The sequence below is a fragment of the Polaromonas sp. P3_B4 genome, from assembly GCF_056402835.1.
In genome coordinates this window covers 1,011,663-1,123,693 of sequence record NZ_JBFUGQ010000001.1, presented here as the reverse complement: position 1 = coordinate 1,123,693, position 112,031 = coordinate 1,011,663, and the positions used below count along the sequence as shown (strand labels likewise).

Genomic DNA, 112,031 nt, shown 5'->3' with positions numbered 1-112,031 from the left:
CAGCAGCCCGACGCTGACGGCGTCATCACCTTCCCCGGCCTGGAAGACGCAAGTGCCCTGCCCCGGCGTGAAATAGCGGCGTTCGTCAAACACCTGGTAATTCGGCAGTTCGCGCTTGGCATAGGTGTCGACGACGCGGCCCTCGCGCAGCACCCTGGCCGCATTGTGGCGCTGCTGCACTTCCACACTTTTGGTGCGCAGGCCCTTGCCGTTGTCGCCGTGGGTGGGCGTGCCCACCACCACTGTCAGGCCTTTTAACCCGGCCAGCTCGCGGGCCACCAGATTCACGGCATCATCACAGGCCTGGATGAACGATGGGCGCAAGAACAGGTCTTCTGCCGCATAGCCGCAAATGGCCAGCTCGGGCGTCAGCAGCAGCCGGGCACCGCCCTCATAGGCCGTGCGGGCAGCGTCGATGATCTTTTGCGCATTACCCGGCATATCGCCGACGCAATAGTTCAATTGGGCAACGCAGATTTTGAGTGGCATGTTGAAGTAGAACCCCGAAAACACGTGAAAAAGAACTCAAACGATTATGTCATTCGCGTGCTGAATTCACCGCTGGAGGTGAATGCGGCCGAGTGGAACGCCCTGCTGGCGGCGCAGAGCCCGGGCGAGCCCGCGAACCCGTTCATGCGCCACGAATACCTGGCCGCGCTGCACGAAAGCGGCAGCGCCACACCCGAAACCGGATGGACGCCGCGCTTTGTCACCCTCTGGCAGGGCAAGGCACTGGCAGGCGCCTGCGCGCTTTACCTCAAGGAGCATTCCTACGGCGAATACGTGTTCGACCACGCCTGGGCCAATGCCTACCAGCAGCACGGGCTTGAGTACTACCCCAAGGCATTGGTCGCCGTGCCGTTCACCCCCGTACCCGGCGCCCGCCTGCTGGCCCGCACAGCCGACGAACGCAGCCTGCTGATCAAGGCCCTGGTGGCCTGGTGCACCGAGGAAAACCTTTCGTCCCTGCACCTGCTATTTACCGCCGACGAAGATGTCACGGCCTGTGAAGATGCCGGGCTGATGCTGCGTCATACGGTGCAGTTCCACTGGACCGATAACAGTGCCCCCACGCTCGGCACTGGCGTGTCCTCGCTGCCCCCCGAGGGGGCTGTTCCGCCTAAGGGCGGCCTGTCGGCGGAACGTTCCTTGCCGCCCCGGGGATTCCGCGACTTCGACGACTTCCTGGCGTCGCTCAGCCAGGAAAAACGCAAAAAGATCCGCCAGGAGCGCCGCAAGGTCGCCGAGGCGGGCATCACGTTCCGCTGGTCACTGGGCAAAGACATCAGCAACGCCGACTGGGACTTTTTCTACCGCTGCTACGAGCGTACCTATTACGAGCACGGCAACGCGCCTTACCTGAGCCGCGACTTCTTCCAGCGCATGCAGGACACCATGCCGGAGAACTGGCTGCTGTTTGTGGCCGAGCACAACGCCGACGGCCAGCGCCAGCCCATCGCGACAAGCCTGATCGCCGTCAGCGCCCGCCCTGAAGGAGATCATGGCGAGGAAAGCGCCGAAAACCAGTCGCTGGTTGCTTACGGCCGCTACTGGGGCGCCCTTGCCCGTGTCGACTGCCTGCACTTTGAAGCCTGCTACTACCAGCCGCTGCAATGGTGCATCGAACACGGCTACCAGCGCTTTGAAGGCGGCGCGCAGGGCGAGCACAAAATGGCCCGCGCCCTGCTGCCCGTCAAAACCACCAGCGCCCACTGGCTGGCGCATCCCTCGTTTGCCGACGCGGTAGAGCGTTTCCTGGAGCGCGAAGGCGCCGGCATCGACAACTACATGCAAGACCTGGAGCGCCGCAGCCCTTTCAGGCAAGCTGCGCCACGCACTTCGGCTTGAGCACTGGCTTGCATTAGCCGCAGGCGCTACGTTTTTCATAGCTGCTTGCGCTCGCCCCTATTGGGCTTCAGGGACTTTTTTCATAAATCTTCTGTGCAAAGCACGCACTGGCCGCGCTCTCCCCCTTACCTGCAACCCCGTCATACCTGTCATCACACGGGCAATCTTTATTTGCTATAAAGCCCGTTCAAAGGAATTTCCATGAGCAACAAAAACCGCGCCAACGAACGTACGTACACCGTCAACCTCGTCGAATGCCCAACCCTGACCGCCGACGAGCGCGCAGCGGCCGAACTGCGTTTTCGCATGGCACTTGAATTCGCCTTGGGCGGCCCCGAATATGTACTGCCTTCGCTTCAGGCCTACATGCTGACGCAAACGCTGCACGAAGGCCTGCCGCTGGAGAACGCCTCAGAGGCGGAAGAACAGGTCATCGCGCTCTGGCAACACGCCGAGACCGACGCGATCCTGGCAGCGATGCGGCCGCTGGGCGACAACCTGGACAACGCGCGCTTCGAGATCCTCCCGCTTTGACCCCCTGGGCCGCTTGGCCGGCGGCCCGCTTCGCAGGGCAACCACCGCCGCCTGCGGTGAACGCGGAAACGCCGTAACGCTATCGTATTGATAGCTGCTTGCGCCCGCCAGTATTGCGCCAACGGTTCATTTCCCTTAAGCCACAGCTTGATTTAAGCTCTGTCTTTCACGCCTGTTTTCGAACGGTTTTCAAGGCGCCGGCGGCCACCTTGCCGCCGGCTCAAACCGCTATTTCCCCATGAATGCTCTCGTGACTGCTACACCCGAAAACCCCGAAACGCAGACTGCCGACCCTGCGCCCCTGCTGGGCCGTCCGCATGCCCGGCGCCTGCGCGAGGTCTACCGCTCCGCCGGCTGGCCCTGCCAGGACCTGCTGGAGATCGAACTGCTGGCCACCGGCATGCTGCAGCGCGTGGCCGGCCCTGCAGGCCACGAAACCCTGCGCGTGACCGATGCCGGCGTGGCCTACCTGGCCACCGTGCTCGTGCGCAACCGCTCGGCGCTTTCAAAGCACGAGGCACTGGTCGAACAGGTGGCCTGCGAAATGGTGCGTGCCGGCCGCATCACCTGGCGCGGCCTGGGTTTGCGTGCCCAGCTGCCGCCCGAAGAAGAAGGCGGCAAGGCTCGCTGGTGCATCGCCCGGCCCGACGTGTTTTCCATCCGCAACACCACCGTGCAGGAATATGTCGAACCGATCGTGCACGAGATCAAGGTGCACCGCTCCGACCTGCTGGGCGACCTGCGCCGCCCCGAAAAACGCGCCGCCTACCTCGACCTGGGCGGCGAGTGCTGGTATGTGCTCGGTTGCGACGCCAAGGGCCGGCCGATCGGCGATGCCAGCGAGGTGCCGCTGGAATGCGGTGTGATGGTGCTGGACAACGCGCGCCTGGCCGTTGCCAGGGCCGCGCCGCGGCGCACGCGCCAGCAGCTGCCGCTGGGCGTATGGATGGCGCTGGCCAAGGCGACGCCGGTAGCCGGGCTCAACGACGACGAACAGGGAATGCTCGGCGACTGCGAAGCTTGAACGCAATCACGGCCGCGCGCTGAGCTTGGCGTGACAGCGGCGGCTACGGCAAACCCTAGTGCCGCAACCCGTCCTGCTCGGTTAATGTCTCCCTCACGGAGACAACAACAATGAAATCCCTCACCGGCCTGGACGCGACCTTTCTTTACCTTGAAACCCCCGAGATGCCCATGCATGTGGGCTCGCTCAACCTGTGCGAACTGCCGCAGGGCTTCAAGGGCAGCTTTCACAAGGCGGTCAAAGCGCACATCGCCAAACGCATGCACCTGGCGCCGGTATTCAGCCGCAAGCTGGTGTTCATGCCGCTGGATCTGGGCCACCCGCTGTGGGTGGATGCCGACGAGGTGGATATCGACTTTCACATCCGCCGCGCGGACTCCGCCAAAAAACGGGCGACGCCCATGACGCTGGCCGAGGTGCACAAGCTGTGCGCGCAACTGCACAGCGAGGTCATTGACCGCAATTTCCCGCTCTGGGAGTTTTATATTTTTGACCGCATCCAGCTGCCCGCATCGCAAGGCGGCAAGGTGGTGGCGGGGTTTTTCTCGAAGATTCACCATGCGGCGCTGGACGGCAAGGGCGGCGTGATGCTGGCCAATGCCCTGCTCGACTTCAGCCCGGTACCGCGCGAGGTGCCACCGCCCGACCCTGCCCGCCGCCGCAAAACCGAGGCCGACCTGAAGCTGGGCAAGATGATCGGTTCGGTGTTTTCGAGTTCGCTGGGCCAATTGGCCAAGCTCGCCAAGGCACTGCCGTCCGCGGCCAGCACTTTTGGCAGCACGCTGGCAAAACAATCCACCACCAGTTCGGCCACGGGCATCAAGCCCAAAATGCCGATGAAGCTGGCGCCACAAACACCATTCAATACCGGCATCACCACGGATCGTGTCTTTGTGACGGCCACCCTGCCGCTGGCTGAATGCAAGGCCATGGGCAAGGCGGTGGGCGGCTCATTCAATGACGTGGTGTTGTGGATCTGCTCAACAGCGCTGCGCAGCTACCTCACGCAGCACCACAGCCTGCCGAAAAAATCGCTGGTGGCGGCCATGCCGGTGTCACTGCGCGAAGCCGGCGCCACCGACGCCAGCAACCTGGGCAACCAGGTGAGCATGAGCCTGGTGGAGCTGGGCACGCAGCTGGCGCACCCGCTCAAGCGCATGAACGCCATCATGGCATCGACCGCCAAGGTAAAAACATCGATGCAAAGCCTGAAGGGCCTGCTGCCGACCGACTACCCTTCGCTGCTGGCGCCGTGGCTGGTGGGCGGCGCGGCCAAAATGGCGCTGAACGCCTACGGCAAAAGCGGCATCGCCAGCCGCCTGCCCATGGTAGCCAACCTGGCGATTTCCAACGTGCCGGGCCCGCCGGTGCCGCTGTACCTGGCCGGCGCGAAGTTCCTGACCTTCCACCCGCTGTCCATCGTCATGCATGGGCTGGCGCTCAACATCACCATCCAGACTTACGCCGGCCATGTGGATTTCGGCATCGTTGCCGACAAGAAGGCGCTGCCGCATGCGAAGGATTTGGCGAAAGCAATCGAGGAGGCCTTCACTCAGGCCCAAGCCTTGATGGTGAGCACGGCGCCTGTTGCACCCGCCGCCACGGCGCCCGCGCCGAAAAAGGGGGCAAAAAAGGTCTCAGTTAAAACCGCAGTGAAGGCCGCCCCGGTAAAAACCCGCAAAGCCGCTGTCACGAACGCGACGAAAACCACGGCGAAGCGTCCACGTTAGAGAGACCTCTCTCTGTAAAAAACCGTAAGCGCCTCCATACTCTTTGAGTCGGAACTCCAACAAGACAATCAATGCTTCAAGCCATGGCAAGCCCGTCATCCAGGCGAAATCCGTCTTCATCCTCCCCTCAAGATCAAGCAGAAACGTCCCCGCACGATGTTCCGCCCAGCGCGTGGTTGCTGGCGCTTGAGTTGCGTGCATTCTGGGAATTCGGCGCATTGCTTCCCGCCTGGCCCTTGCTGGCCCGCGCGCCACGTGGCGACGGCCATGCGGTGATGGTGTTTCCGGGCCTGTCGGCCAATGACGCCACCACGGTGCCGCTGCGCCAATACCTGCAGTCGCTCAATTACAGGCCCTGGGGCTGGGAACAGGGCTTTAACTTCGGCCCGCGCGCCGGCGTGCTGGAAGAAGCCCGCGACAGCCTCGCCCGCACCTTCGACGCCACAGGCCGCAAGGTCAGCCTGATCGGCTGGAGCCTGGGCGGCGTGTATGCGCGCGAACTGGCCAAGGAGCTGCCGCACATGGTGCGCGGCGTGATCACGCTGGGCACGCCCTTCGCGGGCTCGCACAAGGCCACCAACGCCTGGCGCATCTATGAACTCACCAGCGGCCGCAACGTCGAGCGCGAATCCGAAAGCTACGATCTGCCGGCCGCCCCGCCTGTGCCGACCACCAGCATTTATTCGCGCAGCGACGGCGTGGTCGCCTGGCAGGCCAGCATCCAGGCAGCCAGTGCCACCCATCCGCAGACCGAAAACGTCGAAGTGCTGGCCAGCCATATCGGCATGGGCGTGAACCCCAGCGCCTGGTGGGCCGTGGCCGACCGCCTGGCACAGCCGGAAGGCCAATGGAAGCCGTTTTCGCGCGAGGACAAGGGCAAGCTGCACGGCCTGGTGTTCCCGGACCCTGCGCGAAAAGCGTAAGGCTTCAACGTGGCGCCGGGCGGCGGCGCACACCGTCCCACCCAGGCATAAAAAAAGCGCCTGCAGGCCACGCTGCAGGCGCTTTTTTACGTTTTCCTCATCGCCACCGCTATACTTTTTATAGCTGCTTGCGCACGGCCTGAGCCACTCCAGACACCAAAACGCTTAAGTTTTCGGGCCAGAAGCCAGGTTTCAAGCCTTGCCGGCCTTTGCATAGTTGGCAATGCCATCCGTGATCTCTTTTTTGGCCGCGTCCGGGCCTTCCCAGCCCAGCACCTTGACCCATTTGCCTTCTTCCAGGTCTTTGTAGTGCTCGAAGAAGTGCGCAATCGTCTTCAGGCGCAGCGGGTTCATGTCTTCAGGTTTTTGCCACTGGGTGTAGAGCGAGCATTTCTTGTCGATGGGCACCGCCAGCACCTTGCCGTCTTCACCGGCTTCGTCGGTCATCTTCAGGATGCCGATGGCGCGGCAGGTCACCACCACCCCGGGAATCAGGGGCACCGGGGTGATCACCAGCACGTCGACCGGGTCGCCGTCGCCGCTGATGGTCTTGGGCACGTAACCGTAATTGGTCGGGTAGTGCATGGACGTGCTCATGAAGCGGTCCACAAAAATCGCGCCGGACTCCTTGTCCACCTCGTATTTCACCGGGTCGGCATTCATCGGGATCTCGATGATGACGTTGAAGGATTCGGGAACGTTTTTGCCGGGGGAAACTTTATCGAGGGACATGGTCGCTTGAGTTCTTTATGGAAGGAAGAAGAAAGGAAGGGAAGAAAGGAGAAAAGAAGATTCTTAAAACACATGGGCTACCTGCGCAGCCGTGGCACAGGCCAACTGCTCGGTATTTACCCTCATTTTACTGATTCACACCTTACGGTTCTTAAAGTTGTCATGTTTTCACTGTAAATTGCGCGAGTTGGCCAATCGTCTTGTCTCTACGTAGACCAAGCAACGAGGAAGCAACGCAGCGGGGGTCAAGACACCATTTGCTAGCGTTGAAACCCCCTCCAAGCGAAAAACAACGTAGGAGATTTCTATGACAGGCAACTCAGCGCTTATTCTTGCGCTCGTCTGCGGGCTGGTCGCCGTGGGTTACGGCATCTGGGCTCGCAGCTGGATTCTTTCCCAGGATGCAGGCAATGCGCGCATGCAGGAAATTGCAGCCGCCATCCAGACCGGCGCCGCCGCCTACCTGGCACGGCAATACAAAACCATCGCCATGGTAGGCGTCGTCCTCACCGTACTGATCGGCTTTTTCCTTGATGGAAAAACCGCCATCGGCTTCGTCGTCGGCGCAGTGCTGTCAGGCGCTTGCGGCTTTATCGGCATGAACGTGTCGGTTCGCGCCAATGTGCGCACCGCCCAAGCCGCCACCAAAGGCATTGGCCCCGCGCTTGACGTCGCCTTTCGCGGCGGCGCCATCACGGGCATGCTGGTCGTGGGCCTGGGCCTTCTGGGCGTGACCGGCTTTTACTGGTTCCTGGTGGGCAATGGCAACTACACACCCGACCTCAAGCTGGCCAACCTGCTCAATCCGCTGATTGGTTTTGCTTTCGGCTCGTCGCTGATTTCCATCTTCGCCCGGCTGGGCGGCGGCATCTTCACCAAGGGCGCCGACGTCGGTGCCGACCTGGTGGGCAAGGTCGAAGCAGGTATTCCCGAAGACGATCCACGCAACCCCGCCGTGATTGCCGACAACGTGGGCGACAACGTGGGTGACTGCGCCGGCATGGCCGCCGACCTGTTTGAAACCTACGCGGTCACGCTGATCGCCACCATGGTGCTGGGCGCCCTGCTGCTCTCAGGCGCGGGCGCCACTGCCGCGGTCTACCCGCTGGCGCTGGGCGGCGTGTCCATCATCGCCTCCATCATCGGCTGCTTCTTCGTCAAGGCCTCTCCCGGCATGAAGAACGTGATGCCGGCCCTGTACAAGGGTCTGGCGATTGCTGGCGTACTGTCGCTGATCGCTTTCTACTTCGTCACGATGTGGTTGATGCCCGACAACGCCGTCACGGCAAGCGGCACGCAGATACGCCTCTTCGGTGCCTGCGCGGTCGGCCTGATCCTGACCGGTGCGCTGTGCTGGGTTACCGAGTACTACACCGGCACGCAGTACAAGCCGGTGCAGCACATTGCACAGGCCTCCACCACCGGCCACGGCACCAACATCATTGCCGGCCTGGGCGTCTCCATGCGCTCGACCGCATGGCCGGTGATTTTTGTCTGTATCGCCATCCTGACGGCGTATTCGCTGGCGGGCCTGTACGGCATTGCGATTGCCGCCACCTCCATGCTGAGCATGGCGGGCATCGTGGTCGCACTGGACGCCTACGGCCCCATCACCGACAACGCCGGCGGCATCGCCGAGATGGCCGACATGCCCCCCGAGGTGCGGGCCGTTACCGACCCGCTGGACGCCGTGGGAAACACCACCAAGGCCGTGACCAAGGGCTATGCCATCGGCTCCGCCGGCCTGGCCGCGCTGGTGCTGTTTGCCGACTACACACACAAGCTCGAAGCCTACGGCAACGTGATCAGCTTCGACCTGAGCAATCCCAAGGTCATCGTCGGCCTCTTTATCGGCGGCCTGATTCCCTACCTGTTCGGCGCCATGGCGATGGAAGCCGTGGGCCGCGCAGCCGGCGCCGTGGTAGTTGAAGTGCGCCGCCAGTTCCGCGACATCAAGGGCATCATGGACGGCACGGGCAAGCCCGAGTACGACACCGCCGTGGACATGCTGACCACAGCCGCCATCAAGGAAATGATGATCCCCTCGCTGCTGCCCGTGGTCGTACCCATCGTGGTCGGCCTGGCGCTCGGTCCCCAGGCACTGGGTGGTCTGCTGATGGGAACCATCGTCACCGGCCTCTTCGTTGCCATCTCGATGTGCACCGGCGGCGGCGCCTGGGACAACGCCAAGAAGTACATTGAAGACGGCCATCACGGCGGCAAGGGTTCCGAGGCACACAAGGCCGCAGTGACCGGCGACACCGTGGGCGACCCCTACAAGGACACAGCCGGCCCGGCCGTGAACCCGCTGATCAAGATCATCAACATCGTGGCGCTGCTGATCGTGCCGCTGGTGATGAAGTTCCACGGCGGTGAAGCCGCGGCGGCCCCGGCAGCACCCATGGCCGCGCCCGCTGCCATGAGTGCACCGGCCGCCACACCGACTGCACCCGCCATGCCGGCCCCCGCGCCCACGCAGGCGCCCAATGCAGCGGCTACCCCAACGCCGGCCGCACCAGCGTCACGCTAGACCGCTCCGGCCCATGCAAAAAGCCCTGCATTGCAGGGCTTTTTCTTTGGGCGGTGAGGACGAAGCTGCAAAGGTTCGTTGACTCAGGCTGGCATCCACTGGCTGGAACCCGGCCCAGGCAGCGCCAGATCCGGTGCGGCAGTCAGGCTTTCAAAGTACCTGATTTCGCGGAGTGCTTCGCTCAGTGTCATCTCTCCGGCATTCATCAGGCAGCCGGTCAGATACTCCGTCAAGGCGGTGTACTGCGCCAGCGTGGCCTTGGTTTCACTGTAAAGCCGCTCGCTCTGGGCTTCCATGATGCTGCGGGTTTCCTCGTCCGGCGGTGCCGTGCCGCCGTCCTTGAGGAGCGCGGCGTAATTCAGCCGGGTCTTGCGGTACATACCCATTTCAGCCACCGCATGGTGCAGCAGCCGCGTGACACGGGTGATGTCATTGTGGGCGCCGCCCGTGGTTCCGTCTTCGCCGAAGAAGATCTCCTCGTTCGCCATGCCGCCCAGCAGCACCCTCACCTCATGCTCCATGTCACCCTTGGTCTGCAGCAGGTTGCTGTCCTGCTTGTGCAGTACAAAGCCGAGGGCATTGTTGCGGGGGTTGGCCTTCAATGAAATTTTGATGGTGGTCATGTCGGCCAGCAGCGCGTTCCAGTTGTCGCCGGCCAGCTTGCGCCGGTGCTGGAAATCCATCAGGAAGTGGCCCCACTCATGCACGGCGATGATGCGCCGGTCACGCTCGCGCTCTTTGGTGGTGTTGTCGTTGACATTGCCCACCAGCACACGCTCGGCGGCCTGCATCAGGGTATGCGCGCCTATCATCTGACCCGCCTGCACCGCGATGATGCCGGCCTGGTTGACCATGGTTTCGAGGTCTGCCGGGCTGCAGCCTTCCGTCAGTTCGACAAAATGGCGCAGGTCCATGTCGGGCAGCACCTTGTCGGCACGCTGGCGCAGGTAGTGGCCGGTGATGGCCAGGCGCTCCTGCTGGTTGGGCATGCGGAAGTCGACCTTCATCTGGAAGCGGCGCAGCATGGCCTCGTCCATCTGCAGGTTGGCCGAATTAAAGTTGGACGCCACGATCCAGATGATTTCAGTATCCGATTTGGTCCGCACACCGTCCAGGATGGCCAGCAACATGTTCTGCGTATCGTCGTCATATTTGCGGTTGCCGCCGCGCCGCATGAAAAGGTCCTGCGCTTCATCAAGAAAGACGATGCAGCGTTTACGCCGCTTGGCCAGCGCCAGGATGCGCGACAAGGTGTTCGAGCCGCCGGCCACATAGCCAGTTTCAAGGTTGGCAGCTGAATGGAAAAGAATCGGCAGGTTCAGCTCTTTGGCGAGGTAGCTGGCCAGCTTGGTTTTGCCGGTACCCGCAGGGCCGCTGAACATCACGTTGAAAGGCTTGTTCACGCCATAAGCGGCGTACTCGAGGCGGCGCTCATATTGGTCGCGGATTTGCGCAACCTCGGCCTTGATGTCGTCCATGCCGACGAGGTCCGCCAAGTCGCCGCTGATCTGCCCCGGGGAAATGAACTTGAGGGATTTGCGCTGCCCGCCTGTCTGGTACCAGAGGAAGGCGATGAGCCCCAGCGTCAAGGTCGCTGATACCAGCGCGCTGGCACCGCCTTTCCAGGCATCCTGTTCGGATTGCGGACGTGCGTCACCGAAACGTTGCTCAAGGCGCGCCAGCATGTCCTTGCTCGCATCATCAAGCGCGCCCCGGGGCACGAAGGTGAGCTTGCCGCCCCAGGGCGCTGTGACGGCTTTGTCGGCCAGTATCTTGGTTTCCAAGTCCGAGGGGTAATAGGCGTACTGCCTGCCCTCCGATTCAATCAGCACAAAACGCTCGGAAACGGTCCACAAAATTGGCCGGTAAATGATGGTGATGCGCGTGACCGGATGGGCTTCGAGGAAGCTCAGGACCGACCCGCTTCCGAAGACGACCGGCAATGCGGTGTTGTAAGTCCAGGCCGCTTCAACTCCCGGCCCCGACGCGGCCATGGCCTTGACTTCCAGCGCCATTTTTTCCTGCCGCTCCAGGGTCGACCAGGCGTAATAAGCACTTGCCGGAATCATCAATGCCACGGCCAGAACGGCGAACTTCATGCCAAAGGCCTGGATCGACAACCAGTCGCGCAAACGGGCCACAAAGGCTTTGAACCAGGCCAGCAGGCTGGTGGTGGGCGCGTCGTCGCCGGGTGGGACATCGGCTGGGCTTTTGGTGGGATCAGTCATCGCGGTATGCGTCAAAAATGTGGACCCGCAGTTGCCGGCTGCCTGCCGCTGTCGTCACGCCAATACGGCCGGGCCGCTGCGTAACATGAGCACCGTTCCCTGCAGGAATTGGCAAGGTGCATGTGTAGGTTCAATCCTACATAAATGCCAATCCTGGCGCAGCAAAGGATTTGTAAATTGGCCGGGACACAACGCTGAGGCTGTGACAAACGCACGGTTTTGGGGAGCGTTACCTCGCGGACCGGCCTGCCCTCATGGCCCATTTCTGCCCGTGGGAGGAGGTAACCTCCGGCCAGGGGCAAATTCAGCACAATAGCGCCATGCAGCTCAACTACATCGCCAACACCTCCGTCGCATCTTCTTCAGGCAAAACCATCCCGATGATCGACCCGTCCGACGGGCAGGTGTTTGACGAGATCCAGCGCAGCAACGCGCACGACATTGACACTGCCGTGAAGAGCGCCCGGGAATGTCTGGAACTGGTGTGGGGCCGCTTCAGCGCCGCCGAGCGCGGGCGGCTGCTGATGCGGCTTTCCGCCAAGGTAGCCGAGCATGCCGAAGAACTGGCCATGATCGAGCAGCGCGACTGCGGCAAGCCCACCAAACAGGCACGCGCCGACGCGGCGGCCCTGGTGCGCTATTTCGAGTTTTACGCCGGCGCCTGCGACAAGCTGCACGGCGACACCATTCCCTACCTGGACGGCTACAGCGTGATGACCTGGCGCGAGCCACACGGCGTCACCGTCCATGTGATTCCGTGGAATTACCCGATGCAGATCTTCGGCCGCAGCGTGGGCGGCGCGCTGGCCGCAGGCAACGTCTGCGTGGTCAAGCCGGCAGAGGATGCCTGTCTGTCATTGATTCGCGTGGCGCAACTCGCGGCCGAAGTGGGTTTTCCGGCCGGCGCCATCAACATCGTGACCGGCTACGGCCATGAGGTCGGCGACGCGCTGGCCCGCCACAAGGGCATAGACCACATCAGCTTTACCGGCAGCCCCACGGTGGGCACGCTGATCCAGCAGGTGGCGGCCGAGCGCCATTGCCCCGTTACGCTGGAGCTGGGCGGTAAAAGTCCGCAAATCGTGTTTGCCGATGCCGACCTGGATGCCGCCATCCCGGCCATCATCAACGCCATCGTGCAAAACGCCGGGCAAACCTGCTCGGCCGGTTCGCGTCTGCTGGTGGAGCAGGCGATTTACGAACCCCTGCTGCTGCGCTTGGGCGAAGCCTTTGAAAACCTGCGCGTCGGCCCCGCCGCCATGGACCTGGACGTCGGCCCGTTGATCCGGCAAAACCAGCAGCAGCGCGTGTGGGACTTTTTAAGCGATGCGCAGGTTGCCAACATTCCCATGGTGGCTCAGGGCCAGATCGTCGACGAGGCGCCCGACACCGGGTTTTACCAGGCCCCCACCCTGCTGCGCGACGTGCCGGTGATGCACCGGCTGGCGCAGGAGGAAGTGTTTGGCCCGGTGCTGTGCGCGATGAGCTTCAAAAACGAGGATCACGCAGTGGAACTTGCCAATGCCACGCAGTTCGGCCTGGTCGCCGGCATCTGGACGCGCGATGGGGCACGCCAGTTCCGCATGGCCAAACGAGTCAAAAGCGGCCAGGTGTTCATCAACAACTACGGCGCCGGCGGTGGTGTGGAATTACCTTTCGGCGGCGTGAAGTCATCGGGCTACGGCCGTGAAAAAGGCTTTGAGGCCTTGCATGGCTTCACCACGCTGAAAACAGTGGCCATACGGCATGGTTAACCTGAGCTGAGCCGCGGCACCCAGCCAGGTTCACGACCCACCTGCAAGCCGCCACCATGGCGGCTCTGCGCTGTCAGCCTTTGATTTGCGCCGTCTTCACAACGCTTTCAGCTTTTGGCAAAAGCCGCGGGAAGAATGAAAGCTTGGGGGCGAGGAAAGTGGCGGCAAATAATTCACCGTTTCGCTGGCTGATCCAGCCGACACCGTTGAGCTGCACGTCATCACCCTTTCTCGTCACGGCGAATTCAAACCGCGCACCTTTTTCACCTGCAAATACCGAGGGCTCAACCTTGGTCATGCTGACGATGGAACCGTCGGCCGAATACATGATTTCGAAAAGATTGACCAGTTGGTCAAGTGGCATACCTGCCTGATAGGTTGGAACACGGGCGGCCTTCTGCCCGGCCGGCACACTGCCTGCAGGCCTGACCAGCAGTGCCTGGCCTGGCTTGATGGCCGCCCACAGGCGCAAATGGTCAAGCGTCAGCCCCTCCTGGGTCCACATGTCAAAAGGCTGCTTGGTGCCGGGAGGGGAAACCTTGTTCCAGGCGTCGGTCACCTTGACGGCCAGCCGGTTATTGACCAGTTGCTCACCTTCAACCTTGGTGATGGACATGCAGCCCGACAGGAAAGCGAAGGCAAGAAGGATCAGGAGTTTTTTCATGGTTTAAGTTCCGCAATGTAATTTTTAATAAGACCCGCATCCGCTGCCTCAGGCGCGACGGTGAGGTATTTTTCGAAGGCCTGTACGGCCGAGGCGGTGTCGGTCCGCTGCTTTTGCACCAGGCCGAGCGCCCTGAAAGCCTCGGCCGGAGCCTGTTCAAGAGCGGTCACGCGTGTCAGGTCGTTCAGGGACTCCTGAAGATCTTCCTTGCCTGCCCGCAACCGATACACCTCACCCCGCGCATACAGCGCCTGGCCATCTTCGGGATTGCGCGACAGCAGGCGATTGAACAGCACCAGGCTTTCTTCAAACTGGCCACGCCGGATTTCATCCTGCAGCCACCCGAAGCGGTGCCGGGACATAACCTGCTGATATTCCGCTGCACCCGTTTTACCGCCGCCGTCGCCTGCCAGGCGGAGCAGATCATCACGGCGCGTCTCCAGCGGGGGATGCGTCGCCATCATGGGACTGCGTTTGCCAACGTCTTCACCGCCCGTGATCTTGAGTTCGCCCAGCAGGTTGTCCCACACTTGCGCAGCCTGCCTGCCGTCGTAACCCGCCCGGGTCATGAGGCGCATGCCCAGACGATCAGCCCGCGTCTCGTGGTCCCGGGAAAAAGCGAAAGCGCCGGCCAGCGCACCAAGCTGGCCAATGGCGCCGACAAGGCCGAACATGCCGATGAACTGGGCAAAGGCGGCCCGGCTTCTCAGGTCCCGCAGGCGCTCCAGCGTGTGCCGTTCGATGTAGTGGCCGATTTCATGGCCCAGTACCGCAGCGAGTTGCGCCTCATTCTCCGCGCGCAGCAGCAAGCCGGTCCAGACCTGCATCATGCCGTTCGGCGCCATGCTGGCATTGAAGAGCGGCGTACGCACCACATGCACACGAATATCGGGGCAGTGGTCTCCCGCAAGACGGCATACCAAGTCTTGCAGATATTGGCTCAGTTGCGGGTCACGTACGGTAAATGGACTGCGCCGCAGGCGCGTTTCCTCGCGGTCCATCATTCCCCACAGGCCGCCCTCATCCGTTTCCAGCGCGGGGCGGGCAAAGCGCTCTGCGGGCAAAGGCGGGATGGAGGCAGCCGCAGGGTTCTCCTGGCCAAAGGCTGACAGGCCTGGCAACAGGGCGCCCATGCCCACGCAGTGCTTGCAGGCCGACCGCAAAAAAGCGCGGCGCCCGCCAGCCGGCATGCCCATCATCTGGCGACCGGAAAGCCCTTGAGAAGGGCTTCGATGGTTTCTTTGGCTGGCTCAGGTTCCCTCAGGTCACCTGAGGCCCGGCGCAAATCATTGAACCAGACAATCCGCCCGTTATTCAAATCGACCAGCGAGGCATAGCCAATCTGCGCGCCCCCGGCAATCCCAACGCCCAGCACAGCCATGGCGATCATCGCGGCCTTGCGCTCGCTGCTGGCATAGCTGTCGCGCATCCAGATGAACAGGGCGTAATCAGCCCCCGTCTTGTCCTTGAGAGGCTTGACGGCATCTCCGAGTGACCAGTTCAGGGCATCGTTCTTGGTGGGCAGCTTGAGTACACCACCAATCATGTGGTGCAGAAAAACAGATTGCGCGACAGCTCCGTGCAGGGAGTTGATGTCCGCGAGTTCGTCCATGTCTTTTTCTTCAAGCCCGATCACGTCAGAACCCAACTTGAGCTTGCTCGAAGCCAGACCGGACTTGACGTTTTTCTGGGCAGCCATGGTCCAGTCGGCCCTGGGCTCCTGCACGCCGCCGGCACCGATGGAAAAGAGCTCGAGGTCTGCGGGCACGACAACCAGCTTCGAGGCCGCTGCGCGTTCCGAGAATCCGGGTGCCAGGTTCTTGCTGGATTGTTGCGCGTGCGCTGTCCCCGCGAAAAGCACCAGCGCACACAAGGCTGCACCCGCACCGGTGCGGGCAAATTGATAACTCATGAAATCCCTCCCTTTTATAAAGCGCATTGTAGATGTAACTTCATGTTTCACGAATCCCGTCAAGCGAGAGAGACAGAGGGAAAACCCGCACCACCGTGATCAGCAACAATAAGCAATGGAAGCCGCACGCCACCGTACGGCAGCGTGCGCCGGCAGCAACCTTTACGAGAAAGACAAAATCATGCGGGTCAAGGACAAATCCATCATCGTGACCGGCTCCGGAGGCGGTATCGGGGAAGGCATCGCGCGGCGGCTGGCGGCCGAGGGCGCCAGGGTCATCGTCAACGACATCAATGTGGCGCTGGGCGAGAAAGTCGTCGCTGCCATCGTCAAGGCCGGCGGCACAGCTTCGTTCTTTGCCGCCGACGTCACAAAGTCCGCCGAGGTCAAGGCGCTGGTGGCTGCCGCTGTGCAGCGCTACGGCCGGCTCGACGTGATGGTCAGCAACGCCGGCTGGACGCACCGCAACCAGCCAGCACTTGATGTCAGCGAAGACGATTTCGACAAGTGCTACGCCATCAACGTCAAGAGCATTTACCTGGCTACCATCCACGCCACGCCGGTATTTCGCGAGCAAGGCGGGGGCAGTTTCATCAACATTGCGTCGACGGCGGGGGTACGCCCCCGTCCTGGCCTGACCTGGTACAACGGCTCCAAGGGGGCCGTCATCACGACCTCCAAGTCGCTGGCGGCCGAGCTCGGCCCCGATAACATCCGGGTTAATTGCATCAACCCGGTATTCAACCCCGACACAGGCCTCTCGGCCGAATTCGCGGGTGGCCCGCTGGATGAAGAACGCAAGGCGAAGTTTCGCGCGAGCATTCCGCTGGGACGTTTTTCGACCGCGCTGGATGTGGCCAATGCCGCGCTTTACCTGGCCAGCGACGAAGCGGACTTCATCAGCGGTGTATGCCTGGAAGTAGACGGCGCCCGGTGTGTGTAGAGCCCCCACGGTCGCTCACTTCGTGTAGCTCCCTGCCCCCCGAGGGGGCCGCCCGCCTGCGGCCCGGCAAAGCCAGTCCCGCGGCTCATGCTGGGTTTAAGAGTTCTGTGCGTAACCAGTGCGAGGTATTTCACCAATGGGTGCCGCGGAACCGGCTTTGCCGGGCCGCAGGCACCGTCCCCTGCAAGGGGAAAAGGGCTACACGAAGTGAGCCCGATAGGGGTGTGCCAATTTTTCGGCTTCGCCGGCCCCAGGCGCCGCCCCCTTGAGGGGGGAACGGGCTACACGAAGTGAGCCTGGACGGGGGTGAGCCAATCCCTCTTTGGGGATAAGGCCTGGTTTTAGTGCCCCAGCCGGGCCAATGGGGTAAATTCTCCCTTTGGGCTCCTCACGATGACGACCGACAAAATCATTCCGCTGGCAGATATTCGCTACGCAAGCCGCGTACCGCATATCCCTGCCCGGTTGTCTGCCCCGACGGGCCTGCTGAGCGACACGCTGGGCCGGCCGCTGCGGGATTTGCGCATCAGCGTGACGGATCGCTGCAATTTCCGCTGCAGCTACTGCATGCCGCGCGAGGTATTCGACAAGGACTACGCTTTCCTGCCGCAAACCTCGCTGCTGAGTTTTGAGGAAATCACGCGCCTGGCGAAGATTTTTGTGGCTCATGGGGTCGAGAAAATCCGGCTGACGGGCGGCGAGCCGCTGCTGCGCAAGCACCTGGAGATACTGATCGAAATGCTGGCGAAGCTGCAAACGCCGCAGGGCAAGCCGCTGGACATCACGCTGACCACCAACGCCTCGCTGCTCGCCAAAAAAGCCCAATCCCTCAAGGATGCTGGACTGCAGCGCGTCACCGTGAGCCTTGATGCGCTGGACGACACCATCTTCCGTCGCATGAACGATGTGGACTTTCCGGTAGCCGACGTGCTCAAGGGCATCGAAGTGGCGCAAAAGGTTGGCCTGGCGCCGCTCAAGGTCAACATGGTGGTCAAACGCGGCACCAACGACGCCGAGATCGTACCCATGGCCCGGCATTTCCGCCACAGCGGGGCGGTGTTGCGCTTCATCGAATACATGGACGTGGGCGCCACCAACGGCTGGCGCATGGACGAGGTCCTGCCTTCAGCCCAGGTGGTGGAACGCCTCAACGCCGAATTTCCCTTGGTAGCCATAGACCCCAACTACGCTGGTGAGACCGCCGAGCGCTGGCGTTATGCCGATGGCGCTGGCGAGATTGGCGTGATCAGCAGCGTGACCCAGGCTTTTTGCAGCGACTGCAACCGGGCAAGGCTATCGACCGAGGGCAAGCTGTTTTTATGCCTGTTTGCCAGCCAGGGCCAGGACTTGCGCGCCCTGCTGCGCGGCGGCTACGGCGACGACCAGATCGCGGCGGCTGTGGCCCATATCTGGCAAGGGCGCGATGACCGCTATTCGGAGTTGCGCGCTGCGATGCCCGCTGACACCAGCACACCCGATTCAAACAACGCCAAGCGCGTTGAGATGAGCTACATAGGCGGCTGATTTGACAACCCACGACCACAACACCATGCCCATCCACGCCGAAGCCATCACCGGCGTGATCCTCGCCGGTGGCCGTGGTTCGCGCATGGGCGGGGTCGACAAAGGCCTGCAGAACTTCAACGGCGTTCCTCTCGCCCTGCACACGCTGATGCGGCTGTCGCCCCAGGTCGGTGACGTGATGATCAATGCCAACCGCAACCTGTCCGCTTATGAATCATTCGGCGTTCCGGTGTGGCCCGACAGTACCGGGCTGGGCGAGTTTGCCGGGCCGCTGGCAGGATTCCTGACGGGCCTGGAGCGTTGTGAAACCCCTTACCTGTTGACTGTGCCCTGCGACACCCCGCTGTTTCCCGACGACCTGGTGGCACGGCTTGCCGAAGCACTTGCGCAGGACGGTGCTGACTTTGCCGTGGCGGCGGCGCCCGAAGAAGATGGGCAGCTCAGGCCCCAACCGGTGTTTTGCCTCATGGGTACCCACATGCTGGAAAGCCTGGTGCGCTTCACCCACAGTGGCGGCCGCAAGATAGACGCCTGGACGGCGCAGCACAAAACAGCCGTCGTGCCGTTTGACAAACCCGGCGACGACAGCCGCAGCTTCTTCAACGCCAACACACTGGCCGAGCTGCACCAGCTGGAATCCCGCCAGCCGTGAAAACACTCGACCAGATTGCCGCGGAGCTGCAAGGCTACGACCCCCAGGCCCTGTCTGCCGACCAGGTATTGGACTTCCTGTCGCGGCTGGTTATGCCGGTGCAGGAGCAGCTCGAGTTGCCCTTGATGGAGGCTTTCGGGCGGGTGCTGGCCCAGGATGTGGTTTCGCCGTTTGACGTGCCGCCGCACGACAACTCTGCTATGGACGGTTATGCCTTCGATGGTGGGCAGTTGGCTGCAGGCAAGGCGCTCGAGCTGCAGGTGGCCGACGGAACAGCGCTGGCGGGCAAAGCCTGGCAAGGCAGCGCCGGGCCAGGCCAGTGCGTCAAGATCATGACCGGCGCCATCATGCCCTCCGGCCTGGACACCGTGGTGCCGCAGGAGTTTGTCACCCTGCACCAGGATGGCCAGGGCTCGCGCATCAGCATCCCGTCGGGTTTGCTCCGGCCCGGCGACAACCGCCGGCTGCGCGGCGAGGACCTCATGCAAGGCCGGCCGGCGCTATTAAAAGGTGAGCGTATTACGCCCGCCCGCCTTGGGCTTGCAGCCTCTTTGGGCCTTAAAACACTGGCCACCTGGCGGCCGCTGCGGGTGGCCTACTTCTCCACTGGCGATGAGATTTTGTCGCTGGGCGAAGCACCGCGCGAAGGCGCGGTGTATGACAGCAACCGCTACACCGTCTTCGGCATGCTCAGCCGGCTGGGCTGCGAGGTCATCGACATGGGCGTGGTGCGTGACGAGCCGGCGCTTCTGGAGGCCGCATTCAAACGCGCGGCAACCGAGGCCGACGCTGTCATCACCTCCGGCGGTGTCAGCGTGGGCGAAGCAGACTTCACCAAGGCCATGATGAAGAAGCTGGGCGACGTGGCTTTCTGGCGCATTGCGATGCGGCCAGGCCGGCCCATGGCCGTGGGACGGATTTCAATAGAGAAATCGACCTCTAACCCAATAGTTACAGGCGCAAGCAGCTATGAAAAAGATAGCGCCCCACACTCATACCCAAATCCCAACCCCAACGGCGCCATCCTTTTTGGCTTGCCCGGCAATCCCGTTGCGGTGATGGTGACGTTCCTGGCCTTTGTGCGCCCCGCCCTGCTCCAGATGATGGGCGCCAGCGCCGCGCCGGCGCCGTTGCTCAAGGCACGCAGCCTGGAGCCCATTCGCAAGAAACCGGGGCGTACCGAATACCAGCGCGGCTGGGTATCCACCGCGCCCGACGGCTCCCTGGAGGTCCGGACCACCGGCAGCCAGGGCTCGGGCGTCTTGCGCTCCATGGCCGAGGCCAACGGCCTGATGGTGCTTCACCATGCGCAGGGCAATGTCGCTGCAGGGGACCCGGTTGACGTCCTCATGTTTGAGGGCGCCCTGTAAATCCCTTGAATGCACGGCGCTGGCAGACCCTAGTCGTTCCGGGTGCCCGTTAACGGGGGTAGGTCTTCGTAGCCGAAAAAATAGGGCACAACCCGAAAGCTCATCAGCAAGCCGCCGTTTTCCGGCGTTGCGTTCAGGCGTTCGTAGTCATGCGCGGCCAGGTGCTGTATTTTTGCGGCATCGCGCTGCCGGCTGAAAACATCATGACGCCACTGATAGACCTCACTGAGTTTTTCCTCGTAGGTGTAGTGGTGGTCGTTGTCGTTGTAATAGTCGTCAAACCGGTTGCCGCCCAGATAGATGGCATTGGAGCCTTCATACCCCGTTTTCTGGCTGGTGCGCTGGTCGGTGTTCAGAAAATAAGCCCAATCGCCCGGGACAAAGTTGCCGGCGGCAACACCGCCCACCATGCGCAAGACCTTGCCTGGCCGTTCAAGCTCCAGCGGATCAAAATCCGTTTCAAAACTCCACATACGGCCGGGTTCCAGGTCAACCAGCGGCTCACCATCGGCCAGTAATCGCCGCTCCACGCCTTGCGCCCTGCCCACGTCCTTCTTGACGCGGCGGAAGTAATCCAGTGCACCCTGGGCGAATACCACCTTGGTCGCGGCGTAGCAGCCTATCTCGTATTTCCCCTGCTCAAAAAACATGTCATTGAGGGCTTTGTGCAAAGGGGTACGAAGCTTGGGCGTTCCATTGATCCAATAGCGGGCATTCCACTTGGCAGGGCCACCCTCTGGCCAGCCCCATTCCAGCACCTCTGCCCAGATCACGGTGTTCTGGCGAATCCCGACATGGTCGGCCAATGCCTGCACATCGCAAGCCTTTCCCCTGAATTCGGTCAATCGGCCCGGGTGCAAAAGGGCCAACAGGATTTCTTTTTTGGAAACCGTCTTGAGCTTGCGTGTCTTGTTGTTTCTCACCGGCACCAGCACTACCTCGTCCTTGATCGCCAGCTCCGGGCGTTGCGCCAAAAACAGGGTGCTCACGGCCGCGCCTGAGCCCAGCAGGGAATACGTCATGGTGCCCCGCGGCTTGTCGACAGTTTCCTGAACCAGGCGGGCTGGAATGCCGAGCTGCTGGAGATATCGGAACATGTGGGGGCCGAGCCGCTCCAGCTGGGACGGTGAACAGAAGAACTGCACGCCATATGCGCCCGTTCCAGGCGCTTCCTGGGCTTGCGCAGAAGCCGTATGGGCCAGCGCAAGCAGGAACGGAATCAGGAGAAAAGAAGCAACTGTACGGATTCGGCCCGCTGGGTTTGCGGTCAAACCGGTTTTCTCATCAGCATGCCAGGGACCCGGCCTGGGGCACGCGGTTCCTCATGATCATTTCGCCACGTACTCCGGGTGTTCAAGGTGTTCATCGGGTTGCTCCCTGGCAATGGCCTTGTTGGCCCCTGGGACCGCCTTGCGGGCAAACAGCGTGTACATGGTGGGCACCACAAACACAGTGAGCAAAGTGCCCAGCGACATGCCCCCCACGATAACCCAGCCGATCTGCGTGCGGCTTTCGGCACCCGCGCCCTTGGCCAGGGCCAGCGGCAAGGCTCCCAGCACCATGGCACCAGTCGTCATCATGATGGGGCGAAGGCGCTGCGATGACGCCTTGACCAGCGCGTCGATCATTTCCATGCCCTGCCCGCGCAACTGGTTGGTGAACTCCACAATCAGGATGCCGTGCTTGGTGATCAGGCCAACCAGCGTGATCAGACCAATTTGGGAATACACATTGAGAGAGCCGCCCGACCATTTGAGTGCCAGCAAGGCCCCGATCATGGACAGCGGCACCGACAGCATGATGACCAGCGGATCGATAAAACTTTCAAACTGTGCGGCCAGCACCAGGAAAATAAACACCAGTGCCAATACAAACACAATGGCCAGGGCGCCCTGCGAGTTTCTGAACTCGCGCGAGGTGCCGTTCAGGTCGGTGCTGTAGCCGGTCTTGAGCACCTTGGCGGCGGTCTGGTCCATGAACTTGAGCGCTTCGCCCAGCGAATAGTCGCCCGCAAGGCTGGCCGTGATGGACACCGAGCGACGCTGGCCGAAATGGTTCAACTCGCGAGGTGACACGCTTTCACGCACCTTCACCAGTGCCGACAGCGGAATCATCGCGTCGTTGCGGCCCCGCACATAAATGCGGTCGATGTCTTCAGGCGTGGTGCGGCCGCTGGCTTCGGTCTGCACGATCACGTCGTACTGCTCGGCATCGCGCTTGTAGCGCGTTACGTTGCGCCCGCCCAGCAGGGTCTCGATGGCCTTCGCGACAACCTGGACGCTGACGCCGAGGTCGGCCGCCTTGTCCCGCTCTACCTCAATGCGCAGCTCTGGCTTGTTCAGCCGCAGGTCTACGTCGGGCGAGACGATGCCGGGGTTTTTGGCGATCTCTTCCAGCATCTGGCGCACCACGGTGTTCAGGTTCTGGTAACTGTCGGAGGTCTGGATCACAAAATTGAGCGGCCGTTCGCGAAAGCCCTGCCCGAGGGACGGCGGTGTGATCGGAAAGGCGGTAACACCGGGCAGTGCGTTGAATTTGGGCTGCAGCTCGCGTGCCATGTCGATGGTGGAGCGCGTACGCTTGTCCCAGTCGACTGTGCGGTACACCACGCTGGCCTGCGCCACCGTCGGGTTGCCCACGTTGGCAAAAATACGGTCGAACTCGGGAAAGGGTTCACCCATTTTTTCCAGCGCCCTGGCATAGCGGTTGGTGTAGTCCAGCGTGGCGCCGTCAGGGGCATTGACGTTGGCCAGAATTACCCCGCGGTCTTCAATGGGCGAAAGCTCCTGCTTCATGCTCGGGAAAACCAGTGCAATGGCCAGGGCACTGAGCACCATCACGCCGATAACAAGCCAGCGGGCCTGCAAGGCCATGCCTTTGAGCCGCTGGGCCAGCGAGGGCCGGCCGGCAGGGTCAGCCTCCGCCACGGGCACGTAACGTGTGGTGACGACCCAACGCAGCACTGAGCCGTAGCGGTCGGAGATCGACGTCAACGCCCGTTCCATGAACCGGTCAAAACGATTGGGCTTGGGATTGTGCTTGAGCAGTTGGGTGCACATCATGGGCGTCAGCGTCAGCGCCACAAAGCCCGACACCACCACCGCACCGGCAAGCGCCAGGGCAAACTCCACGAAGAGCCGCCCGGTGCGGCCCGGCGTAAACGCCAGCGGCGCATACACGGCTACCAGCGTGGCCGTCATGGTGACCACGGCAAAGCCGATCTCACGCGCGCCCTTGATGCCGGCCGAGAACGGGTCCATGCCCTCCTCAATGTGCCGGAAGATGTTTTCCAGCATCACGATGGCATCGTCCACCACCAGGCCGATAGCCAGAACCAGCGCCAGCAGGGTCAGCGTGTTGATGGTGAAGCCCGCCAGCGCCATCATGCCGAAGGTGCCGATCAGGCTCACCGGGATGGTGACGATGGGGATGATGGAGGCACGCAGGGTGCGCAGGAACACAAAGATCACCAGGGCCACCAGCACAATCGCCTCGGCGATGGTGTGGTACACGTTGTTCACGGAACGGTCGATGAACACCGAGTTGTCGTTGGCGACGTCAATCAGCATGTCGGACGGCAGGTCGGCCTTCAGCTTGGGGAAGGCCTCCCGCACACCCCTGGACAGGTCCAGCGGGTTGGCCGTTGCCTGGCGGATGACGCCGACTGCCACAGCGGAGCGGCCGTTGAGCCTGACCGCCGTGCGCTCGTCGGCCGCGCCCTCCTCCACGCGCGCGACGTCACGCACCTTGACGGAAAAGCCGTTCACATTCTTGATGACGATCTCGCGAAACTGCGCGGGCCTGACGAGGTCAGTCTGCGAGGTCACGCTGAATTCGCGCTGCTGGGACTCGATGCGGCCGGCCGGCAGCTCGAGGTTGCTGCGGCTGATGGCGTCTTCCACGTCCTGCGTGGTCAGCTTGTAGGAGGCAAGCTTGTCGGTATCCAGCCAGACGCGCATGGCGTACTTGCGCTCGCCAAAGACGCGCACGTCGGCCACGCCGGTCACGGTCTGCAGGCGCGGCTTGACGATGCGGTTGACCAGGTCGTTGATCTGCAGCGGCGTCAGTGAATCGCTGGAAAAAGCCACCTGGATGACCGGAAAGGCATCGGCCTCAACCTTGGCGATCACAGGCTCTTCAATCGCCTGAGGCAGCCGGTTGCGCACCCGCGACGTACGGTCGCGTACTTCAGCGGCAGCCGAGTCAGCGTCTTTTTCGAGCCTGAAACGCACGCTGATCTGCGCCTGGTCGGCACGGCTGATGGAGGTGATGACGTCGACAGCATCAATGCCTGCGATGGAATCTTCCAGCGGCTTGGTCACCTGCGTTTCTATGACCTCCGCGGATGCGCCTGCATAGCGCACGCTCACGGTCACAACGGGTTCATCGATCTTGGGATACTCACGCACCGAAAGGCGGTTGAAGCTCACCGCGCCAACCAGCACGATGAGGAGGGACAGCACGGTGGCAAAGACCGGGCGGCGTATGGAAACTTCAGCGAGTTGCATAAGGGCCTGTGGGGGCTATGGCGCGGCTGCCGCTCAAGCGGGGTCGCGCGCTGGCGGGCCGGCCGGGCGGCGTTCGGCTGGGGCCACGCTACGCACCGGCACCAGGGCTCCTGGGGCCTCCGACACCACCACGCCACAGGGGTTGGGGCCTGCCGGCGGCGCTTGCGGTGCGGCGGCCACAGCTTTGGCCGGCGTGGCCGCAGCCGCAGGGGCCGTTGCGGCAGCTGCCGCGGGCGCAGTACCGGCAGCGGCAGCTTTTGCGTTGCCCGCGCGGGCAGAAGCATTTGCGGCCAGATCCACCACGGCCACCACGGTGCCGTCACGCTGCACGCGCTGCTGGCCGGTCGCAACCACCACGTCGCCGGACTCCAGGCCTTCGAGGATCTCGACCTTGCCGGGGCTGCGCAGGCCGACCTTGACTTCCACGCGCTTGGTCGTGCGGGTCTGCTCGTTCGGGCCTTCCAGCAGCTTGATGACGAACTGCCGGCCGCCCTGCGGGACAATCGCTTCCTCGGGCACCACGCGCGCGTTCTCGCGCACGCCGAACACCGTGTTGACCCGGGCGAACATGCCGGGCCGCAGCTGCAGCTGGCGGTTGTCGATGCAGCCGCGGATGCCAATGGAGCGGCCATTGGCGTCGATCAGCGGGTCGATGGCCTGGATTTGCGCGTTGTATTTGCGCCCTGGCAAGGCGTCGATGTCGAGGACAGCTGTCTGGCCGCGCCTGACCTTGTTCTGGAAGCGTTCGGGCAGCCGGAAATCGACAAAGATGGCCTCGATGTCCTCGATGTTGACGATGTCCGCGCCGTCTTTCAGGTAGTCGCCCACGTTCACGAGCCGGATACCGGCGATGCCGTCAAATGGCGCGACGATCTTCAGCCGCGCGGCCGTGGCCTTGGCCAGCGACAGCTTGGCCTCGGCCACCTGCAGGTTGGCGGCGCTTTCATCGAGCGAGCGCTGGCTGATGAAGTTTTGCGCCACCAGTTCCTGGTTGCGCTTCTGGTTGGCCCGCGCGATCGACAGTTCGGCCTGGCTTTGCTGCACCTGCGCCAACGGCAACTGGTCGTCGAACTGCACCAGAACCTGGCCTTTGCGCACACGCTGGCCATCGGTGAAATTGAGCTGGGTGATGCGCCCGCTGACCTCGGGGCGCAAGACCACGCCGCGGCGCGAACGCAAACTGCCCACGGCCGAGGTGTCATCCGACAGTCTGGCGAGTTCCACCTTCGCGGCTTCCACGGTCACCGGTTTTCCAGCGGCGGCGCCGTTGGTGCCATTGCCGGCGCCCTGGCCCGTCGAGGCAACCGGAGAAGACTCGGCCGCACCGCCCTGCGCCTTGGGTTTTTGCAGCCACCAGGCAGCACCCGAGGCGACCGCTATGCCCGCTACCGCGACCGCTGTGTAAATTGCTTTTGATGCCATGGGGAGGAAAACTTGTTATACAAAGAGATACAAACTTCCAATGTAGCAGGACACCATGGCGCGCGCAGCCTTTTTCTGGCCTCTGCGCAGGGTGAGCGCGGTAGCTTTACAACGGCTTTACCAAACGGCGCGGGCGAGCAAAACGGTGCGGATGCTATGTACGCTTATGGTGCGTTCCGGAAGGCGCAGTTTTTTTGTGTGGGCCAAGGCTGTTTGGTGCGTGTTTTGCGCACATGTTCCCACCCCGGCTTCAGACTCCCTGACAGGTCTTTGTTACAAGCGGCCGAGCGCGCGTTCCACGCCTTTGTTGGCCAGTGCGTCGGCACGCTCGTTGCCGGGGTCACCGGCATGGCCCTTGACCCAACGCCAGTCGATTTTGTGGCCGCTGGAGACGACAAGGGCGTCCAGGCGCTGCCAGAGATCCACATTCTTGACCGGCGCCTTGGCCGCTGTACGCCAGCCCCGGGCTTTCCAGCCGTGAATCCACTCGGTAATGCCCTTGCGTACGTATTCGCTGTCCAGGTAAAGCGTCACGCTGCAGGGCCGCTTCAGCGCCGCCAGCGCCTCGATGACGGCAGTCATTTCCATGCGGTTGTTGGTAGTGCCAAGTTCGCCGCCAAATAGCTCTTTTTCGGTGCCGCCCATTGCCAGCAGCGCCCCCCAACCTCCGGGGCCGGGGTTTCCCTTGCATGCGCCGTCGGTATAGATCACGACGTGTTGTGGTTGTGGCGTTGTGCCTGTTGGTGTGTCGGTCATGCGTTACAAATGCTCCCGGGAAGCTCCAAAGAGCAGCCGGTGGTTAAAGAAAATCAGGCAGGCGGCTGAGAGCGGGATGATCGGGTGAGCGGCTCCTTGTTGGCTATCGCGGCGGGTGCCGTCGCCGGCGCCCTTCGCGCCTTCCAGGCGGGCTCAAGCAAGCGGACTCCCCGTACACGCTTGACCGCCGCGAGGAAATAAACAGCGCCAAAAATTGGCCACCAGCGTTCCCCCGCCGCATCCATCCACTCGAACCGGTCCAGCCAGGCCTGACTTGTGAGCGCCGGCCGGTAGCAGCCGAAGCGCCCCGACTCTACCTCAAAGTCCAGCAGCCTCAGCCAGTCGCGAAGGCGCCAGTAGCCGATGAACTCGCCTGTTTTGGGAAGAAACAGGTTGTCATACCCCCAACGCTGGTAGATGTGGCCGCGGCGCTGGCGCAGCCCCCACAAGCTGGTCGGGTTGAAGCCGCTGATGACCACCCGCCCTTCCGGAACAAGTACCCGGCTCACCTCGCGCAGGCTGGCATGCGGGTCGCTGCTAAGTTCGAGCGTGTGCGGCAATACCACCAGGTCCAGGCTGTTCTCCGGGAATGGAAGTGCTCCCGCATCGGTCAGGAGCGCCGCGCGCCGGGAACTTGCGGCCGTGCGGCCGCTCGTATCTGTAGCCGGGGACTTTCCGGGTTCAGATGGCGGCGGCAATGAATCCAGCGCCAGCCATTTGTGCGGCATGCGATTGGCTTGCAGGGCGTCGAGCTCCGGCAGGCCCAGTTGCAGGGCGTGGTAACCAAAAACGTCACCGACGGCCTGGTCAAAATGCGTGCGCTCCCAGTCCAGAAGATAGCCACCGGGAGGGGTCTTCAGCCAGTCCGTCAAACCTATAATTTCAGAGCTCATTGAGACCACTGTATGTATTTGATTCCCATTCCTGCCTTTGACGACAACTACCTCTGGTTGTTGCATGACGGCAGGCGCGCCCTGGTCGTGGACCCGGGAGATGCCGGGCCGGTGCAGCGCACCCTGGAGCAGCATGCGTTGCAACTGGAGTCGATTCTAGTCACGCATCACCATGCAGACCATACAGGCGGCGTAGATGCCCTTCGCGAGGCAACAGGTGCTCAGGTCTGGGGCCCGGCCACCGAACACATTCCGCGGCCATACACGCCCCTCAGCGGTGGCGACACAGCGAAAGCCCTTGGTCTTAATTTTCAGGTGATTGATGTACCTGGCCATACCGCAGGCCACATTGCTTTCTACACGCCCGAGGTGAACGGCAGGCCGCTGCTGTTTTGCGGCGACACGCTGTTCTCGGGAGGCTGCGGACGTTTGTTTGAGGGTACACCGGCGCAAATGCTGACCTCGCTCGACAAGCTGGCTGCGTTGCCCGGCAACACCGTCGTCTGTTGTACCCATGAATACACACTCAGCAATCTGCGCTTTGCCATGGCGGTCGAGCCGGAAAACACCGACCTGGCGGCGTATCAGGCGCAATGCGTTGCGCTTCGCACCCAGGAAAAGCCGACCTTGCCGACCTCTGTGGCCCAGGAATTGCTGATCAACCCCTTCTTGCGGACCCGCCAACCCACTATCATGGCTGCTGCCCGGCACTTTGATGCGTCGGCCCGAGACGACAACACCGTATTTGCCGCCATCCGGCAGTGGAAAAACCAATTCAAATGACGCCACACGACCGAACCACTGCAGCCGCTCCTCTTCCCAAACTCATCAATTTCCGTATTGTTCCGCTGGCGTTTCTGCTTGTGGCGACGCTGCTAGCGGGCTGCGCCACACAGCCACCCGGCATGCCGGGTGACCCGGTCCTCACAACAGGAACAAGCCCCACCGCCAAACCGCAAGTGCCGGGCGGTCCGCTTCAAGCCATCACACCAGGTCAGATCGGCTCTTACCAGATCGCCTCCACGGAACCTCCCAAGGAACTATGGGACCGTATTCGCCGCGGCTTCGCCATGCCCGACCTGCAAAATGAGCTGGTGACGGATCGCGAGCAGTGGTATGCCAGCCGGCCGGACTATATCCTGCGCATGACCGAGCGCTCCAGCAAATACCTTTTTCATATCGTTGAAGAACTCGAGCGCCGCCAGATGCCGACGGAACTGGCCCTGCTGCCGTTCATCGAAAGCGCTTTTAACCCGCAAGCCGTTTCCAGCGCCAAAGCCGCCGGCATGTGGCAGTTCATGCCGGCCACCGGTAAATATTTCGACCTGAAGCAAAATGCTTTCCGTGACGACCGGCGCGACGTACTGGCTTCCACCCGAGCAGCGCTGGACTACCTGCAAAAGCTGCATGGCATGTTTGGCGACTGGCATCTGGCGCTGGCGGCCTATAACTGGGGTGAAGGCAGTGTGGGCCGCGCCATTGCCAAAAACCAGAGAGCGGGACTGGGCACCAGCTACACCGACCTGAACATGCCGGCAGAAACCCGGCTCTATGTGCCCAAGCTGCAGGCCGTCAAGAACATTGTGGCCAATCCCCAGGCATTTCGCACCGAGCTGCCGTTGATCGAAAACCACCCTTATTTTCAGCAGGTGCTGATCACACGCGACATTGATGTGGCCCTGGCCGCACGCCTTGCCGACGTCAAGATTGAAGACTTCAAGGCACTGAACCCTTCGGCGCACCGCCCCGTCATCATTGCGGCGGGGACGCCCCAGATCCTGCTTCCCTGGGATAACGCTACGGTGTTCCAACGTAATTTCGAGGCCTACACCCAGGGGCAATACGCCAGCTGGACCGCCTGGTCAGCCCCCAGCACCATGAACCCGGCCGAAGCGGCGCGGCGTACCGGCATGAGTGAAGCCGATCTGCGCAGCGTCAACAACATACCGCCGCGCATGCTCATCAAGGCCGGTTCGACCTTGCTGGTGCCGCGTTCAGCCAAGGTTGAAAACGACGTTACCAGCCACGTTGCGGATACCGCGCAGGTCTCGTTCGCTCCTGAAGTCGTGACGCGCCGCACCACCGTCAAGGCCCGCAAGGGCGAGTCGGTCGCGACCATTGCCAAGCGCTACGGCCTGAGCGCTGCCAGCGTTGCCGAATGGAACAATGTCAGCACTTCCAGCGCTTTCAAACTGGGCCATCAGGTGGTGGTTTTTCTTCCGGTCAAAAGCCACGCCTCCAAAAGCCAGGCCTCAGCCTCCAGCCGCAGTCGCGGCAGTTCCGCGAAAGTGACCAAACGCAGCAATACCAAGACGGTCGTCAAGTCCAAAAAACGTTGACGCTCCGGAGCACGCACTTCAGCAGTCACCAACTGCGGGCTGCTGCTACAGCTTGAACGAACCGCTGCCGAACAGCCCGATCAGGCCGATGACAATCAGGTAAATCGCCACGATGTAATTGAGCAGGCGCGGTATCAGCAGGATAAGGATCCCCGCGATGAGCGACACGATGGGGCCGATGCTGAGTGAAAGATTCATGGTGTGTCCTTGGAGTGAAGCCGGCTCGCCGCTGCTGCGCATGGCAGAAGCGGTGCAGGCAGCCACGACTTTAAGGAGCCGCCCGGCCACAGGCTGTAGGACGACAGGAAGAGTTGCGGTACAGGGAAAACGTCAGAGTTTTTCTGTCTCACCGGTGCGCGGCTGCCATTTCATGAGCCGCTTCTCCAGCTTGCCAACAATGCCGTCCAGCACGAGGGCGAACGCCGTCAGCACCACGATGCCGGCAAACACCGTGTTCACGTCAAACGTGCCCTCGGCCTGCAAAATCAGGTAGCCCACTCCGCGCGCCGACCCCAGGTATTCACCCACGACGGCTCCGACAAACGCCAGGCCCACAGAGGTATGCAGGCTGGAAAACACCCAGCTGGTCGCGCTTGGCAGGTACACCGTGCGCAACAGCTGGCGCTGGTTGGCGCCCAGCATGCGGGCATTCGCCAGCACCACCGGGCTGACCTCTTTCACACCCTGGTAAACATTGAAAAACACGATGAAAAATACCAGCGTGACCGCCAGCGCTACCTTGCTCCAGATGCCAAGGCCAAGCCACAGCGAGAAGATCGGCGCCAGAATCACCCGCGGCATCGAGTTGGCGGCTTTGATGTAAGGGTCCAGGATCGCGCTGGCCGTAGGGGCCAAGGCCAGCCACAGCCCGCAGGCCAGGCCCAGCGCCGTGCCTATTCCGAAGGCCAACACAGTTTCCAGCAGGGTGGTGCCCAGATGAAGGTAGATGTCGGCGTTGCCTGCCAGTCCATCGGGGAACAGGCCGCTCGGCCCGAAACCAAAGGGCATGAACCAGCTCCATATCTTGCCGGCCACCTTGATCGGCTCGCCCAGGAAAAAAGCAATTTTCTGGTCGCGCGACGCCAGGTGCCAGCCGATCAGAATGAATACCAGCAAACCGACTTGCCATGCGCGGAGATTGCTTTCAGAGGGCTTGAGATGGCGCCACATGATCAGGCTGCCTTCTTGAGTTGCTGTGCATAGCCTTTAAGCACTTCATCGCGCAGCACGTCCCAGATCTGTTTGTGCAGCTCCACAAAACGCGGCTGGCTGCGCACCTCCGCCACGTCACGCGGGCGCGGCAGGTCAATCGGGAATTCGCCGATGGGATGCGTGCCGGGGCCAGCCGACAGCACCACCACCCTGTCGCTCATGGCAATGGCTTCGTCCAGATCGTGCGTGATGAACAGCACCGCCTTTTTCTTGGCAGCCCACAGGTCCAGCACTTCGTTTTCCATGAGCTGGCGCGTCTGAATGTCGAGCGCACTGAAAGGTTCGTCCATCAGGATGATGTCGGGGTCCAGTGCCAGCACCTGGGCCAGTGCGGTGCGTTTGCGCATGCCACCTGAAAGCTGGTGCGGATAGCGGTCACCGAATCCGCCCAGCCCCACGCGTTCCAGCCAGGCCTGCGCCTGGCGGCGGGCTTCATCATCGGGAATGCCCCGGTATTGCAATCCCATCATCACATTGGCGATGGCGCTGCGCCATGGCATCAAAGCTTCGGTCTGGAACATGTAGCCGGCGCGGGTGTTGATGCCGCCCAGCGGCTGGCCAAACACCCGAACCTCGCCGGAAGACGGCTCCAGCAAACCGGCACCAATATTGAGCAACGTGGATTTACCGCACCCTGTAGGCCCGACAACCGAAACGAATTCACCGGCCCGTATGCGCAAGGTAGTGTCGCTCACCGCCGTATAACGCTGGCCCGCATCGTCGCGCGAGTGAAAGGTACAGCTGATGTTGATCAACTCCAGGGCGTAGGCGTCGTCGGGTTCTGGCATGGCGGGAGCTTACAGCAAGGTGCTGCGCAGGGCCTCTATCTTCACCAGCCGGGGCCGCGGGACTGGCTTTGCCAGACCGCAGGCGCAGCGGCCCCGAGGGGCTGGAGCCCGCGGCTCCAAGCCTGCCTGCGCAGGCCTGGACGGGCGACAGAGGCGAAGCGTCTCGCGAGCCGCGGCCTGCAAGGCCTCGCGCATTACACGAAGTGAAAAGCGTGGGGGCTCAAGCTTTGAATCGGTCCTTGGCCTTGCGTGCGAACTCGTTGGTATAGGTCTTTGCGATGTCGATCTTGTCGGCCTTGATGCTGGGGTCAAAGCTTGCCAGTGCCTTGAGCGCCGTGCGCGCACCATCATCAGGAATGATGCCGTCAAGCGAGATCGACTCACGCACCTTGTTGAATGACGCAAGGTACAGCGCCCGGTCACCCAGCAGGTAGCTCTCGGGCACGGTCTTGATGATGTCACCGGGGCCTGCCGTCTGCAGCCATTTGAGCCCATGCACGATCGCATTGGCCAGTGCCTGGCAAGTGTTGGGATTTTTCTGGACGAACTCTATCGGGGCGTACAGGCAGGCCGCCGGCATGGAACCGCCAAAAACTTCGATCGTGCCCTTGAGGGTGCGCGTATCGCTGATGATCTTTACCTCGCCCTTTTGCTCGAGCATGGTCATGACCGGGTCGGTATTGCTCATGGCATCGATCTGCCCCGAACGCATCGCAGTCAGTGCGCCCGCCGCAGTGCCGACTCCGATAAAACTCACGTCGCCGGGTTTGAGGCCTGCGCGCGAAAGTACCAGGTTGGCCATCATGTTGGTGGATGACCCCGGCGCAGACACACCGATTCTCTTGCCCTTCAGGTCTGCGACCGTTTTGTAGTTGGGCATGTTTTTGGTCGAGACGCCAAAAGCGATTTGCGGCGCCCTGCCCTGCAGCACAAAAGCCTGGAACATCTGGTTTTTGGACTGAAGGTTGATGGTGTGCTCGAAAGCACCCGAGCAGACGTCGGCAGAGCCGCCGACCACAGCCTGCAGCGCGCGTGCACCACCGGCAAAGTCGCTGATTTCAATGTCCAGGCCTTCGGCCTTGAAATACCCCAATTGCTCGGAAATGGTGAGTGGCAGGTAATAGAACGCCGCCTTGCCGCCGACCGCCAGCGCAATTTTTGTTTTCTCGAGCCTGGGCTGCGCGCGAAGCACCGGCAATGCCAGCGTTGCTGCTGCCAGTGCGGTGCCACCGGCAAAAGCCCGGCGGGAAATCAGGGGTTGGCGATTCATGCAAGCCTCTCTCTTTTTTTGATGTCACAAGCTTATCGAGGCATAAAAAAACCCGCATCGGGGTGATCCCGTGCGGGTTTTTACCGAAGGTGATCGCGTTACCAGAGGTAACTTTCACACTCGCGACGCATGTGTCAACGAAAGCCGGAAAAAAGAATGGCGATATTGATAAAAAGTGCACACGCCCAGATGGCCGAGCGGGCTTTGGCCAGGTCTGCGATGTACATCATGATGTAGGCAATGCGCAGCACGACAAAGAGCAATGCCAGGATGTCCAGCCGTGTCTGCCCCGCCTGCAGGATGTGCGCAATGATCACTGCGGCAAAGAAAAAGGGCAGTGCCTCAAATGTGTTGGCTTGTGCGGCGTTGGCCCGGGCACGCCAATCGGTTTGCTGCGCCAGCCAGCCTCGCGGGTTGTGGTTGTCATATCCACCATCGCGCCGCGGGGTGCTCATCGTGCCGTATTTGGCAATGGCGGCACACACAATGGGCAACAGGGCCGCAATCAGAACACACCAATAGGCGATGGTGAAGCGTGCGAATGTCATGGTGGGTTCCTTTCGTTATGGTCGCCCGCTGCGGGCATGAAGCTGTCAAGATAAAACTAAAAACACCGCCCTCACCTGCGGTCCACCAACGCGTGGGCAATGGTGCCCAAATCTACGTATTCAAGTTCGCTTCCCACCGGCACTCCGCGCGCCAGGCGCGTCACCTGGACGCCGCGGCTTTTCAGCGCTTGTGCAATCACGTGCGCAGTGGCTTCGCCTTCGGCCGTGAAATTGGTCGCCAGGATGACTTCCTGCACTTCGCGCGATGCAGGCGGCAACGCCTCGCCGCGCTCGTTCTTGGGCACCACGCGGTCAAACAGTTTTTGCAAGCCGATGTCGTTGGGGCCTATGCCGTCAAGCGGGCTCAGCTTGCCCATGAGCACAAAATAAAGGCCCTTGTAGGCCAGCGTGCGCTCAAGGGCAGCCTGGTCGGCCGGTGTTTCAACCACGCACAGCTTGCTGCGGTCACGCTGCGGGTTGGCGCAGGTGGTGCAAACCTCCTGCTCCGTCAGCGTGTTGCACAGGGTGCAATGCCGCACGCTGCTGACGGCGTACTCCAGCGCACGGGCAATCTGCAGCGCGCCGGGCTTGTCGTGCTGCAGCAGATGGAACGCCATGCGCGCGGCCGACTTGGCGCCTACGCCCGGCAGCTTGCGCAAGGCCTGTGTCAGGCCTTCAAGCGCGTTCGAATCAGCCATGTGGCAGCAGCAACCGAGCGTCGTACCCGCTTTCGCAAGCAGGGGCCGCGGGACTGGCTTTGCCAGACCGCAGGCGCAGCGGCCCCCTCGGGGGGCAGGGAGCTACACGCAGTGAGCGACCGTGGGGGCTCACAGCTTTAGAAGGGGAGCTTCATGCCGCCAGGGAGGCCGGGCATGCCGGCCGTCAGCTTGCCCATTTTCTCGTTGCTCACTTCTTCAGCCTTGCGCACGGCGGCGTTGAACGCAGCGGCCACCAGGTCTTCCAGCATGTCCTTGTCGTCGGTCAGCAGGCTGGGGTCAATTTCAACGCGTTTGACATCGTGCTTGCAGGTCATGGTGACCTTCACCAGGCCGGCGCCGGCCTCGGCGGTGACTTCCACAAATGCCAGTTCTTCCTGGGCTTTTTTGAGGTTGTCCTGCATCGCCTGCGCCTGTTTCATGAGGCCTGCGAGTTGTCCTTTGTTAAACATGGTTTTTCCTTTAAATCTTGGCTTTGTTCAGCGTCTAAAAACTGAGTTGATCATATCGGCTTGGAGGCCAGCGGCCGGATGCTGCCGGGGACAATTTTGGCACCCCAATCGCGAATCATGTCCTGCACAAACGGGTCGTTCTGGATCATTTCTTCGGCCGCACGCTGGCGCTCGGCTTGCGCCGCCGCATTGCGGCGCGCCGGGGTGTCGGTGACGGGCCCCACTTCCACCGCGAGCCGCAGGGCCGCATCGCCAAGATGCGCCTGCAGTGCGGCTTGCAGCTTTTCACGCGCTGCCGCCTGGTTCAGCGACTCGCGCTCCACCCGAAGCGTCCACAGCCCATCGGCCTGGCTGCGCAATTCAGACTGCAGGCCCAGCTCACGCGTCAACGCCGCCACGGCCTCGGCGGCCACCAGCTGGTTGACGGTCTGGCTCCAGCCCTCGCCGTGCGGAACAGGCACCAGAGGCGCGACGGCAGCTGCTGGCGCGCCCGGCTGCGGGCGCTGCTGCGGCACCGGCCGCTCCGGCATCACCACAGGATCTGCTACTGAATTGATAGCTGCTTGCGCCCGTTCCGCCTGGGCTACAGGCTGTTTTTGCTCAAAATTTTGAGCGGTGGGTGGCTCTTGTGAAACACGCGGCGCAGCGGGCACTGGCTCATCATGGGCAGGTTCGCGTGCAGCGGCAGGCGCCGGCGCTGTGCGCCGTTCAGGCAAAGCCTCGGGCGCATGGGCCCGCGCCACCTCAGGCTGGGGCTTTTTTCCGGGCTCGGCGGCACCCCCCGCATGGGTGGTAGCCGAAGCCGAGGGTTTGAAGGCCAGCAAGCGCAGCAGCACCATGGTCAGGCCCGCGTATTCGTCGGGCGCCAGGCCCAGCTCACCGCGGCCATGCAGGCACAGGCTGTAAAGCAGCTGCGTTTCATCGGCGGGCAGCGCCTGGGCCAGCCGCGCCGTTTCCGCGATGTCCGGGTCGGCCCCGTCGTCGCCCGCCCCCATCTCGGGTACGGCCTGCAACACCGCCATGCGTTGCAGCACCGTCGTCATTTCTTCCAGGGTGGAAGCCGCACTCAAGCCGTTCAGCCGCAACGCTTCGGAGGTTTCGACCACGGTTTTGCCGTCGCCGCGCGCCAGGGCGTCCAGCAGGCGGTAGACATAGCTGCGGTCCACGCTGCCCAGCATGGTGCGCACACTGGCCTCTTCAAGCTTGCCGGAGCCAAAGGCAATGGCCTGGTCCGTCAGCGACAGGGCGTCGCGCATGGAACCGCGCGCCGCACGCGCCAGCAGGCGCAGCGCCTGTTGTTCGGCCGGAACGTTTTCAACGCCCAGCACCTGCGTCAAATGCTCCAGCACGGTCTCGGGCGCCATGGGCCGAAGGTTGAACTGCAGGCAGCGCGACAGCACGGTGGCCGGTACTTTTTGCGGGTCGGTCGTGGCCAGTACAAACTTCAAATACTCGGGGGGTTCTTCCAGCGTCTTGAGCATGGCGTTGAACGCCGTGTTCGTGAGCATGTGCACCTCGTCGATCATGAAGACCTTGAAACGGCCGACGACAGGTTTGTAAACGGCCTGCTCGAGCAATTGGGCGATCTCATCGACACCGCGGTTGGACGCAGCGTCCAGCTCGGTGTAATCCACGAAGCGGCCGCTGTCGATGTCGGTACAGGCCTGGCACACACCGCAGGGCGTGGCCGTGATGCCGCCCTGCCCGTCCGGGCCCAGGCAATTGAGCGACTTGGCCAGGATGCGCGAAATGGTTGTCTTGCCCACGCCCCGCGTGCCGGTGAACAGGTAAGCATGGTGCAAACGCTGGGTGGCCAGCGCATTGCCCAGCGCCTGCACCACATGCGACTGCCCCACCATTTCCGAGAAATTTTTGGGGCGGTATTTGCGGGCAAGAACGAGATAGGACATCCAGCCATTCTAATTTGCCGTGGATATGGCCCCCACGCTTTTCGCTTCGCGTAATGCGCTGCCCCCCGAGGGGGCCGCTGCGCCTGCGGTCTGGCAAAGCCAGTCCCGCGGCCCCGGCTGGAATAGATCGCTCGGTGCCCTTTTCACTGATGGGGGTATGCCAGAGGGGTCATTCCCAAGTCCCTTACAATCGAGGGTGACGGGCCTTCCCGCATGGTAAAGCGGCCAACCGGGTCAGGTGGGGAACCAAGCAGCCCTAACTGTGGAGTCAGTGCCGGGGTCAAGGCTCGTCACCTTATTTATCTCAAATCCGCGGTTCTCGCGGGTTTTTTGTCTAAAGCAGCTTCCCGCTGCGGTTTTGTATCACTTGAGCGTGTCACTTCATTAATTTGTGAAGCAGGAAAAAGACATGGCCCGAGTCGAAGGATTGAACATCCGGAACTCTCGGTGGTACGTGAGAATCCCGCTCCAAATGAACTTCAGGAGTCTCTGAAGGCATGCGGAGATACCGCGCAAGTAGCCGCTCCCCTGTACTCACACACAGTGCATTACGACTCGTTTCAGCAGGTACCCTGCGCGATATATTGATCGTTGGAGGGCCTAACGTGACCACTTCTTGAAGACTTTGACCTTCAGTTTTCGGAAGTTCAAGGCGCAGGAGAAAGGGACTCAACAATAGGGGCAAAGAACTTCACCGAAGCGATGTGGGATTCGCAAGCATAGTCGTGAAGAATAAGCATCGCCATTGACTGTCCGGTGATGACTGTTTTTTGAACATACCGAACCTTGTTCTCAGCGTCGAGCAGGTCAAGGTTCTGCACTACACCGATGGCGGTCGAAGCAATCGTCTCTCGCATCACACGCCATTTAAATTTGGTCTGCTCGGCCGATTGCTGAAATAAGCGCCGGGCCTCTAAGGCTATATCTACGGGGGAAATTTGGTTGTTCTGGGGGAGCGGTTGCACCCTGAAAAAGCAGGCGCTGGTTCTGTCGAGTGATCGGAAAATTGGTCCGGTTGACTTAGAGTTCTCATCCACACGCCACTCATCGGGGAGCTCCAGTAACCACCCATCGATTTCCACTTTTTTCATCCCTGGGGTAATCGACAGAGCTTGGCCATGCATTCCGAGGAGCGTTACAACAGGCAAAAGGGAAATGCTTTGTAAAAAGGCACGTAGTTGCATTGGTGGCCTAACGAAGTGGGCGGTGTATCGAATCCTATCAATGATTCGACCGAGTTTTATATGTCAAAGCCCACTGCATTACGCATGCCCGATGACACCAAGGTCGGCGGTTTTGCAATCTCAGCGCATCCAACGTCAGCTTGCATCACTTGTACACGCTGGTATTCACCACGGCAACGGGAGCTTAAATATCCATTCAGTAGACGGGCAACTCTTAGACGCTACTATTCGTCACATTGCAACAGTGTTTTTTATACCGATTGCCTCATTAAGGGCAGCCCTGGCATCTGCTGCATCCAAAGTCTCAGAAAGTTCATAGTCCGCCTTGCAGCGCTCTCCGTGCAGTGCCCTTAAACGAACGCCACGCTTAATTGACGCTTCGCGAAGTGGTCCTGTAATTTTTGGACCGGGATTGGTCAATCGGAGGGAAAGCTCGAGATGATCGCCGCCAGTAAATCCGATAGGCAACCGGCCCGGTTCATCTAACTTCGCATGCCAAACTTTGCACTCGTGAAATGCGGAATAGTAAGCTCGACCCACGGTAGCGCGGATACCTGCTTCGCTAAGTCCGGGTTGAGCAGCAATGGCCTGTGCGCACTTTAGGATGTCATCCGACACTATAGGCATGAGTTGCTAAGCCATCTCTGGTAGAGGAACGTTGGCACCCACAAAGCTCAGAGTCATCGGTATCCCTATTAGCTCGGAGCTAATCAACGAACTGATAAATTCTTCATTGAGAATCGAGGCTTCTTCAGGAGTTGTCGCCATACGGTAACGAATGCCGATGCAACCCATCTCGGGGTCATAGCTAAAACGGGGGGATTGTTCCAACCAAAACAATCGATGCTTTCGCATAATCGACCCTGCTACATCGAGAACTTTCGCGTACATTGCATCTGCGGATGCCAACAACGCAGTTTCTTCAGCGATTCTTGTGATTTGTCTAATCTGAGACACATGGCTCAAGTCAAGTTGGGCTTTTTTTGCGGCACTCATCAACTCGCTAGTCAAAGCAATACCACCGCTAGCCAATGCAAGCGGGAGCCCCACTCCAATGTTCAAGGCTTTAACTGAGAAGGTTGTGCGGCAGATTTCCAATGCTTTGGAGGCATATCCGAGATTTAGATACACGGGCAGCATCAATCCCATGACTTCCAAATTATTAGCCCCGGCAGTCTCAGCACGAATGAACATCTTTTCGGCCGCCTCCACATCACCAGTCAAATGCCGCAGGAGTGCTAGCCCCAAAAATTTTTGAGAACGTGGAAGTTGCTCCAGGTCATCTTCCCATTTCATTAGCTGAGGATCATCGATCTCCAAAAATCTGGGGATATAAGCCAAGAGCCGAGACACCTCCTGATGAATCTTGTCAAAAGCTCTTGCTGGAATGGCGGCGGTCATTTGAAAGATTATGCAACAGGGAAATTTATTTGTGTTACAGCCACATTTTTGTAAGAAGCAACACCAACGCATAGCTAGCCAAAAGCACTGGCATGCCAACGTCCAGCAATAGCCATCGTAGGTTTTGAGAGCGTAGGAAAAGGCTAAACCAGTTATCAAATCGTTTCAAGGAAACCGATGGGCGCTGCGATGCGAAAGTCGCTGACAGTGCGGCAAGGTCGTTCTGTAGCCTACCCACAATATGAGTTAACCCACTAATACCGCCTTGGATGCCAGCAAGATAAGGGATCTGATCGGTTTGAATCGCATTTATCCGATCAACCATCTCTGCTAACTGAGGCTTCATTGCGCTGAGTTTTCCGGACATATCGCCAGTAATTCGCGCTCTTTCTGCCCACCAATAATGGAGTGTGGATTGCCTGGGGTCATCCGGATAGTCTGCGTCTTCGCTGGAAGTGCGGCCGACCGTAACAAATGCCAGTCTCGTACCGGTAATTCGCAGACGCCATTCCAGGAAAGAATCCCAACTTAGCCAAATGAAATGAACAAAAGAAAATCCGGTGATCAGCGCAAGTCCCGCGAGAATTTTGTCCGGCGTCAGACCATCAAAAGTAAAACCAAAAATTGATGCATCAGTCTTGAGCCCTACATCCCATAGGACACCAGCCACCGACACCAGCGAAAAAACAAGTAAGTTGCGCCGCACCTTTTCCGCTTGCTCACTCAAACCAGCAGAAACAGGTGATTTAAGGGCCGCTTCAACTGCTTCAACTCGCTGGCGCTGAAGCTTTTCGTTTTCATCCTCAGTTGGCGTCTGTTTTGGTATTTCGTTGATGGCAGTGACCATAGAGCCTCCATGTGGCCCTCATCCTACGCTTGACTTTTGGCGTATCGACCGCCGGTGACAGCTTTTAATCTCTCAAAAGATGGGTAAGATTCACTAAGCGTGTGAGCCATCGTCACGGCAGATCAGGCTCACCAATCTCAGGCCCAACTTGTTGCCACGATCCTCGCTGTCGCCTGACAGATCGCTTGATGATTAATGAGTCCCAATCCTTGGCCGGTGCAGAGGTATCCATCGCGTCAGGCGCAGAATCCCACTTTTTTATTTCCTCCGCCAATTTCTTACCCGCGCCTTGATTTAATTTATCTACGTTGATTGAAGGGGCCAATACTCTTGGAGTGTGCCGTTGCAACAGCTCTCGAATCAGTCCCTGAGACTCGACCGGAAGTCTGCTTGCGAATTTGTAGATTCCTTGGGCTCTAACTTCCTCTGGGAGGCTCTGAAAGTGCTCATTCAGTCTCCGCAAATCCGCCTTTAGATCCAGTCCCCAGACAAACTCTTGATTTGGCCGCATGAACAGTGGTGCACACTGACGGTGCAGTCTGTCAGCCGAAGTAAATACATGGCAGAAGGGAAGATAGAACAGATACGCCATATCAACTTTGTGACTAGCCCTCGTGCTGGCGATCAAGCTGGCCCCAATCGCGATATGGAAGAACAGCTCCACTCTCAGCACATGAGCAGCATATGGAGCGAATATTCTGAGCGGCGGTCTTTGACTCTTCTTCCACCGGTTTTTTATGTGCGAACGTGCGTCTTCTCTTATCCCCAGCAATTCCAACGCACTGCTAAATCGTTCTGCCGTCTTGCTTAACCCCATGACCATTTGGTCTGCAAAACGCACGGCATCTGCCTCAGTTTTACACGTTTTAGCATTGACTCCAAGTTGCTTCATTCGAGCTTCAACGATACCTAGGTCCGTACTTTCCACCCTCCTCCGCCATTCACTCGCGTGATTTCGCTCTACCTCATAAAACAGCCCACGCTGCCACCGCTGGAAAGCCGCAGCCTCTTCCGATACCTCTGCTACGCCGGCCACCTTGCCGTCACGCATAACTTGACGAATTCCTGCCCTTGGTATTCGTCCATCCATCGGAACATCGTGCCCAGCTAGATTCCCCAGGCAAAGCTCTTCATGAAAATAGCAAGGCGTTCCGTGCATCTCCGGGCACTTAGCCGCAATGATGCCAACCTCATCCTCTGCGGTTTTTCCCGGTCGCGGCGTTTTCCACAAATCTGCCATCGTCTCAACAAAAAAAATCGGACAGATGACCGGATAAAAAAAGTTGTCGAACCAGACCGATTCATCCGTGCTTAGTGCTTGAAGAAAAGATTTATCGAATAACGTTATTGGGCCCACTTCTTGTCCCCCTTAGCATGATCGCCAAAAAGCTTTTCGGTCCTTCCCGACGGCTTGACACCATGCTCCGCCTGGTTGGGCGTCTTCGCCGCTCCCTCCGCAATTTCGACTAATCGCGCTCGATCATGAGGCCCAGCCACATTAAGCGCTGTCAGCTCTATGTAGTGATGCGCCGTCGGAGTGGCTTCCTGAGCTGCGGTGCCCACCGCCGCCTCCCCACCTCTTGCGTAAGTCCCTACGGAAACGGTGCAGAGCACCAAAAGGATCAATGTAGTTTTCATGTGCATACCCAAGGCCCGGAACGGGTGCATCGAGTCTGCGCTTTAGTTCCAAAACGAGCACCATCTACCTAGAGTAGATGGCGGGGAAAGCGAGCTTGGTGAAGGGCCTAATCGGCTACAGCCGCTGCTCAACGTAACGCATCAGCCCCTCACACGCATCCTCAACTAGGTCCAGCACATGCTCAAACCCGTCCTTGCCGCCATAGTAAGGATCAGGCACCACCGGACTGTCGTGCTTTAAACAGAACTCCGTCAATCTGCGCACCTTGCCAAGGTGTTCAGCCGGACATTCCTCCTGAATCAAGGCCAGGTTGTCCCAGTCCATGGCCAGGATCAAGTCGTGGCGCTCAAAATCTGAAACCGAAATCTGCCGGGCCCTCAAGCCTGACAGGTCATAGCCTCGCCGCGACGCATGCGCCTGGGAGCGCTCGTCGGGCGGGTTGCCGGGGTGGTAGTTGTGCGTGCCGGCTGAGTCGACCTGGATGTGTTGGGCCAGGCCGCGGGCCATGACTTTCTGCAGGAACACGCCATGGGCTGTGGGGCTGCGGCAGATATTGCCCATGCAGACAAAGAGGATGGAATAGGGTTTCATGGGTTGAAGGTTGGGCCGGGATTCGCCATGGAAGGCCCAAAGAACATGCGGCCTTGGGCTACCAGAACCATTTTAGGTTTGACGCTGCCTATCCAGCCGATAAAGCCACCACTAGGCCAGACGGCCCATAGCCACAGCCACTCCATCCGTATACAGTCCATTGACGGAGACAACCACGCAATGCTGATGACCTGCATAGGAGGCCCGCTTCACGGGCTGCAAGTAGGAATTGCCGACGATGCCCTGGTGTATGACGTGCAGGGCAGCAGGCCGCGTGCGCGTTATTTGCGGCAGGTGCCGTCGCAGTACTACGACCCTCGGGCCGGCCACGCCGACTCTGTGGCGTTTTTTGCGCTGAGTTCGCTGAGCGGGATAGAGGTGACCGATCTGATCATCGCCCACCTGGAAAGTTTTCAGCCCGTGCCGGTTGCGTCAAAGCCGGCCTGAGGGCTCCACATCCCGGAAAGCAGGCAGAGAAGTTGGCCCGGCGTTAACCCGGCGTTAACCCGGCACTAACCCGGCGCCATGGGCTGGGTGGCCTGCGCGCCTGGGGCTGCCGGGTGAGCGCGCTGCCCGCGCTCCTGCGTCAGTGCCAGATGAAGCTGGTGCAAGGCGCCCACACACTCCAGCACGGTGGACTGGACCAGCTCCGCGGCCTCGCCGGCCTGTGAGTTGGGTGCTGCTGCGAGTTTTTCACCGACGCTGAGCATGAGCCTGGCCTTGACGGCGCCAAACAGCGCGTCCCAATCAGCGATCGCGATGTCCAGCGGGTGGTCGGGTGTGAGCGCTTCGAGCTGCCGCTCGGGAAGCGAAGCGAGATGGGCGTCGTCAGCGCCCTCGCCGCCTCCTTTGGCCCAGTCGCGCAGAACATCCAGCGCAGCGGCACTGGTGGCGGGCAGCTCGCATCGGGACTCCTTCATGAGCTCGGGAGAGCTCAGCATGGTCAGCGCCGAGCGCGCCAGCAGCCTGATATTGGGAGGGGGTGAGGAAGCAAGCCGGATCATTTCAGAACCCTCGCTAAAGGAGTTGCATGGCGCTGCAACAGCGGTTGGGCGCTGCGTCTTCAAAGGTTCGCAATATCGCCGTACGCCCCTTTTTAGGCGGCCCAAGGTGATCCGTCCGTGCGGTAACGCACATCAGCCGCAAAAGGTTTTCAGGCCGTGTTGCGGGTTGCCATTGAGCTGAAACAGGCAAACCGATGCTTTTGCCTGACAGGCAGGCCCCCGCCATCCCAAAGCCGCCCCTCAATGCAGCAATTGGGTATAGGTTTTCCGGTCAGCCGCGTAACAGCTGCATGCCGCGGCTTCCAGGCCGCCGCGGTCAAGAACTTTCAATTCACCACGGTGGTATTCGATCAATCCGCTGCGCTGCAACGCGCTGGCGGCCGACGTGATGCCGACGCGGCGCATGCCCAGCATGTAGGCCAGAAATTCGTGTGTCACATGAAAATGGTCGGAATGGGCGCGGTCCTGGCTCATCAGCAGCCATCGGGCCAGGCGCTGGCTCGTCAGGTGAAAACGAAGGCAGGCAGCCGATGCGGACTGCTGCGCCATCAAGACATAAAGGTAGCGGTTCAGGCCGCGCTGAAGCGAAGCGCTACGCGCCAGCTCGCGCCGGAAAACGGCGGTGCCGATCCGCCAGGATGCACCCGCGCCCTGCACCACCGCATGCACCGGCGCGGTGACAACACCCAGCACCAGCTGTGCGCCCAGCATGCCTTCACGCCCCACCATGCCAACCTCCACCCCCGGGCTGCCCTCGACAAGGGCTACGAGGGAAATGAAGCTTTCGACCGGGAAATAGACGTAGCGTGTGGGTTTTCCGGGTTCGCACAGCACTTCAGCGAGCGACAACTCGACCGGCTCGCAGACGGCGAGCAGGCGCACGCGATCCTTGCGAGGGAGAAGCTCAATGAGGTGGTTTTCGACAGGGGCCAAAGCGGCTCTCCGGTGTAGGCGGACCCCGGGGAGTGCCGGGTCATGGACAAGGCCGCGCTACTGTCGTCAGTTCAATTCGGTGCCCCAGTATGCACGACGTGTCGCCAACGCCACCGTGTGCCAGCGCACACAGCACACAACAGGCCGCACACCGGGATGCTAGGAGGCGAGTTTTTCGGGAAGCAAGCGGTCGTATTCCTTCTTGACCACGGCATAACACTCACAGGTGCGCTGCTCCAGGCCCGGGCGGTCCAACACTGTGATGCGGCCGCGCGAATAGCGGATCAGCCCGAGGTTTTGCAGCTTGGTCGCGCCTTCGGTCACGCCTTCGCGGCGCACGCCCAGCATGTTGGCGATCAGCTCCTGCGTCATCACCAGCTCATTGCTCTGCAACCGGTCAAGGCTGAGGAGCAGCCAGCGGCACAGCTGCTGGTCGAGCGAATGGTGGCGGTTGCACACCGCGGTTTGTGCCATCTGCGTGATCAGTGCCTGGGTGTAGCGCAGCAGCAGGTGCAGCACCGGCGCGCGCTTGAACTCGTCCTTGATCGCCTGTGCCTTGAGGCGAAAACCCTGGCCAGCGCTTTGCACGACGGCGCGGCTGGGTGTGGACTCCCCGCCCATGAACAGGGAGATGCCCACGACACCTTCATGGCCGACGACGGCAATCTCGGCCGAAGAGCCGTTTTCCATCACATAAAGCAGCGAGACGATGGCCGTGGTGGGAAAGTACACATGGTCCAGCGTGGTGCCCGACTCATAAAGCACCTGACCCAGCGGCATGTCGACCCATTCCAGTTGCGGCAGCCAGCGCTGCCACTCTGCTTCCGGCAATGCGGCAAGCAGCTCGTTGTCTTTGGGGTTGGAAGAATGGGCCATCGAGACACTCCGGGGCGGATCTGGCTTCGAGTTGGGCCTCTGGCAGAGATCTCGCACCGTCTTCGAAGTATAGGCACTAACGGCCCCCCGGTATGTGCGCTACCGCACAAACGAAAGTTCCCCGGCAAAGTCTACCTCCAGGGCTTTTGTGGGCCTCGGTACTACCGGCTCACTTCTTCAACCGCCTCGGTGGTCTGCAATGCATGAATGGCGATTTGTGCCGACATGAGCGCCAGTGAGGCCAGCGGATAGGTGCCGCTGATGATGCCCCGGAAGGCGACTTCCGCGGCCACGGCGTCCTGGCCCAGGCCTTCGGTGGCGGCGATGATGCATTCTTCAATGCCGCCCAACCCGGCGTCGCCGAACAGGTCTTCACCTTCGTAGGTCACGCGGTATTCGTACTGGGTCTTGTCAAAAGAGTCGATGTTAAAACGGACGATCATGGCGGCTCCTCTCGCACAACTGCGAATGGTTCAAAAAATTTTGCTACAAAATCAATAGCTGCTTGCGCACAACCCTATTGGGCTAAAGGCCAAAATGACTCAAAACGCCCTGCCCGGCAACGCGCCCGCCAGCAAAGCAGGCCGTGAGCAGATAGCCGCCCGTGGGGGCTTCCCAGTCCAGCATTTCACCGGCGCAGAACACGGGCTGGGGCACTGCAGCCGCAGCACCCAGCTGTAGCTGTGCACTCAGGCCCTCAAACATCACGCCGCCCGCGGTGCTGATGGCTTCATCCATCGGCCTGGCCGCAGTAACGCGCACCGGCAGCGCCTTGATGCCGGCGGCCAGGCGCACCGGATCGGCGATGGCGTCCTTGCCCAGCAGTTCGTACAACATCGCGGCCTTGATGCCGTCGAGGTTCAGGCGGCTCTTGAGGTGGCTGGACAGCGAGCGTGAGCCGCGCGGGTGGCGCACTTCCACCAGCACCTGCTCGGCGGTCTTGGCGGGCAGCAAATCGAGCAGGAAGGTGGCGCTGCCGTGTTTCGCAATCTCGTCGCGCAACAAGCTGGAGGCGGCATACACCAGGCTGCCTTCCACACCGGTGGCGGTGGCAATGAACTCGCCCTTGCGGCTAAAAGCTCGGCCGCGTGAATCGGTAAAGCTGATGGCGACGGACTTGAAAGGCTGGCCGGCAAAACGGCTGGCGAAGTGTTCAGTCCAGCCGGCCTTGGTCAAGGGACTTTTTCCGATGAGCTCCTGCAGGAATTCGCGGCGGGTCTCGCCGGCGTCGGCTGCCGCCTCTTCAAGCTGCGCCGGGCTGTCGGGCCGCGCCGCCACGTCGAAGCCGCAGTTGGACGGCAGCAGCGGCGCCACGGCCACGCCGCGCGCAGCCAGCAGCGGCACCCAGGCGCCATCAGAGCCCAGCCGCGCCCAGCTGCCGCCGCCCAAAGCCAGCACCACGGCGTCGGCTTGCGCCAGCACCTCGCCGGTGGGCGTTGAAAACTTCAGCGCGCCGTCATCGGCCCATCCCAGCCAGCGGTGCCGCATGGAAAACTGCACGCCGGCCTGGCGAAGGCGGTGCAACCACGCGCGCAGCAGCGGCGCGGCTTTCATGTCTTTGGGGAACACGCGGCCCGAACTGCCGATAAAGGTTTCCACGCCCAGCGCTTCAGCCCAGGCACGCAGCTCCGCCGGGCCAAACGCGGCCAGCAACGGCTGCAGCTGTGGAGCGCGCTCGCCATAGCGGCTCAGAAAGGCCTCGGGTGCTTCGGAATGCGTGAGGTTGAGCCCGCCCTTGCCGGCCAGCAAAAACTTGCGCCCCACCGAAGGCATGGCGTCATACACCTCGACCTTCACGGCCGCACCGGCAGCGGCCAGCACCTCGGCGGCCATCAGGCCGGCGGGTCCGCCGCCTATGACGGCAACACGCAGGGGGCCGGCAGGCGGCGGTTTCACGGGAGAGGCTGAATCGTTCAAAAGGTGTTCCGTCTGCTCGCGGAGGCGAGGTATGGTGAGATGGGAGAAATCAAGGCCAAACAGCAGCCGCTTTCCTGAAAGGCATCAAAGGTAGCGCTTCGCAGGCGAATGTGTTTGCTCTGTTTTTGATAGCTGCTTGCGCCCGATCCTATTGGCCTGCAGGGCTAAATCGCTTGAAAACAGGGGCCAGGTACAGGTTTGGCGCCGATTGGCGGCATGCGCCAATTATCACAGGCCGCACTTGCCAGCCCGCGCGGCGCATTGCACTACATGGGCGGCGCAAAACCATCGCGGCCGACGATGACACGCAGCGCGGTCGGCTTGCCGGCTTTTTCCTGCGCAGTGATCATCACCTTGGCACCCGGCACCAGCAAGGCGTTTTCATCGGCCTTGCCGGGCTTGAAGGACACCACCGGCACATCCGGCGGAACGATCACGGTTTTCTCGCCGTCCTTGTAACGCAGCGTGAGCTTCTGGCCGCCGGGTACCGACGTTGGCGCCGCGGCCAGGTCGGCCACGGTGGCGTTGGTCATGGTGCTGTCGGGCCGCAAGTCCCAGGGGCGGTGGCCTTCACCGGCGCCGCGCGCGGCTTCGGGGAACACCAGCACCTCCAGCGCCAGCTGGCTGCCGTCGGGCTGCGGCATGCCGGCGGTGCCGACGTAGCTGCCGGGCTTGATGTCGGCGAGCGACAGCGGGTACACCTCGGACACGTCCATCTCGGCCGGGCGCACCAGCGTGATCACTTCGCCGCTGCGTTCCCTGATGGTGAGGCTGGTCGCATCGACTTTTTCAATCGTCGCGCGCAGGCGCACCGTGGGGTTAGTCGGTGCCGGGGTTTGGGCCCATGCCAGTGGCAGGACGGCCAGGAAGGTTAGCGAGGCGGCAAGTTGCTTGAACATGGTTGTCTCTTTCTTCAGGTCGGCGAATAACATGGGGTAGAGCGCGGGCTGTGTGAGATCAATCCAGCTCGACAACAGTTCCCCGCCCCGTCAGGAAAGCTGCTTTCACCGGCGCGCCGGGGTAAATCAGCTGCACCGCCGCACGGTAGTCCTGCAGCTGCGCCACCAGCGCGGGCTGCAGCTCCGGCGCCACGGCGGATTTGTAGTCGAGCACCCACCAGTGTCCTTCGTGGCCGGCGTCCTTGCGCTGCACCAGGCGGTCCAGCCGCAAGTCTTTCCCGGCGTAGACAAGGCCGACTTCGTTGCCTTGCCAGGCCACGGCTTGCGGGCTCCAGGCCCAGGCGCCCTCACCCGCCAGAATGCGCCCGGCCAGGCCGGCGGCCTCGGCGGCTTGTGCCGGGCTCAGGCGAAACTCGCGCGCCGCGGCCTTCAGCTGTTCCGCCGACAGCGCACCGCCCCATTCCAGCAAGCGGTGCATGGCCTTGCCGATGCGTGCCTTGAGCGAATCTTCATCAACGCGCACCGCAGCAGGCTCGGAAATCGTCATGACCTCGGGCAGTTCAGGCAACTCGGGCAGGTAGAACACGCCCGCGTCGGCCGCATCGAGATGGGCGGCTGCAGACTCATCCGCGACCGGCGCAGGCAGCTCGCCCACCAGTGCGTGCAGGCGCTGCCACCAGCTCTCAGTCGTCCCACGGTGCGGCTCGATGGAGGAAATCACCAGCGTATGGCGGGCACGCGTCAGCGCCACATACAAGGCGTTGAGCTCTTCGCGCTTGCGGGCCGCCTGCTCGGCGGCCAGCGTTTCGGCGGCGCACGCGGGCGGGCGGCTTTCACTGACCAGGAAGACAAACTTGCGCGGCTCGGTCGCTTCGCCGGGCCAGTCGACCAGCACGCCCATGCTGTCGGCATTGCGTTCCACGGTGTCGGTGTCCAGCAGCAGCACGGCTTCGGCTTCAAGCCCCTTGGCGCCGTGGATGGTCAGCAGCCGGACCGCCTCGCTGCTGACAGCTGCCGGCGCCTGGGTGCCGCCGGCCTTGAGCGCGCGCACAAAACCGTAAGGCGTGGCGTAACGCCCGCCGTCGAGTGCCAGCGACACACCCAGCAGCGCGCGCAGGTTGGCCAGCACCGCGCTGCGCTGGGCCGCCGGGGCGGCAGCGCCAAAGCGCGCCAGCACGTCGCCGTCGTCGTAAATGCCCTGCAGCGCATCGTGCGGCGGCAAACGGTCCAGCCAGCTTTTCCATTTGGTCAAAATGGGCCCCAGCCCTTTCAAATCGGGCGCAAGCAGCTCCTCTTTTTGTAGCAGGCCGTACCACGGCTGGTGGTGCTCGCGCTGCAGCAGCGCCAGCTGCACCAGGCAATCGTCAGCCAGCCCGAACAGCGGCGAGCGCAGCGCGCGTGCCAAGGAAAGGTCATGCTGCGGCGACACCAGCACGTCGAGCAGCGCCACCATGTCCTGCACTTCGCAGCAGTCAATCAGCTCGGTTTTCTCGCCCACCTGCGCGGGGATATGCAGCGCGCGCAGTTCGTCCTGCAGCGGCAGCAGGCCGGCGCGTTTGCGCGAGAGAACCATCACGTCCTGGGGACGCAGTCCGGCGGCTACCTGTTCTGAAATCCAGGCAGCGGCCTGGCGCGCCTCGCGCGTGCGCAGGGTCTCCTCGGGCAGTTCGCGCGGCGTGGTCAGGCTGTCGCGCCAGCCGGCGGCCAGCGGCGAGACCTCTTCTTCGTCCTTGTTGCGTGCAATGGGCGGAAGCCGGCCCACGGCGCCGGCGAGGCCTGAAGCCGTGGTGTGTTCGCGAAAACCGTCATAGCCGTCGGCCTCCCGTGCCATGGCCATGGCCGAGTTGACGGTGTCGATCACGGCTTCAGCGTTGCGCCGCGTATGGTCGCAGCTGAGCAAGTCACCGCCCAGGCCGTGCACCACAAAAGCCTGCGCAGCGCGGAACACCTGCGGCTCGGCACGGCGGAAGCGGTAAATGCTTTGCTTCGGGTCACCCACCAGGAACACGCTGGGCGCCGTACCCGCACCCGAGTATCCGATGAGCCAGGCATACAGGGCCTGCCACTGCAGCGGGTTGGTGTCCTGGAATTCGTCAATCATCAGGTGGCGGATGCGCGCGTCCAGCCGCTCCTGCACCCAGCCCGACAACACCGGGTCGGCCAGCATCAGCAGCGCAGCGCGTTCGACGTCATTCATGTCGACCCAGCCGCGGTCGCGCTTCAAGGCGGTGAACTGGGCGATCAACACGCGCGTCAGGCGCGCCATGCGCTGCTGGTACAGCCAGGCATCGTGCTGCTGGCTGGCCGCCACCACGCGCAACACCAGGTCCTGGGCAATGCGCACCTGTTCGATGCCGACGATTTTTTCGCCGAACTTGCGCGGCGTGCCCTTCTCGGTCAGCAGGGCCGCGATAGCCGCCGGGAAGTCGCCGGCCGTCAGCGCCTGCTCCAGTTCCACGCCTTTGGCCGAGAAAGTCGGCGCGCTCGCGCGGCCCAGCGCGATGGCGGCGTCCCTTAAGGTTTGCCGGTGAAAACGGTTGGTGCTGAGCAGCTCTTCGGGTTCATCCAGGCCGCCAAATTCAGTGAACTGAGCGCTGAAGGCTTGTACCGAGGCGTCGATCACCCCTTTTTCGTCGGCCAGTGTGAACTCGGTGCGCTTATCGAGCGCGGCCTGCAAGGCTTTGTCGGCCTGGAAGCGGCCATACGCCAGCACCACGGCCTCAAAGTCGGCCTTGAGCGACGCATCAGCCGCGACGGCCGCATAAAACCGCCGCCACACCAGCGCGCGCGCTGGCGCGTCGTCTTCCAGCAGCTCGTAGTTCACCGGCAGTTCCAGGCGCTGCAACACCGCCACCGGCGCGCTGCGCAGCAGGGCCGCAAACCAGCTGTGGAAGGTGCGGATCTGCACCGAGCGGCCGCTGGCCAGAATGGAACGGTATAAATTTGATAGCTGCTCGCGCAAGGCCTGTGCGGACTTCAGCCCCTTTTGGCTTGAGAAATCGACCCTGACGCCGCGCATTTCGAGTTCACGCTGCAGGGTCTCATCGTCGGCGTGGGCAAAGGCCTTGAGCCAGTCGTCCAGACGCTCACGCATTTCACCGGCGGCTTTTTTGGTGAAGGTAATGGCCAGGATCTCATGCGGCAAGACTTGCTGCCCCGGTGCGGCCGTGGCGCCGTCAAGCAAGGCCCGCACGATGCGCGACACCAGCATCCAGGTCTTGCCGGCGCCTGCGCAAGCCTCGACAGCCACACTGCGCCGCGGGTCGCAGGCGATGGCGTAGAAGGCATCGGCGGAGAGCGGCTCGCCGTTGCATTCGTAGGCGGCGGCGTGGGGGACGAGCGTTTGGTTGAAAGGTGTCATTGGCTTTCCCCTCTCGCAGCTTGTTCCTCTAGATTCCAGAAGTCTTTGCGGCACAACCCTCTGGCTGAACAGTAATCGCAAGCCTTGCCCTCCCCCAACGCCGGCAGCACCGCACCGCGCGAGATACGCGCCATGTCGGTCAGGATGCTGTCGATGAGCTCGTCGCGCAGGCCGACGATGTCGGGCTGCTCATAGGTTTTGGTCGGCTCTTTTTCACCGAGATTGACATAGGCCGCGGCCAACGTGTCGTCGCTCATCAGGGCGGCATAAAACGCCAGCTGCGTGTCTTCCTGGCCGTTCTTGATGCGCTCGCTCGTGGTGGTGCGGGGCTCGGTCTTGTAGTCGATCACCAGGGCGTGCCCATCGGGCTGGCGGTCGACGCGGTCCAGCTGGCCGAGCAGCGTGAGCGTGCCGACGGGCACTTCGCGCCAGACTTCGGCTTCGTCGAATATCGCGCCGGTCGCTTCGTGGTCGGCCAGCCATTTCAGATAGCCCTCGCGCACGCCGGGCCAGGCCGCGGCAAAGGGCAAAAACTCGCTGTCGCTGAGCGCCAGCTCTTGCGTGGCGCGCTCGGCTGCTATGTTTAGCATAGCTACCCGCGCTGATAGATCGGGGGTTGGCGCCGCTTTGAGGGCTTCATGAAAATGCCGCAGCAGGCTGTGCAGCCAGTTGCCGAAGTCGCGCTTGCCCAGCTCGCTTTCAAGCTCTTCGGGCTCCTGCAGCCTAAGCTGGCGCAGCGCAAAAAAGCGGTAGGGGCAGCGCCGCAGGTCTTCATACGCGCTGGCCGAAAGCCGGGTGACGGGCAAGGCCTCGCCGGTCGGAAAGGGGTGCGGCGTGGGCTGGGTTGCCACGGCACGCAGGCTGCGAGGGTCGGTGGCCATGCGCTGTACCGCTTCCTCGTCCTGGTCCAGCAGCAGCTCCTGCACAAAGCCGCTGGGGATGAGGTGCTCGCCCGATTCACTGGTGCGCCAGAGCACATCGAGATGCGGCATGTGCAGGGCATAGTGCCAGGCTTGGCGCTGGGCCGCGGCAAGCACTTCCCGGGGCGGCAGGCCCAGCAGCTCGCGCTGGCCGGGCGTCCAGGGGCCGGCAGGTTCCGGCGACACCGGCAGGCGGATTTCATCGCAGCCGGGTAACACCACGGCCTGCATGGGGCGGCCCAGCAGCTGCGGCAGCGGCAAGATGACCACCTGTTCTGCCGGCGGATGCACGGGGGAAAACTTGCCGCCCTCCAGCGCCTGGTTGGCCCACTGCGTGAAGTCATGCAGCCGCATCACTGGCGATGCCTCGAATTCGGTCTCTGCGCCTTCATGCAGGCGCAGCACGTCCAGCACCGTTTGCCCCGCTTCGTCCTGCGCCAGCGCGTCCCACTGCCCGGCCGATTGCAAAAGGGCACGCAGGTCGCGCAGCCACATCGCCAGCGGGCGGGCCCGGCCGAAAGGGCTGCGCAATGCGTTCACTTCGCGCGCCAACGGCCCTGTTGCGGCAAACGCGGGCGGCAAGATGGCTTCTTCCGCAAAGTCCGGCAGGTCGCGCCAGGCGCGCACGCCGGTCTTGCGCAGTTCGGTCTCGGCGGCGGTGACCAGCACGGCGTCAAACGCGGGTGCGTTTTTCAGCCAGTCCAGCACGGCATCCGTCGATGCATCCCAAGGCATGGCGCGCAGCAGGCTCATCAGGGCGGCAGCGGCGCGTGTGGTCGAAAGCTTCCAGCCGGTTTCATCGCGCATGGCGATGCCGCGCTCAGCCAGCATGGCGCCGACACGCCGTGTGAGCTGCCGGTCCTGCGCAATCAGCGCGACCGGGCTGCGGCCCTGCGCGAGGTGCGCCAGCACGCAGGCGGCGGCGCGGCCGGCTTCGTCTTCAGCGTCTTGCGCAATGTGCAGCGCGGGTGGTGCCGAGGGCCCTTCGAGTGAGATGCACAGCGGGATGGAAACCGACCGGTCGCCGAAGTGCGCCTTGAGGGCTTCGGTAAGCGGGTCGGCCTGAAAGCCTTCCAGCACGGCGAACAGCTGCGGTTTCGCCTGGAAAAGGCGGTCTGTGGGATAGGCGGACGCCGCCGCCCAGGCCAGCGCAATGCGCCCCACGGCAACCTCGAGCGCCAGCACTGGTGAATCAAGGCCGGCACCCAGCGTCAGCGCCAGCCGCTCGCTCCAGGCCCGGCGCCCGGCCGGCACAACGGCCGCAGCCACGCCGGCCAGGCTCCAGGCCGCTTCGAGCAGCCGGCCGGCCAGCGCATCCTGCTGGGCACCCAGGCCCGCACGGCCCAGCAGGGACGCGGCCGTCAGCATGTCGACCGCCACATCCATGCGCAAGTCGTCGCCCGAGGGCACATAAAGGCCCAGCGTGCCGCCCAGGCCGCTAGCCCAGTTCATGGTGGTTTCAAAGCGGGGAACAAAAAACGTCTCGCCCGCCTGCGCAGCCCAGGCACGGCGCGCCTGCTGGATCAGCTGGGCATAGGGCAGCAGCACCACGGCTTCTGCGGGATGGACGCCGCGCGCCTGCATTGCTTCTGCAAGCCGGCCCATGGCCTGATGCCAGCACAGCGCATCAGGCGCAGACCATGCGGCATCAGAGGTTGGGACGGGTGGCATACAGAGGTTGGGGAAAAGAGGTTGGCAAGAAAGAAATGAGGCCGGAAGCCGCAAATTGAATAATCTCTATCGGGGCCATAGCCCCCGCGCGCCCGACCCGGCCACTTGCTTTCTGCCACAATGACTACAACTTTAGCCGTACCGTATCGTAACCATCCTAACCAGACAAAGGAGCCGCCATGGCGAGCGAACTGATCAAACATACCACCGATGCCACCTTCGAAGCCGACGTGCTGCAAGCCTCCAAACCCGTGCTGGTGGACTACTGGGCTGAATGGTGCGGTCCGTGCAAGATGATCGCGCCGATTCTGGACGAAGTGGCCACGGGTTACGACGGCCGTCTGCAGATCGCCAAGATGAACGTCGACGAAAATCGCGACATCCCTGCCAAATTCGGCATCCGCGGCATCCCCACCCTGATGCTGTTCAAGGATGGCCAGCTTGCCGCCACCAAGGTCGGCGCCATGAGCAAGGCCCAGCTGACCGCCTTCATCGACCAGCAACTGGCCTGAGGTTTTTCGCGCTGGAAGGGAAGCACGGCGCACCGCCACTTCCCGGCCGGCGCAGGTCTCCCGGCCGCTGGCCGGACGCAGGAAAAATACCCTGATTTCCTGCATGAATTTCCTGTCATAATGTGCTTAATTCACCAGACGGCACTCGCCGCCTGGTTCGAGTTCCCGGTTTGTAAGCCATCTTCTGCGGCTTCTTTTCAAACCTCCCCCATTTCCATCAATGAACTCCGCAAGGAGTAACTCCATGCACTTAAACGAACTCAAGGCACTGCACGTGTCTGAAGTCCTCAAGCAGGCCGAAGCCCTTGAGATCGAAAACGTTGGCCGTATGCGCAAGCAGGAGCTGATGTTCGCCATCATCAAAAAACGTGCAAAGACCGGTGAGACCATCGTGGCCGACGGCGTGCTGGAAGTGCTGCCAGACGGTTTCGGTTTCCTCCGTGCTCCGGATTCAAGCTACACGGCCAGCACCGACGACATCTACATCAGCCCCAGCCAGATTCGCCGCTTCAACCTGCACACCGGCGACATGATTGAAGGCGAAGTGCGTACCCCCAAGGATGGCGAGCGCTACTTTGCACTGAACAAGCTCGACAAGGTCAACGACGGCCTGCCCGAAGACAACAAGCACAAGGTCATGTTCGAGAACTTGACCCCGCTGTTCCCGCGCGAGCAGTTCAAGCTCGAACGCGACATCAAGGGCGAAGAGAACCTGACCAGCCGCATCATCGACATCGTCGCGCCTATCGGCAAGGGCCAGCGCGCCCTGCTGGTCGCGCCGCCCAAGTCCGGCAAGACCGTGATGATGCAGAACATCGCCCATGCCATCACCGCCAACTACCCTGAAGTGGTCATGATGGTGCTGCTGGTGGACGAGCGCCCTGAAGAAGTGACCGAAATGCAGCGCAGCGTGCGCGGCGAAGTGATCTCCTCCACTTTTGACGAACCCGCCGCGCGCCACGTGCATGTGGCCGAAATGGTGATCGAACGCGCCAAGCGCCTGGTCGAACTCGGCAAGGACGTGGTCATTTTGCTGGACTCCATCACCCGCCTGGCCCGCGCCTACAACAACGTGTTGCCTTCATCGGGCAAAGTGCTGACCGGTGGTGTGGACGCCAACGCACTGCAGCGCCCCAAGCGCTTCTTCGGTGCGGCCCGCAACATTGAGGAAGGCGGCAGCCTGACCATCATCGGCACCGCGCTGGTCGACACCGGCAGCCGCATGGACGAAGTGATCTTTGAAGAATTCAAGGGCACCGGCAACTGCGAAATCCACCTGGACCGCCGCCTGTACGAAAAGCGCGTGTTCCCGGCAATTCACCTCAACCGCAGCGGTACCCGCAAGGAAGAGCTGTTACTTGCACCCGAAATCCTCCAAAAGTCGCGAATTTTGCGTCAATTCATGTACAACATGGATGAAATCGAGTCCATGGAGCTGATGCTCAAGAACATGAAAGCGACGAAGAACAACCACGAATTCTTCGACATGATGAGGCGCGGCGGCTAAAGCTGCCACGCCAATTGTTGCCCCCACGGTCGCTCACTTCGTGTAGCTTCCTGCCCCCCGAGGGGGCCGCTGCGCCTGCGGCCCGGCAAAGCCGGTTCCGCGGCCCCGGCTGGGTTAAGACCAGTTCCTTACCTCCTCTTAGCTCTGTCTTGGACACAAAATCGCCTCTCAGAAGGCCAAAAGTGCGCTAAGTGCTTGATTTCATGCCATAATGTGTGGCTTAGCGGAAAGTGCCCAGGACTGGCTTGGTGTGGCTCCCGCAACGAATAAGGAAAGATCATGAAAGAAGGCATTCACCCCAATTACCGCGAAGTTTGTTTCCTGGACCTGTCCAACAACTTCAAGTTCGTCACCCGCTCCTGCGTGAACACCAAAGAAATGGTGAAGATGGACGACGGTCGCGAACTGCCCCTGTACAAGCTCGATACGTCCAGCGAATCGCACCCTTTCTACACCGGCACGCAAAAATCCGTGGACAACATGGGTGGCCGCGTCGAGAAATTCCGCAACCGTTTCGGCAAGACCGCAGCCAAAGAGGCCGCGCCCGAAGCTGCGAAGTAAGCTGCCGGATAAGCTGCGAAAAACTTTCGCCAGCCTGCAAAAAAGCAGCCTGAATTTCAGGCTGCTTTTTTTTCGGCAAAATTTGCCAGGTCACGCGATGTACCTCAGCCTGGTTTGACGCAGAATCACCCGTAGCCAAGGCTGAACGACCCGACAGCAGCCGCCCCCTTTCGATCCCTCAGATCTATCTATCCGATCCCCTACGTTTTGAACAAACCGTCTCCTGCCATCATTGCCCAGTCCGCTGTGCGCCGCCTGCCGCGACTCGCATTGCTCCTGTTTTGCGCAGCCTATGCGCTGCCGGGTTTTCTGGGGCGCGGCCCCTGGAAAAACGAAGACATTGCTGCGTTTGGCGTGATGCGTGAACTCGCCTCCATGGCGGGCAACTGGCTGCGTCCACAGCTGCTGGGCCAGGTCACGGAGTTCGATGCACTGGCACCGTATTGGCTGGGTGCCATCGCCATCAAGGTTTTCCCTTTTCTGGATCCGGCATGGGCTGTGCGCATTCCATTTGTGGCGCTGCTGGTGCTGACTATGCTGGCGACGTGGTACGCCGTTTACTACCTGGCGCGTAGCCCGCAAGCCCAGCCCGTCGCCTTTGCTTTCGGCGGCGAGGCCAGTCCGGTCGACTATGCCCGGGCTATCGCCGATACCGCCCTGCTGGCGCTGATCGCCAGTCTTGGCCTGGCGCAGCTCTCCCATGAAACCACACCGGCCCTGGCGCAGCTCGGCTTCACGGCACTGGCCTTTTACGCCATGGCCGCAAGCCCCTACCGCCCGGCCACCAAGATCCTGGGGCCGGCATTCGGCCTGCTGGTCGGGCTTGCAGGGCTGGCCCTGAGCGGCGCGCCCACACTGGCACTTCTGATTGGCATGGGCGGAGCGTTGGTGGAATGGACCCACATGCGCTGGGGCACCGGCCAGTCCGACCCTGCGGCCAGGCAGCAGTCATGGCACTGGGTGCTGCTGATCACCGGCATCACGCTGCTGGTAGCGCTGTTGGCCTATGGGCTGAACCTGTGGCGCTGGAGGATTCACCTGCCCGGTGCGGACGGTCAATCGGCCTTGAAAGACTGGCGCAGCCTGGGACGCCTGCTGCTGTGGTTTACCTGGCCGGCCTGGCCGCTGGCGATGTGGACACTTTACCGCTGGCGCAGGCAACTGGCCAGCCGCCATGTCGCCTTGCCATTGTGGTTCGCCGCGATGGCCGTGGCCGCCACGCTGACGACCACAGCCTCGGACCGCAGCCTGCTGCTGAGCCTGCCGCCGCTGGCAGCGCTGGCAGCCTTCGCGCTCCCCACACTCAAACGCAGCGTGGCCTCGTTGATTGACTGGTTCACACTGCTGTTTTTCACCGGCTGCGGCATCATCATCTGGGTGGTCTGGATTGCCATGCAGACCGGCGTTCCGCGTCAACCCGCAGCCAACGTCGCCAAACTCGCACCGGGGTTTGAACCCAGCTTCTCGTGGCTGGCATTCCTGGCCGCACTGCTGGCCACCTTGGCCTGGGCCTGGCTCGTCAAATGGCGCGCCGGCGCGCAGCGTGCGGCCATCTGGAAATCGCTGGTACTGCCTGCCGGCGGCGCCACCCTGTGCTGGCTGCTGCTGATGACACTCTGGCTACCGCTGCTCGACTACGCCCGCAGCCTTGCGCCCCTGTCGCGCCAGATCGCAAATCTCGTCGACAAAAGCGCCTGCGTTGAGATTTACGGCGTAGGCAGTGCGCAGGCCGCCGCGCTGCAGTACCACGGCGGGCTCGAGCTCCGGCAAGCCGGAACGCAGGCAAGCTGCCCCTACCTGATTGTGGATGTCGAGGCGCAGCCAACGCTCAGCCGCGTCGTTAATTTGCCCGATTGGGCCTTCCAGGCGACAGTGCGCCGCCCCACGGACAAGACTGAAAACGTCCTGCTGTTCAAGCGAGTGGGGCTTCCCCGCCCGAATTCAAGAACCAGCCCTTGAGCGAACTCAAGATCATCAGCCAGCACGCGGGCACCGTGCTCGTCGGGCAACTGGCCGTCATGGCCTTCGGTGTGGCCGACACGGTGATTGCAGGCCGCTACAGCGACGAGGCCCTGGCCGCGCTGTCGGTAGGGTCGGCGCTTTACATCAGTGTTTACGTCGGCCTGATCGGCATTGTTCAGGCGCTACTGCCCATCTGGGCCGAAATGATGGGCGCGCGCCGCCATGAGGCGGTAGGTGCTTCGCTGCGCCAAAGCATGTACCTGTGCGGTTTTATCGTGGTGGCGGGCATGGCAGCCATGCTCTTCCCCGGCCCCCTGCTGCGCTGGGCACAAGTGCCTGAACTGATGCGCGACGAGGTGCAGCATTACCTGGCGGTGCTGGCCTTTGCGTTCGCACCATCCCTGCTGTTTCGCATCTACAGCACCTTCAACCAGGCACTGGGCAAGCCGCTGTTGGTCACCTGGCTGCAGGTCGGCGCCCTGCTGGTCAAGATCCCCCTGTCTATCTGGCTGGTGGCCGGCGGTGCCGGCGTAGAACCCATGGGCGCTGTCGGCTGCGCATGGGCCACGCTGATTGTGAACTACCTCCTGCTGGCGCTGGCCATCCTGATGCTGCGCACACAGACGCTGTACCAGCCCTATCGCATCTGGCAACGCATGGAACGGCCGGACTGGCTGCAAATAGGTCACTTCGCCAGGCTCGGCGTTCCCGGCGGCCTGGCTTATCTGGTGGAAGTGACGTCGTTCACGCTGATGGCACTCTTCATCGCCCGCCTCGGCACCGTGGCCTCCGCAAGCCACCAGATTGCATCCAGCGTGGCTGCGGTTCTCTACATGATGCCGCTGTCCATGGCCATCGCGTGCAGTGCCCGTGTCTCGTTCTGGATAGGCGCAGGACGCCCGGATTACGCAAAACGCGTGGTGCTGCTGGGGCTGAAGCTCACAGGGCTTGCGGCGCTGACACTCGCGGCCTTGGTTTCAATGGCCGGCCCCGTGCTGGCAAGCTGGTACTCCGGCAACCCGGAAATTGTCGCGCTGGCCTCCGCTTTGCTGGTGTGGGTTGCGTTCTATCACGTCGCCGATGCAACACAGGCCCTGACGGCCTTTTTGCTTCGCTGCTACCGCATCACCATTGCGCCGCTGGCCCTTTATGGCGTGCTGCTCTGGGGACTTGGGCTTCTGGGGGGTTATCGTCTGGCTTACGACGGCATTGCAAGCCAGGCCGCGACGCAGTCCGCCAGCAGTTTCTGGGCGGCCAGCACGCTCGCCATTGGCCTCGTTGCGGCATGTTTTCTGGCCCTGTTGTGGCATGCGGTCAGGCGTAGCCTGAAGGTGACTCAACCGGTTTGAGTCCGGCGAACCCGCACGACGGGAAAAATGATGGAAAAGCAGGAGCCGTGCCCCGGTTCACTTTGAATGTTGAGTTCGGCACCGTGACGCTGGGCGACATGTTTGACGATAGCGAGGCCGAGGCCGGTGCCCCCGGTTTCACGCGATCGGCTGCGGTCGATGCGATAAAAACGTTCCGTCAGGCGCGGCAGGTGCTCAGGCGCGATACCCGGCCCGCTGTCCTTGACCTTGAACTCACCACGCCCGTCCGCCAGCAGCGTCCAGCTGACGCGGACCAGACCTCCCTCGGGCGTGTAGCGCACAGCATTGGTCACCAGATTGGACATCGCGCTATAAAGCTCGGTCTGAACCCCGGCAATTTCGGTGCCTGGCCCCTGGTCAAATTCCAGCTGGTGGCCCTGCGGCGCAATCACCAACGACAAGGCCCTTGCCTCCTGCTCTGATTGGGCCATCAGCGCACTGACGGTCATCCAGTCATTGGCACCCGGAAACGGGCTGCCTTCCAGCCGCGACAGGGTCAGCAGGTCATTCACCAGCGTTTGCATGCGCTGCGACTGCTGCGACATCAGCGCCAGGTAGCGGGCCCGCTCCGGCTCCTTGAGCGGCAGCGTCTGCAGGGTTTCGATAAAACCCGACAAGACCGTCAGCGGCGTGCGGATCTCATGCGACACATTGGCCACGAAATCGCGACGCATGGCTTCTGCCAGCTCCACGGCGGTGATGTCCCGCGACAGCAGCAGCTTGCGGTTTTTGCCATAGGAATGTACATGCACCGACAGCTTCACCGGACGGGCCGGCGTGCTGAAGTTGCCGGGGATCACCACGTCGTGCGAGAAATCACCCGCTGCCATATAAGCTTTGAAGGCCGGGTCACGCACCAGGTTGGCGATGTGCTGCAGCACGTCGCGCTGGGCGTCAAAGCCGAAGTGCTGGCTGGCCATCTGGTTGCACCACTCGATACGGCCTTGCGCGTCGAGCAGCACCACGCCGCTCGGCGAGGCTTGCATGGCCGCCAGGAATTCATCGAGGCGCGCCTGGCTTTCCTGCAACTGTTGATCGCGATTCTTGAGCAGCCGGCGGGTCCGGTCCACGACCTCGCCCCATACACCGGGAAGGCTGGGGGCGCTGCCTGCCATCACGGCTGGCGCGTCGTTGTTCTGTTCGGTACGCAGCCAGCCCAACAGGCGGCCGATATAGACGCTGTCGATCACCAACCAGAGCATCGCCCCCACAGCCAAGCCTATGCCCAGTCCGAAGGTCAAGCCGTTTGCGGTGCGCGCCCAAAAGCCCAAACCGCCGCCGGCAAGCATGCAGGCAGCGAAAATAATCCAGCGGTTGATCATGCGCTGGATTGTGCCGCAGCAACCGGGTTGTTGGCGGCCATCGCCGTCAGCCGGTAACCGGCGCCGCGCACGGTTTCCACCATGGTGCCCGCTGCGCCCAAGGCCTCACGCAGGCGCTTGACGTGGACGTCAACGGTGCGCTCTTCAATGAACACGTGGTCGCCCCACACCTTGTCGAGCAGGGAACTGCGGCTGTGCACGCGTTCGGCGTGTTTCATCAGGTAATGCAGCAGCTTGAACTCGGTCGGGCCCAGCTTGAGCTCCTGGCCCAGGTAAGAGATGCGGTGCGTGGCGGCGTCCAGGACCAGCCCGCCCACCGTCACGCTGTCGTTCACCGATTCGGGCGCGCGGCGGCGCAGCACGGCGCGTATGCGCGCCAGAAGTTCCTGGGTAGAAAACGGCTTGGTGATGTAGTCGTCGGCGCCGGCATCCAGTCCGGCCACCTTGTCGGGTTCGTCACCGCGTGCCGTCAACATGAGTATGGGAATGCTCTTGGTACGCGCCTGCTTGCGCCAGTGGCGGGCCAGCGCCAGGCCGCTTTGCCCCGGCAGCATCCAGTCGAGCAGGATGGCATCGGGCAACACAGCGTCGAGTTCGCGCTGGGCCGACACACTGTCTTCCGCCACCACGGGGTCAAAGCCGCCATGCCGCAGGTTGACGGCAATCAGCTCGGCAATGGCCGGCTCGTCTTCAACAATCAATATGCGTGGCAGGTGTTTCATGATGAATATTCGTTCAAAGGCAAAGACACCGAAGCGCCCATGCGGAAAATCCCCCCGACAGTTGCAAGCTCTTCATACCAGCAGGGGCCGCGGGACTGGCTTCGCCAGACCGCAGGCGCAGCGGCCCCCTCGGGGGGGGGCAGCGAAGTACACGAAGTGACGAGCGTGGGGGCTCATTTCACGGCGGATTCGATTTGTTCCATAGGAGTGTGCCGCACGTCGGCGCCCTTGACGATGTAGATGATGAATTCTGCGATGTTCTTGGCATGGTCGCCCACGCGCTCGATGGCCTTGGCCACAAACAGCAAATCCAGGCTCGGCGAAATCGTGCGGGGGTCTTCCATCATGTAGGTGATGAGCTTGCGTACAAAACCGTCGAATTCCTGGTCGATCTGGTCGTCTTCCTTGAGGATGGAAACCGCGACCGCGGTGTCCAGCCGGGCAAAAGCGTCCAGTGCCTTGCGCAGCAGGCCGGAGGCGAGCTCCGCCGCGATGCGCAGGTCGGACGAAGGCAGGGCCCGGGCCGAACCGCTTTCGATGATGGACTTGACCATGCGGGCAATCTTCTCGGCCTCGTCACCGGCACGCTCAAGGTTGGCCGTGGTCTTGGAAATCGCAATCAGCAGGCGCAGGTCGCGAGCCGTGGGCTGGCGCCGTGCAATGATGGACGACAGCTCGCGGTCGATGTCGATCTCCATCGCGTTGACGCGCGATTCGGTTTCGATCACCTGGTTGGCGCTTTCGGCGCTGAACTGGGACAGCGCATAGATAGCCAGGCGAATCTGCGATTCGACCAGGCCGCCGAGCTCCATGACGCGCGAGGACACGCCATTGAGTTCGCTGTCAAACTGGGTCGATAGGTGTTTATCAGGCATGTGTGCTCCCTAATCCGTATCAGCCGAAACGGCCGGTGATGTAGTCTTCGGTTTCTTTACGTTTTGGCTTGAAGAACAAGTCTTCGGTTGCGCCAAACTCAACCAGGTCGCCCAGGTACATATAGGCGGTGTAATCACTGCAGCGGGCAGCCTGCTGCATGTTGTGCGTCACGATGACCACCGTGTATTCGTTCTTGAGCTCGGCAATCAGTTCTTCCACCTTGGCGGTGGAAATAGGGTCCAGCGCGGAACAGGGCTCGTCCAGCAGCAATACTTCAGGCTTGATGGCGATGCCGCGGGCAATGCACAGGCGTTGCTGCTGGCCGCCCGAGAGGCTGGAGCCGCTCTGGTTCAGCTTGTCCTTGACTTCCGTCCACAGCGCGGCCTTGCGCAGGGCCCATTCAACGCGTTCATCCATATCCGAGGCGTTCAGGCTTTCGAACAACTTCACGCCGAAGGCGATGTTGTCGTAGATCGACATCGGGAACGGCGTCGGCTTCTGGAATACCATGCCGACCTTGGAGCGGATCAATGCCACGTCTTTTTTGGACGTCAGCAGGTTCTCGCCGTCGAACATGATTTCACCTTCGGCGCGCTGCTCGGGATAGAGCTCATACATGCGGTTGAAAATGCGCAGAAGCGTGGACTTGCCGCAGCCCGAGGGGCCGATGAAAGCAGTGACCTTCTTCTCGGGAATTTCCAGGTTGATGCTTTTGAGGGCGTGGAACTTGCCGTAATAGAAGTCGAGGTTCTTGACCGAAATTTTCGATTGTTCGCGTGATGCAGTAGGGGTATCCATCTGTGACCTTGTTGTGTTGTGTGGTCTAAAGGAAAGGCGTCAGCCTGTCAGTTTTTGGCGCGTGTCAGCACGCGCGCCAGGATGTTCAGGCCAAGCACGGCCATGGTGATCAGGAACACGCCTGCCCATGCCAGCTGCTGCCAGTTCTCATAAGGGCTCAGCGCAAACTTGAAGATCGTCACGGGCAGGCTGGCCATGGGCTGGCTCAGGTCAGACGTCCAGAACTGGTTGTTCAGCGCGGTGAAGAGCAACGGCGCTGTTTCACCGGCAATCCGCGCCACGGCCAGCAGAATGCCGGTCGTCACGCCGGCGCGTGCGGCGCGCAGCGTGATGCTGGTGATCACCTTCCACTTCGGCGCACCCAGGGCGTAAGCCGCTTCACGCAGGCCCGGCGGCACCAGCTGCAGCATGTTTTCCGTCGTGCGAATCACCACGGGAATAACGATCAGCGCCAGCGCCAGGACACCGGCCCAGCCCGAATAGGACTTGAACTGCGACACGACGACCGTGTAGACAAACAAGCCGATCACGATGGACGGCGCGGACAGCAGGATGTCGTTGACAAAGCGCGTCACAGACGCCAGCATGCCCTTGGTGTTGTACTCGGCCAGGTAGATGCCCGCCATGATGCCGATCGGCGTGCCCACAAACGTGGCCAGCAGCACCATGAGGAAGGAGCCGTAAATCGCGTTGGCGATACCGCCCTCTTCATTGGGTGCCGGCGTCATCTGCGTCAGCGTGGCCAGCGAAAGCCCGCCCACGCCCAGGCGTATGGTTTCCCACAAAATCCATGCCAGCCAGAACAGGCCGAAGGACATGGCCGCCAGGGAGAGGACCAACGCGATCCGGTTGACCCGCTTGCGGCTGGCGAACTTGGCCAGGCGCGCGTCGTGTGCCGCGGTACTCATGTTTTCACCCCTTCACTCTTTCGCAGTTGGGCCAGCAGCAGCTTGGACAGCGACAGCACGACAAACGTGATGAAGAACAGCACCAGGCCCAGGTAGATCAGCGCCGCCTGGTGCAGGCCCTCGCCGGCTTCAGCGAACTCGTTGGCCAGTGCCGACGTGATGCTGTTGGCGGCCTGAAAGAGGCTCAGCGAATCGAGCTGGTTGAAATTGCCGATGACGAAGGTCACCGCCATGGTTTCGCCCAGTGCACGGCCCAGGCCCAGCATGATGCCGCCCACCACACCGGCTTTGGTGTAGGGAAGCACGACCTTGGAGACAACTTCCCAGGTGGTGGAGCCCAGCCCATAGGCGGACTCCTTGAGCAGCACCGGCGTGACCTCGAACACGTCCCGCATCACCGAGGCGATGAAAGGAATGATCATGATCGCCAGGATGATGCCGGCCGACAAAATACCGATGCCCACAGGAGGGCCAGACACCAGCGCGCCCAGGTAAGGCACGCCGCTCAGCATGCTTTGCAGCGGCTGCTGCACGTAGGTGGCCAGGATGGGGCCGAACACCAGCAGGCCCCACATGCCGTAGACGATGGACGGCACGGCGGCGAGCAGCTCGATGGCGGTGCCCAGCGGCCTTTTGAGCCATGCGGGCGACAACTCGGTCAGGAACAGCGCAATGCCGAAGCTCACCGGCACCGCGATGAGCAGTGCGATCAGTGACGTGGCAATGGTGCCGTAAATCATGACCAGCCCGCCGTACTCGCCCTTGACAGGGTCCCAGACGCTGCTCGTCAGGAAGCCGAGGCCGTATTTGCTGATCGCCGGCCATGCCCCGATGACGAGGGAAACCAGGATGCCGGCCAGCAGGGCCAGTGTCAGCCAGGCCGCGCCCTGCGCAGCCCAGCCGAAAAGCCGGTCTGCCAGGGGGCTTCTGCGCACAGTGCTGCCAGGAGGAGGATTGGTCATAGCGCGTCCGGTCGCTTTTGCCGGGTGGTCAAAAGCGGCCCGGCTAGCCGGAAGTGTAGAGGACACGTGAGAAACCCCTATGGTGTGTAACGACTGGGAAAAATCAGCTGGCTGTGCTTACTTGTAGGCAACCGTCTTGCCCGATGCATCCTTGATGTCGCCCCAGGCTTTTTCGATGATGGTCTTCACAGCGGCAGGCATGGGCACGTAGTCCAGGTCGTCGGCGGTTTTGTCGCCGTTTTTGTAAGCCCACTCAAAGAACTTGAGCGAAGCGGCGGCCTGGGCAGGCTTGTCCTGGACTTTCTGCATCAGGATGAAAGTAGCGCCGGTGATGGGCCACGAATCCTTGCCGGGCTGCTCGGTCAGGATCTGGTAGAAGCTCTTGGACCATTCGGCACCCGCTGCAGCAGCCTTGAAGGCGCCATCTTCCGGCGACACGAAATTGCCGGCCGCATTCTTCAGCTGGGCAAAGGTCATCTTGTTCTGCTTGACGTAAGCGTATTCCACGTAGCCGATCGAGTTGGGCAGACGACCGACGAATGCCGCCACACCTTCATTGCCCTTGCCGCCTGCGCCCACTGGCCAGTTCACTGCGGTGCCCTCGCCCACTTTGGACTTCCACTCGGCATTCACCTTGCTCAGGTAATTGGTGAAGATAAAGCTGGTGCCGGAGCCGTCGGCACGGCGAACCGGTGCGATGGCGGCGTCAGGCAGGGGCAGCGTGGGGTTCAGGGCCTTGATGGCCGGATCGGTCCACTTGGTGATCTTGCCGAGGTAGATGTCGCCCAGCACCTGGCCGCTCAGCTTGAGCTGACCGGGGGTGATGCCCTTGATATTGACCACAGGAATGACGCCGCCGATCACCGTGGGGAATTGCATCAGGCCTTTTTTGGCCAGTTCTTCGTCTTTCAGGGGCGCATCGGAAGCGCCGAAATCGACGGTTTTGGCTTCAATCTGGCGCAAACCGGCGCCGGAACCCACCGACTGGTAATTGATCTTGACGCTGGTAGCCTTGTTGTAATCAGCGGCCCACTTGGAATACAGGGGGGCGGGGAAGCTGGCGCCGGCGCCTGTCACGTCCTGGGCTGCAGCCAGCGTGGCGAACGACGCGAGGGCAACGCCCATCACAGTAGTCAGGGAAGCTTTGAAAGTCAGGTTCATCAGAACACCTCTTGGGTTGGGATTGGTCGAAACTGGTTGGGATTGATCGGAAAGATGCGTCGACTGTAGGAATCTTGTGTGACAAGGATGTGACAAATATGACAGCCTCCCGGTGGGCTGCCGTCCCTCTATAGCGTCACAAAACCTTCAAATTACCGTCACGAATCTGTCACCGGGTTCTCCTACCCTTGGCCTCGTCTTAATCAGGATTAATCAGGAGAATCTTTCATGTTGAACCGCCGCTTTCTGGTCCTCGCCACCGCCGTTGCCGCCCTCGCCGGCTGCGCCACCACCTCCACCCCGGTGTCCGTGGCAGACACGATTGCCACCCAATCGCAGCTCAGCACCCTCAATGGCCTGGTAGCCAAAGCCGGGCTGACCGACACACTCAAGGGCACCGGCCCCTACACCGTGTTCGCGCCCACCAACGCGGCCTTCGCCAAAGTGCCAGCCAAAACCATGGACGAGCTCGCCAAAGACCCGGCCAAGCTCAAGGCGGTTCTGGCCTACCACCTCATTCCCGGCAAGGTAATGGCTGCCGACGTCAAAAACGGCAACGCCAAAACCGTCAATGGCGCCAATGTGGCGCTCTCCAAGGCCGGAGAATTCGTCACCATCGAGGACGCCATGGTCCAGACCGCCGACATTTCCGCCACCAATGGCGTCGTTCACATTGTGGACAGCGTGCTGATCCCACCCGCCAAGTAAGCCCACGGGTGCTGGAACGGGTCAAGCCGGAAGGTTTGACCCGTTTTTTATTGAATTTGTGCAATTTCGTGTTCCATCCCTTATGGAGCCAGCGCAAGCAGCTATTGTTTTAATAGCAATCCATGCACGGCGAGCCACCTCGCACCGGGGAACATCCATGCCAGCTCAAATGCCTTTACCTTTAGTCAGTCGCCGCCGGCTGCTGCGTCGCGCCGGCCTGGTCGCCGCAGCAATTACAAGCCCGGCCTGGGCTCAGCCCGGCAAGGGCGCCTCATCGCGCAGCGTTGTCGTGGCCCAGCCGGTTGATTTTTCCCAGGCGCAGCAGGATGTGTCCAAGGACTTCCTGATCGGCTCACGCGCCGCCTGGCAGGACATCAACTTGCGCGGCGGCGTCCGCGGCAGGCAGGTCCAGCACCTGGCGCTGGAAACGGACGGCACCCCCGCAAGCCTGCGCACGGCACTGGACTCGGTCAAGGACAACCCCCTCTGCATGGTGCTTTCCGGCAGTGTCGGCGACCAGGTTGCCAGCCAGATCGTGGCGCTGTCCCGCCAGGGCGGGCTGGGCATCCCCCACGCCGCCCCGTGGCTGCAAAACTCCAGCCTCGAAATCGACGACAAGACCTTTCCCATCTTCGCCGCGCGCCAGGAACAGATTGCCTATGCGCTCAAGAGCCTTTCGACCATGGGCCTCAAGGAGCTGGGTGCGATTTACGCCACAGCACAGGACCATGCCGCCTATCACACGGACGTCGAGCGCATCGCCCTGGACATGCAACTGAAGCTGCAGCCCTTCAAGGCAACAGACGACCTGCGTGCACTGGGTCAGAAACTCACGCCCCGTACACCCGCCGTGCTGCTTTTTGTGGGCGGAACGCCGGAGCTCGCCGAATTCACCCAGGGCCTGGAAAAGCAGGCTCGCCAGCGCTATGTCGTGGCATTGGCCGATGTGAACCTGCAAACCATGCTGCAGATGGGCGCGGCGCGCAACACGCCGGTCATCGCCACCCAGCCGGTGCCCCTGGTCAACGCCAGCCTTCCGGTGGTCAGAAGCTACCGTGAAACGCTTTCGCGCCTCTTCGACGAGCCGCCCACGCCGCTGAGCCTGGCAGGATTCATTGCAGCACGCTACACCTACGAAGTGCTCAATGACGTCGATGGCCCCCTGAACCGCCAGAGCGTTCTTGCCGCCTTCCAGCGCCGCACAAAGTTCGACGTCGGCGGATTCAGCATCAGCTTCAACCCCCAGCGCAGAAGCGGCACCTACGTCACGCAAAGCATGATGACGGTCGATGGCCGGTTGATCGGCTAGGCAGGGCCTGTGAACACTGTGTTTGCAAATGCGAATGGGGTGAAAACGGCGCCACTCCGCGTTGCACTCCTCACCCAGACTCCCGGTCTGGGATTCGTCACGCGCCTTGATTGGCGCCGTTTTCACCCCATTCCCTCCGGGTTGCGATCAAAAAGGCCCTGCGCGGCGTTGCAAAGCCTTGACGGGGTTCACCCCGCCTGCGTTTTACGCCTTGCTCATGGCCTTTTTGACTCGCAACGCATCTTGCAAACACAATGTTCACAGACCCAGAAATGCTGATGCGAGTCCCGCGCGAATGCTATGGCAAGCCCTTAAACTCAGGTATGCAAAATGGAACGCTGCTCGCCGCTGTAGACCTCGGGTCCAACAGCTTTCGACTGGAAATCGGCCGCTTTGATGCCGGCCAGATCCACCGCACCGAATACCTCAAGGAAACCGTTCGCCAGGGCAACGGGCTGGATGCCGACCGCAACCTGACCCCGGAAGCCATGCAGCGAGGCTGGGACTGCCTGGCGCGCTTCGGCGAACGGCTGGCCGGTTTCAAGAAGTACCAGGTCCGCGCCGTCGCCACGCAGACCCTGCGCGAAGCGCGCAACCGCGAGGAATTCCTGGCGCGCGCCCACAAGATCCTCGGTTTTGCCATCGACGTCATCCCGGGCCGTGAAGAAGCCCGCCTCATTTACCAGGGCGTTGCTCACCTCCTGCCGCAGTCCGATGAACGCCGGCTGGTGGTGGACATAGGCGGGCGCTCCACCGAAATGATCCTCGGCAAGGGGCTGGACGCGCGCACCATGGAGTCCTACCGCGTCGGCAGCGTGGCATGGTCCATGAAGTATTTCCCCGACGGGCAGTTCACCCCACGTGCTTTCCAGACAGCGGAAGTCGCCGCCAAGGCAGTTCTCGACGAAGCCGTCAACATCTACCGCGCCGATGCGTGGGACACCGCCTATGGGTCTTCCGGCACGATTGGCGCCGTCAGTGACGTACTGACAGCTTCGGGCTGGCCTGCGGGTATGGTCACGCAAGAAGGCCTCGACTGGCTGCTGGACCGATTGCTCAAGGCGCAAAGCGCCGACCGGCTCAAGCTCGACGGTATGAAGGACGACCGTCGCGCCGTCATAGGCGGCGGTGTGAGCGTGCTGAGGGCCGTGTTCGACCTGCTGGGCATCGCGCAAATGGAAGCCGCACAAGGCGCCTTGCGCCACGGTGTGCTCTATGACCTGGTGGACCGTGAGCAGGATTTGACCGATTTGCGCTCCACCACCGTGCAACGCCTGGCCAGCAAATTCGGCGCGCACGCCGCGCAGGCGCAGCGGGTCAGCAAAGTCGCCAATCACCTGTTCGCGATGGCCAGCGCCGGCATGCCCCGCGCCGACTCGGAGCGCTTCCAGCGCAAACTCGAATGGGCCGCACAGCTTCACGAAATCGGCAGCCAGATTTCCCATAGCGACTATCACAAGCACGGCGCCTACATCCTGGACAACGCCGACGCGCCGGGTTTTGCCCTGCCCGAACTGCATCGCCTGAGCCTTCTGGTGCTGGGCCACCGCGGCAAGCTTCGCAAACTCGAAGTCAACTTTGAAGACCGCGTGTTTATCCAGCAACTGCTGTGCCTGCGCCTGGCGGTCATCCTTTGCCATGCCCGGCGCGACCCTGACCTGAAAGGCCTTCAGCTTGAGAGCAGCGCTGAACCCGGAAAGATTTTTGTACTGAACTGCCGCCCCGGCTGGGCGCAGGCCTTCCCGCAATCGGCCCATCTGCTGCAGGAAGAAGTTCTGGCGTGGCAAAAAACGCCGTGGACGCTGGTTGTGCCCGGCCCCTGAGCCGTTCCTTTCGCCCCGCTTCGCATGAGCACGGCCATCGCCGGGTTGTGGCTTGACCATTTTTGATGAAACCGTATAAACTGTATATACGGTTTATTTGACCGCACCCCAAAAAAGGATCAATCCATGGCTACCAGCAAAAAAGCAACTGCAAAACCCGCCGCACCGGCACCTACCGCGCCCAAGGCACCCGTGAAAACCGCCGCCAAGCCCACCCCGAAAAAGGCGTCCCCCGCCAAGGCCCCGACCGGCAAAGGCACGGTCAAGAAAGCCATCGTGAAAAAGGCCGGCGCCAAAAAGCCTGCGGCCAAACCGCAGGCCACCGCTAAGCCTGCCAAGCCCGCCAAAGCCGCAAAGCTGGAAAAGACCAAAAAGCCAAAATTGGTGCGCGACAGCTTCACCATTCCGAAAGCCGAATACGTGGTGTTGGACGACCTCAAGCAGCGCGCCGCCAAGCTCACCCGCCCCGCCAAGAAAAGCGAACTGCTGCGCGCAGGCATCAAGTTGCTAGCCAGCATTTCCGATGCGGCTTTCCTGACCGCGCTCGAGCAGGTTCCCGCCATCAAGACCGGCCGGCCCACGCTCGGCTCTTAAGCTATACCGAGGAATCTTCCCGCGCTCGCAAGAGCGCGGAGTTTTGCGCTTGTGTCCGGCTAGGCACTACTTGTCGCACCGCGCTGAAGCTCGGATAAAAACTCGGCCTCATGGGCCGGAGACCTGAAACAGCGACGAGGGATGATGTGAAACGACCCGCTTCGCATCTCGATGAACGCGAAGGCTCTTGTTTTGTTCGCCCCTCGTATTCCGCTCCATCTTGCCAAGGTTTCATTGACCGCAGTCCTCTCCGTCAGCCCGTCTGCCGTCAGCGCATATTCGTGCTCGCCAAGCACACCATCGCCGTCCTTTAATCCATTCCGAATGCGCAGTAGCGTGAAGACGATAGAGACAGCAACTGAGAGTAACGAGCCCAGGGATGCAGAGATCGCAAGTACGAGCACTTCGACTGGCTCTTGCGGAAGGCCTTTCGCAACCGCCATGACACCACCCACAACAACCGTCCAGAGCACCCAAGCCTTCAGCAAAGGACCTCGACGCGTCAAACGTGCAAAAACGGCCATGGTGATGTCCCTCTTCGCAAGATTCGTGTGGACGGAATGCATTTCTGGAGCGCCTAACGTTTGACATGAGGGGCGTCCAAGAGCGATAGCTCTTGGACGCCCTTCTCGATGGAAGGGTTAGGCCTCGGCATGAAGACAGAACTGACTTTCATTGCTTTTCCTCGATTGGCGCCGACTGAGAACTTGGGGGAGGGCGCTACTTCCAGATCAGGTGGCTCTCTAGTAGCTGCTCAAGCTCTTTGAATGGCAAGGTAAGGATGCGATGGTTTCTCGCAATCGACGGCTGCTAGGTCTCTTGATCGTCAGGGTCCTCTTTTGAACTTCGTGGTGGTACACGGGCATCCGCAGATAGATACCTTTCTAGTGCAGGGCCGAAAAGTGGATAGAGAGCCCAGTAAACCAGGACTGGAGCAACCAATAGGCCGACTAGGAAGGGGGCAACACCGCCTCCTACAAGGCCGAGGAACATGCCTGGCGGCCCCCAAAAGGAGAGTGTTATCAAGACTGAAAGACCAAGGCGACCGACAACTTTGGCAAGCAGCCTATTTGTTGACGGTTCAGACTTCTGAACTGCAAGTGATGTGATCCAGATTGCACCGGCGCCTAGTACTAGCGAAGGCCAGTTAACGAATACGAATTTCAGAAAATCGCGCACAGAGGCCTAACGTAATGTATGCCGCAAAACCTGCGGTATAACCTGGCGCTTGCGATCTGGTCTATACATTCAAAACTCCTGCAGTCCGCTTGCATGCCGGGTTTCAAGGAAGAATACTGCAAATTCATGCAGTTATAAAAACTCCATGAAACCGCGCAGTTCTCCCTTGCAATCTGCCCTCCCGCTTGCCGAACCAGTTCCCCAAGTCAATCCGCATTTTTGACCAACCCAAGACTGCAGAGATTTGCCTCCAGCTCGGCGATGGTGCTCCACGGCAGGATCCGGGAGTTCGCCCGATCGTCTGGAGGGTTGGACGGTAGTTCATCAGACCACCCGCCGCAACCGACCAGAGGAAGCAAAGGCCGCTTGTGCATCCAGGCCAGGTGAACCTCGGATTTGGTGCCTGCGCGACCACCGATGACGATGCAGGCATCGCCGGCAAGCGCCATCAAGAGATTGCGGGCATCTCCCATGCCACAGGGGAGCACCACCGTGGCGGGCCAATCCGGCTCGGGCATCTGGTCTGGCGGCACTATGCTGAGCACCAGGCCGTTAGCCTGAATTGCGCGCTCCGCAGCAACTCGAGTTGCGGGACTGCCGCACCCGCTTACAACGGTAATGCCCAGTTTAGCGAGCGCTTCACCAGCTTGCCCGGCAAGCTCGTAGGCGCTAGAACCCGGCTCAGCGCTGCCGAGTACACAGACTTGGGGCTTTCGATGAGAAACGATCATGGCAGGGGCGAGTTTACGATCTCACGTTTAACAGGAACCACGTGCCAGGCTTGCCAGGGCACGCAGCTCGACGGAATGGTCAGGTGTCTACGTCATCTTGAAGCAGTTGCTCGAGACGCCTTGGATAGTTGTTGAGAAAGTCCCGGGTGACAGCAAAGTGCTCTGTGTCTTCGAACGAGACCTCACTGACTCCCGACCCGTCGAACTGAATGATCTTCGCGTTTGGATAGGAAAGAAGTATCGGAGAGTGCGTTGCAATGATGAACTGCGAGTGATCCTCTACAAGCTGGTGAATGGCACTGAGTGCGGCGAGTTGGCGGCTGGGCGACAGAGCCGCTTCTGGCTCATCCAGGAGGTAGATGCCGTTGCCGCGTAGCTTGTTCAAAAGCACCGCCATGAAGGACTCACCGTGAGACTGCGTGTGCAAGGACTTGCCGCCGTAGCCTTCCAGGTAACCAGTTTCATCCATATAGCTCGCGACATTGAAGAAACTTTCGGCGCGAAGGAAATACTCATCACGAGGTTTTGGAACACCGCGAGCCAGACGCAAGCAGTCGTGAAGTGCGGATAGTGAGCCTGCAGAGTGAAAGCGCACATTCTTTGTGCCGCCTTCAGCTCCGAAGCCAAGAGCAACTGCGATGCCTTCCATGACGGTCGACTTCCCCGACCCGTTCTCTCCGACAAAGAAGGTCACGTTTGGATGGAAGTCGATGTTGGCAATCTCGCGTACAGCGGGAATGCTGAACGGGTAGGACTCGTAGTCAATATCCGCGTCTGGACGAATTGCCGCGTGAAGCAGGTAGGGCTTGGTGCGCTTGGTCATGCGAGTTGGACACCTAACGTTTGACTTAAGCGGCCTGCCGTGGGGAGGTCCGCTTGAAGGAAGGGTCAGGCGTTGCCGTTTGCATGCTGCAATCTTGCCTGAAGAAGGACTACGGCCGGCGGTGCCAGAAGAATGACGAGAAGCACAACAGGCCAGATATTACCGTCTTTGAATGCATACGCTTCGAGTAGCTCAGACCAGGCCTTGTGCTGAACGTAACGGCCAAAGCTGAACTCGAAGACCAGTGTGAGACACAACCAGGAAGCGCCAACGCAAAGACCTTGCAAGATTGTGATGCCGTGGCTGAGACGAACAAAGGCGAAAGACACAAGCATCACAAAAAGGGAAAGTAGCGCCCCGCTCATGACCAGACCAGTGGTCTTGCCAAGAACAGGAATCAGAACAATCTCGCGAAGCGCTCCGTTGGCAACGGCCAGGGCAAGTATGACCAGCCAGGCAACAAGCGGCTTGAGCAACGGCATGGAATTCCTTGCGGCGTCTAAAGTTTGACATGAACCCTCTTCTTCTCTTCTTCTCTTCTTCTCTTCTTCTCTTCTTCTCCGGGAGCCGCGCGACGTACTCTGGGCACCAAAGCACTCAAGCTTTCAGATCCCCTAACGTTTGAGATGAGAGGCGTGATCCGGCATGCCGGGGCACGTCCCCTCGATGGAAAGGTTAGGCGTCATTGCGTTGCAGTGACAACCCATAGAACTTGGTGTCAACAGCCATGACGGGAAAGCTCTCTGGCAGAGCTTCTTTGACCATCTCGTGGAAGCCATTCTTCTCGTAGAACCTGTGGGCGGCAAGGAACTTGGCTGTTGTGCCCAGGAAGACCTCTCGTACACCTTGAGCACGACACCAGCTGAGCAGTGTTTGAAGCAGCTCCTTGGCGACGCCATGCTCCGGCCCGCGATGCGAGCTGGCCACGAACATCTTGCGCAGAGCTGCCTGACAGTTTCCGATGTCTAGCAGAGCAAGTGTGCCGACAACGGCTCCCGCCTCCAGGGCGACCCAGAAGTTGCCGATGCCATGCTGATAGAAACCGGCAATGTCCTGCAGGTCTGGTTGTGCTTCCAGTGTGATCGGGATTTCGAACTCGGACTGTTGAATCGGCAGGATCACAGACACGACACCATCGGCGTGAGCCGGAGAGAAGGGGACGATTTGAATCATTGGTTCTATTCTGGCGGTGAACGTTTGAGCTGAACGACGGGCGGCGGCGTGGTAAGGAAACTTTAGACAAGCATAGTTCCGTCTTTCGCGGTACCCGGCGGTTCGATAAGTATGAAGTGAGCCTCCTCAGTGGCTACTGGGCGATGCTCGACGCCTCGTGGAACGACGAACATTTCTCCCGGGCCGAGGTGAACACTGCGATTGCGCATTTCGATTGTGATGCTGCCCTTGAGTACCAAGAAGAAATCGTCTGTATCTTCATGCTTGTGCCAAGCGTACGAGCCCATGGCTTTGGCAACCATGACTTCGTTGCCATTGAAGTGCGCAACCGTTTCGGGTTGCCATGATTCAGAAACACTTGATAGCACTGCCGAAAGGTTGACAGAGTTCATTGCGTTGCACTCTTTCTATGTGAGGTGGAATATGACGCCTAACGTAAAAATGACCGGACCACCCACACAAGCGGCGAAGCCGCCTTCTGATGTGGTGGGTCCGTGTCGATTGACATGTTAAACCTCATGCTCCGTCGCCTTTCGTATACGCCACTCGCTCAGCCGTTCAAGTACCACTTGCAGTCGCTCAGCCTGATCTTTCGTTACCGCCGCGCGTTTCATCTTTCGCAGCAGGCTCTGGTGCATATAGCCGGAGCGGAAGAAGTACGGCCTCAGCTCCAGGAAACACAGCGCGGCTTCGATTGTCTTCGCATCGCCCGCGACGATCCGAGCCTCTGCGCCCTCATAGCCCCCAGGAAATGCCAATTCGTCGTAGCGAGAGTGAAACTCTTCGCAGGCGGTCGCCCAGGTGTCTCGATCGTTCGAGCTGTTTCCGCGAGTTTTGAACGTCTCGTGTATGCGTGCATGGAGGCGCGAAACCTCTCGAGCACCGACCTGGATCTCACATTTCAAGCGCTCCGTGTCCATGCGGTTTAACGTTTGAGTTGACCGGCGCACATGACGCGTGTGCGCGCAGCGCACGGATGCATTTGTGCGTCCGTGTCGAATGACCAGTTAGGGCTCTCAGCCCAAGTGTTCTGTGTCCAAAGCATTTCGAAGACCCTCGGCTTCCTCGTCGATGTTCCAACCGCGCAAAAGTCGCCAAGCGCATGCCGCTGACGCGAGTAGGCCGCAGGGAATTGCCAGCCAGAAGTCGAAGCCACGCAGCTCCGAAAATGAATACGGATGCAACGCCCAAAGAGCCACGCAAGTGAACACGGCACCGACCAGAGCCACGAGAGCAATGCACTTCAGAACGTAGATCAGGCGCTGCATCTGTGAGCTCTAATGTAATGTATGCCGCAAAACCTGCCGTATAACCTGGCGCTTGCAATCTAATCTGGACATCAAAAACTCCTGTAAGCCGCTTTCACGCTGGATTTCAGGGCAACACGCTATAAATTTATACAGTTATAAAAATTCCGTGAAACCCCGCAATCCTCCGCTGCAGTCTGCCCGCTTGCTGGACCAGGTTCGGGAGCGGGTTCGGTATTTGCACTATAGCCTTGGCACCGAGAAAACTTGCCTGTATTGGGTCTGTTTTTTGTCCGCTGGCATGACCGCAACGGGCATGCCGTATTCGCGCGATAAGAGATCGCAAGGTAGGAGCCCTCCAGGATGACGACCACGAGCTCAACCCGTGCCGGCAAGTACCGATCAGAGAACTTCAGGCGACTGCACAGTGACCACAACAGTCTGGTTAAGGCCGTCGCGGTCCCGGCTGCGAAGCCACCAGAGTGCACCCTTCTTGACCGGGCATTCGCTTTCCTGCAAGCTGAGCAGCTGCGCGATGGCCTGCCCCAGGTTGGGCTGGTGGCCCACCACCAGAATCGGCGACCTGGCCGACGGCCATTGCACCAGTTCCAGCAACTGTTCAACTGTGGCGTCGGGCGCCAACTCACTGCGGATTTTGTATTTGCGTCCCAGCGCCAGCGCCGTCTGCTCGCAGCGCCGTGCCGGGCTGACGAAAATGCGTGCGCCTTCGGGCAACTGACGGTCCAGCCAGTTGGCCATGCGGGCCGCCTGCTTCTCGCCCCTTGACGTCAACGAACGCTCAAGATCGCTGCCGCCCTGCGGGTCACCCTCGGGCCAGTCTTCTGCCTCTGCATGACGCCACAGGATGAGGTCCATGTCATTTTTCCTGGTGATGGGGGGCCGAATAGCGCGCCATCAAGGCAGCCTGCGCACCGTGACGCGGGGCATCGCCCTGCGGGTTCACGCGCACGTAGGTGCCGTCGGGCTGCAAATCCCAGGCGTCTCGCCCGTCATGCAGGTAGGCCACCAGGCACTCGTCGATGATGCGCTGGCGCAGCACCGGGTCGGTCACAGGCCAGGCCAGCTCCACCCGGCGCAGCATGTTCCGGTTCATCCAGTCGGCGCTGGAAAGCAACAAGGTTTCTTCTTCCGCACAGCGGAAGTAAAACACCCGAGAGTGCTCGAGGAAGCGGCCGATGATGGAGCGCACGCGGATGTTGTCCGTCACACCGGGCACCTGCGCCGGCAGCATGCAGGCGCCGCGCACAATCAGGTCTATCTTCACGCCGCGCTGCCCTGCCCTTACCAGTGCCAGCATCAGGTCTTCGTCGGTCAGCGCGTTCATCTTGGCCACGATGCGCGTGTCTTTGCCCTGCAGGGCGGCTTCGCCCAGCGCATCGACTTTTTCGATCAGCTTGCGGTGCAGCTGGAACGGCGCCAGCAGCAAATGGTGCAGCTTGGGCAGGCGGCTCTGGCTGGCCAGGTGCACAAACACATTGTCAATGTCGGCCGTCGTCAAGGGGTCGGCCGTCAGGTAGCTCAGGTCGGTATATAGGCGGGCCGTACGCGGGTTGTAGTTGCCGGTAGACAAGTGGGCATAGCGCACCAGGCGTTTGCCTTCGCGCCGCGTCACCAGCAACATCTTGGCGTGGGTTTTGAGGCCCACCACACCGTACACCACCTGCGCACCTATCGACTCCAGCATTTCCGCCCAGTTGATGTTGGCCTCTTCATCGAAGCGCGCCTTGAGCTCCACCACCACCGTCACTTCCTTGCCGCGGCGCACGGCTTCGCGCAGCAGCACCATCAGCTCCGAGTCGGTGCCGGTACGGTAAATGGTCTGCTTGATCGCCAGTACCTGCGGATCGTTAACCGCTTCGCGCAGGAAGGCGAGCACGCCGTCAAAACTTTCAAAAGGCTGGTGAATGGAAACGTCGCCTTCCTTGAGCCGCTCAAAGAACGACTGGCCGGGCTGCAACTGGGTGGGGTAACACGCGCTGTAGCCGGGGAAGAGCAGTTTGGGGTCATTGACCAGGTCCACCAGCTGCGTCAGCCGCACCAGATTGACGGGGCCGTGAACACGGTACAGGGACTGCGTCGGCAAGTTGAATTGCCTGAGCAGGAAGCTGGCCAGGTATTCCGAACAGCCCGCGGAAACCTCCAGCCGAACAGCCTGCCCGTAATGGCGTTGCTCCAGGCCCTGGCGCAAGGCGGTGCGCAGGTTTTTCACATCGTCTTCGTCCACGGCCAGGTCGGAGTGGCGGGTCACACGGAATTGCGAAAACTGCCCCACTTCGCGGCCGGCAAACAACTCGGCCAGGTGGGCCCGAATCACGCTGGAAAGCGACACGAACAGCCGGCTCTTGTCCTTGCCGTGGGACGGCATATGAATCAGCCGCGGCAACACGCGCGGCACCTTGACGATGGCAATGTCGTTTTCGCGCCCAAACGCGTCATGGCCGCCCAGCCGCACGATGAAATTGAGCGACTTGTTCGCCACCTGCGGGAACGGATGCGAAGGGTCCAGCCCGACTGGAATCAGCAGCGGCCGCACTTCCCTTTCGAAATACGCTTTCACCCAGCGCCGCTGGGCCGTGTTGCGTTCGCCGTGCGAAACGATGCGTATGCCCTGCCGCTCAAAGGCCGGCAGCAGGTCGTCGTTGTAGAGCGAATACTGGCGCGCCACCATATCGTGGGCCGCCGCAGAAAGTGCGGCGAAAGACTGCACCGAATACAGCGCTTTTTGTTCATTGGCCTGCGCCGCCGTCAGGTGGGGCGCGGTCCGGACTTCAAAGAACTCGTCCAGGTTGGACGAGACAATGCAGAGAAACCTCAGCCGTTCCAGCAGCGGCACGTCCGGGCGCTTCGCCCAGTCCAGCACCCGCTCATTGAAGGCAAGAATGCTGTGGTCGCGGTCCAGGAACTGGACGGGTGGCGCGGCGGCGGCCACCGAGGCGGGTGAAGTGGGCATCAACAAGAGTGGTCTTTGTCATTAACAACAAGTCACAGTGTTGACCGGTTTCATGACAAAGGCGTGACAGTACTTTTGACTGATGGTGCACCCGCCTGAAGGGGTACGCAAGCACTGCCCCTGTTATTGCCGGGGTTGGCCTGAGCGCTGTTCTTCCCGGCAGTTACGAGGAAAGACTCGAAAAGCTGCGCCGCATGGGCCCAGCTGAAATCCAGCGCACGCAGGCGTGCTTCATGGCGCGGCACAGCCAAAGCGCTGTAACAAGCCTGTTGCAAATCTTCATGCATGACACCGCCATGACAGCTTCCATCGGGCTTTCCAAGCACTTCCAGCGGGCCATCGACCGGGTAGGCCGCCACCGGTGTGCCGACTGCCATGGCTTCGAGCATCACCAGACCAAAAGTTTCTGACCGGCTGGGAAAGGCGAACACATCGGCGGCGGCATAAACCTTGGCCAGCTCATCCCGGGGCAGAACGCCCATCCAGCGGACCTGCGGATAACGCTCCTTGAGTGTCGCCTCCAGGGGCCCTACCCCGCAGACCACCTTGGTCCCCGGAATGTCCAGCTTGAGGAAAGCCTCGATGTTTTTCTCATACGACACCCGGCCCACAAACAGCGACACCGGCCGCACTACGGTCCCCATGGGCGGGTACAAGCGCGCTTGCGACTCAAAGCCGAAAAGCTCCGTGTCCACGCCGTGCGTCCAGCTGCGCAGGTTCTGAAAGCCCCGCTTCTCCAGCATGCGCAACACGCCATGGGTAGGCACCATCACGCCCGACGAAGGCCTGTGAAAATGGCGGAACAGCGCGTAACCCCATGACAGCGGAATCTTCAATGCCGCATGAAGGATCTCAGGGAACTTGGTGTGAAATGCGGTGGTGAACTTCAGGCCGCGCTTGAGGCAATAGCTGCGCGCAGCCCAGCCCAGCGGGCCTTCGGTGGCAATGTGGATGGCCTCGGGTGCAAAGGCATCGAGCTTTTCGGTCAAACCACGCTTTGGGCGCACCGCCAGGTCAATGCCGGCATAACCCGGGCAAGGCCGCGTCTTGAAAAGGCCAGGCTGGATCACTTCCACCTGGTGCCCCAGTTCCTGAAGCTCCCGCACCAGTTCCACCAGGGTGGTGACCACGCCATTGACCTGCGGTTGCCAAGCATCCGTGACCAGAGCGACTCTCATGCGGTCACCGTGGAAGCCATGTGGCCGCGGCCCTGCGTCTCGTGCGCAGGTGCCCAGTGCACCAGTTCGAGCGAGCCGTCGAAGTTTTCCACGAGCGCAGTGCGGCTTTCCACCCAGTCGCCGTCATTGCAGTACAGCACGCCGTTGATGTCGCGCATCTCGGCCCGGTGGATGTGCCCGCAAACCACGCCCTGGTGGCCGCGGCGGCGGGCTTCATTGGCCACGGCCTCTTCAAAGTCGGTGACGTAATTGAGCGCGCTCTTGACCTTTTGCTTCAAGTAGGCCGACAGCGACCAGTACGGCAGGCCCAGGCGGGCGCGCAGGCTGTTGAGGTGGCGGTTGAGTTTGAGTGTGAATTCATAGAGGTTGTCGCCCACGTAGGCCAGCCACTTGGCGCACTGCACCACCGCGTCGAAGTAGTCGCCGTGGATGATCCACAACTGGCGACCGTCGGCGGTGGTGTGCACGGCTTCATCGATCACCTCGATGCCGCCGAACTGGTTACCAATAAATTCACGCGCAAACTCATCATGGTTGCCCGGCACATAAACCACGCGGCAGCCTTTTCGGGCGCGACGCAGCAGTTTTTGCACCACGTCGTTGTGCGACTGCGGCCAGTACCAGCGGCGGCGCAGCTGCCAGCCATCGACGATGTCACCCACGAGGTACAGGTTGTCGCTCGGGTGGGCCTTCAGAAAATCCAGCAGCGCGGCCGCCTGGCAGCCGGGCGTGCCCAGGTGGATGTCGGAAATAAAGATGGTGCGATAGCGCTTGCGCAGCGAGTCGTCGTCATCGCCATCACGATCGTCGTTGTTCGCGACTAAGCCATTGCCCAGCGCGCCCATGGCGTCAAACATGCTGCGCATCAGGCCTCCGAAGGGCTGCCCGACACAGGCTTGCCGGAGAAATGCTTGAGGTAGCGCGGCGGCAGGTCGGCGATGCGCATCATCATGGGCAGGTCGGCCGAATTGAAGTCCGGGTCCCAGGCGGGTGCGCCCAGCACCTTGGCACCCAGGCGCAAATAGCCCTTGATCAGCGCGGGCGGTTCCACGTCCAGCGTGTCGTCCAGTCGCTCCACCGGCAGCGCCAGACGCGGCGTCACGCGGTATTCAATGGGTGCCAGATGCGTTTCGCGCACCTGGCGCCAGATGCTGGCGGCCGCGTGCCCGCTGGAAACGCCGTTGTGCTGCATCGGAATGCTGGCGCAGCCAATCATCGTATCCAGCTGGTTGCGCGCCATGAATTCAGCCAGCGCACCCCACAGCGCCAGGATGACGCCGCCGTGGCGGTGGTCGGCATGCACGCAGCTGCGGCCCAGCTCAACCATGCGTTCACGCAGGGAGCGCAGGCGGGTCAGGTCGAATTCGGTGTCGCTGTAGGTACTTCCCACGCGCCTGGCCTGGGTCGGCGTCAACACGCGATAGGTACCTATGACTTCCTGGCTGTCGGCATCACGCACCAGCAGGTGTTCGCAATAGTCGTCAAACAGGTCGACGTCGTGGCCGGGCAGCACCTTGGAAAGATTGGCACCCATCTCGAGCGCAAAAACCTGGTACCTCAGGCGCTGTGCCTGCCGGACCTCGTCCTGGTGCCGGGCCCAGCTGACCGTGATTTTCCCCACGGCAGGCCTTTGAACAACGGCGGGAATGACAGCATGACCGCTTTGATGAAGTGACCCCCGTGGCATTGCGACTGGCGACAATGCAAAGGTGGGATTGGGCAGTTCTTTCATGGCTAACTCCTTGTTTCCTGGTGTCTCAACAACTTCGGCAACTCATCAACTCGACAATTCAGCAACTTCAAATCGCGCTGTAAAAAAGCCCCAAAAAAGGGGCTTTGACTCTCAATCACCGGCGGTCAGCGAAACCACCTTGTCACGTCGCCCCAAACCGGCGGCCAGCATCGGCCGCGCATTCGAAAGACCCTCAAGCCAGGGCCGGGTGCCCGCCTTGAAGCGCAGGCCGCCCGGGCTGTTCGCCAGGGCTTGTGCGGTGCAGCGCAGGATGCGCAGGCACTGCTTGTTGAAATCCTGGATGCCGCTGCTCAAGGTGCGGCTGGGGCCCTGCGCCTGTCCGTCATTCATCGGGTGCTCCGTCATGCTGGTCATGGCGTGATTCTGGGAGCCGGGGGTGACGCGTTCGTGTCAGTTCAATGGCAGTTGTGTGACACGGGAAGAAATTCGCGTCGTGTGGCGGGCACGCATCGGCCGCCTCGACGGCTCAGGAGACCGTTTTTTCGGCAATCCCTCCACGGCAAGGCGCAGCCCTGCCTTGGCCTTGCAACCTCACCACCGTGCCGGCGCATGAGTACGGACAAACGGCAAAAGAGAACGGACATGCCAGAGATGACAAATCGGACATCCCTGGATTGGCTAAAACAGAAATCGTCGTCCCTGTAAAGCGACGAGTAGTTGCCATCGGCAATCGATCCAAACAGCGGTAAATCGACCGGGTGGACGGCCGCCTGCGCAACGCAGTTAGGAGCCTGTCGCGTACCTCGTTGCCAACAGCACTTCGAGCCTCTTTGTTATGGCCTCGCATTCGTCCGCCTCCAGACGGCTGAACTGAGCTGCCCAGGCTTTGGATGAAGCAAATTTTGGAAACTGCGGAGGTTCGCCCCATTGCCAATCGGGGTGACTCGCTGTCGGGCTTCTCCCAAAAATGTGGAGATGCATTTTCCGGTGAAGTTGAGGGGTTTTCGGTCCGGGTGGATGCGCCAGTTCGTTGAGCGCGTTGTTACCTGCCTCCCAGTAGTTCAGGCACCCTCCGGCGAGTTGGGGCAGTGTTTCCAGCATGGCTCTTGCGGTGGCTGCGACCAGGCAGCCCCATAGCGCCAGTTCATTGGGCGTCAATTCACTTCTTTCCCACACCGGCCGGGGCGGATTGACCAGCAAATGTCCGCCATCGCTTCGATGGTTCATCGGGCTGACGGGTAACGCGACCGTGCCCCCGGCGCAATTGATGAGTGTGTGGTGAATGTCCAAGTGAAAATCTCCAAAAGAAACGAGAGAATGAAGAGAGTGGCATCGGATTCGCGCTCAGTCGCTGCGCTGCCTCAGGCAGGCCATGGCGGTGGCCGAAAGAAGAAGTGCAGCAACGCCGTAAATCCATGCGGAGGGCACGATGGGCAACAACAGGCCGGCCAGCACCGGACCTGCGCCGGCGCCCATGTCGCGCCAGACCGAGCGTGTGGCGAGGGCTTGTATGCGTCCGGGTCCCGGCGTGCGCAGTGCAACCAGCGGCGGCAGCAGCGGCAACAGCAAGGCACGTAAAACCACGATGGCAAGTGCGCAAGTCCACAGCCAGCCGAAACCAAAGCCCACCAGGGCAACAGAAGTGAGCACGGAGAAGGTCACCATAAGAACTTCGACGCCATGCTTTTCAGCCATGTATCCGCCGGCAGAACTCAAGACAATTTCCGCCAGGTAACGGACCGACAGCAGAAGCCCCGCCACGATGACCGGGTTGCCGGGCAACAGGTCACGGCCCAGATAAGAGAGGCCGATGATGAACAGGCCGTCCAGCACCAGGCCTTCCGTGAAGGAAAAGATGTCCAGCCCGCCCGGGAGCCTGATTCCTGTTTTTCGTGGTGCCGGCTCGGCATGTGCGGCGGTTGGCAGCTGCCGTGCGACCAGCAAGGCACTCAACGCAACAGCCGCGAACAGGAAAAAAATAACTTTAGGGCCAAACCAAAGCGCACACACGCCGCCCAAAGGAAGGGCAAGCATGGGCCCCAGTGCCGTGAATGCGCGGGATCGCCCTGCCCGACGCGCAGCGCCCGCCGGTTCGGCGGTGGCCAATGCCTGGGTGGCCAGGTTCAGGGCTGCGAAGGCCAGGCCCCACAAGAGCCGCAAGAACAACAGGGCGACGAACCCGGTCAGCATCGCGTAACCCAGCGCGCACACCGCGGCCGCTAGCGCCGCCAGTGAGCAGGTGAGCCGTTCACCGTTGCGGGCGTAAAACCTTGCCACTGCTCCGTAGCCCGCAATGCGCACCAGGCGGTTAGCGGCCAGGAGAATGCCCGCTTCGGGCAAGGTGACGCCAAACGCAGGAGCGAACATCGGCAGGAGCAGGTAGAGCACCGTGTCCCCCGGAAGTGATAGCCCGAGCACCATGGCGGCATGGCGCGAGTTGCGGTCGGAAGTAGAAGCCGTGATCTGTTGCATGGCTTGTATGGTGCGCAGGGCTGCCTCTCTCGACAAACGATATTAGTGCGCGGCACGTGTGAGAAAATTGCACACATGTTGCCTCGCCTGCCTCCGTTGAACGCGGTCCGCGCTTTCGCTGCGGCGGCGCGCCATCAGAGTTTCAGCCGGGCCGCCCTGGAATTACATGTGACGCACGGCGCCATCAGCCGCCAGATCAAGGCGCTGGAAACCTATCTTGGCGTGGACCTGTTCGAGCGGAAAACCCGGCAAGTTCTTCTGACGGCAGCCGGCCATCAGTTCCATACGCAGGTGGGGCCCGCACTCGGGCAGATTGGCGCAGCCGCCGAATCACTCAGGGGTGGTACACCATTGCGCGCCGTCAAGATCAACGTCCGGCCCACGTTCGCGGTGCGCTGGCTGATTCCAAGGTTGTCAGCGTTCGTGGCAAAGCACCCAGACATCGAACCGCAGGTGATGACCAGCACCTTGCCGCCGGACAAAGCGGTGGATGAATTCGATCTGGCCATCCGGCGGAGCACCAAGGGGTGGCCGCCGGCGATGCAGATTCATCCATTTCTGGAAGACGAAGTTCTTGTTGTGGGGTCGCCTGCACTGTTTGCCAGCCGCCCCGTCACCGGCCCGCACTCTTTGGCGTCCCATGTCCTGCTGCTATCCAAATCGCGCAACCATGATTGGGAAAACTGGAAAAAGCAGGTGAACGCACCAGAGCTCAATCCAGCCAGTTGCCTGCAATTTGACCATTTGCACTTTGTGCTTCAGGCCGCCGTCGACGGGCTGGGTTTTGCCTTGGCGCCGGTATCGCAAATTACCCATGACATGGCGGCGGGGCGGTTGATGAGCCCTTTGCCGGAATTGCGGATGGCGCTGGGTCGCCACTATTTTGGCCTTGCGCCCAATGCCGCCCCGGAGACGCAGCAGTTTGTGCAGTGGCTGATGGATGAACTGAACGCCACGCCTTCGGCGGAAGATTGAGATCGGCCGCGGCGGCAGCCCCCTGCCGCCATGGAACTCGGGGTTGCGATGCGCGTGGCGGCGAAGCGCCTGCGGCAACGTCGCGACGTAGGAGATCACCGACCTTTTTTCGGGAATGTCGCGCGCGAAGCGCCCTGCCCCGGCGCAGTATTTTCAAGCTCTCGCCATCACAGCGGCCGCCATCACAGCGGCCATCACAGCGATCACGGCGAAGAAAATCCAGCCAAGGAGAACCGACATGCCCAGAGGCGACAAATCTGCCTACACCGACAAGCAAAAGCGCCAGGCTGAACACATTGAAGAAGGCTACGAAGACCGCGGCGTCGGCAAGGAAGAAGCCGAGCGCCGCGCCTGGGCCACCGTCAACAAGGAAACCGGCGGCGGCAAGAAGTCCGGATCGGGCCGCGGCAAGGCAGAAAACCATGCACCGTCCCGAAAAGGCGGGCGCCTTGGCGGCGCAGCCGCAGCTTCCCGCACGGCGCAAGAGCGGTCAGCCTCCGCCAAAAAAGCCGCAGCCACCCGCAAGCGGAATGCGGCCAGGAAATAGCCCCGCCGGGTGTGTTCCAGCTGCAGGCGGTCGAAATGGCTGCGCACGGCGCGGCGAAATCGCTATTGTTTTGATAGCTGCTCGCGCCCGTCCATATTGCCTCGAAGGGCTAAATTACCCCTAAAAACGGGCCCTCAAGGCACCCAAAAAGGCGCTTAGGCAGAGGAAAAAACATCGAAATGCTCAAAAACTGCCGTTTTTTTGCCTGTTTCGGGCATCAAATCGCGCTCAAGCCCAATAGGGATATGCGCAAGCAGCTATAGAAAAGATAGCAAATCAAACAGCACCCAGACAGTGGAAGCAGCAACTACCTCGGCCATGGCAGCCTGCGGAGCCTGGCCAGCGCTTCGCGCAGCCACATCACCATCAGCGCTGCGCCGGAGGCCGTACCCGCATGCGAGCGTTGATCACACGGACTCCGGCATCCAGACCACGGCAAACCCCGGTGGCGACCAGACCGGTAACGGCAAGCATCGCGGCGGTATGAACGCCTACCGCCGCGAGGGCCAGCGCCAGCGGTCCTGACCCTGCCAGCTCCGCAGCCCGCGCCTCCCCTGCGCACAACGGGATCAGGGCCGGCACCAGCATCAAGCCGGCGCCGTGCGCGGTGGACATCATGAAAGACCAGAGCGCCAGCCCGGCGTGCCCCGCTGGTGCGCGCGCCGCCCTGGGTGCGCGGCCCGACAGGTGAACCACGGCGAAGGCGGCCAGCAGGCCGCCTGCCAGGACCTGCAGCGTGAAGCGATCCAGCGTCAGGCCCCCTGCCACCGCGCCGGCCACCAGCGCGACCGAAGCGGTGTGCCCGGCCGCAATCGGCAGCAGCGCCCACAGCGCCTGCGACCGGTCGCGTGCGCGCACGCCCCACGCGGCGGCGAGCGCCCAGCCGGTGGCGGGGTTCAGCCCATGAAGGGCGCCGACCCCTGCCACCACAAGCCACGGCCAAAGGCTTGACATGATGGGCGCACCGTTCGCGGACTGCTCAGGCCTTCGTGCTGCAGCACGAATCGGCTTCGGGCGCGGGCGTGAATGCGGACGCGGTTTCGTAGCGGTCGTGGTGGCGCACCCAGTCCATCTTGTAAAACCCGTCATGCTCGTCCCGGCCCTTGGGCGTGAGGTCCAGCATGTTGTAGGTGCCCATCATCACTTCCACACCGCGACCGTAGGTCGAGTAGGTGTGGAAGACTTCGCCCGCGTCGTCCTTGTAGAACAGGCTGATGCCGGGCGCTTCTTCGGCCGGGAATTCGGTCATGCCGTAGTTGTAGTTGACGGTGCCGTTGACCCTTTCCTCGGGCTTGAAGCTCACGTGGAAGTCGTAGTTGAAGTCGCTGCTGTTTGAAGAGACCCACTTGAAGGCCCAGCCCATGCGGCGGCGAAAACGCTCGATCTCAGGCAGCGTTGCGCGCGAGACGGCCACAAAACTCACGTCGCGGTGCGCCAGGTGGATCTTCATGCCTTCAGTGTGGTCGGCCATGTAAGAGCAGCTCGGGCAGCCCTGCTCCCAGCCCGGCCCGAACATGAAGTGCTGCACCATCAGCTGGCGGCGCCCTTCAAACAGGTCGGCAAGCGAGCGTTTGCCTTCGGGCGTGTCAAAGACGTAGTTTTTTTCGACGCGGACCCAGGGGAGCGCACGGCGCTCGCCGGCGATCCGGTCGCGCAGGCGTGTCAGTTCTTTCTCCTGCGCCAGCAGCGTCTTGCGCTCGGCCAGCCATTTGTCTCTGGACACGACGGAGTGCTTCATGGGGGATGTTTCGGTCACGGTGGTATTCATGGTGTTCTCCTGGGTTAAACGAGTGGGTGATTCAGTGAATGAAAGGCAGGTGGTCGGGATCAGGCAACGGCCGGTTGTTCACGGCGCATCGCCGTCTGCACGGCAGGCCGGGCCGCGATGCGTGCCTGGAACGCCAGCAGGTTCGGGAAGGCCGACAGGTCCAGCTTGACGAACTCCGCCCAGCGCGTGACCACAAACAAATAGGCATCGGTCACCGTGAAACGGTCGCCCAGCAGGAACGGCGTGCGGCCCAGCGTGGTTTCCAGCAGACGGTAGTGTTTGTGCAGATGGGTCATGCGTGCGCTGCGAACCTCATCGCTGCAAGCCGGGTTGAACAGCGGCATGTAGCCTTGGTGCAGCTCTGAATTGATGTACCCCAGCATCTCCTGCAGGCGATAGCGCGCCATGCTGCCGCTGGCGGGCGCCAGCTTCGCCTCAGGCTTCAGGTCGGCAAGGTATTGCACAACGGCGGGGCCTTCCGTCAGCAGGCTGCCGTCATCCAGCTGGAGCACAGGCACCAGACCTTTGGGGTTGATGGCGAGAAAGTCTTCGCCGTGCTCGGTGCGTTTTGCGACCACGTCGACCTTCACGAGTTCGATGGCAAGGCCCAACTCATTGGCCACGATGTGCGGCGACAAAGAACAGGCGGACGGGCTGTAGTAAAGCTTCATGGTTTTCTCCTTGGCTCGGTGAGCCGTTTGCTTGGGTTTGTGTTGCGTGGGTCAATGCGCTGCCCGACCCGTGCTGGTAACAGGTGCGCTCGTTATCGGTCCTGGTGACCGAATGGGGTTATGCGGCCAGGCGGGCTACGCGGCCTTCGCGGCTTTCGGTCGTCGCACGGCACGGACTTTTCCGCTCTTGCCGCCGCCCGCATAAAAGAGGTCCGCGCCGTCGGACTCCAGGCCGCTGACGCCGGTGCCCTTCGGCATTTCCAGCCGTTCGATCACGGCGCCGCTTTTCGGGTCGATGCGGCGGATCTCGCTGTCGTCGCCCTCCCAGGTGCCGTGCCAGAGCTCGCCGTCCACCCAGGTCACGCCGGTGACGAAGCGGTTCGATTCAATCGTGCGCTGGATGGCGCCTGTCTTCGGGTCAACCTGGTGGATCTTGCGGTCGCGGTACTGGCCCACCCACAGGCTGCCTTCGGCCCAGGTCAGGCCCGAGTCGCTGCCGCTGCCGGGCGCCGGTATGGACGCCACCACCTTGCCGGTGGCGGGGTCAATCTTGTCGATACGCGTCTCAGCAATCTGGTAGAGGTGTTTGCCGTCGAAGGCGGTACCGGCGTCACCGGCGCACTCCAGCGTGCGCGTCTGCTCACCGCTGGCGGGGTCGAAGGCGACGATCCTGGCGCCGGTGGCGGCCCAGACACGCTGGCCGTCATGCGTGACACCGGCGACGTCGTTGACACCGGGGAAGCTGTACTCGCGCACGATTTCGGCGGGGCGCGCCTTGGGTTCGGGTTTTGCGGTGAGGGTCTTGCGGGTCATCGTTGCTCCTTGTCGCGCCATCAATCAGCGCCATGGAGTCAACTCTATCCAATCGGCAGCGAAGCAGGGAGTAACAAGATCGTCGTGAATCCCGCCAGCGGCGGCGCCAGCCAGCGCTGTGCCCGTGCCCGCCCGATGGAACGCACCCGCCCGCCGGCTTCCAGATCGGCCAGCGCCCGCTGCACGGTGCGCTGGCTTGCCCCCACGGCCAGCGCCAGGGCCGAGGTGGACCAGGCCGCGCCGTCCGACAGCAGCGCCACCAGCGAGGCCTGCTCGCCGTCAATGGGCGGTGCCAGCACAGCCACGTCGCGCCCCGCCAGCGGCTTCAGGATGAAGCCCCGCTCGGTAGCCTCGATGCTTGCGAGTGTTTTGACGAGCGCGCGCAGGCGGCTGATCTCCACCCGCAGGCGCGCCCTGTGCGTCTCGTCGGGGCGCCTGGTGCGAAAGGCGAATTCGATCAGCGCTTCGCGGCTCACATCACCAGGCCATGCTTCGGCGAGTGAACGCGCCAGGGAGAACAACACCGGCCGGCGCGCCAGCGGCCGCCACTGGTCTCCCGCGCCCAGCCCGCGGCGGCAGGCGTCGACCACCAGCGCGTCCGAGGCCAGGAGCGCCGAGACCTCGTCGAGGCGCAGCGCCTGCTCGCCCCCGGCGGTGAGGCGCCGGGCGGCGGGCCTGTCAAGTGCAGTGCGCGCTTCAGTGACTTCGGCCATCAGCGCGGGAACCTGCGCCCGCTCTTCCGCCGCGTGCGCGCGCGCCAGCGCCATGCGCGCCTCACCGACGCGGAGCGATCGCAATGCCAGCTCGGCGGATGTGAGTTCGGCCACGGCCCGCAGCGAAGGCGGCAGGCCGCGCGCATCCAGCTTCGCCAGCGCCGCTGCGGCCTCATCAAGCCGGCCTAGCAGCAACAGCCGCCGTGCCGTGATGAGCCACGCCTGCAGCGCGTTGGCCGTATCGGCGTGCGCCTCCAGCGTGGCTGCCGCAGCCGCAAGTGCGCGTGGTGAGCCGGCGAAGTCGCGCATGGCCATCGCCACCTCGGCTTCTGCCACAACGCAGCGTGCACGCGCCAGTTCTTCATGGGCACCGAAACCGCGGGCCGCGCGGCGAAGGAGTTCGCGGGCACGCGGGTGCTCGCCCAACTGGGCCATGGCGATGCCGCGCAGAGCCAGAGCCGGCGGGTCGTCGCGCAGGGCGACGTGCTTGAGCGCGCCCAGCGCATCGCCGGCGGCCAGCGCGCGTGCGGAAGCGGCAATCAGAGAATCCATGGCAAGAGGCTACACGGCCTGGCCGACGCCAGCCAGGTCAGGCCCGTGACAGCCGCCGCGCCGGCTGCGCCCCGGCGCGCGGCAGGCTGGCGCTGACCAGCGCCGCGGCCAGCGTGACCAGCCACGAGTAATACACCCACACCAGAAAAGCCAGCAGCGGCGCGAAGGCGCCGTAGATCGTGCGGTAGGTGGGCACGTTGGCCAGGTAAATCGCGAAGCCGTACTTGCCCAGCTCAAAGGCAATACCGGCCAGCAGGCCACCCGCGATCGCATGACTCCACCGCACGACAGTGTTCGGCACGAAGCGGAACAGGCAGGTGAAGCCGATGGCGCTCAGAATGGCGGGCCCCAGGTTAATGGCATGCGGCACCCAGGCAGGCCGCGCGCCCACCAACCCGCTGGAAGCCGCCACCAGATAAGACGCAGCCCACAGGCTGGCGCCGATGAGCACCGGCCCCGTGAGCAGCATGCCTGCGTACAAAGCCAGTCGGCGCAGCACGGGGCGTGACTTCTTCACCTGCCATATGCGGTTCAGCGTGTTTTCCATGCTCAGCAGCAGCGTCAGGGCCGACACCAGCAGCAGCGCAAAGCCCACCAGCGTGAGGCCATTGGCATTGCCCGCAAACTGCGCCAGGTGCTTCAGCACCGTCTTGGCGATGCCCTCCGGCAACAGGCCGCGCAGCAGGTGCTCGCGAATCGCGTCACCGGTGGCGTGCAAGGCTGGCGTGCGCGCGAACAGCGCGAAGCTCACCGCCAGCATCGGCACCATGGACATCACCATCGTGAACGTGAGGCCGCCCGCCGCCTGGGCGATGCGTTCTTCCCGGCCACGCTGCAAGAGGCGAGTGATCAGGTTGCCCTGGTTTCGGCTTGTGGTCGCCATGGAATCGATGGGCTCGCGCCGGTCAGGAAGTGCCGGCTCGCTCAGCCCAGCAGGCGAAACAAGCCATAGAGAGAGAGAAGTCCCGATGTCACCAGAAGTCCGGTTTTCACCGAACGGGCACCGACCAATGCGCCGATGATGCTGCAAGCCAGGATGGCGCCGAGGATGTAGGTTGTTTTCATGCCCGCAATGGTAAAGCCTTCGCCTGGCCCAGGATGCCGTGCGGGGAAGGTTGTGGGGCGAAACCAACTCCTGATTGACGATGGCCTCAGGGTATTTTTGTCGCCACGTCACCGGCACGAAACATTCCCGCCGGTCTGACGAAATTCCCGCCCCCCAGATGATGAATCGTCTGCAGATCGAGGTTGTCATCGCCGAAGCGCCAGTGCCCCTGCTGGAACACACGCTCATCGGCAGCGGCAGCGACCACCTCCGCAAAGCAGGTGTCGTACGCGTCTTCGGTATGCGGCTCGCGGATCAGGCGGCACTCCAGCCATGCCGCGCAGCCCTCCTCCAGCAAGGGCATGCCGAGCACCGGCCCCGTGCGGGCCTTCAAGCCGTATTGCGCAAACTTGTCGCCCGTGCGGCCGGACTGACTGCCGACCGCATGCGTCAAGCCGGCCAGGGCCGTGCATGGAAGGCATATGCCGAAGCCGCCGCTGGCGGTGATGAGTTCACGCGTATAGGTTTTCTTGTCGATCACGATGGCAATGCGAGGCGGCGTGAACTCCACGGGCATCGACCAGGCGGCGGCCATCACGTTGCGCGCCGTGCCGTGCGCGCTCGTCACCAAAACCGTTGGGCCGTGATTGATCAGGCGGCTGGCGTGTGCGAGGGCGACTTCCTTGAAGTGTGTCATGTCATTTCTTCCCGGTGCGTTTCGATGCTGCCGATTATGTTGGGGCCGATGCGTTTCAGGGCGGGCTGCTCCCCTCGCCCTCTTCCTCACTACTTCTTCGTGTAGTCTTCCAGCGGCTTGTCGCTCAGGTTGGCCCATGCCGCCCTGGTCAGCTCCGATGCGGGCATGCCTACCTGCGTGTTGTTCGGCGGTATCGGCTGGACAAACCATTTTTCATAGAGCTTCGCCACCTCCCCGCTTTTCGCCATTCTGGCGATGCTGGCGTCCACCGCCTGTTTAAAGGATGCATCCCCTTTGGGCAGCATGATGGCAATCGGCTCGACGCTCAGGACTTCTTTCAGCACCACATAGTTTTTCGGCTGTTTTGACTGGGAAATCATGGTGGCCAGGATCTGGCCGTCCGCCACGAACGCTTCGGCCCGGTCATTTTCAAGAAGCAGGAAACCTTCGCTGTTGTCCTTGCCATAAACCTCCTTGAAGTCGACGCCCGCCGCGCGTTCGTGCTTGCGGATAAGCTGAACGGCCGTGGCGCCAGATGTGGCCGACACAGTCCTGTTGGCAAGCTGGGACAGGCTGGTGATTCCGGTCCTGGTTTTGGTGGCGACCCGGACTTCTTCAATATAGAGCGTCGGTGCGAAGGCAACATCCTTTTGGCGTGCGGCGTTGTTCGTCGTTGTCCCGCACTCCAGGTCTACCGTACCGTTTTGAACCAGAGGGATCCGGTTTTGCGCGGTGACAGACTGAAAGCGCACGTCCAGCTTCGCCAGGCCCAGCTGTTTCTGGATATCCGCGATCACCCTTTTGCAGATGTCCACATGAAACCCTGTGTATTCGCCGGCCCCCAGCGTATAGGACATGGCGCCGGAGGCTTCACGGACGCCCATGGTGACGGCTGCCGTCTCCTTGATCTTCTTGAGCGTGTCGATTGGCTGCGCGGTGGCCGCAGCTCCCGCCAGGGTGAACGCTGCGGCAATGCCCGAACAGGCTACCAATTTCATCATCATGCCTCCTTCACTTGGCAAACAGGCTGTCGAGCGTGGCGAAGGCTTTGAACTCGATTGCGTTTCCGGACGGGTCGAGGAAGAACATGGTGGCCTGTTCACCGGGCTCACCCTTGAAGCGGACGTAGGGTTCGATGACGAACTGCGTGCCCGCCGCTTTCAATCGGGCCGCCAGGACATCCCACTCGGGGAGGGACAGGATCGCGCCGAAGTGGCGAACGGGAACATTGTGGCCGTCAACGGCGCTGGTCTGGCGGTGGCCGCATTCGTCGGGCGCCAGGTGCGCCACGATCTGGTGGCCGTAGAAGTTGAAGTCGACCCATTCGCTGGAGCTGCGGCCTTCGGGGCAGCCCAGTAATTCACCGTAAAACCGGCGTGCGACGGCGAGGTCGTGGACAGGGAATGCCAGATGAAACGGCGGGAGCGCTTTGGCGGGAGTGGTTGCGTTTTGCGGGGTCATCGAAAGCCTCTTTGAGTCGTGGAAGCCGCACTTTAGGTCGATTGATGCACTTTGCAAAACGATATATATTCAATCTGAGAATCAATAATTTCGATGAATTAACGAGAAACCCGTGTGATTACCGAATTGAAAACCTTGATCGCGGTGGTGCGTTACGGAGGCTTTTCTGCCGCCGGCGGCCAGATTGGACTGACCCAGTCCGCCGTGAGCAGCCAGATCCAGCGGCTGGAAGAATCCCTCGGGCTGGCGCTCTTTGACCGGACACGGCGTTCCGCAGTGCTCAACGAAGAGGGTGCCAGGGTGCTCGCGCGTGCCGAAGAGATTGTTCTGCTGTTCTCAAAGCTGGGCGATGCGGGCACCGATGACGAGCTTGCCAGCACCTTGCGGATCGGCGCCATTGCATCTGTTCAGTCTTCGGTGCTTCCCCGTGCGCTGGCGGCACTGAGGAAGGAAAACCCGAAACTGCCCGTCCATATCGCCCCCGGCGTGTCCATGAAGCTGATGGACCAGCTCGACAGTGCTGAGATCGACGCGGCGGTGATGATCCGGCCTCCGTTCGGCATCCTGCCGGAAATGACCTGGCAAACCTTGATGTACGAACCCTTCAAGTTGCTCGTGCGCAAGGAAATCAAAGGGCGGGACTGGCGCGCATTGCTCCAGTCGCAGCCTTTTTTGCGCTACGAACGCACGTCTTTCGGTGGGCGTCTGGTGACCCGGTTCCTGCGCGAGAACAAACTGGCGGTGCAGGACTCCATCGAGCTTGACGAGATCACGGGTCTGATGAACCTTGTCGCCGAAGGCCTGGGAGTTGCGCTAGTGCCGATGGTGGAGGCCTACCTGCCCATGCCACCGGGTGTGCGCGCAATCTCCCTGGGTGAAAAGACTTTTTACCGCGAGATCGGCATCCTGCGCAAAGGCATGAGTTCCCGCCGGCGCGTCACGCAGGCCCTGGAAAGATGTCTTCGCGAGGCCCTGTCGCCGCCTGTTTGATAAAGTTTTTTGCCATCAAGATCGGCAGCGCTTGTGGCGCCGGGAGATGCTGCCGGAGGCTCATCACCGTCGTGCCAGATGCCGTCCAGATGGTCATCGGCCATGACCCCGGTTGGACTCCATCCAGCTGGCCAGTGCGGCTTCATAGGTAGCCGAGGCACTTGCAAGCCGAAATTCGGCACTGGCTGACCCGGCGCGCCCGGCAACAAAGCCTTGCCATCCGTCGCCGTCTTCTGCCTCATAGATGCATAGATCGAAGTCGCCCGGTGGAGGACTGTCACCAAGCATGAGGATGGTCGCGTCGTGCACCTTGTGAACCTTCATAGAGGGGCATTAGGCCACGAAACACCCTGCACACTGAAGTGCAAACGTTGTGACCGCCCGGCAAAGTGCCCGCAGGTAAATATTACCCAGCCCCAAAGAAAAAAGGCCTCAAAACCGAAGTTCTGAAGCCTTTTATGCTGTTCTCAACGTAACGCCGAGAGAGCGGGTTGGCAACGGCATCTCTGCCGTTGACGGGGTTTGCAGGGCTTAGTAGCCGCCGCGACCACCACCGCCGCCGCCGCCGTAGCCGCCACCGCCGGAACGATCGCCACCACCGTAGCCGCCACCACCGCCGCCGCCGAAGCCGCCGCTACGTGGAGGACGTGCTTCCATTGGACGGGCTTCATTCACGGTGATGCTGCGGCCGCCGAGCGACTGGCCGTTCATGCCGGAAATTGCAGCTTGTGCTTCGGCATCGTTGCCCATTTCGACAAAGCCGAAACCTTTGGAGCGGCCGGTGTCACGTTCCATCATGACTTTGGCGCTGGAGACAGAGCCGTATTGGCCGAAAGATTGTTGCAGGTCTTCGTCGCGGACCGTGTATGGCAGATTGCCGACGTAAAGTTTATTGCCCATGGGGACTCCTCAAAAATACATAAAACAAAAGCGATGGGGTCCCGAAAGCACAACAAACCTAAAAAGTACCGCCGTAGCGCGCGAAACTGACCGATCACCTAACCTGTGCGAATGCAATGGCAGCCGCACCTCCCGATTATGCGTGAGGAAACGCGGGGGCACCAGCATTCTTGGGCCTATAAGCACAGCATTTGTCAAATCAGGTGCCCATTCCCCCGGTTAAACAGCGGAAATGACCGAAAAGACGACATTGCCGCCTATGCATGACCATGGACAGACCGTGCTACCGGCCGGGCAGTCGAACGGCCCGGACTGCATTGCGTTGAGGCTGGGAAGCTCAGCGGCCCGCCACACGCTCCCCTTTGTCATTGACGACCTGTTCACCGTCTTCCTTGCTGAACGCACCCCGCTGCGGCATGGGCAGGATGTCCAGCACGGCTTCCGAAGGCCTGCACAGGCGCGTGCCCAACGGCGTGACGACGATGGGCCGGTTTATCAGGATGGGATGGGCCAGCATCGCGTCGATCAGGGCTTCGTCGGCCAGCGTGGCGTCGTCCAGGCCCAGATCCTTGTAGACGGCCTCCTTTTGCCGGACCACCTCCCGCACCGGCACCGCCATCTGCGCGACCAGCTCCAGCAACTTTTCCCGTGTGGGTGGTGTTTTCAGGTATTCGATGACCTCGGGTTCGATGCCGGCATTGCGGATCAGCGCCAGCACATTGCGCGACGTGCCGCATTGGGGGTTGTGGTAAATCGTGACGGCGGAAGGCATAAGTTCACTCCTGAAAAAGGGATTGGTTGCATCGATTCAATATTTCAATTATATTTGAATTATGAAAGCATTAATCCCAAACCTTGATTTTCCCCCGCTTGAGGAAGGTTCTGCCGTGAAGGCCCTGGCAGCGCTGGCGCAAGCCCAGCGCCTGCGCGCGTTCCGCGCCCTCGTCGTCGCCGGGCCTGAGGGATTGACGCCGGGCGCGATGGCCGAACAACTGGGCGTCGCACCGAGTGCCCTGTCTTTCCATCTCAAAGAGCTCTCACACGCCGGCCTCGTCAACAGCGAGGCACGCGGGCGCAACCTGATCTACCGCGCCAACTTCGGGCAAATGAATGCGCTGCTGGGCTACCTGACAGAGCACTGCTGCGAAGGCGGCACTTGTGAAGTAGCCACCAAGGCCGATTGCAGCAACTGCTGAACACCCTACGCGATTGCACGCCACCACCTCCATCACGCACAGATCCAAGCCAACACAACCACCCAAGGAGAGCCCCATGAAACGCTTCCATGTCCACGTCCACGTGAAAGATCTCGAGCAGAACATCGCCTTTTACTCGGCCATGTTTGACCAGCAGCCTGCCCGCACCGAGGCCGACTATGCCAAGTGGATGCTCAGCGACCCGCCGGTCAACTTTGCCATCTCTACCCGGGGAAGTGCGCCCGGCGTGGACCATCTGGGCATTCAGGTCGACAGGCCCGAAGAGCTGCAGGCCCTGAAAGCCAGTGCCACCCGCGCCGACATGACGCTGCTGGACGAAGGCCCCACCACCTGCTGCTACGCCCGCAGCGACAAATACTGGCTGACTGACCCGCAAGGCATCGCCTGGGAGCAGTTCCATACGCTGGACAGCATTCCAGTGTTCAGCGAAGCCAAGCCCGCCGCCGGCAAGGCCTGCTGCGCCGCGCCCGCTGGCGCAGCTTCCAGCACAAAAGCGGCGTGCTGTTAAGCCCTGCCGTAGCGGAGGCACCGCGCCCCCCTGACGCGCCCTCGCTCGCGCGTCAGGCACTGGCGGAATTCATCGGCACCGCCGCCCTGCTCTGCGCCGTCATCGGCTCGGGCATCATGGCCGAACGCCTGAGCGGCGGCAACATGGGTGTGGCCCTGCTGGCCAACACACTGGCCACCGTGTGGGCGCTGTACGTGCTGATCGAGCTGCTCGGGCCCGTCAGTGGCGCGCACTTCAACCCGCTGGTCACCCTTGTTATGTGGTCAAAAGGCCCTGCAACCCATAAGAGACGGGCGCAAGCAGCTATTCTTTTTATAGCATTCCAGCTACTGGGCGCTGTAGCCGGAGCCTGGCTGGCCCATGCCATGTTTGACATGAGCGTGCTGCAGTTCAGTACCAAACTGCGCAGCAGCTGGGGTCAGTGGCTAGCCGAAGCGGTCGCCACGGGCGGGTTGATTTTTGTCGTGCTGCGCGCCCCTGCGGCCAAGGCGCCGGCGCTGGTCGCCTGCTACATCGGCGCAGCGTACTGGTTCACCGCCAGCACCTCGTTTGCCAACCCGGCCGCCGTGCTGGGACGCATGTTGTCAGACAGTTTTGCCGGCATCGCGCCCGCCAGTGCAGCGGGCTTTGTGGCTGCCCAGGCTGCCGGTGCGTTGGCGGGCGTCGCCCTGCACCATGCGCTCGGCCGGCAGCAGGCGGTGAGCCAAGGCTGAAACGCAGGCGGCGAATCAAGGCACCGCGTCCGTCCTTGGTACCCTTGTGGCTGTGACACCGAAAAGCCGTTCTGCCACCGTCGTCCAGCTGGGCATCGCACAGACGCTGGCGTGGGCCTCCAGCTACTACCTGCCGGCAATTCTGGCGGTGCCCATGGCGCGCGACCTCGGCGTCGGCACGCCCAACGTATTTGCTGCTTTTTCTGCTGCGCTGGTGGTCTCCGCATTGCTGGGCCCGGCTGCGGGCAAGGCCATTGACCAGCACGGCGGAAGGCCGGTGCTGGCCGCGAACAGCCTGATTTTTGCCGCCGGCCTGCTGGTGCTGGCCCTGGCACAGGGGCCGGTGGGCCTGTTTGCCGGCTGGGTGATCCTGGGTGTGGCCATGGCCGCGGGCCTGTACGAAGCGGCCTTTGCCGCGCTGGTGCATTTGTACGGCAAAGACGCTCGCGGCGCCATCACCGGAATCACCCTGTTTGCCGGTTTTGCCAGCACGGTGGGCTGGCCCTTGTCGACCTGGCTGGAGCTTGAATGGGGCTGGCGTGCGACCTGTCTGGTCTGGGCCGCATTGCACTTGCTGGTGGGGCTGCCGCTGAACTGGCGGCTTCCGGCTTCGCCCGCGTCAGGCATTCCCACCGAGTCTCATTCAGGCGCAAGCCCGCCCGATGCCCTGGCGCCCGCCGCTGCGTCCGCACCATCCACATCCACTTCTTCTCTCACCTCCTCCGTCTCCAGCAGCACCCGCACCGCAGTCCTGCTGGCGCTGGTGTTTGCCGTCACCTGGTTCATCAGCACGGCCATGGCCGCACACCTGCCACGGCTGTTGCAAGCCCATGGCGTACCGCTGGCCACCGCGCTGGTATTTGCCGGACTGGTCGGTCCCGCGCAAGTTGCGGGCAGGCTGCTCGAATACGGCCTGTTGCGCAACATCCACCCGCTGGTGTCGGCGCGGGTGGCCGGCAGCCTGCACACGCTGGGCGCGATGGTGTTCCTGTTTTTTGGAATTCCGGCAGGGGCGGTGTTCACCCTGCTGCACGGCGCCGGCAATGGCGTGCTGACGATTGCCAAGGGCACGCTGCCGCTGGTGCTGTTCGGCGTGCGGGATTACGGCGCGCGCCAGGGATTGCTGATGGTGCCAGCCCGCTTTGCGCAGGCCACAGCACCCTGGCTGTTTGGCCTGGGGATTGACCGTTTTGGCAGCGGCGCGCTGTGGTTCTCAGCGGCGCTGGGGCTGGTGGCGTTTGCGGCGCTGATGGCGCTGCAAGACCCTTCCTCTGCAACAGCCCGGCACAGAGATTGAGCTAGCATGTCCACGATCACTCAGAAGCGGACATTCACCAAGGGCAAACGCATGCGAGGCAAAGAAAAATTCGATCAGGGATTCGCGGATCGCATGACCTTCGCGCCCAAAAATTGGGCTCACCATGCAGGAGTGCTGGTGCTCAGCATGACACTGGGGTGCGCCACGAACGCTCAATCGCAGGGAACTACCCCTCAGGCAGAGCCAGAAGTCAGAGTTCAGGTGTGCGTTCCGGGCAAGCGAATCTACTTCAACGATCTTGAGCTCGATCAACTTGAGAATCATCCAATGTTCACAAGGTATTCGAAGCAGCAACTGGAGCTCGCACCAAAGACAATTCGACGTGCCGCGCCCTTCGACGACCCCAGGGTGGTAAATGATCCGCGATCGGTTAGAAGTTACGGAATTAGCTTCGGAGAGGCACTGAACAGGGACGGGGGATTCAGTTTTGGCGCTGGATTCGTCCCCGTCGAGGACTCCACAATCAGTGGGCAGCCTGTGTATGAGAAGGGCTACGGATACCCGGCCAGAAACTACGTGGCGATTAGAGTCGCTTTGCTAAATGCGGATATTGAGCCCGGGGCCAGCGCGCCCACCTTTTGGTTCAGGCTACCGTCAATCGTTTCCGCCGATAAGTTCTCTAACTGGTTGCCACCGGTATCGGTGGAAAGCGAACCGTCCAAGTCGCAGTTTTGGTATGGATTGAGTCACGGCAGAGACCTCCCGATTCAAGAGGTCCCTGCCGACGCTCCGAAGATTCGGGTCGTCTTGTGTAAGAACCGCCAGACCCACACTGATCCGGCAACCGATGTCCTTCCGGCACTGACGACAGCAAGACTGAGATTGAGGACCGCCACAAGCGGCTCTCAATTCGTCTACGAATTTGTCGCAAAGACGAATGAAGTCATACCTGATTGTTAGGCGAAATTCAGTCGGCTTTGGCGCGAGCGAAGACTCGTCGCGCCAAAGCCGAGTCTGTAATCAGCGAGCGAGAAGCCCGCTTTGGGCCCGAGCCGGACCTCAGTAAGATGGCGGCTATCGGCCAAAAGCCGGCAGAGGCCTCACACACTGGTAGCGGCTTCACGATCACTCTATTGACCGAAGCGACTCTTATGAACATGCTTGCGCGTACCCTTGTTTTCATCGTCCTCTTTGCGGCCTTGGCGACCGCTATCGGTGGTGTAGGCGGAATTACGTGGGGCCTGCTGCTGGCGTTCATCGGGACGGTGTTCATCCACAGTTACATGAAAGAGCGGCGCGACAAGCTGACGGATGGAGCCGGGCCCACCCGAATGGCTTCCTCCGATGCGGCAACTGATCCCGCCGCTGCGCTGGTTCCTGGCGCCACGACGGGGCACAGTCTCCAATGGGCACGTTGGACCTTCATGCTGATGCTGGCTTGCGTTTTCCTATTCCCTGAGTCGGTGGGCAAAGAGTACGCGTCCTATCGCTTAACTGCGATGCTGGTGCTCTTCGCCGTCTTTCACGTTCAGTTGGGCCACGCAGCTGCATCGTTTGGTCGCAGTTGGGCCGTGTTCGGTCTTCTGCCTCTTCTGTTGCCGGTGCTTGGGGGACTGATTTCGTTCGGCGTGCTGTGGCAGGTTGGCCCCAGGAAGGCGGCCGCAGACCCGCCCAAGTGAGGACACGATCAGATTTTCAACGGCGCTGGGTCTGGTGGCTTTTGCGGTGCTGATGTTGCCGCGGGATCCGTCCGATGCGGGCGACCAAGGCGCCTGAAATATTCACTCCAGCCACTTCTGGAAAAACTGCGCCTGGCCCATGGCCGGATCCAGCTGGTAGCCGGCAAAGCCGATGCGTTCATAAAGCTTGATGGCGCTGCGGTTGCCCTGCAGCACTTCGAGCGTCAGTTTGCAGGCGCCGCGTTCGCGTGAAATCTCGTCCACCAGCGTGAGCATCTTCTCGCCGATACGCTGGCCACGGTGGCCTGGCAGCACGGCCACGTCGTGGATGTTGACGAGCGGGCGGCAGGCGAAGGTGGAAAAACCTTCAATGCAGTTGATGAGGCCGACAGCCTTGTCGCCGCTAAAGGCCAGCACGCTGAAGGCATGCGGGCGTTTGGCGAGTTCACTGACGAGGTTGTCTTTGGCGAAATCGCTGAGCGGCTTGGCGCCGCCGGCCGGGTCTTGCGCATAGGCGTCGAGCAATTGCACGACAGCGGCGGCATGCACGGGATTGCCGTAGTCGGCGCGGCAAACCTGCAGCGGGCTTTCGGAAGGGTTGGAGGATTCGGTCACGCGATGCGCTTTCAGTGCAGACAATCGGATGATTCTAAAGACGGCGCGCAAAGCAGAGCGCAAACCGGGATTTAAAGCCAGTACAACTCTCTGGCGTTGCCACCCATGACGGCCGCCTGGCTCGCTACGTCGAGCGGCGCAAGCAATTGTTGCGTCTCGCCCCACCACTGCGCGTAGCTGCCGGCCAGTTCCAGCACGGGCCAGTCACTGCCCCACACCACACGCTGCTCACCAAAACTTTTGAGCACGCGCTTGCCCCAGCGCGTGACAGCGCCGGCAGCCGGCTTCGGCCCGGCCTCGGTCATCAGGCCCGACAGTTTGCAATAGGCCTGTGTCTCGCCGGCAATGCGCAGCATGTCGTCGGCCCAAGGCTGCCACTGGCCCGCAGCGATGTCAGGTTTGGCGGCATGGTCTATCACCATGCGCAAATCCGGGTGCCGGCGCGCCAGTGTCACGATATGCGGCAGGTGCACAGGCTTGACCAGCGCATCGAACACCAGGCCGCATTCCACCATCGCATGCAGGGCCGGCGCCAGCGCTGGCTGCAGTATCCATTGCGCATCGGCAATGTCCTGCAGCATCGGGCGCAGTCCCTTGAGCCGGGGGTGGCGGGCCAGCGCCGCTATGCGGGCAGGTGCGTCGGGCGCCAGCATGTCCACCCAGCCGACCACACCCAGCACACCGGGGCTCGCATCGGCCTGCGTCAGCAAAAAATGTGTTTCGGCTTCAGTGGCTGCGGCCTGCACCAGCACGCCGCCCCGCACACCCAATGGCGCAGACTGCGCCTGCCAGTCCTTCACGGCCACATCGCGGTAGATCGGCGCCAGCTCCGGTGTCAGCCAGCCGTAGTCATCACGCGCCAGCTGCCAGCAATGAAAGTGCGCGTCAATCACCGGAAACGATGTCATGGCGTCAGCACCTCGGCGGGCAGCAGGCACTGCGTGCGCAGCGCTGTCCAGAACTCCGGCGGGATGGGGTGCGCCATCATGGCCACGGCGTCCGTCCATTCGCCGGCTTTGCGGGCACCCAGCATGAGGCTGTGCACGGCCGGGTGTGCCAGCGGAAACTGCAGCGCAGCGGCGCGCAGTGGAACACCGTGCGCTTCACAAACCCCTTCAATTTTCGCGGTCCGCTCCAGCCATTCGTGCGCGGCCGGCGCGTAGTTGAAAGTTGCAGCACCGCCGCGCGTCCCGGTAGCAAGAATGCCCGAGTTAAATGCACCACCCAGTGCGATGCGCACGCCGCGCGCCAGGCACTGCGGCAGCAAAACGGGCAGCGCACTGTGGTCCAGCAGGCTGTAGCGGCCGGCCAGCATCAGCACATCCAGCTCGGCTTCGCGCAATACGTCCAGTACGACGCCGGCATCATTGGTGCCCAGCCCGATGGCGCGTACTAGGCCTTCGCGTTTCAGTTGCTGCAGTGCCGGCAACGTTTCGTCAATCAGCTGACGCAGCACAGCATTCGCATTGGTGCCATGGGTCTGTGCATCCGGGTCGTGAATGTAGACGCTGTCGAGCCGGGACATGCCCAGCCGCTGGAGGCTGTCTTCCACGCTGCGGCGCGTGCCCCCAGCGCTGAAGTCCCAATGCTGGTTAAAAGGCAGGATGTCGACATAGCCGTGCTGGGCGGTCGCGGCACGCCCGTCAGGTGTCAGGATGCGGCCGACCTTGCTGGACAGGGTGAAGCTGTCCCGTGGCCGCGAGCGCAGTGCGTCGCCCATCCGCCGCTCCGACAGCCCATGGCCGTAGTGCGGTGCCGTGTCAAAACTGCGGCAGCCGCCGGCCCAGGCGGCATCCACCAATGCCTTCGCCTCTTCGTTGCTGACGGCCGAAAACAGGTTCCCCAGCGGCGCGCCGCCGAGCCCGAGCCGAAGGGATGTGAGACTGGAAAAGGTGGAAGTCATTTCAACATGCCGGCAAACCGCAGTTCCGGGTAAACACCAATAAAAGTTCAGCAATGTTATAGCTAACATGTCAGTCATCCAACCCGGAGAAACCCGCAGCCTGAAAAGCCGGGCGGATCTGGGCTATTGCCTATCACTACCTCGCCCCCAACGCATGCTCAAGAATATTCCGCCACTGTTGATCCCTGACGCACTGCATGGACTCTGCAGCATGGGCCATGGGGATGACGTCGCCATCGTGGACGCCAACTTTCCAGCCGCTGCCGTGGCGGCCCGGGGGGGCGCCCGGCTAGTGCAGTTGGCGGGCGTCACGTCGCCGCAGGCGCTGCAGGCCGTGCTGCAACTTCTGCCGCTGGACAACTACGTGCGCGACGCTGCCTGGACAATGCAGGTGGTGGGTGATGCCGGCGCTGTGCCCGCCCCTGTCGCCGAATTTTCCGCGCTGCTGGCCCAGGCGGCCGAGCGGCCAGCCGCCACGCTGGAACGGTTTGAGTTTTATGCGCGCACCGAAGCGGCCTTCCTGATCCTGCAGACGGGCGAGCAGCGCAAGTACGGCAACATCCTGCTGCGCAAGGGCGTCATATCCAGCGACGCGGGCTGACCCATGAGCGGTACGGCGCAAGCGCCTCACGCCCCGCCCATCAGCCTGCGCGCGCAGGCCTATGAGAGCTTTCAGCAGCAAATCGTCGATGCCAACATTCGCCCCGGGCAGTTTGTTTCGCAACGTGAGCTGATGCAGCTGCTGGGTATGCCGCTGGGCGCCGTACGTGAGCTGATTCCCCGCCTGGAAGCCGAGGGCCTGCTCAAGACCGTGCCGCAGCGCGGCCTGCAGGTCGCCCACGTGGACCTCAAATTGATCAACAACGCCTTTCAGCTGCGCCGCCTGCTGGAGCGCGAGGCCGCCACCCGCTTTGTCACCACCGTGTCGGACGCCGACCTCGCAGCCATCGAGCAGGCGCACCTGAACATCGTCAAGCGTGCGCGGAAAAAGGCCATTGACGACAGCCTGCTCAAGGACGCCACAGCGGTGGATTGGGGCCTGCACGACCTGATGATCGACGCACTGGGCAACGAGCTGATCTCCGAGGTCTACCGCATCAACAGCCTGCGTGTGCGCCTGATCAAGCTCGAAGGCTCGACCCTTTCACCCGACGTGCTGATTCCAGCCATGGAAGAGCACCTCTGGTTTATCGACGCCCTCAAGCGGCGCGACGCGCCTGCCGTGATCGAACGCCTGAGCCACCACATTGAAAGCGCGCACCGACGTGTGCTAGGACTGCCGCGGCCCGATATGCCGTGGTCTTTGGAGACCCCTGAATGACGAGTTCTTTCCCCGCCGCCGAAAAATCGTTTCGCGGTATCTGGCCCGCCCTGCTGACGCCACTCACGGCCGACCTGAACATTGACCACGCAAAATTCGCAGCCCATTGCAAGGCGCTGATCGCCAGCGGTTGCCCCGGTGTGACCGCTTTCGGCACCACTGGCGAAGGACCGTCTTTTTCCCTGGCCGAGCGCAAGGAAGCCATTGACCAGCTCATCAAGAACGGCATTCCGGCCGCGCAGATCATGGTGTCAACCAGCTGCGCCGCCCTGCCCGAAACGCTGGAGCTGACGCGCCACGCCGTCAAGGCGGGGGTGCACGGCTGCCTGATGCTGCCGCCGTTTTTCCTCAAGGGCGTGTCCGACCAGGGCATCATCGACAGCTACCGCTTTGTGATCGACGGCATGGCCGGCACACCCTTCAAGCTATACCTGTATCACATCCCCCAGGTCACGGGCGTTCCGCTGTCGCACCATGTGATCAGCACGCTCAAGAAGCAGTACCCGGACACCATCGTCGGCATCAAGGACAGCGCCTGCACCACCGCACATTCGGTCGGCCTGTCCGATGCGTTCATGAAGGAGATGACGGTGTATGTCGGGTTCGAGCCCGACCTGCCGGAGATGGGCCGCCGCGGCAGCACCGGTGCCATCAGCGGCCTGGCCAATTTCATGCCGCGACTGGTCAAGCGGCTGGTCACAGAGCCCGACGCCCCCAGCACGCCCGCCGAACGCGAGCGCGTTGTCGAGCTCATCGGCATGCTGGGCGCCTATTCACTGATGCCCGCACTCAAGGGGATCATGGCCATGCTGAGCGGCGACAAGACCTGGCTGCGCGTGCGCGCACCGCTGGTAGCTTTGACACCCGATGAATACACGGCACTGGAAAAAACCATCAGCGCCTTCGGGATTAATACAAAATCCGAGTGACGCCACGCCGGGCTGGTCCCGGTACGGTTTCGATAATTTCACGCGACTTAACGACAAAGTAAGGAGACAACATGACAGCTTCCCTCAAAGGTATTTTCCGCCGCAGCCTGCTGGGCACCGCTTCCGCCGTGCTGCTGATGGGCGCCCTGCTGCCCGCCGCACAGGCACAGAACAAGGTCGTGCTGCGCGTTTCCACGCCGGCCGTGCCGGATGACTGGCACGCCAAGATGTGGACGGTCTTCAAGGAGAACCTTGAAAAAAGCGCGCCCGGCGAGTTCGACGTGCAGATCAACCTGAATGCATCGCTCTTCAAGCAGGGCACAGAGCCAGCCGCCATGGCGCGCGGCAACCTTGAGCTGTCGTCGATTTCCGCTTTTGACATCGCCAAGCTGATTCCCGAGTTCTCGATCTTCACGGCCGGTTATATCGTGCGCGACCCGGACCACCAGCAAAAGGTGTTCAACGGCCCCATCGGCACCGAGATGTTCAAGCTGGTCTCCGAAAAAATGGAAGTGACGCCGCTGTCCACCGTGTACCTCGGCACACGCCAGGTCAACCTGCGCGAAGCTCGCAACGTCAAGGTTCCGGCTGACCTCAAAGGCGTGAAGCTGCGCATGCCCGGCTCCAAGGAATGGCTGTTCCTGGGCGAAGCACTGGGCGCCACGCCCACACCGCTGGCCTTTGGCGAGGTTTACCTGGGCCTGAAGACCGGCACCATCGACGGCCAGGACAACCCCCTGCCCTCCGTGCGCGCGGCGAAATTCTATGAAGTGACCAAGCAGATCGTGCTGACCAGCCACCTGGTGGACGGCATCTTCATTGCGATTTCGAACAAGGCTTACAACGCCATGAACGCGACGCAAAAAACCAAGGTCAAGGCCGCTGCACAGGCTGCTTCCGCCTACAACAATGAAAACCGCATCAAGGAAGAAGGCCAGCTCGTCGAATTCTTCAAGAAGGAAGGCCTGACCGTTACGACACCCGATGTGGACGCTTTCCGCAAGACGGTGCAGACGACTTACCAGAACTCCGAGTACGCCAAGGCGTGGCCCAAAGGCCTGCTTGAGCGCATCAACAGCACGAAGTAATTCCTGCAGAGTTCCCTGAAAACAACCATGAAAAGCTGGCTCCAAAAAACCGCCAATCTGATTGGCGGCGGACTCTTCCTGACCCTGTTCATCGTGTTCGTGATCCAGATCACGGCGCGGTTTTTCTTCAACAAGCCGCTGGCCTGGACGGATGAGGCAGCCGTGATCCTCTATGTCTGGGTCATCCTGTGGGCGGCCGCCGTGGTGGTACCCGAGCGCGAGCACGTGGTGTTCGACCTGGTCTGGAACAACATGCCCTACCGTGGCCGACAGGCCATGGCGATTACCGGCAACCTGATCGTGGGTGGCCTGGCGGCCTGGGGCATTCCGGGCTGCTGGGACTATGTGCATTTCATGGCTCGCGAAGGAACGCCCGTGCTGGGCGTGTCTTTCCAATGGGTTTTCATGCCTTTTGTGCTGCTGCTTGCTGCTCTGGCGGTGCGCTCGGCCTGGGCGATCTGGAACGCGATCCGGGGCAAGGGTCTTGAAGCGGAGCTGCGGATATGACAAGCGCTATCTGGGTATTGGTTGGGGTACTGGCGGGCGGCATGCTGCTGCGCATGCCCATCGGTTTTTCGATGATCGCGGCGGGCATCGGCTACCTCGTGGTCAAGGGACAGGACATCGGCCTGGTGGCCGAGCAAATCGGCAACGGCCTTTACAACAGCTACGTGCTGCTGGCGGTGCCGCTTTTTGTGTTCGCCGCCAACATCATGAACGCGGGCACGGTCAGTGAACGGATTTTTGACTTCTGCCGCATCCTGGTGGGCCGCTTTCGCGGCGGCCTGGCGCAGGTGGACATTTTGGTCAGCGTGATTTTCTCGGGCATGAGCGGCAGTGCAATCGCCGACGCGGCCGGTCCCGGCCTGGTCACGATTCGCCAGATGCTGAAAAAACCGGAATACACGCGCGGCTTTGCCGGCGCGGTGGTGGTGGCCAGCGCCACGCTGGGCCCCATCATCCCGCCGTCGATCCCCATGGTGATTTACGCGCTGGTGTCGGGCGCTTCGGTCGGCGCGCTCTTCCTGGGCGGCGTGGTGCCGGGCTTCCTGATGGCCGGGCTGATGATGGGCGTGGTCGCGGTCATCGCGAAAAAGCGCAACATGCCACGCGACGAACCTGTGCCACGCTCGGAATGGGCCGGCCTGATCTTCCGTGGTGCGCTGCCGTTGTCCATGCCCATCGTGCTGCTGGGCGGCATTTACTCCGGCATCTTCACGCCGACCGAAGCCGCCGCCGTGGCCGCGCTGCATGCATTGATCCTGGCGGCGCTGGTGTTCCGCGCATTGACGTGGCGCAGCTTCTGGGTCGTGGTCATGGAATCCACACGCGCCAGCGCGGTGATCACCATGATCCTGGCCGGCTCCTTCATGCTCAACTACGCCTTCACCGCCGAAGGCGTGCCGCAGGCCATGGCCGCGTGGGTCGACAGCATGCATTTTTCACAGATCGGCTTTTTGCTGATGGTGAACGTCATGTTCCTGGTGCTGGGCTGCTTCCTCGATGTGTCAGTGCTGCTGCTGGTGTTTGTGCCCATGCTGCTGCCGGCGGCCAAGCTGCTGGGCGTCGACCTGGTGCACTTCGGCGTGCTGGTCGTGCTCAACATGATGATCGGGCTGATCCACCCACCTTTCGGCATGCTGCTGTTCGTGACGAAAGCCCTTACCGGCATTCCCATCGGCGAAATGATGAAGGAAGGCTGGCCTTTCCTCGTCATGCTTCTGCTGTTGTTGCTGGCCATGACGTGCTTTCCCCAAATCGTTCTGTGGCTACCGCAAACCATGGGTTATGGAGCCAAATAAATGAGCGCCAGGGCTGACGAAGACGCCGATGTCGTTTGCGTTGCCAGCTGGAACGCTGACCTTATCTCCCGCGTCGAGCGGCCCATCGCGCGCGGTGAAACGCTGATGGCCACCGATTTCAGCATCAGCCCGGGCGGCAAGGGCAGCAATGCGGCAGTGGCCGCTGCCCGACAGGGCGCGCGCGTGGCACTGATCGCACGCATCGGGAACGACGACTTCGGGCGCATGGGGATGAAGCTTTGGCAGGACGAAGGCATAGCCACCACACACGTCGAACAGGTAGCCGGTGAGCGCAGCGGTGTTGCGCAAATTCTCGTCTACGAGGACGGCGACAACAGCATTGCGGTGTATCCCGGTGCCGGCAAAGGCCTGGCCGCGCGGCATGCGCAGGCCGCGCAGCAGGTGCTGGGCGCTTGCCGCGTCGTGATGGCTTCGTGCGAGGTGCCTGCAGACGCCACGCTGGAGGCGTTTCGCCTGGCCCGCGGGGCAGGCGCCATCACCATACTGAACCCCGCACCTGCTCGCCCCCTGTCAGACGAGCTTCTGGCGCTGGTCGATGTGCTCACGCCCAATGAACATGAACTCTACCTGCTGGCCGGTGCAGCGCCTGCCGGTTCGGTGGACGACGCTGCCCTGCGGTTGCTCAACCGCGGTACACGCGCCGTGCTCGTCACGCTGGGCGCTGACGGCTGCCGGCTCTTCCAGGCCGGCAAGCCGCCCGTTTCACTGCCGGGCCGCCCCATGGCAGTGCGCGACACCATAGGCGCGGGCGATACCTTCACCGGCGCGCTGGCCGCTGCGCTGGCGCGCGGAGAACCGCTGTCTGTTGCCATGCAGTGGGGCAACGCGGCTGCCGCGTTGTCCGTTACGCGGCACGGCGCCATCGACGGCATGCCGTCCTCCGCAGAAACCGCGGCGTTGCTTGCGTAGTCGTTGTTATTAAAAAAATGGCTGTAGCCCAATGAAAACGGGCGCAAGCAGCTATTAAAACAATAGCGACAGGCCAATTCAGCTCGACTTCCTGTTGTTGCCCGCAACCGTGTAGGCCAATCGCCGCTTTACCGGATATTTACGCGCCTCTTTCAGGCGCTTTATCTGCGCCCCCAGGGCTTGCAGTGATAATTATTGTGCGCCGTCAGGTGGACCCGAGGGCTTTGGCTGCCGGCGCATGAATCACCATCAAACACAAAAAAATGCTGCGCCGGCCCGTCTGGCGTAGCGGGCACCAAGGACAGCTGATGGACCCGAAAGCCGAGACGCCGGAAAGCGGCGCCCCTACCCCATCCCGTAAACGACTGAGCCGCCGCGCGTCCATCATCGGCAGCGTGATCGCCGTGCTGGCACTGGCCGGCACCGGCTGGCTGGCCTGGCACCTCACCCATCCCTCCACAGACACTCCAACCGGCGGCGGCCCAGGCGGTCCTGGCGGAGCCTTCAGGCGCGGCGCACCGGCCACCACGGTAGGCGTCGCCACCGCCGAGAAGGCCAGCATCCCGATCGTCCTGGAAGCCCTGGGCACCGTCACTCCCCAGGCCACGGTCAGGGTGCGGCCACAGGTTTCCGGCGTGATGGAAAAGGTTTTGTTCAAGGAAGGCCAGATGGTCAAGGCTGGTGAACTACTGGCCACCATCGACCCGCGCCAGTTTGAGATGGCTCTGATGCAGGCCGTGGGCCAGCGCCAGCGCGACGAGGCCCAGCTGGACAGCGCCCGCGTCACCCTGCAGCGCTTCAAGACCCTGCTCGAGCAGGACTCGATTGCACGGCAGGAAGTCGACACGCAGGCCGCACTGGTCAAGCAGCTGGAAGGCACAGTCGTCATCGACAAGGCCAACGAAGGCACAGCGCGGCTCAACCTGGGCTACACCCGCGTGGTGGCACCCGTCAGCGGGCGCGTGGGCCTGCGCACTGTGGACGTCGGCAATGTGGTGAGCAACAGCGACGCCAACGGCATTGCGCTGATTACCCAGGTCAGCCCGATTGACGTGGTCTTCTCCGTCCCGCAGGACCGGGCGGGCGAGCTGCAGCAAAACGCCGCTGGAAGCACTGCCATGAAAGTCGTTGCGCTGGACCGCACGCGCACCGCCACACTCGATACCGGCGTTTTTGCCTCGCTCGATAACCAGGTGGACACCACCACTGGCACCGTCCGGGCCAAGGCGCGCTTTGCCAATAGCAAGCTCACGCTGTTCCCCAGCCAGTTCGTGAACGTGCAGCTGCAGGTCAAGACACTGGAAGACGCGGTGGTGGTGCCCGTCACCGCCGTACGCCTAGGCAGCACCGGCGACTACGTATATGTGCTGAACGCCGCCGACCGTACGGTGTCCCTGCGGCCGGTGCAGCGCGGCCAGGCCACAGCCGAAAAAATCGTGATCACCTCCGGGCTAAAGGCCGGCGAGCGCGTGATCACCGAAGGCGCCGACCGCCTGAAAGACGGCGCCAGTGTGGTGCTGCCGGGCGACGCACCCGGCGCCGGCATGGGCGGCAAACGCCGCGGCGCCAGTGCACCAGGCGGCGGCGCTTCCGCGGCCGGGCGCCAGCGCCCCGCATCCGACTCCGCCGGCAGCGCACCGGTAGCGGCACCTTCCACGCCGCCGGCAGCAGCACTGCAGCCCGGCGCTGCGCCGCCTTCCATCGCCGGCCCCACGGCCGAGCAGCGCCAGCGCATGCTCGACCAGGTCAAGGACGACCCGGTCGCGCTGGAACGCCGCAAGCGCTTCCTGGAGCAGATCGACAAGGGCGACCCGGAAGCCCTGGCGCGCTGGCAAGGCATGAAGGACCGCCGCCAGGGCGAACGGCCGGTGCAATGACCCGGGACTCTCACGAATGAGCCGCCGGGCCGTTCCCAAGGCAAATAGCATCGCAGTGCGAAGCACGAAGGT

111 protein-coding genes and 1 other RNA gene (1 of these 112 only partly in view) are annotated in these 112,031 nt (G+C 61.9%); 41 read left to right on the top strand and 71 right to left on the bottom strand.

The features are described from left to right. Positions 1–489: the beginning of an NAD+ synthase gene (locus tag AC1DVV_RS05485; protein WP_477689058.1), read on the bottom strand. The gene continues 1,200 nt to the left of window position 1, outside the view; the window shows 489 of its 1,689 coding nt (coding positions 1–489); the start codon lies at positions 487–489; its stop codon lies beyond the left edge, outside the window. 24 nt (positions 490–513) lie between these two features. Here AC1DVV_RS05485 and AC1DVV_RS05480 point away from each other — a divergent pair, with 24 nt between their 5' ends. From AC1DVV_RS05480 to AC1DVV_RS05460, 5 genes are all read left to right on the top strand, one after another. Further along, the gene (locus tag AC1DVV_RS05480; RefSeq protein WP_477702409.1) at positions 514–1,848 is read left to right on the top strand and encodes a GNAT family N-acetyltransferase; all 1,335 of its coding nucleotides are present in this window, start codon (positions 514–516) and stop codon (positions 1,846–1,848) included. A gap of 201 nt (positions 1,849–2,049) precedes the next feature. Further along, on the top strand, positions 2,050–2,382 hold the full coding sequence (locus AC1DVV_RS05475; protein WP_457278614.1) for a hypothetical protein: 333 nt from the start codon (positions 2,050–2,052) through the stop codon (positions 2,380–2,382). Positions 2,383–2,620: 238 nt separating this feature from the next. Then, positions 2,621–3,406 (top strand): hypothetical protein, encoded by a 786-nt coding sequence (locus AC1DVV_RS05470; RefSeq protein ID WP_477689056.1) that lies wholly within the window; start codon positions 2,621–2,623, stop codon positions 3,404–3,406. A 110-nt stretch (positions 3,407–3,516) separates the two neighbouring features. Then, positions 3,517–5,136, top strand: a complete 1,620-nt coding sequence (locus AC1DVV_RS05465; protein ID WP_477702410.1) for a wax ester/triacylglycerol synthase family O-acyltransferase — start codon at positions 3,517–3,519, stop codon at positions 5,134–5,136. Between the two features lie 83 nt (positions 5,137–5,219). Next, entirely contained in the window at positions 5,220–6,059 is an 840-nt protein-coding gene (locus AC1DVV_RS05460) for an alpha/beta hydrolase (RefSeq protein ID WP_477702417.1), read from the top strand. A 192-nt stretch (positions 6,060–6,251) separates the two neighbouring features. Here the strand turns inward: AC1DVV_RS05460 and ppa are convergent, their stop codons facing one another. Then, a complete protein-coding gene (gene ppa, locus AC1DVV_RS05455; RefSeq protein WP_457278617.1) occupies positions 6,252–6,791 on the bottom strand; it encodes an inorganic diphosphatase in 540 nt (179 codons plus the stop codon). A 307-nt stretch (positions 6,792–7,098) separates the two neighbouring features. On the opposite strand from ppa, the gene AC1DVV_RS05450 reads away from it, so the two are divergent. Further along, positions 7,099–9,321: a sodium-translocating pyrophosphatase gene (locus AC1DVV_RS05450; protein ID WP_457278618.1), complete on the top strand. Its 2,223-nt coding sequence runs from the start codon at positions 7,099–7,101 to the stop codon at positions 9,319–9,321. Between the two features lie 83 nt (positions 9,322–9,404). Here AC1DVV_RS05450 and AC1DVV_RS05445 read toward each other — a convergent pair whose 3' ends face one another. Then, entirely contained in the window at positions 9,405–11,549 is a 2,145-nt protein-coding gene (locus AC1DVV_RS05445; RefSeq protein ID WP_457278619.1) for an AAA family ATPase, read from the bottom strand. 320 nt (positions 11,550–11,869) lie between these two features. On the opposite strand from AC1DVV_RS05445, the gene AC1DVV_RS05440 reads away from it, so the two are divergent. Beyond that, positions 11,870–13,303: an aldehyde dehydrogenase family protein gene (locus AC1DVV_RS05440; RefSeq protein WP_477702411.1), complete on the top strand. Its 1,434-nt coding sequence runs from the start codon at positions 11,870–11,872 to the stop codon at positions 13,301–13,303. A gap of 73 nt (positions 13,304–13,376) precedes the next feature. Here the strand turns inward: AC1DVV_RS05440 and AC1DVV_RS05435 are convergent, their stop codons facing one another. Genes AC1DVV_RS05435 through AC1DVV_RS05425 form a run of 3 tightly spaced genes read right to left on the bottom strand, consistent with a single transcriptional unit; the run spans position 13,377 to position 15,879 of the window. Further along, positions 13,377–13,967 carry a hypothetical protein gene (locus tag AC1DVV_RS05435; RefSeq protein ID WP_457278621.1) on the bottom strand — a complete coding sequence of 197 codons (591 nt, stop codon included), beginning with the start codon at positions 13,965–13,967 and terminating at the stop codon, positions 13,377–13,379. After that, positions 13,964–15,163, bottom strand: coding sequence for a M48 family metalloprotease (locus AC1DVV_RS05430; protein ID WP_477702412.1), 1,200 nt, complete (start codon positions 15,161–15,163; stop codon positions 13,964–13,966). Before AC1DVV_RS05430 ends, AC1DVV_RS05435 begins: the two co-directional genes overlap by 4 nt. After that, positions 15,163–15,879 (bottom strand): hypothetical protein, encoded by a 717-nt coding sequence (locus tag AC1DVV_RS05425; RefSeq protein ID WP_457278623.1) that lies wholly within the window; start codon positions 15,877–15,879, stop codon positions 15,163–15,165. Before AC1DVV_RS05425 ends, AC1DVV_RS05430 begins: the two co-directional genes overlap by 1 nt. Positions 15,880–16,060: 181 nt before the next feature. Here AC1DVV_RS05425 and AC1DVV_RS05420 point away from each other — a divergent pair, with 181 nt between their 5' ends. The 4 genes from AC1DVV_RS05420 (at position 16,061) to moeA (ending at position 20,368) form a co-directional block, all read left to right on the top strand. Then, entirely contained in the window at positions 16,061–16,822 is a 762-nt protein-coding gene (locus AC1DVV_RS05420) for an SDR family oxidoreductase (protein WP_457279763.1), read from the top strand. 393 nt (positions 16,823–17,215) lie between these two features. After that, the gene (moaA, locus tag AC1DVV_RS05415) at positions 17,216–18,346 is read left to right on the top strand and encodes a GTP 3',8-cyclase MoaA (protein ID WP_457278624.1); all 1,131 of its coding nucleotides are present in this window, start codon (positions 17,216–17,218) and stop codon (positions 18,344–18,346) included. A 25-nt stretch (positions 18,347–18,371) separates the two neighbouring features. After that, the gene (gene mobA / locus AC1DVV_RS05410) at positions 18,372–18,998 is read left to right on the top strand and encodes a molybdenum cofactor guanylyltransferase MobA (protein ID WP_457278625.1); all 627 of its coding nucleotides are present in this window, start codon (positions 18,372–18,374) and stop codon (positions 18,996–18,998) included. After that, a complete protein-coding gene (gene moeA, locus AC1DVV_RS05405; RefSeq protein WP_457278626.1) occupies positions 18,995–20,368 on the top strand; it encodes a molybdopterin molybdotransferase MoeA in 1,374 nt (457 codons plus the stop codon). Before mobA ends, moeA begins: the two co-directional genes overlap by 4 nt. Before the next feature lie 29 nt (positions 20,369–20,397). Here moeA and AC1DVV_RS05400 read toward each other — a convergent pair whose 3' ends face one another. From AC1DVV_RS05400 to AC1DVV_RS05380, 5 genes are all read right to left on the bottom strand, one after another. Further along, positions 20,398–21,639, bottom strand: coding sequence for a hypothetical protein (locus AC1DVV_RS05400; RefSeq protein WP_457278627.1), 1,242 nt, complete (start codon positions 21,637–21,639; stop codon positions 20,398–20,400). A gap of 57 nt (positions 21,640–21,696) precedes the next feature. Further along, positions 21,697–24,876: an efflux RND transporter permease subunit gene (locus AC1DVV_RS05395; protein WP_457278628.1), complete on the bottom strand. Its 3,180-nt coding sequence runs from the start codon at positions 24,874–24,876 to the stop codon at positions 21,697–21,699. A 33-nt stretch (positions 24,877–24,909) separates the two neighbouring features. Further along, positions 24,910–26,298 carry an efflux RND transporter periplasmic adaptor subunit gene (locus AC1DVV_RS05390; protein WP_477689050.1) on the bottom strand — a complete coding sequence of 463 codons (1,389 nt, stop codon included), beginning with the start codon at positions 26,296–26,298 and terminating at the stop codon, positions 24,910–24,912. 273 nt (positions 26,299–26,571) lie between these two features. Beyond that, complete coding sequence (rnhA, locus tag AC1DVV_RS05385; RefSeq protein WP_457278630.1) at positions 26,572–27,054, bottom strand: ribonuclease HI; 483 nt, start codon at positions 27,052–27,054, stop codon at positions 26,572–26,574. A gap of 53 nt (positions 27,055–27,107) precedes the next feature. Then, complete coding sequence (locus AC1DVV_RS05380) at positions 27,108–27,947, bottom strand: class I SAM-dependent methyltransferase (protein WP_457278631.1); 840 nt, start codon at positions 27,945–27,947, stop codon at positions 27,108–27,110. Positions 27,948–27,959: 12 nt separating this feature from the next. Here AC1DVV_RS05380 and gloB point away from each other — a divergent pair, with 12 nt between their 5' ends. Both gloB and AC1DVV_RS05370 read left to right on the top strand, forming a co-directional pair. Continuing rightward, positions 27,960–28,730, top strand: coding sequence for a hydroxyacylglutathione hydrolase (gene gloB, locus AC1DVV_RS05375; RefSeq protein ID WP_457278632.1), 771 nt, complete (start codon positions 27,960–27,962; stop codon positions 28,728–28,730). Continuing rightward, entirely contained in the window at positions 28,727–30,286 is a 1,560-nt protein-coding gene (locus AC1DVV_RS05370) for a transglycosylase SLT domain-containing protein (protein WP_457278633.1), read from the top strand. The genes gloB and AC1DVV_RS05370 overlap by 4 nt, the downstream gene beginning before the upstream one ends. A gap of 45 nt (positions 30,287–30,331) precedes the next feature. Here AC1DVV_RS05370 and AC1DVV_RS05365 read toward each other — a convergent pair whose 3' ends face one another. From AC1DVV_RS05365 to dnaX, 8 genes are all read right to left on the bottom strand, one after another. Further along, entirely contained in the window at positions 30,332–30,484 is a 153-nt protein-coding gene (locus AC1DVV_RS05365) for a DUF3096 domain-containing protein (RefSeq protein ID WP_348050368.1), read from the bottom strand. A 132-nt stretch (positions 30,485–30,616) separates the two neighbouring features. Then, positions 30,617–31,456 (bottom strand): ABC transporter permease, encoded by an 840-nt coding sequence (locus AC1DVV_RS05360; RefSeq protein ID WP_477689048.1) that lies wholly within the window; start codon positions 31,454–31,456, stop codon positions 30,617–30,619. A 2-nt stretch (positions 31,457–31,458) separates the two neighbouring features. Further along, entirely contained in the window at positions 31,459–32,286 is an 828-nt protein-coding gene (locus AC1DVV_RS05355; RefSeq protein ID WP_477702413.1) for an ABC transporter ATP-binding protein, read from the bottom strand. Between the two features lie 220 nt (positions 32,287–32,506). Continuing rightward, complete coding sequence (locus tag AC1DVV_RS05350; RefSeq protein ID WP_477667241.1) at positions 32,507–33,556, bottom strand: ABC transporter substrate-binding protein; 1,050 nt, start codon at positions 33,554–33,556, stop codon at positions 32,507–32,509. A gap of 134 nt (positions 33,557–33,690) precedes the next feature. Further along, a complete protein-coding gene (locus AC1DVV_RS05345; protein ID WP_477702414.1) occupies positions 33,691–34,104 on the bottom strand; it encodes an MAPEG family protein in 414 nt (137 codons plus the stop codon). Between the two features lie 71 nt (positions 34,105–34,175). After that, positions 34,176–34,802: a recombination mediator RecR gene (gene recR / locus AC1DVV_RS05340; protein ID WP_477702415.1), complete on the bottom strand. Its 627-nt coding sequence runs from the start codon at positions 34,800–34,802 to the stop codon at positions 34,176–34,178. A gap of 137 nt (positions 34,803–34,939) precedes the next feature. Then, positions 34,940–35,272, bottom strand: a complete 333-nt coding sequence (locus AC1DVV_RS05335; protein ID WP_457278639.1) for a YbaB/EbfC family nucleoid-associated protein — start codon at positions 35,270–35,272, stop codon at positions 34,940–34,942. Between the two features lie 50 nt (positions 35,273–35,322). After that, complete coding sequence (gene dnaX, locus AC1DVV_RS05330; protein WP_477702416.1) at positions 35,323–37,182, bottom strand: DNA polymerase III subunit gamma/tau; 1,860 nt, start codon at positions 37,180–37,182, stop codon at positions 35,323–35,325. Positions 37,183–37,380: 198 nt separating this feature from the next. Between dnaX and ffs the strand changes: the two genes are divergently transcribed. After that, positions 37,381–37,477, top strand: an RNA gene (ffs, locus tag AC1DVV_RS05325) — signal recognition particle sRNA small type. Between the two features lie 352 nt (positions 37,478–37,829). Here the strand turns inward: ffs and AC1DVV_RS05320 are convergent. The 5 genes from AC1DVV_RS05320 to AC1DVV_RS05300 form a co-directional block, all read right to left on the bottom strand. Beyond that, entirely contained in the window at positions 37,830–38,366 is a 537-nt protein-coding gene (locus tag AC1DVV_RS05320) for a hypothetical protein (RefSeq protein ID WP_477707126.1), read from the bottom strand. A 633-nt stretch (positions 38,367–38,999) separates the two neighbouring features. Then, the gene (locus AC1DVV_RS05315; protein ID WP_477702866.1) at positions 39,000–39,767 is read right to left on the bottom strand and encodes a hypothetical protein; all 768 of its coding nucleotides are present in this window, start codon (positions 39,765–39,767) and stop codon (positions 39,000–39,002) included. Positions 39,768–39,801: 34 nt separating this feature from the next. Next, positions 39,802–40,614: a hypothetical protein gene (locus AC1DVV_RS05310; protein ID WP_477707125.1), complete on the bottom strand. Its 813-nt coding sequence runs from the start codon at positions 40,612–40,614 to the stop codon at positions 39,802–39,804. Positions 40,615–40,726: 112 nt separating this feature from the next. After that, complete coding sequence (locus AC1DVV_RS05305) at positions 40,727–41,971, bottom strand: hypothetical protein (RefSeq protein WP_477707124.1); 1,245 nt, start codon at positions 41,969–41,971, stop codon at positions 40,727–40,729. Positions 41,972–42,367: 396 nt separating this feature from the next. Then, a complete protein-coding gene (locus AC1DVV_RS05300; RefSeq protein WP_477707123.1) occupies positions 42,368–42,844 on the bottom strand; it encodes a low molecular weight protein-tyrosine-phosphatase in 477 nt (158 codons plus the stop codon). Positions 42,845–43,030: 186 nt separating this feature from the next. On the opposite strand from AC1DVV_RS05300, the gene AC1DVV_RS05295 reads away from it, so the two are divergent. Then, complete coding sequence (locus AC1DVV_RS05295) at positions 43,031–43,291, top strand: hypothetical protein (protein WP_477702617.1); 261 nt, start codon at positions 43,031–43,033, stop codon at positions 43,289–43,291. A gap of 65 nt (positions 43,292–43,356) precedes the next feature. Here AC1DVV_RS05295 and AC1DVV_RS05290 read toward each other — a convergent pair whose 3' ends face one another. The 8 genes from AC1DVV_RS05290 to AC1DVV_RS05255 form a co-directional block, all read right to left on the bottom strand. Beyond that, positions 43,357–43,848 (bottom strand): hypothetical protein, encoded by a 492-nt coding sequence (locus tag AC1DVV_RS05290; protein ID WP_477702618.1) that lies wholly within the window; start codon positions 43,846–43,848, stop codon positions 43,357–43,359. Between the two features lie 240 nt (positions 43,849–44,088). Next, a complete protein-coding gene (locus tag AC1DVV_RS05285) occupies positions 44,089–44,781 on the bottom strand; it encodes a Crp/Fnr family transcriptional regulator (RefSeq protein WP_477702619.1) in 693 nt (230 codons plus the stop codon). 159 nt (positions 44,782–44,940) lie between these two features. Beyond that, entirely contained in the window at positions 44,941–45,657 is a 717-nt protein-coding gene (locus AC1DVV_RS05280) for a Crp/Fnr family transcriptional regulator (protein WP_477670878.1), read from the bottom strand. Positions 45,658–45,818: 161 nt separating this feature from the next. Next, the gene (locus AC1DVV_RS05275; protein ID WP_477670879.1) at positions 45,819–46,100 is read right to left on the bottom strand and encodes a hypothetical protein; all 282 of its coding nucleotides are present in this window, start codon (positions 46,098–46,100) and stop codon (positions 45,819–45,821) included. 82 nt (positions 46,101–46,182) lie between these two features. After that, positions 46,183–47,553 carry a TIGR03862 family flavoprotein gene (locus tag AC1DVV_RS05270; protein WP_477689041.1) on the bottom strand — a complete coding sequence of 457 codons (1,371 nt, stop codon included), beginning with the start codon at positions 47,551–47,553 and terminating at the stop codon, positions 46,183–46,185. A 287-nt stretch (positions 47,554–47,840) separates the two neighbouring features. Next, on the bottom strand, positions 47,841–48,473 hold the full coding sequence (locus tag AC1DVV_RS05265) for a hypothetical protein (RefSeq protein WP_477689040.1): 633 nt from the start codon (positions 48,471–48,473) through the stop codon (positions 47,841–47,843). Positions 48,474–48,531: 58 nt separating this feature from the next. After that, the gene (locus AC1DVV_RS05260) at positions 48,532–51,834 is read right to left on the bottom strand and encodes a UvrD-helicase domain-containing protein (RefSeq protein ID WP_477702620.1); all 3,303 of its coding nucleotides are present in this window, start codon (positions 51,832–51,834) and stop codon (positions 48,532–48,534) included. After that, a complete protein-coding gene (locus AC1DVV_RS05255; protein WP_477702621.1) occupies positions 51,831–54,425 on the bottom strand; it encodes a PD-(D/E)XK nuclease family protein in 2,595 nt (864 codons plus the stop codon). Before AC1DVV_RS05255 ends, AC1DVV_RS05260 begins: the two co-directional genes overlap by 4 nt. 179 nt (positions 54,426–54,604) lie before the next feature. Here AC1DVV_RS05255 and trxA point away from each other — a divergent pair, with 179 nt between their 5' ends. The 5 genes from trxA (at position 54,605) to AC1DVV_RS05230 (ending at position 60,316) form a co-directional block, all read left to right on the top strand. After that, positions 54,605–54,937, top strand: a complete 333-nt coding sequence (gene trxA / locus AC1DVV_RS05250) for a thioredoxin TrxA (RefSeq protein ID WP_077594529.1) — start codon at positions 54,605–54,607, stop codon at positions 54,935–54,937. Between the two features lie 244 nt (positions 54,938–55,181). Continuing rightward, positions 55,182–56,444 carry a transcription termination factor Rho gene (gene rho / locus AC1DVV_RS05245; protein WP_348050341.1) on the top strand — a complete coding sequence of 421 codons (1,263 nt, stop codon included), beginning with the start codon at positions 55,182–55,184 and terminating at the stop codon, positions 56,442–56,444. Between the two features lie 279 nt (positions 56,445–56,723). Further along, a complete protein-coding gene (locus AC1DVV_RS05240) occupies positions 56,724–57,005 on the top strand; it encodes a type B 50S ribosomal protein L31 (protein WP_457278651.1) in 282 nt (93 codons plus the stop codon). Between the two features lie 207 nt (positions 57,006–57,212). After that, entirely contained in the window at positions 57,213–58,964 is a 1,752-nt protein-coding gene (locus AC1DVV_RS05235; RefSeq protein ID WP_477667231.1) for a hypothetical protein, read from the top strand. Beyond that, on the top strand, positions 58,961–60,316 hold the full coding sequence (locus AC1DVV_RS05230; RefSeq protein WP_477689037.1) for an MATE family efflux transporter: 1,356 nt from the start codon (positions 58,961–58,963) through the stop codon (positions 60,314–60,316). The genes AC1DVV_RS05235 and AC1DVV_RS05230 overlap by 4 nt, the downstream gene beginning before the upstream one ends. Here the strand turns inward: AC1DVV_RS05230 and phoR are convergent. The 7 genes from phoR to pstS form a co-directional block, all read right to left on the bottom strand. Continuing rightward, positions 60,304–61,659, bottom strand: coding sequence for a phosphate regulon sensor histidine kinase PhoR (gene phoR / locus AC1DVV_RS05225; protein ID WP_477689036.1), 1,356 nt, complete (start codon positions 61,657–61,659; stop codon positions 60,304–60,306). The two genes, AC1DVV_RS05230 and phoR, sit on opposite strands and share 13 nt — an antisense overlap. Next, the gene (gene phoB / locus AC1DVV_RS05220; protein WP_431096707.1) at positions 61,656–62,381 is read right to left on the bottom strand and encodes a phosphate regulon transcriptional regulator PhoB; all 726 of its coding nucleotides are present in this window, start codon (positions 62,379–62,381) and stop codon (positions 61,656–61,658) included. The genes phoR and phoB overlap by 4 nt, the downstream gene beginning before the upstream one ends. Positions 62,382–62,554: 173 nt before the next feature. Next, on the bottom strand, positions 62,555–63,256 hold the full coding sequence (phoU, locus tag AC1DVV_RS05215) for a phosphate signaling complex protein PhoU (protein WP_411879881.1): 702 nt from the start codon (positions 63,254–63,256) through the stop codon (positions 62,555–62,557). Between the two features lie 19 nt (positions 63,257–63,275). Continuing rightward, a complete protein-coding gene (gene pstB, locus AC1DVV_RS05210; protein WP_457278655.1) occupies positions 63,276–64,055 on the bottom strand; it encodes a phosphate ABC transporter ATP-binding protein PstB in 780 nt (259 codons plus the stop codon). Between the two features lie 47 nt (positions 64,056–64,102). After that, entirely contained in the window at positions 64,103–64,963 is an 861-nt protein-coding gene (gene pstA / locus AC1DVV_RS05205; RefSeq protein WP_457278656.1) for a phosphate ABC transporter permease PstA, read from the bottom strand. Further along, positions 64,960–65,925, bottom strand: a complete 966-nt coding sequence (gene pstC, locus AC1DVV_RS05200) for a phosphate ABC transporter permease subunit PstC (protein ID WP_477667228.1) — start codon at positions 65,923–65,925, stop codon at positions 64,960–64,962. Before pstC ends, pstA begins: the two co-directional genes overlap by 4 nt. Positions 65,926–66,042: 117 nt before the next feature. Next, on the bottom strand, positions 66,043–67,086 hold the full coding sequence (gene pstS / locus AC1DVV_RS05195) for a phosphate ABC transporter substrate-binding protein PstS (RefSeq protein ID WP_457278658.1): 1,044 nt from the start codon (positions 67,084–67,086) through the stop codon (positions 66,043–66,045). Positions 67,087–67,314: 228 nt separating this feature from the next. On the opposite strand from pstS, the gene AC1DVV_RS05190 reads away from it, so the two are divergent. The 4 genes from AC1DVV_RS05190 (at position 67,315) to AC1DVV_RS05175 (ending at position 71,520) form a co-directional block, all read left to right on the top strand. Continuing rightward, positions 67,315–67,794, top strand: a complete 480-nt coding sequence (locus AC1DVV_RS05190; protein ID WP_457278659.1) for a fasciclin domain-containing protein — start codon at positions 67,315–67,317, stop codon at positions 67,792–67,794. A gap of 169 nt (positions 67,795–67,963) precedes the next feature. Then, a complete protein-coding gene (locus tag AC1DVV_RS05185; protein ID WP_477667227.1) occupies positions 67,964–69,103 on the top strand; it encodes an ABC transporter substrate-binding protein in 1,140 nt (379 codons plus the stop codon). A 323-nt stretch (positions 69,104–69,426) separates the two neighbouring features. Then, complete coding sequence (gene ppx / locus AC1DVV_RS05180; RefSeq protein ID WP_477702622.1) at positions 69,427–70,926, top strand: exopolyphosphatase; 1,500 nt, start codon at positions 69,427–69,429, stop codon at positions 70,924–70,926. Between the two features lie 126 nt (positions 70,927–71,052). Further along, complete coding sequence (locus tag AC1DVV_RS05175) at positions 71,053–71,520, top strand: hypothetical protein (RefSeq protein WP_477689032.1); 468 nt, start codon at positions 71,053–71,055, stop codon at positions 71,518–71,520. Positions 71,521–71,579: 59 nt separating this feature from the next. Here AC1DVV_RS05175 and AC1DVV_RS05170 read toward each other — a convergent pair whose 3' ends face one another. The 16 genes from AC1DVV_RS05170 to AC1DVV_RS05095 all read right to left on the bottom strand — a co-directional run bounded on the left by AC1DVV_RS05170 (position 71,580) and on the right by AC1DVV_RS05095 (position 84,987). Then, complete coding sequence (locus AC1DVV_RS05170) at positions 71,580–72,044, bottom strand: YcxB family protein (RefSeq protein ID WP_477707122.1); 465 nt, start codon at positions 72,042–72,044, stop codon at positions 71,580–71,582. Positions 72,045–72,905: 861 nt separating this feature from the next. Beyond that, complete coding sequence (locus tag AC1DVV_RS05165; RefSeq protein ID WP_477702107.1) at positions 72,906–73,430, bottom strand: SLOG cluster 4 domain-containing protein; 525 nt, start codon at positions 73,428–73,430, stop codon at positions 72,906–72,908. Positions 73,431–73,509: 79 nt separating this feature from the next. Further along, positions 73,510–74,253: an AAA family ATPase gene (locus AC1DVV_RS05160; RefSeq protein WP_477702108.1), complete on the bottom strand. Its 744-nt coding sequence runs from the start codon at positions 74,251–74,253 to the stop codon at positions 73,510–73,512. A 65-nt stretch (positions 74,254–74,318) separates the two neighbouring features. Continuing rightward, positions 74,319–74,735 carry a hypothetical protein gene (locus tag AC1DVV_RS05155; protein WP_477702109.1) on the bottom strand — a complete coding sequence of 139 codons (417 nt, stop codon included), beginning with the start codon at positions 74,733–74,735 and terminating at the stop codon, positions 74,319–74,321. A gap of 193 nt (positions 74,736–74,928) precedes the next feature. Then, entirely contained in the window at positions 74,929–75,426 is a 498-nt protein-coding gene (locus AC1DVV_RS05150; RefSeq protein ID WP_477667221.1) for a GNAT family N-acetyltransferase, read from the bottom strand. Positions 75,427–75,488: 62 nt separating this feature from the next. Continuing rightward, the gene (locus AC1DVV_RS05145) at positions 75,489–75,818 is read right to left on the bottom strand and encodes a cupin domain-containing protein (protein WP_477667220.1); all 330 of its coding nucleotides are present in this window, start codon (positions 75,816–75,818) and stop codon (positions 75,489–75,491) included. Positions 75,819–75,935: 117 nt separating this feature from the next. Continuing rightward, positions 75,936–76,346 carry a hypothetical protein gene (locus tag AC1DVV_RS05140; protein ID WP_477702110.1) on the bottom strand — a complete coding sequence of 137 codons (411 nt, stop codon included), beginning with the start codon at positions 76,344–76,346 and terminating at the stop codon, positions 75,936–75,938. Between the two features lie 96 nt (positions 76,347–76,442). Further along, positions 76,443–76,694, bottom strand: coding sequence for a hypothetical protein (locus tag AC1DVV_RS05135; protein ID WP_477702111.1), 252 nt, complete (start codon positions 76,692–76,694; stop codon positions 76,443–76,445). Between the two features lie 381 nt (positions 76,695–77,075). Continuing rightward, positions 77,076–77,549 carry a SixA phosphatase family protein gene (locus AC1DVV_RS05130; RefSeq protein ID WP_477670896.1) on the bottom strand — a complete coding sequence of 158 codons (474 nt, stop codon included), beginning with the start codon at positions 77,547–77,549 and terminating at the stop codon, positions 77,076–77,078. Position 77,550: 1 nt separating this feature from the next. After that, entirely contained in the window at positions 77,551–79,644 is a 2,094-nt protein-coding gene (gene ppk1 / locus AC1DVV_RS05125; protein ID WP_477702112.1) for a polyphosphate kinase 1, read from the bottom strand. A 50-nt stretch (positions 79,645–79,694) separates the two neighbouring features. Beyond that, a complete protein-coding gene (locus AC1DVV_RS05120; protein ID WP_477702113.1) occupies positions 79,695–80,822 on the bottom strand; it encodes a glycosyltransferase family 4 protein in 1,128 nt (375 codons plus the stop codon). Continuing rightward, positions 80,819–81,688: a UDP-2,3-diacylglucosamine diphosphatase gene (locus tag AC1DVV_RS05115; protein ID WP_477689024.1), complete on the bottom strand. Its 870-nt coding sequence runs from the start codon at positions 81,686–81,688 to the stop codon at positions 80,819–80,821. Before AC1DVV_RS05115 ends, AC1DVV_RS05120 begins: the two co-directional genes overlap by 4 nt. Further along, on the bottom strand, positions 81,688–82,554 hold the full coding sequence (locus AC1DVV_RS05110; protein ID WP_477689023.1) for a GNAT family N-acetyltransferase: 867 nt from the start codon (positions 82,552–82,554) through the stop codon (positions 81,688–81,690). The genes AC1DVV_RS05115 and AC1DVV_RS05110 overlap by 1 nt, the downstream gene beginning before the upstream one ends. A 111-nt stretch (positions 82,555–82,665) precedes the next feature. Then, complete coding sequence (locus AC1DVV_RS05105; RefSeq protein WP_477667213.1) at positions 82,666–82,929, bottom strand: hypothetical protein; 264 nt, start codon at positions 82,927–82,929, stop codon at positions 82,666–82,668. Between the two features lie 369 nt (positions 82,930–83,298). Next, positions 83,299–83,805, bottom strand: coding sequence for a hypothetical protein (locus AC1DVV_RS05100; RefSeq protein ID WP_477667212.1), 507 nt, complete (start codon positions 83,803–83,805; stop codon positions 83,299–83,301). A gap of 54 nt (positions 83,806–83,859) precedes the next feature. Next, complete coding sequence (locus AC1DVV_RS05095; RefSeq protein ID WP_477702114.1) at positions 83,860–84,987, bottom strand: MFS transporter; 1,128 nt, start codon at positions 84,985–84,987, stop codon at positions 83,860–83,862. A 75-nt stretch (positions 84,988–85,062) separates the two neighbouring features. Here AC1DVV_RS05095 and AC1DVV_RS05090 point away from each other — a divergent pair, with 75 nt between their 5' ends. Further along, complete coding sequence (locus AC1DVV_RS05090; RefSeq protein WP_457278678.1) at positions 85,063–85,962, top strand: LysR substrate-binding domain-containing protein; 900 nt, start codon at positions 85,063–85,065, stop codon at positions 85,960–85,962. A gap of 238 nt (positions 85,963–86,200) precedes the next feature. After that, positions 86,201–86,509, top strand: a complete 309-nt coding sequence (locus tag AC1DVV_RS05085) for a plasmid stabilization protein (RefSeq protein WP_477667210.1) — start codon at positions 86,201–86,203, stop codon at positions 86,507–86,509. Positions 86,510–86,875: 366 nt separating this feature from the next. On the opposite strand, the gene AC1DVV_RS05080 is transcribed toward AC1DVV_RS05085, so the two are convergent. From AC1DVV_RS05080 to AC1DVV_RS05035, 10 genes are all read right to left on the bottom strand, one after another. After that, the gene (locus AC1DVV_RS05080) at positions 86,876–87,463 is read right to left on the bottom strand and encodes a hypothetical protein (RefSeq protein WP_457278680.1); all 588 of its coding nucleotides are present in this window, start codon (positions 87,461–87,463) and stop codon (positions 86,876–86,878) included. A gap of 25 nt (positions 87,464–87,488) precedes the next feature. Continuing rightward, positions 87,489–88,277: a DUF899 domain-containing protein gene (locus AC1DVV_RS05075; RefSeq protein ID WP_457278681.1), complete on the bottom strand. Its 789-nt coding sequence runs from the start codon at positions 88,275–88,277 to the stop codon at positions 87,489–87,491. 59 nt (positions 88,278–88,336) lie between these two features. Then, a complete protein-coding gene (gene gstA, locus AC1DVV_RS05070) occupies positions 88,337–88,948 on the bottom strand; it encodes a glutathione transferase GstA (protein ID WP_477667208.1) in 612 nt (203 codons plus the stop codon). A gap of 135 nt (positions 88,949–89,083) precedes the next feature. Beyond that, entirely contained in the window at positions 89,084–89,761 is a 678-nt protein-coding gene (locus tag AC1DVV_RS05065; protein WP_457278683.1) for a Vgb family protein, read from the bottom strand. A gap of 44 nt (positions 89,762–89,805) precedes the next feature. Continuing rightward, positions 89,806–91,026 (bottom strand): helix-turn-helix domain-containing protein, encoded by a 1,221-nt coding sequence (locus AC1DVV_RS05060; protein ID WP_477702115.1) that lies wholly within the window; start codon positions 91,024–91,026, stop codon positions 89,806–89,808. Positions 91,027–91,063: 37 nt separating this feature from the next. Next, positions 91,064–91,909 carry a YhjD/YihY/BrkB family envelope integrity protein gene (locus AC1DVV_RS05055; protein WP_457278685.1) on the bottom strand — a complete coding sequence of 282 codons (846 nt, stop codon included), beginning with the start codon at positions 91,907–91,909 and terminating at the stop codon, positions 91,064–91,066. Between the two features lie 41 nt (positions 91,910–91,950). Next, positions 91,951–92,091, bottom strand: coding sequence for a hypothetical protein (locus tag AC1DVV_RS05050; protein ID WP_457278686.1), 141 nt, complete (start codon positions 92,089–92,091; stop codon positions 91,951–91,953). Between the two features lie 86 nt (positions 92,092–92,177). Next, positions 92,178–92,768 carry a flavin reductase family protein gene (locus tag AC1DVV_RS05045; RefSeq protein ID WP_457278687.1) on the bottom strand — a complete coding sequence of 197 codons (591 nt, stop codon included), beginning with the start codon at positions 92,766–92,768 and terminating at the stop codon, positions 92,178–92,180. An 89-nt stretch (positions 92,769–92,857) separates the two neighbouring features. Then, on the bottom strand, positions 92,858–93,772 hold the full coding sequence (locus AC1DVV_RS05040; RefSeq protein WP_477667206.1) for an amino acid ABC transporter substrate-binding protein: 915 nt from the start codon (positions 93,770–93,772) through the stop codon (positions 92,858–92,860). Positions 93,773–93,779: 7 nt separating this feature from the next. After that, on the bottom strand, positions 93,780–94,229 hold the full coding sequence (locus AC1DVV_RS05035) for a VOC family protein (RefSeq protein ID WP_457278688.1): 450 nt from the start codon (positions 94,227–94,229) through the stop codon (positions 93,780–93,782). A gap of 114 nt (positions 94,230–94,343) precedes the next feature. Here AC1DVV_RS05035 and AC1DVV_RS05030 point away from each other — a divergent pair, with 114 nt between their 5' ends. Continuing rightward, positions 94,344–95,219 (top strand): LysR family transcriptional regulator, encoded by an 876-nt coding sequence (locus AC1DVV_RS05030; protein ID WP_477689016.1) that lies wholly within the window; start codon positions 94,344–94,346, stop codon positions 95,217–95,219. Between the two features lie 93 nt (positions 95,220–95,312). On the opposite strand, the gene AC1DVV_RS05025 is transcribed toward AC1DVV_RS05030, so the two are convergent. The 3 genes from AC1DVV_RS05025 to arsC all read right to left on the bottom strand — a co-directional run bounded on the left by AC1DVV_RS05025 (position 95,313) and on the right by arsC (position 96,891). Continuing rightward, positions 95,313–95,543: a hypothetical protein gene (locus tag AC1DVV_RS05025; protein ID WP_457278690.1), complete on the bottom strand. Its 231-nt coding sequence runs from the start codon at positions 95,541–95,543 to the stop codon at positions 95,313–95,315. A 207-nt stretch (positions 95,544–95,750) separates the two neighbouring features. Then, a complete protein-coding gene (locus AC1DVV_RS05020) occupies positions 95,751–96,119 on the bottom strand; it encodes an RNA recognition motif domain-containing protein (protein ID WP_457278691.1) in 369 nt (122 codons plus the stop codon). 337 nt (positions 96,120–96,456) lie between these two features. Further along, entirely contained in the window at positions 96,457–96,891 is a 435-nt protein-coding gene (arsC, locus tag AC1DVV_RS05015) for an arsenate reductase (glutaredoxin) (protein WP_477667204.1), read from the bottom strand. A gap of 61 nt (positions 96,892–96,952) precedes the next feature. Here arsC and AC1DVV_RS05010 point away from each other — a divergent pair, with 61 nt between their 5' ends. From AC1DVV_RS05010 to AC1DVV_RS04985, 6 genes are all read left to right on the top strand, one after another. Further along, entirely contained in the window at positions 96,953–97,315 is a 363-nt protein-coding gene (locus AC1DVV_RS05010) for an ArsR/SmtB family transcription factor (protein WP_477667203.1), read from the top strand. Positions 97,316–97,391: 76 nt separating this feature from the next. Next, complete coding sequence (locus AC1DVV_RS05005) at positions 97,392–97,844, top strand: ArsI/CadI family heavy metal resistance metalloenzyme (protein WP_477667202.1); 453 nt, start codon at positions 97,392–97,394, stop codon at positions 97,842–97,844. Continuing rightward, complete coding sequence (locus AC1DVV_RS05000) at positions 97,835–98,557, top strand: aquaporin (RefSeq protein WP_457278695.1); 723 nt, start codon at positions 97,835–97,837, stop codon at positions 98,555–98,557. The genes AC1DVV_RS05005 and AC1DVV_RS05000 overlap by 10 nt, the downstream gene beginning before the upstream one ends. Positions 98,558–98,609: 52 nt before the next feature. Further along, entirely contained in the window at positions 98,610–99,854 is a 1,245-nt protein-coding gene (locus AC1DVV_RS04995) for an MFS transporter (RefSeq protein ID WP_457278696.1), read from the top strand. Between the two features lie 6 nt (positions 99,855–99,860). Beyond that, entirely contained in the window at positions 99,861–100,775 is a 915-nt protein-coding gene (locus tag AC1DVV_RS04990; protein ID WP_477667201.1) for a hypothetical protein, read from the top strand. Between the two features lie 191 nt (positions 100,776–100,966). Continuing rightward, positions 100,967–101,494, top strand: coding sequence for a hypothetical protein (locus AC1DVV_RS04985; protein WP_457306394.1), 528 nt, complete (start codon positions 100,967–100,969; stop codon positions 101,492–101,494). Positions 101,495–101,596: 102 nt separating this feature from the next. On the opposite strand, the gene AC1DVV_RS04980 is transcribed toward AC1DVV_RS04985, so the two are convergent. The 3 genes from AC1DVV_RS04980 to AC1DVV_RS04970 form a co-directional block, all read right to left on the bottom strand. Next, a complete protein-coding gene (locus AC1DVV_RS04980; RefSeq protein WP_477707121.1) occupies positions 101,597–102,109 on the bottom strand; it encodes a GNAT family N-acetyltransferase in 513 nt (170 codons plus the stop codon). Between the two features lie 71 nt (positions 102,110–102,180). Further along, positions 102,181–103,017, bottom strand: a complete 837-nt coding sequence (locus AC1DVV_RS04975) for an amidohydrolase family protein (protein WP_477702116.1) — start codon at positions 103,015–103,017, stop codon at positions 102,181–102,183. Next, positions 103,014–104,012 (bottom strand): aldo/keto reductase, encoded by a 999-nt coding sequence (locus tag AC1DVV_RS04970; RefSeq protein WP_477702117.1) that lies wholly within the window; start codon positions 104,010–104,012, stop codon positions 103,014–103,016. The genes AC1DVV_RS04975 and AC1DVV_RS04970 overlap by 4 nt, the downstream gene beginning before the upstream one ends. Positions 104,013–104,166: 154 nt before the next feature. Between AC1DVV_RS04970 and AC1DVV_RS04965 the strand changes: the two genes are divergently transcribed. From AC1DVV_RS04965 to AC1DVV_RS04930, 8 genes are all read left to right on the top strand, one after another. Beyond that, a complete protein-coding gene (locus AC1DVV_RS04965) occupies positions 104,167–104,613 on the top strand; it encodes an RbsD/FucU family protein (RefSeq protein WP_457278701.1) in 447 nt (148 codons plus the stop codon). Between the two features lie 3 nt (positions 104,614–104,616). Further along, on the top strand, positions 104,617–105,333 hold the full coding sequence (locus AC1DVV_RS04960; RefSeq protein WP_477702118.1) for a GntR family transcriptional regulator: 717 nt from the start codon (positions 104,617–104,619) through the stop codon (positions 105,331–105,333). After that, positions 105,330–106,262, top strand: coding sequence for a dihydrodipicolinate synthase family protein (locus tag AC1DVV_RS04955; protein WP_477702119.1), 933 nt, complete (start codon positions 105,330–105,332; stop codon positions 106,260–106,262). The genes AC1DVV_RS04960 and AC1DVV_RS04955 overlap by 4 nt, the downstream gene beginning before the upstream one ends. 71 nt (positions 106,263–106,333) lie before the next feature. Continuing rightward, positions 106,334–107,350 carry a sialic acid TRAP transporter substrate-binding protein SiaP gene (locus AC1DVV_RS04950; RefSeq protein ID WP_477667198.1) on the top strand — a complete coding sequence of 339 codons (1,017 nt, stop codon included), beginning with the start codon at positions 106,334–106,336 and terminating at the stop codon, positions 107,348–107,350. Between the two features lie 27 nt (positions 107,351–107,377). Beyond that, positions 107,378–107,857, top strand: coding sequence for a TRAP transporter small permease (locus AC1DVV_RS04945; protein WP_457278705.1), 480 nt, complete (start codon positions 107,378–107,380; stop codon positions 107,855–107,857). Further along, complete coding sequence (locus AC1DVV_RS04940) at positions 107,854–109,152, top strand: TRAP transporter large permease (protein ID WP_477667197.1); 1,299 nt, start codon at positions 107,854–107,856, stop codon at positions 109,150–109,152. The genes AC1DVV_RS04945 and AC1DVV_RS04940 overlap by 4 nt, the downstream gene beginning before the upstream one ends. Then, positions 109,153–110,082: a ribokinase gene (locus AC1DVV_RS04935; RefSeq protein ID WP_477667196.1), complete on the top strand. Its 930-nt coding sequence runs from the start codon at positions 109,153–109,155 to the stop codon at positions 110,080–110,082. It abuts the gene before it with no gap. A gap of 308 nt (positions 110,083–110,390) precedes the next feature. Next, positions 110,391–111,959: an efflux RND transporter periplasmic adaptor subunit gene (locus AC1DVV_RS04930; protein ID WP_477702120.1), complete on the top strand. Its 1,569-nt coding sequence runs from the start codon at positions 110,391–110,393 to the stop codon at positions 111,957–111,959. Positions 111,960–112,031 lie beyond the last annotated feature (72 nt).

Bases quoted from the DNA above. Each gene is read 5' to 3' on its own strand.
- AC1DVV_RS05475 (WP_457278614.1), top strand. From the start codon at position 2,050: ATGAGCAACAAAAACCGCGCCAACGAACGTACGTACACCGTCAACCTC.
- AC1DVV_RS05470 (WP_477689056.1), top strand. From the start codon at position 2,621: ATGAATGCTCTCGTGACTGCTACACCCGAAAACCCCGAAACGCAGACT.
- AC1DVV_RS05465 (WP_477702410.1), top strand. From the start codon at position 3,517: ATGAAATCCCTCACCGGCCTGGACGCGACCTTTCTTTACCTTGAAACC.
- AC1DVV_RS05460 (WP_477702417.1), top strand. From the start codon at position 5,220: ATGGCAAGCCCGTCATCCAGGCGAAATCCGTCTTCATCCTCCCCTCAA.
- ppa (WP_457278617.1), bottom strand. From the start codon at position 6,791: ATGTCCCTCGATAAAGTTTCCCCCGGCAAAAACGTTCCCGAATCCTTC.
- AC1DVV_RS05450 (WP_457278618.1), top strand. From the start codon at position 7,099: ATGACAGGCAACTCAGCGCTTATTCTTGCGCTCGTCTGCGGGCTGGTC.
- AC1DVV_RS05445 (WP_457278619.1), bottom strand. From the start codon at position 11,549: ATGACTGATCCCACCAAAAGCCCAGCCGATGTCCCACCCGGCGACGAC.
- AC1DVV_RS05440 (WP_477702411.1), top strand. From the start codon at position 11,870: ATGCAGCTCAACTACATCGCCAACACCTCCGTCGCATCTTCTTCAGGC.
- AC1DVV_RS05435 (WP_457278621.1), bottom strand. From the start codon at position 13,967: ATGAAAAAACTCCTGATCCTTCTTGCCTTCGCTTTCCTGTCGGGCTGC.
- AC1DVV_RS05430 (WP_477702412.1), bottom strand. From the start codon at position 15,163: ATGGGCATGCCGGCTGGCGGGCGCCGCGCTTTTTTGCGGTCGGCCTGC.
- AC1DVV_RS05425 (WP_457278623.1), bottom strand. From the start codon at position 15,879: ATGAGTTATCAATTTGCCCGCACCGGTGCGGGTGCAGCCTTGTGTGCG.
- AC1DVV_RS05420 (WP_457279763.1), top strand. From the start codon at position 16,061: ATGCGGGTCAAGGACAAATCCATCATCGTGACCGGCTCCGGAGGCGGT.
- moaA (WP_457278624.1), top strand. From the start codon at position 17,216: ATGACGACCGACAAAATCATTCCGCTGGCAGATATTCGCTACGCAAGC.
- mobA (WP_457278625.1), top strand. From the start codon at position 18,372: ATGCCCATCCACGCCGAAGCCATCACCGGCGTGATCCTCGCCGGTGGC.
- AC1DVV_RS05395 (WP_457278628.1), bottom strand. From the start codon at position 24,876: ATGCAACTCGCTGAAGTTTCCATACGCCGCCCGGTCTTTGCCACCGTG.
- AC1DVV_RS05390 (WP_477689050.1), bottom strand. From the start codon at position 26,298: ATGGCATCAAAAGCAATTTACACAGCGGTCGCGGTAGCGGGCATAGCG.
- rnhA (WP_457278630.1), bottom strand. From the start codon at position 27,054: ATGACCGACACACCAACAGGCACAACGCCACAACCACAACACGTCGTG.
- AC1DVV_RS05380 (WP_457278631.1), bottom strand. From the start codon at position 27,947: ATGAGCTCTGAAATTATAGGTTTGACGGACTGGCTGAAGACCCCTCCC.
- gloB (WP_457278632.1), top strand. From the start codon at position 27,960: ATGTATTTGATTCCCATTCCTGCCTTTGACGACAACTACCTCTGGTTG.
- AC1DVV_RS05370 (WP_457278633.1), top strand. From the start codon at position 28,727: ATGACGCCACACGACCGAACCACTGCAGCCGCTCCTCTTCCCAAACTC.
- AC1DVV_RS05365 (WP_348050368.1), bottom strand. From the start codon at position 30,484: ATGAATCTTTCACTCAGCATCGGCCCCATCGTGTCGCTCATCGCGGGG.
- AC1DVV_RS05360 (WP_477689048.1), bottom strand. From the start codon at position 31,456: ATGTGGCGCCATCTCAAGCCCTCTGAAAGCAATCTCCGCGCATGGCAA.
- AC1DVV_RS05355 (WP_477702413.1), bottom strand. From the start codon at position 32,286: ATGCCAGAACCCGACGACGCCTACGCCCTGGAGTTGATCAACATCAGC.
- AC1DVV_RS05350 (WP_477667241.1), bottom strand. From the start codon at position 33,556: ATGAATCGCCAACCCCTGATTTCCCGCCGGGCTTTTGCCGGTGGCACC.
- AC1DVV_RS05345 (WP_477702414.1), bottom strand. From the start codon at position 34,104: ATGACATTCGCACGCTTCACCATCGCCTATTGGTGTGTTCTGATTGCG.
- recR (WP_477702415.1), bottom strand. From the start codon at position 34,802: ATGGCTGATTCGAACGCGCTTGAAGGCCTGACACAGGCCTTGCGCAAG.
- AC1DVV_RS05335 (WP_457278639.1), bottom strand. From the start codon at position 35,272: ATGTTTAACAAAGGACAACTCGCAGGCCTCATGAAACAGGCGCAGGCG.
- dnaX (WP_477702416.1), bottom strand. From the start codon at position 37,182: ATGTCCTATCTCGTTCTTGCCCGCAAATACCGCCCCAAAAATTTCTCG.
- AC1DVV_RS05320 (WP_477707126.1), bottom strand. From the start codon at position 38,366: ATGCAACTACGTGCCTTTTTACAAAGCATTTCCCTTTTGCCTGTTGTA.
- AC1DVV_RS05315 (WP_477702866.1), bottom strand. From the start codon at position 39,767: ATGACCGCCGCCATTCCAGCAAGAGCTTTTGACAAGATTCATCAGGAG.
- AC1DVV_RS05310 (WP_477707125.1), bottom strand. From the start codon at position 40,614: ATGGTCACTGCCATCAACGAAATACCAAAACAGACGCCAACTGAGGAT.
- AC1DVV_RS05300 (WP_477707123.1), bottom strand. From the start codon at position 42,844: ATGAAACCCTATTCCATCCTCTTTGTCTGCATGGGCAATATCTGCCGC.
- AC1DVV_RS05295 (WP_477702617.1), top strand. From the start codon at position 43,031: ATGACCTGCATAGGAGGCCCGCTTCACGGGCTGCAAGTAGGAATTGCC.
- AC1DVV_RS05290 (WP_477702618.1), bottom strand. From the start codon at position 43,848: ATGATCCGGCTTGCTTCCTCACCCCCTCCCAATATCAGGCTGCTGGCG.
- AC1DVV_RS05280 (WP_477670878.1), bottom strand. From the start codon at position 45,657: ATGGCCCATTCTTCCAACCCCAAAGACAACGAGCTGCTTGCCGCATTG.
- AC1DVV_RS05275 (WP_477670879.1), bottom strand. From the start codon at position 46,100: ATGATCGTCCGTTTTAACATCGACTCTTTTGACAAGACCCAGTACGAA.
- AC1DVV_RS05265 (WP_477689040.1), bottom strand. From the start codon at position 48,473: ATGTTCAAGCAACTTGCCGCCTCGCTAACCTTCCTGGCCGTCCTGCCA.
- AC1DVV_RS05260 (WP_477702620.1), bottom strand. From the start codon at position 51,834: ATGACACCTTTCAACCAAACGCTCGTCCCCCACGCCGCCGCCTACGAA.
- AC1DVV_RS05255 (WP_477702621.1), bottom strand. From the start codon at position 54,425: ATGCCACCCGTCCCAACCTCTGATGCCGCATGGTCTGCGCCTGATGCG.
- trxA (WP_077594529.1), top strand. From the start codon at position 54,605: ATGGCGAGCGAACTGATCAAACATACCACCGATGCCACCTTCGAAGCC.
- rho (WP_348050341.1), top strand. From the start codon at position 55,182: ATGCACTTAAACGAACTCAAGGCACTGCACGTGTCTGAAGTCCTCAAG.
- AC1DVV_RS05240 (WP_457278651.1), top strand. From the start codon at position 56,724: ATGAAAGAAGGCATTCACCCCAATTACCGCGAAGTTTGTTTCCTGGAC.
- phoR (WP_477689036.1), bottom strand. From the start codon at position 61,659: ATGATCAACCGCTGGATTATTTTCGCTGCCTGCATGCTTGCCGGCGGC.
- phoB (WP_431096707.1), bottom strand. From the start codon at position 62,381: ATGAAACACCTGCCACGCATATTGATTGTTGAAGACGAGCCGGCCATT.
- phoU (WP_411879881.1), bottom strand. From the start codon at position 63,256: ATGCCTGATAAACACCTATCGACCCAGTTTGACAGCGAACTCAATGGC.
- pstB (WP_457278655.1), bottom strand. From the start codon at position 64,055: ATGGATACCCCTACTGCATCACGCGAACAATCGAAAATTTCGGTCAAG.
- pstA (WP_457278656.1), bottom strand. From the start codon at position 64,963: ATGAGTACCGCGGCACACGACGCGCGCCTGGCCAAGTTCGCCAGCCGC.
- pstC (WP_477667228.1), bottom strand. From the start codon at position 65,925: ATGACCAATCCTCCTCCTGGCAGCACTGTGCGCAGAAGCCCCCTGGCA.
- pstS (WP_457278658.1), bottom strand. From the start codon at position 67,086: ATGAACCTGACTTTCAAAGCTTCCCTGACTACTGTGATGGGCGTTGCC.
- AC1DVV_RS05190 (WP_457278659.1), top strand. From the start codon at position 67,315: ATGTTGAACCGCCGCTTTCTGGTCCTCGCCACCGCCGTTGCCGCCCTC.
- AC1DVV_RS05185 (WP_477667227.1), top strand. From the start codon at position 67,964: ATGCCTTTACCTTTAGTCAGTCGCCGCCGGCTGCTGCGTCGCGCCGGC.
- ppx (WP_477702622.1), top strand. From the start codon at position 69,427: ATGCAAAATGGAACGCTGCTCGCCGCTGTAGACCTCGGGTCCAACAGC.
- AC1DVV_RS05175 (WP_477689032.1), top strand. From the start codon at position 71,053: ATGGCTACCAGCAAAAAAGCAACTGCAAAACCCGCCGCACCGGCACCT.
- AC1DVV_RS05170 (WP_477707122.1), bottom strand. From the start codon at position 72,044: ATGGCCGTTTTTGCACGTTTGACGCGTCGAGGTCCTTTGCTGAAGGCT.
- AC1DVV_RS05165 (WP_477702107.1), bottom strand. From the start codon at position 73,430: ATGATCGTTTCTCATCGAAAGCCCCAAGTCTGTGTACTCGGCAGCGCT.
- AC1DVV_RS05160 (WP_477702108.1), bottom strand. From the start codon at position 74,253: ATGACCAAGCGCACCAAGCCCTACCTGCTTCACGCGGCAATTCGTCCA.
- AC1DVV_RS05155 (WP_477702109.1), bottom strand. From the start codon at position 74,735: ATGCCGTTGCTCAAGCCGCTTGTTGCCTGGCTGGTCATACTTGCCCTG.
- AC1DVV_RS05150 (WP_477667221.1), bottom strand. From the start codon at position 75,426: ATGATTCAAATCGTCCCCTTCTCTCCGGCTCACGCCGATGGTGTCGTG.
- AC1DVV_RS05145 (WP_477667220.1), bottom strand. From the start codon at position 75,818: ATGAACTCTGTCAACCTTTCGGCAGTGCTATCAAGTGTTTCTGAATCA.
- AC1DVV_RS05140 (WP_477702110.1), bottom strand. From the start codon at position 76,346: ATGGACACGGAGCGCTTGAAATGTGAGATCCAGGTCGGTGCTCGAGAG.
- AC1DVV_RS05135 (WP_477702111.1), bottom strand. From the start codon at position 76,694: ATGCAGCGCCTGATCTACGTTCTGAAGTGCATTGCTCTCGTGGCTCTG.
- AC1DVV_RS05130 (WP_477670896.1), bottom strand. From the start codon at position 77,549: ATGGACCTCATCCTGTGGCGTCATGCAGAGGCAGAAGACTGGCCCGAG.
- ppk1 (WP_477702112.1), bottom strand. From the start codon at position 79,644: ATGCCCACTTCACCCGCCTCGGTGGCCGCCGCCGCGCCACCCGTCCAG.
- AC1DVV_RS05120 (WP_477702113.1), bottom strand. From the start codon at position 80,822: ATGAGAGTCGCTCTGGTCACGGATGCTTGGCAACCGCAGGTCAATGGC.
- AC1DVV_RS05115 (WP_477689024.1), bottom strand. From the start codon at position 81,688: ATGCGCAGCATGTTTGACGCCATGGGCGCGCTGGGCAATGGCTTAGTC.
- AC1DVV_RS05110 (WP_477689023.1), bottom strand. From the start codon at position 82,554: ATGAAAGAACTGCCCAATCCCACCTTTGCATTGTCGCCAGTCGCAATG.
- AC1DVV_RS05105 (WP_477667213.1), bottom strand. From the start codon at position 82,929: ATGACCAGCATGACGGAGCACCCGATGAATGACGGACAGGCGCAGGGC.
- AC1DVV_RS05095 (WP_477702114.1), bottom strand. From the start codon at position 84,987: ATGCAACAGATCACGGCTTCTACTTCCGACCGCAACTCGCGCCATGCC.
- AC1DVV_RS05090 (WP_457278678.1), top strand. From the start codon at position 85,063: ATGTTGCCTCGCCTGCCTCCGTTGAACGCGGTCCGCGCTTTCGCTGCG.
- AC1DVV_RS05085 (WP_477667210.1), top strand. From the start codon at position 86,201: ATGCCCAGAGGCGACAAATCTGCCTACACCGACAAGCAAAAGCGCCAG.
- AC1DVV_RS05080 (WP_457278680.1), bottom strand. From the start codon at position 87,463: ATGTCAAGCCTTTGGCCGTGGCTTGTGGTGGCAGGGGTCGGCGCCCTT.
- AC1DVV_RS05075 (WP_457278681.1), bottom strand. From the start codon at position 88,277: ATGAATACCACCGTGACCGAAACATCCCCCATGAAGCACTCCGTCGTG.
- gstA (WP_477667208.1), bottom strand. From the start codon at position 88,948: ATGAAGCTTTACTACAGCCCGTCCGCCTGTTCTTTGTCGCCGCACATC.
- AC1DVV_RS05065 (WP_457278683.1), bottom strand. From the start codon at position 89,761: ATGACCCGCAAGACCCTCACCGCAAAACCCGAACCCAAGGCGCGCCCC.
- AC1DVV_RS05060 (WP_477702115.1), bottom strand. From the start codon at position 91,026: ATGGATTCTCTGATTGCCGCTTCCGCACGCGCGCTGGCCGCCGGCGAT.
- AC1DVV_RS05055 (WP_457278685.1), bottom strand. From the start codon at position 91,909: ATGGCGACCACAAGCCGAAACCAGGGCAACCTGATCACTCGCCTCTTG.
- AC1DVV_RS05050 (WP_457278686.1), bottom strand. From the start codon at position 92,091: ATGAAAACAACCTACATCCTCGGCGCCATCCTGGCTTGCAGCATCATC.
- AC1DVV_RS05045 (WP_457278687.1), bottom strand. From the start codon at position 92,768: ATGACACACTTCAAGGAAGTCGCCCTCGCACACGCCAGCCGCCTGATC.
- AC1DVV_RS05040 (WP_477667206.1), bottom strand. From the start codon at position 93,772: ATGATGATGAAATTGGTAGCCTGTTCGGGCATTGCCGCAGCGTTCACC.
- AC1DVV_RS05035 (WP_457278688.1), bottom strand. From the start codon at position 94,229: ATGACCCCGCAAAACGCAACCACTCCCGCCAAAGCGCTCCCGCCGTTT.
- AC1DVV_RS05025 (WP_457278690.1), bottom strand. From the start codon at position 95,543: ATGAAGGTTCACAAGGTGCACGACGCGACCATCCTCATGCTTGGTGAC.
- AC1DVV_RS05020 (WP_457278691.1), bottom strand. From the start codon at position 96,119: ATGGGCAATAAACTTTACGTCGGCAATCTGCCATACACGGTCCGCGAC.
- arsC (WP_477667204.1), bottom strand. From the start codon at position 96,891: ATGCCTTCCGCCGTCACGATTTACCACAACCCCCAATGCGGCACGTCG.
- AC1DVV_RS05010 (WP_477667203.1), top strand. From the start codon at position 96,953: ATGAAAGCATTAATCCCAAACCTTGATTTTCCCCCGCTTGAGGAAGGT.
- AC1DVV_RS05005 (WP_477667202.1), top strand. From the start codon at position 97,392: ATGAAACGCTTCCATGTCCACGTCCACGTGAAAGATCTCGAGCAGAAC.
- AC1DVV_RS04990 (WP_477667201.1), top strand. From the start codon at position 99,861: ATGTCCACGATCACTCAGAAGCGGACATTCACCAAGGGCAAACGCATG.
- AC1DVV_RS04985 (WP_457306394.1), top strand. From the start codon at position 100,967: ATGAACATGCTTGCGCGTACCCTTGTTTTCATCGTCCTCTTTGCGGCC.
- AC1DVV_RS04975 (WP_477702116.1), bottom strand. From the start codon at position 103,017: ATGACATCGTTTCCGGTGATTGACGCGCACTTTCATTGCTGGCAGCTG.
- AC1DVV_RS04970 (WP_477702117.1), bottom strand. From the start codon at position 104,012: ATGACTTCCACCTTTTCCAGTCTCACATCCCTTCGGCTCGGGCTCGGC.
- AC1DVV_RS04965 (WP_457278701.1), top strand. From the start codon at position 104,167: ATGCTCAAGAATATTCCGCCACTGTTGATCCCTGACGCACTGCATGGA.
- AC1DVV_RS04960 (WP_477702118.1), top strand. From the start codon at position 104,617: ATGAGCGGTACGGCGCAAGCGCCTCACGCCCCGCCCATCAGCCTGCGC.
- AC1DVV_RS04955 (WP_477702119.1), top strand. From the start codon at position 105,330: ATGACGAGTTCTTTCCCCGCCGCCGAAAAATCGTTTCGCGGTATCTGG.
- AC1DVV_RS04950 (WP_477667198.1), top strand. From the start codon at position 106,334: ATGACAGCTTCCCTCAAAGGTATTTTCCGCCGCAGCCTGCTGGGCACC.
- AC1DVV_RS04945 (WP_457278705.1), top strand. From the start codon at position 107,378: ATGAAAAGCTGGCTCCAAAAAACCGCCAATCTGATTGGCGGCGGACTC.
- AC1DVV_RS04940 (WP_477667197.1), top strand. From the start codon at position 107,854: ATGACAAGCGCTATCTGGGTATTGGTTGGGGTACTGGCGGGCGGCATG.
- AC1DVV_RS04935 (WP_477667196.1), top strand. From the start codon at position 109,153: ATGAGCGCCAGGGCTGACGAAGACGCCGATGTCGTTTGCGTTGCCAGC.
- AC1DVV_RS04930 (WP_477702120.1), top strand. From the start codon at position 110,391: ATGGACCCGAAAGCCGAGACGCCGGAAAGCGGCGCCCCTACCCCATCC.